This window comes from Priestia sp. TSO9 (assembly GCF_021029645.1).
Classification (GTDB): Bacteria; Bacillota; Bacilli; order Bacillales; family Bacillaceae_H; genus Priestia; species Priestia megaterium_E.
Map to the genome: position 1 here is coordinate 1,538,832 of NZ_JAJEKD010000015.1, position 115,343 is coordinate 1,654,174.

Annotated in this window: 120 protein-coding genes, 1 other RNA gene and 4 other annotated features (2 of these 125 cut by a window edge); of the genes, 15 read left to right on the forward strand and 106 right to left on the reverse strand. The window is 38.9% G+C overall.

Annotated features, from left to right (window positions below):
- The 8 genes from dnaJ to gpr all read right to left on the reverse strand — a co-directional run.
- On the reverse strand, window positions 1-231 hold the start of the coding sequence (gene dnaJ / locus LJC66_RS23175) for a molecular chaperone DnaJ (RefSeq protein WP_013059241.1). Its footprint begins 900 nt before the window's first position; the window shows 231 of its 1,131 coding nt (coding positions 1-231); it begins with the start codon at window positions 229-231; its stop codon lies beyond the left edge, outside the window.
- 235 nt (window positions 232-466) lie between these two features.
- A complete protein-coding gene (gene dnaK, locus LJC66_RS23180) occupies window positions 467-2,284 on the reverse strand; it encodes a molecular chaperone DnaK (protein WP_013059242.1) in 1,818 nt (605 codons plus the stop codon).
- 30 nt (window positions 2,285-2,314) lie between these two features.
- Window positions 2,315-2,875 (reverse strand): nucleotide exchange factor GrpE, encoded by a 561-nt coding sequence (gene grpE / locus LJC66_RS23185; RefSeq protein ID WP_230933615.1) that lies wholly within the window; start codon window positions 2,873-2,875, stop codon window positions 2,315-2,317.
- A 105-nt stretch (window positions 2,876-2,980) separates the two neighbouring features.
- Complete coding sequence (gene hrcA, locus LJC66_RS23190) at window positions 2,981-4,009, reverse strand: heat-inducible transcriptional repressor HrcA (RefSeq protein WP_013059244.1); 1,029 nt, start codon at window positions 4,007-4,009, stop codon at window positions 2,981-2,983.
- Between the two features lie 91 nt (window positions 4,010-4,100).
- Window positions 4,101-5,240, reverse strand: a complete 1,140-nt coding sequence (hemW, locus tag LJC66_RS23195) for a radical SAM family heme chaperone HemW (RefSeq protein ID WP_230933616.1) — start codon at window positions 5,238-5,240, stop codon at window positions 4,101-4,103.
- A 175-nt stretch (window positions 5,241-5,415) separates the two neighbouring features.
- Window positions 5,416-7,239: a translation elongation factor 4 gene (lepA, locus tag LJC66_RS23200; RefSeq protein WP_013059246.1), complete on the reverse strand. Its 1,824-nt coding sequence runs from the start codon at window positions 7,237-7,239 to the stop codon at window positions 5,416-5,418.
- A gap of 128 nt (window positions 7,240-7,367) precedes the next feature.
- Window positions 7,368-7,703 (reverse strand): DUF3679 domain-containing protein, encoded by a 336-nt coding sequence (locus LJC66_RS23205; protein ID WP_013085063.1) that lies wholly within the window; start codon window positions 7,701-7,703, stop codon window positions 7,368-7,370.
- 84 nt (window positions 7,704-7,787) lie between these two features.
- Complete coding sequence (gpr, locus tag LJC66_RS23210; protein ID WP_013059248.1) at window positions 7,788-8,900, reverse strand: GPR endopeptidase; 1,113 nt, start codon at window positions 8,898-8,900, stop codon at window positions 7,788-7,790.
- Window positions 8,901-9,156: 256 nt separating this feature from the next.
- Here gpr and rpsT point away from each other — a divergent pair, with 256 nt between their 5' ends.
- Window positions 9,157-9,423, forward strand: coding sequence for a 30S ribosomal protein S20 (gene rpsT / locus LJC66_RS23215; protein ID WP_013059249.1), 267 nt, complete (start codon window positions 9,157-9,159; stop codon window positions 9,421-9,423).
- 34 nt (window positions 9,424-9,457) lie between these two features.
- On the opposite strand, the gene holA is transcribed toward rpsT, so the two are convergent.
- On the reverse strand, window positions 9,458-10,474 hold the full coding sequence (gene holA, locus LJC66_RS23220; RefSeq protein ID WP_230933617.1) for a DNA polymerase III subunit delta: 1,017 nt from the start codon (window positions 10,472-10,474) through the stop codon (window positions 9,458-9,460).
- A gap of 327 nt (window positions 10,475-10,801) precedes the next feature.
- On the opposite strand from holA, the gene LJC66_RS23225 reads away from it, so the two are divergent.
- Window positions 10,802-10,936: a YqzM family protein gene (locus tag LJC66_RS23225; protein WP_013059251.1), complete on the forward strand. Its 135-nt coding sequence runs from the start codon at window positions 10,802-10,804 to the stop codon at window positions 10,934-10,936.
- A gap of 57 nt (window positions 10,937-10,993) precedes the next feature.
- On the opposite strand, the gene LJC66_RS23230 is transcribed toward LJC66_RS23225, so the two are convergent.
- From LJC66_RS23230 to LJC66_RS23240, 3 genes are all read right to left on the reverse strand, one after another.
- Complete coding sequence (locus tag LJC66_RS23230; RefSeq protein WP_230933618.1) at window positions 10,994-13,285, reverse strand: DNA internalization-related competence protein ComEC/Rec2; 2,292 nt, start codon at window positions 13,283-13,285, stop codon at window positions 10,994-10,996.
- Window positions 13,286-13,353: 68 nt separating this feature from the next.
- Window positions 13,354-13,920 carry a ComE operon protein 2 gene (locus LJC66_RS23235; protein WP_025750557.1) on the reverse strand — a complete coding sequence of 189 codons (567 nt, stop codon included), beginning with the start codon at window positions 13,918-13,920 and terminating at the stop codon, window positions 13,354-13,356.
- Between the two features lie 96 nt (window positions 13,921-14,016).
- On the reverse strand, window positions 14,017-14,652 hold the full coding sequence (locus LJC66_RS23240) for a helix-hairpin-helix domain-containing protein (protein WP_269067686.1): 636 nt from the start codon (window positions 14,650-14,652) through the stop codon (window positions 14,017-14,019).
- Window positions 14,653-14,748: 96 nt separating this feature from the next.
- On the opposite strand from LJC66_RS23240, the gene comER reads away from it, so the two are divergent.
- Entirely contained in the window at window positions 14,749-15,579 is an 831-nt protein-coding gene (comER, locus tag LJC66_RS23245; RefSeq protein WP_230933620.1) for a late competence protein ComER, read from the forward strand.
- A 40-nt stretch (window positions 15,580-15,619) separates the two neighbouring features.
- Here comER and LJC66_RS23250 read toward each other — a convergent pair whose 3' ends face one another.
- Genes LJC66_RS23250 through LJC66_RS23285 form a run of 8 tightly spaced genes read right to left on the reverse strand, consistent with a single transcriptional unit; the run spans window position 15,620 to window position 20,712 of the window.
- Window positions 15,620-16,378, reverse strand: a complete 759-nt coding sequence (locus LJC66_RS23250) for a class I SAM-dependent DNA methyltransferase (RefSeq protein ID WP_195695880.1) — start codon at window positions 16,376-16,378, stop codon at window positions 15,620-15,622.
- On the reverse strand, window positions 16,375-16,728 hold the full coding sequence (gene rsfS / locus LJC66_RS23255) for a ribosome silencing factor (protein ID WP_013085071.1): 354 nt from the start codon (window positions 16,726-16,728) through the stop codon (window positions 16,375-16,377). Before rsfS ends, LJC66_RS23250 begins: the two co-directional genes overlap by 4 nt.
- Window positions 16,721-17,293, reverse strand: coding sequence for a bis(5'-nucleosyl)-tetraphosphatase (symmetrical) YqeK (yqeK, locus tag LJC66_RS23260; protein WP_230933621.1), 573 nt, complete (start codon window positions 17,291-17,293; stop codon window positions 16,721-16,723). Before yqeK ends, rsfS begins: the two co-directional genes overlap by 8 nt.
- Entirely contained in the window at window positions 17,280-17,852 is a 573-nt protein-coding gene (locus LJC66_RS23265) for a nicotinate-nucleotide adenylyltransferase (protein ID WP_025750563.1), read from the reverse strand. The genes yqeK and LJC66_RS23265 overlap by 14 nt, the downstream gene beginning before the upstream one ends.
- A 60-nt stretch (window positions 17,853-17,912) precedes the next feature.
- Complete coding sequence (gene yhbY, locus LJC66_RS23270) at window positions 17,913-18,212, reverse strand: ribosome assembly RNA-binding protein YhbY (RefSeq protein ID WP_013059260.1); 300 nt, start codon at window positions 18,210-18,212, stop codon at window positions 17,913-17,915.
- An 18-nt stretch (window positions 18,213-18,230) separates the two neighbouring features.
- Complete coding sequence (gene aroE, locus LJC66_RS23275; RefSeq protein WP_230933622.1) at window positions 18,231-19,070, reverse strand: shikimate dehydrogenase; 840 nt, start codon at window positions 19,068-19,070, stop codon at window positions 18,231-18,233.
- A 19-nt stretch (window positions 19,071-19,089) separates the two neighbouring features.
- On the reverse strand, window positions 19,090-20,196 hold the full coding sequence (yqeH, locus tag LJC66_RS23280; protein WP_230933623.1) for a ribosome biogenesis GTPase YqeH: 1,107 nt from the start codon (window positions 20,194-20,196) through the stop codon (window positions 19,090-19,092).
- Between the two features lie 3 nt (window positions 20,197-20,199).
- Complete coding sequence (locus LJC66_RS23285) at window positions 20,200-20,712, reverse strand: YqeG family HAD IIIA-type phosphatase (protein ID WP_013059263.1); 513 nt, start codon at window positions 20,710-20,712, stop codon at window positions 20,200-20,202.
- A gap of 549 nt (window positions 20,713-21,261) precedes the next feature.
- Between LJC66_RS23285 and LJC66_RS23290 the strand changes: the two genes are divergently transcribed.
- A complete protein-coding gene (locus LJC66_RS23290; protein WP_013059264.1) occupies window positions 21,262-21,402 on the forward strand; it encodes a sporulation histidine kinase inhibitor Sda in 141 nt (46 codons plus the stop codon).
- A 73-nt stretch (window positions 21,403-21,475) separates the two neighbouring features.
- On the opposite strand, the gene LJC66_RS23295 is transcribed toward LJC66_RS23290, so the two are convergent.
- Entirely contained in the window at window positions 21,476-22,258 is a 783-nt protein-coding gene (locus tag LJC66_RS23295; RefSeq protein ID WP_230933624.1) for a phosphatidylserine decarboxylase, read from the reverse strand.
- A 114-nt stretch (window positions 22,259-22,372) separates the two neighbouring features.
- Between LJC66_RS23295 and pssA the strand changes: the two genes are divergently transcribed.
- Window positions 22,373-22,912 (forward strand): CDP-diacylglycerol--serine O-phosphatidyltransferase, encoded by a 540-nt coding sequence (pssA, locus tag LJC66_RS23300; protein ID WP_013059266.1) that lies wholly within the window; start codon window positions 22,373-22,375, stop codon window positions 22,910-22,912.
- Between the two features lie 175 nt (window positions 22,913-23,087).
- Here the strand turns inward: pssA and LJC66_RS23305 are convergent, their stop codons facing one another.
- Entirely contained in the window at window positions 23,088-23,237 is a 150-nt protein-coding gene (locus LJC66_RS23305; protein ID WP_014458166.1) for a hypothetical protein, read from the reverse strand.
- 216 nt (window positions 23,238-23,453) lie between these two features.
- On the opposite strand from LJC66_RS23305, the gene sigK reads away from it, so the two are divergent.
- Window positions 23,454-24,182: an RNA polymerase sporulation sigma factor SigK gene (gene sigK / locus LJC66_RS23310; RefSeq protein ID WP_013059268.1), complete on the forward strand. Its 729-nt coding sequence runs from the start codon at window positions 23,454-23,456 to the stop codon at window positions 24,180-24,182.
- 169 nt (window positions 24,183-24,351) lie between these two features.
- On the opposite strand, the gene LJC66_RS23315 is transcribed toward sigK, so the two are convergent.
- The 6 genes from LJC66_RS23315 to LJC66_RS23340 form a co-directional block, all read right to left on the reverse strand.
- Complete coding sequence (locus tag LJC66_RS23315) at window positions 24,352-24,492, reverse strand: YrzI family small protein (protein ID WP_013059269.1); 141 nt, start codon at window positions 24,490-24,492, stop codon at window positions 24,352-24,354.
- Window positions 24,493-24,883: 391 nt separating this feature from the next.
- Window positions 24,884-25,114, reverse strand: coding sequence for a YrhC family protein (locus LJC66_RS23320; protein WP_050688527.1), 231 nt, complete (start codon window positions 25,112-25,114; stop codon window positions 24,884-24,886).
- Between the two features lie 81 nt (window positions 25,115-25,195).
- Window positions 25,196-26,329: a bifunctional cystathionine gamma-lyase/homocysteine desulfhydrase gene (locus LJC66_RS23325; RefSeq protein WP_230933625.1), complete on the reverse strand. Its 1,134-nt coding sequence runs from the start codon at window positions 26,327-26,329 to the stop codon at window positions 25,196-25,198.
- A gap of 1 nt (window position 26,330) precedes the next feature.
- Entirely contained in the window at window positions 26,331-27,254 is a 924-nt protein-coding gene (locus LJC66_RS23330; RefSeq protein ID WP_050688529.1) for a PLP-dependent cysteine synthase family protein, read from the reverse strand.
- A 142-nt stretch (window positions 27,255-27,396) separates the two neighbouring features.
- Window positions 27,397-28,092, reverse strand: a complete 696-nt coding sequence (gene mtnN, locus LJC66_RS23335) for a 5'-methylthioadenosine/S-adenosylhomocysteine nucleosidase (RefSeq protein WP_013059273.1) — start codon at window positions 28,090-28,092, stop codon at window positions 27,397-27,399.
- A gap of 17 nt (window positions 28,093-28,109) precedes the next feature.
- The gene (locus LJC66_RS23340) at window positions 28,110-28,751 is read right to left on the reverse strand and encodes a class I SAM-dependent methyltransferase (RefSeq protein ID WP_230933626.1); all 642 of its coding nucleotides are present in this window, start codon (window positions 28,749-28,751) and stop codon (window positions 28,110-28,112) included.
- A 138-nt stretch (window positions 28,752-28,889) separates the two neighbouring features.
- Between LJC66_RS23340 and LJC66_RS23345 the strand changes: the two genes are divergently transcribed.
- Window positions 28,890-29,105, forward strand: coding sequence for a DUF2536 family protein (locus LJC66_RS23345; protein WP_230933627.1), 216 nt, complete (start codon window positions 28,890-28,892; stop codon window positions 29,103-29,105).
- A gap of 13 nt (window positions 29,106-29,118) precedes the next feature.
- Here the strand turns inward: LJC66_RS23345 and LJC66_RS23350 are convergent, their stop codons facing one another.
- The 21 genes from LJC66_RS23350 to cymR form a co-directional block, all read right to left on the reverse strand.
- A complete protein-coding gene (locus LJC66_RS23350) occupies window positions 29,119-29,802 on the reverse strand; it encodes a YrrS family protein (RefSeq protein WP_057274045.1) in 684 nt (227 codons plus the stop codon).
- 117 nt (window positions 29,803-29,919) lie between these two features.
- Entirely contained in the window at window positions 29,920-31,686 is a 1,767-nt protein-coding gene (locus tag LJC66_RS23355) for a peptidoglycan D,D-transpeptidase FtsI family protein (RefSeq protein WP_230933628.1), read from the reverse strand.
- 122 nt (window positions 31,687-31,808) lie between these two features.
- On the reverse strand, window positions 31,809-32,366 hold the full coding sequence (locus LJC66_RS23360) for an isochorismatase family protein (RefSeq protein ID WP_374199249.1): 558 nt from the start codon (window positions 32,364-32,366) through the stop codon (window positions 31,809-31,811).
- A 119-nt stretch (window positions 32,367-32,485) separates the two neighbouring features.
- The gene (gene greA / locus LJC66_RS23365; RefSeq protein WP_098626978.1) at window positions 32,486-32,962 is read right to left on the reverse strand and encodes a transcription elongation factor GreA; all 477 of its coding nucleotides are present in this window, start codon (window positions 32,960-32,962) and stop codon (window positions 32,486-32,488) included.
- A gap of 218 nt (window positions 32,963-33,180) precedes the next feature.
- Window positions 33,181-33,816, reverse strand: a complete 636-nt coding sequence (gene udk / locus LJC66_RS23370) for a uridine kinase (RefSeq protein WP_028411675.1) — start codon at window positions 33,814-33,816, stop codon at window positions 33,181-33,183.
- A gap of 7 nt (window positions 33,817-33,823) precedes the next feature.
- Window positions 33,824-35,086, reverse strand: a complete 1,263-nt coding sequence (locus LJC66_RS23375) for a peptidase U32 family protein (protein ID WP_013059281.1) — start codon at window positions 35,084-35,086, stop codon at window positions 33,824-33,826.
- Window positions 35,087-35,125: 39 nt separating this feature from the next.
- Window positions 35,126-36,055 (reverse strand): peptidase U32 family protein, encoded by a 930-nt coding sequence (locus LJC66_RS23380; RefSeq protein WP_014458158.1) that lies wholly within the window; start codon window positions 36,053-36,055, stop codon window positions 35,126-35,128.
- Window positions 36,052-36,708, reverse strand: coding sequence for an O-methyltransferase (locus tag LJC66_RS23385; protein ID WP_050688538.1), 657 nt, complete (start codon window positions 36,706-36,708; stop codon window positions 36,052-36,054). The genes LJC66_RS23380 and LJC66_RS23385 overlap by 4 nt, the downstream gene beginning before the upstream one ends.
- Before the next feature lie 181 nt (window positions 36,709-36,889).
- Entirely contained in the window at window positions 36,890-37,993 is a 1,104-nt protein-coding gene (mltG, locus tag LJC66_RS23390) for an endolytic transglycosylase MltG (RefSeq protein ID WP_230933629.1), read from the reverse strand.
- A gap of 412 nt (window positions 37,994-38,405) precedes the next feature.
- A complete protein-coding gene (locus tag LJC66_RS23395) occupies window positions 38,406-38,690 on the reverse strand; it encodes a DUF1292 domain-containing protein (RefSeq protein WP_230933630.1) in 285 nt (94 codons plus the stop codon).
- A gap of 154 nt (window positions 38,691-38,844) precedes the next feature.
- Window positions 38,845-39,261, reverse strand: a complete 417-nt coding sequence (ruvX, locus tag LJC66_RS23400; RefSeq protein ID WP_013059286.1) for a Holliday junction resolvase RuvX — start codon at window positions 39,259-39,261, stop codon at window positions 38,845-38,847.
- Complete coding sequence (locus LJC66_RS23405; protein ID WP_013059287.1) at window positions 39,262-39,531, reverse strand: IreB family regulatory phosphoprotein; 270 nt, start codon at window positions 39,529-39,531, stop codon at window positions 39,262-39,264.
- A gap of 84 nt (window positions 39,532-39,615) precedes the next feature.
- Entirely contained in the window at window positions 39,616-42,249 is a 2,634-nt protein-coding gene (gene alaS / locus LJC66_RS23410) for an alanine--tRNA ligase (RefSeq protein WP_230933631.1), read from the reverse strand.
- A gap of 125 nt (window positions 42,250-42,374) precedes the next feature.
- Window positions 42,375-42,586, reverse strand: a binding site (T-box leader).
- Window positions 42,587-42,637: 51 nt separating this feature from the next.
- Window positions 42,638-43,699 (reverse strand): AI-2E family transporter, encoded by a 1,062-nt coding sequence (locus tag LJC66_RS23415; RefSeq protein WP_013059290.1) that lies wholly within the window; start codon window positions 43,697-43,699, stop codon window positions 42,638-42,640.
- Between the two features lie 114 nt (window positions 43,700-43,813).
- Window positions 43,814-43,948: a YrzQ family protein gene (locus LJC66_RS23420; protein ID WP_013059291.1), complete on the reverse strand. Its 135-nt coding sequence runs from the start codon at window positions 43,946-43,948 to the stop codon at window positions 43,814-43,816.
- 25 nt (window positions 43,949-43,973) lie between these two features.
- Entirely contained in the window at window positions 43,974-44,165 is a 192-nt protein-coding gene (locus LJC66_RS23425) for a hypothetical protein (protein ID WP_013059292.1), read from the reverse strand.
- A gap of 141 nt (window positions 44,166-44,306) precedes the next feature.
- On the reverse strand, window positions 44,307-46,664 hold the full coding sequence (recD2, locus tag LJC66_RS23430) for an SF1B family DNA helicase RecD2 (RefSeq protein ID WP_230933632.1): 2,358 nt from the start codon (window positions 46,662-46,664) through the stop codon (window positions 44,307-44,309).
- Window positions 46,665-46,688: 24 nt separating this feature from the next.
- Entirely contained in the window at window positions 46,689-47,348 is a 660-nt protein-coding gene (locus LJC66_RS23435; RefSeq protein ID WP_013085089.1) for a tetratricopeptide repeat protein, read from the reverse strand.
- Between the two features lie 157 nt (window positions 47,349-47,505).
- The gene (gene mnmA / locus LJC66_RS23440; protein ID WP_050688543.1) at window positions 47,506-48,618 is read right to left on the reverse strand and encodes a tRNA 2-thiouridine(34) synthase MnmA; all 1,113 of its coding nucleotides are present in this window, start codon (window positions 48,616-48,618) and stop codon (window positions 47,506-47,508) included.
- 106 nt (window positions 48,619-48,724) lie between these two features.
- The gene (locus LJC66_RS23445) at window positions 48,725-49,867 is read right to left on the reverse strand and encodes a cysteine desulfurase family protein (protein WP_230933633.1); all 1,143 of its coding nucleotides are present in this window, start codon (window positions 49,865-49,867) and stop codon (window positions 48,725-48,727) included.
- Window positions 49,868-49,890: 23 nt separating this feature from the next.
- A complete protein-coding gene (gene cymR, locus LJC66_RS23450; protein WP_013059297.1) occupies window positions 49,891-50,307 on the reverse strand; it encodes a cysteine metabolism transcriptional regulator CymR in 417 nt (138 codons plus the stop codon).
- A 226-nt stretch (window positions 50,308-50,533) separates the two neighbouring features.
- On the opposite strand from cymR, the gene LJC66_RS23455 reads away from it, so the two are divergent.
- Window positions 50,534-51,811 carry a replication-associated recombination protein A gene (locus LJC66_RS23455; RefSeq protein ID WP_230933634.1) on the forward strand — a complete coding sequence of 426 codons (1,278 nt, stop codon included), beginning with the start codon at window positions 50,534-50,536 and terminating at the stop codon, window positions 51,809-51,811.
- 46 nt (window positions 51,812-51,857) lie between these two features.
- On the opposite strand, the gene pstA is transcribed toward LJC66_RS23455, so the two are convergent.
- From pstA to LJC66_RS23495, 8 genes are all read right to left on the reverse strand, one after another.
- Window positions 51,858-52,787, reverse strand: a complete 930-nt coding sequence (pstA, locus tag LJC66_RS23460; protein WP_014458145.1) for a phosphate ABC transporter permease PstA — start codon at window positions 52,785-52,787, stop codon at window positions 51,858-51,860.
- The gene (pstC, locus tag LJC66_RS23465) at window positions 52,784-53,671 is read right to left on the reverse strand and encodes a phosphate ABC transporter permease subunit PstC (protein ID WP_013059300.1); all 888 of its coding nucleotides are present in this window, start codon (window positions 53,669-53,671) and stop codon (window positions 52,784-52,786) included. Before pstC ends, pstA begins: the two co-directional genes overlap by 4 nt.
- 124 nt (window positions 53,672-53,795) lie before the next feature.
- Window positions 53,796-54,680, reverse strand: coding sequence for a phosphate ABC transporter substrate-binding protein PstS family protein (locus LJC66_RS23470; RefSeq protein ID WP_230933635.1), 885 nt, complete (start codon window positions 54,678-54,680; stop codon window positions 53,796-53,798).
- A gap of 422 nt (window positions 54,681-55,102) precedes the next feature.
- A complete protein-coding gene (locus LJC66_RS23475; protein ID WP_121946033.1) occupies window positions 55,103-55,867 on the reverse strand; it encodes a tRNA threonylcarbamoyladenosine dehydratase in 765 nt (254 codons plus the stop codon).
- Window positions 55,868-56,029: 162 nt separating this feature from the next.
- A non-coding RNA gene (gene ssrS / locus LJC66_RS23480) (6S RNA) lies at window positions 56,030-56,211 on the reverse strand.
- Between the two features lie 118 nt (window positions 56,212-56,329).
- Window positions 56,330-58,108: an aspartate--tRNA ligase gene (gene aspS / locus LJC66_RS23485; protein WP_028410587.1), complete on the reverse strand. Its 1,779-nt coding sequence runs from the start codon at window positions 58,106-58,108 to the stop codon at window positions 56,330-56,332.
- A 12-nt stretch (window positions 58,109-58,120) separates the two neighbouring features.
- Complete coding sequence (gene hisS / locus LJC66_RS23490; protein ID WP_028410586.1) at window positions 58,121-59,389, reverse strand: histidine--tRNA ligase; 1,269 nt, start codon at window positions 59,387-59,389, stop codon at window positions 58,121-58,123.
- Between the two features lie 68 nt (window positions 59,390-59,457).
- Window positions 59,458-59,690, reverse strand: a binding site (T-box leader).
- Window positions 59,691-59,777: 87 nt separating this feature from the next.
- On the reverse strand, window positions 59,778-59,954 hold the full coding sequence (locus tag LJC66_RS23495) for a hypothetical protein (RefSeq protein ID WP_013059305.1): 177 nt from the start codon (window positions 59,952-59,954) through the stop codon (window positions 59,778-59,780).
- Window positions 59,955-60,120: 166 nt separating this feature from the next.
- Here LJC66_RS23495 and LJC66_RS23500 point away from each other — a divergent pair, with 166 nt between their 5' ends.
- On the forward strand, window positions 60,121-61,005 hold the full coding sequence (locus LJC66_RS23500) for an N-acetylmuramoyl-L-alanine amidase family protein (RefSeq protein ID WP_230933636.1): 885 nt from the start codon (window positions 60,121-60,123) through the stop codon (window positions 61,003-61,005).
- Here LJC66_RS23500 and dtd read toward each other — a convergent pair.
- From dtd to LJC66_RS23530, 6 genes are all read right to left on the reverse strand, one after another.
- A complete protein-coding gene (gene dtd, locus LJC66_RS23505) occupies window positions 60,996-61,457 on the reverse strand; it encodes a D-aminoacyl-tRNA deacylase (protein WP_043976137.1) in 462 nt (153 codons plus the stop codon). The two genes, LJC66_RS23500 and dtd, sit on opposite strands and share 10 nt — an antisense overlap.
- A gap of 15 nt (window positions 61,458-61,472) precedes the next feature.
- Window positions 61,473-63,671 carry a RelA/SpoT family protein gene (locus LJC66_RS23510; protein ID WP_013059308.1) on the reverse strand — a complete coding sequence of 733 codons (2,199 nt, stop codon included), beginning with the start codon at window positions 63,669-63,671 and terminating at the stop codon, window positions 61,473-61,475.
- A gap of 185 nt (window positions 63,672-63,856) precedes the next feature.
- Window positions 63,857-64,369, reverse strand: a complete 513-nt coding sequence (locus LJC66_RS23515) for an adenine phosphoribosyltransferase (RefSeq protein ID WP_013059309.1) — start codon at window positions 64,367-64,369, stop codon at window positions 63,857-63,859.
- A 15-nt stretch (window positions 64,370-64,384) separates the two neighbouring features.
- The gene (gene recJ / locus LJC66_RS23520) at window positions 64,385-66,727 is read right to left on the reverse strand and encodes a single-stranded-DNA-specific exonuclease RecJ (RefSeq protein ID WP_230933637.1); all 2,343 of its coding nucleotides are present in this window, start codon (window positions 66,725-66,727) and stop codon (window positions 64,385-64,387) included.
- 140 nt (window positions 66,728-66,867) lie between these two features.
- Window positions 66,868-69,105, reverse strand: a complete 2,238-nt coding sequence (gene secDF / locus LJC66_RS23525; RefSeq protein WP_230933638.1) for a protein translocase subunit SecDF — start codon at window positions 69,103-69,105, stop codon at window positions 66,868-66,870.
- A gap of 137 nt (window positions 69,106-69,242) precedes the next feature.
- Window positions 69,243-69,536, reverse strand: a complete 294-nt coding sequence (locus LJC66_RS23530; protein WP_025750585.1) for a post-transcriptional regulator — start codon at window positions 69,534-69,536, stop codon at window positions 69,243-69,245.
- Window positions 69,537-69,600: 64 nt separating this feature from the next.
- Between LJC66_RS23530 and spoVB the strand changes: the two genes are divergently transcribed.
- The gene (spoVB, locus tag LJC66_RS23535) at window positions 69,601-71,211 is read left to right on the forward strand and encodes a stage V sporulation protein B (protein ID WP_230933639.1); all 1,611 of its coding nucleotides are present in this window, start codon (window positions 69,601-69,603) and stop codon (window positions 71,209-71,211) included.
- A gap of 20 nt (window positions 71,212-71,231) precedes the next feature.
- On the opposite strand, the gene LJC66_RS23540 is transcribed toward spoVB, so the two are convergent.
- Window positions 71,232-71,885, reverse strand: coding sequence for a DUF421 domain-containing protein (locus LJC66_RS23540; RefSeq protein ID WP_407818572.1), 654 nt, complete (start codon window positions 71,883-71,885; stop codon window positions 71,232-71,234).
- Window positions 71,886-72,031: 146 nt separating this feature from the next.
- Between LJC66_RS23540 and LJC66_RS23545 the strand changes: the two genes are divergently transcribed.
- Complete coding sequence (locus LJC66_RS23545; protein WP_013085105.1) at window positions 72,032-72,415, forward strand: TIGR04086 family membrane protein; 384 nt, start codon at window positions 72,032-72,034, stop codon at window positions 72,413-72,415.
- Between the two features lie 37 nt (window positions 72,416-72,452).
- Here LJC66_RS23545 and yajC read toward each other — a convergent pair whose 3' ends face one another.
- The 7 genes from yajC to LJC66_RS23580 all read right to left on the reverse strand — a co-directional run bounded on the left by yajC (window position 72,453) and on the right by LJC66_RS23580 (window position 77,664).
- Window positions 72,453-72,716 carry a preprotein translocase subunit YajC gene (gene yajC, locus LJC66_RS23550; protein ID WP_013059316.1) on the reverse strand — a complete coding sequence of 88 codons (264 nt, stop codon included), beginning with the start codon at window positions 72,714-72,716 and terminating at the stop codon, window positions 72,453-72,455.
- A gap of 72 nt (window positions 72,717-72,788) precedes the next feature.
- Entirely contained in the window at window positions 72,789-73,928 is a 1,140-nt protein-coding gene (gene tgt, locus LJC66_RS23555) for a tRNA guanosine(34) transglycosylase Tgt (protein ID WP_013059317.1), read from the reverse strand.
- Between the two features lie 23 nt (window positions 73,929-73,951).
- Window positions 73,952-74,980: a tRNA preQ1(34) S-adenosylmethionine ribosyltransferase-isomerase QueA gene (gene queA, locus LJC66_RS23560; RefSeq protein WP_025750588.1), complete on the reverse strand. Its 1,029-nt coding sequence runs from the start codon at window positions 74,978-74,980 to the stop codon at window positions 73,952-73,954.
- Window positions 74,981-75,003: 23 nt separating this feature from the next.
- Window positions 75,004-75,204: a DUF2905 domain-containing protein gene (locus LJC66_RS23565; RefSeq protein WP_013059319.1), complete on the reverse strand. Its 201-nt coding sequence runs from the start codon at window positions 75,202-75,204 to the stop codon at window positions 75,004-75,006.
- Window positions 75,201-76,202 (reverse strand): Holliday junction branch migration DNA helicase RuvB, encoded by a 1,002-nt coding sequence (gene ruvB, locus LJC66_RS23570; RefSeq protein WP_013059320.1) that lies wholly within the window; start codon window positions 76,200-76,202, stop codon window positions 75,201-75,203. The genes LJC66_RS23565 and ruvB overlap by 4 nt, the downstream gene beginning before the upstream one ends.
- 16 nt (window positions 76,203-76,218) lie before the next feature.
- Window positions 76,219-76,830: a Holliday junction branch migration protein RuvA gene (ruvA, locus tag LJC66_RS23575; RefSeq protein WP_230933640.1), complete on the reverse strand. Its 612-nt coding sequence runs from the start codon at window positions 76,828-76,830 to the stop codon at window positions 76,219-76,221.
- A gap of 297 nt (window positions 76,831-77,127) precedes the next feature.
- Window positions 77,128-77,664, reverse strand: a complete 537-nt coding sequence (locus LJC66_RS23580) for a BofC C-terminal domain-containing protein (protein WP_050688554.1) — start codon at window positions 77,662-77,664, stop codon at window positions 77,128-77,130.
- A gap of 290 nt (window positions 77,665-77,954) precedes the next feature.
- Here LJC66_RS23580 and LJC66_RS23585 point away from each other — a divergent pair, with 290 nt between their 5' ends.
- On the forward strand, window positions 77,955-79,034 hold the full coding sequence (locus tag LJC66_RS23585; protein WP_230933641.1) for a YsnF/AvaK domain-containing protein: 1,080 nt from the start codon (window positions 77,955-77,957) through the stop codon (window positions 79,032-79,034).
- Between the two features lie 103 nt (window positions 79,035-79,137).
- Here the strand turns inward: LJC66_RS23585 and LJC66_RS23590 are convergent, their stop codons facing one another.
- From LJC66_RS23590 to nadB, 6 genes are all read right to left on the reverse strand, one after another.
- On the reverse strand, window positions 79,138-79,797 hold the full coding sequence (locus LJC66_RS23590) for a YhcN/YlaJ family sporulation lipoprotein (protein WP_013059324.1): 660 nt from the start codon (window positions 79,795-79,797) through the stop codon (window positions 79,138-79,140).
- A gap of 94 nt (window positions 79,798-79,891) precedes the next feature.
- Entirely contained in the window at window positions 79,892-80,857 is a 966-nt protein-coding gene (locus LJC66_RS23595; protein WP_230933642.1) for a phosphotransferase, read from the reverse strand.
- Complete coding sequence (gene safA, locus LJC66_RS23600) at window positions 80,847-82,127, reverse strand: SafA/ExsA family spore coat assembly protein (RefSeq protein ID WP_230933643.1); 1,281 nt, start codon at window positions 82,125-82,127, stop codon at window positions 80,847-80,849. Before safA ends, LJC66_RS23595 begins: the two co-directional genes overlap by 11 nt.
- 214 nt (window positions 82,128-82,341) lie before the next feature.
- A complete protein-coding gene (gene nadA, locus LJC66_RS23605; protein ID WP_195695864.1) occupies window positions 82,342-83,442 on the reverse strand; it encodes a quinolinate synthase NadA in 1,101 nt (366 codons plus the stop codon).
- Window positions 83,399-84,292, reverse strand: a complete 894-nt coding sequence (gene nadC / locus LJC66_RS23610) for a carboxylating nicotinate-nucleotide diphosphorylase (protein ID WP_195695863.1) — start codon at window positions 84,290-84,292, stop codon at window positions 83,399-83,401. Before nadC ends, nadA begins: the two co-directional genes overlap by 44 nt.
- Window positions 84,293-84,328: 36 nt before the next feature.
- A complete protein-coding gene (gene nadB, locus LJC66_RS23615) occupies window positions 84,329-85,873 on the reverse strand; it encodes an L-aspartate oxidase (RefSeq protein WP_195695862.1) in 1,545 nt (514 codons plus the stop codon).
- Between the two features lie 89 nt (window positions 85,874-85,962).
- On the opposite strand from nadB, the gene LJC66_RS23620 reads away from it, so the two are divergent.
- Both LJC66_RS23620 and LJC66_RS23625 read left to right on the forward strand, forming a co-directional pair.
- Window positions 85,963-87,099, forward strand: coding sequence for an IscS subfamily cysteine desulfurase (locus tag LJC66_RS23620; RefSeq protein WP_230933644.1), 1,137 nt, complete (start codon window positions 85,963-85,965; stop codon window positions 87,097-87,099).
- Window positions 87,100-87,114: 15 nt separating this feature from the next.
- Window positions 87,115-87,660, forward strand: coding sequence for a transcription repressor NadR (locus tag LJC66_RS23625; protein ID WP_047932161.1), 546 nt, complete (start codon window positions 87,115-87,117; stop codon window positions 87,658-87,660).
- Window positions 87,661-87,689: 29 nt separating this feature from the next.
- Here the strand turns inward: LJC66_RS23625 and pheA are convergent, their stop codons facing one another.
- The 23 genes from pheA to LJC66_RS23740 all read right to left on the reverse strand — a co-directional run bounded on the left by pheA (window position 87,690) and on the right by LJC66_RS23740 (window position 108,296).
- Window positions 87,690-88,562, reverse strand: a complete 873-nt coding sequence (gene pheA, locus LJC66_RS23630; RefSeq protein WP_230933645.1) for a prephenate dehydratase — start codon at window positions 88,560-88,562, stop codon at window positions 87,690-87,692.
- A gap of 28 nt (window positions 88,563-88,590) precedes the next feature.
- Entirely contained in the window at window positions 88,591-89,040 is a 450-nt protein-coding gene (locus LJC66_RS23635; RefSeq protein WP_013059332.1) for an ACT domain-containing protein, read from the reverse strand.
- A 33-nt stretch (window positions 89,041-89,073) separates the two neighbouring features.
- Window positions 89,074-90,360 carry a GTPase ObgE gene (obgE, locus tag LJC66_RS23640; protein WP_013085117.1) on the reverse strand — a complete coding sequence of 429 codons (1,287 nt, stop codon included), beginning with the start codon at window positions 90,358-90,360 and terminating at the stop codon, window positions 89,074-89,076.
- A 51-nt stretch (window positions 90,361-90,411) separates the two neighbouring features.
- Window positions 90,412-90,948 carry a Spo0B C-terminal domain-containing protein gene (locus tag LJC66_RS23645; protein ID WP_013085118.1) on the reverse strand — a complete coding sequence of 179 codons (537 nt, stop codon included), beginning with the start codon at window positions 90,946-90,948 and terminating at the stop codon, window positions 90,412-90,414.
- A 171-nt stretch (window positions 90,949-91,119) separates the two neighbouring features.
- Window positions 91,120-91,413 carry a 50S ribosomal protein L27 gene (gene rpmA, locus LJC66_RS23650; RefSeq protein ID WP_013059335.1) on the reverse strand — a complete coding sequence of 98 codons (294 nt, stop codon included), beginning with the start codon at window positions 91,411-91,413 and terminating at the stop codon, window positions 91,120-91,122.
- 16 nt (window positions 91,414-91,429) lie between these two features.
- On the reverse strand, window positions 91,430-91,762 hold the full coding sequence (locus tag LJC66_RS23655; protein ID WP_013059336.1) for a ribosomal-processing cysteine protease Prp: 333 nt from the start codon (window positions 91,760-91,762) through the stop codon (window positions 91,430-91,432).
- A gap of 9 nt (window positions 91,763-91,771) precedes the next feature.
- Window positions 91,772-92,080, reverse strand: coding sequence for a 50S ribosomal protein L21 (rplU, locus tag LJC66_RS23660; protein ID WP_013059337.1), 309 nt, complete (start codon window positions 92,078-92,080; stop codon window positions 91,772-91,774).
- A gap of 14 nt (window positions 92,081-92,094) precedes the next feature.
- Window positions 92,095-92,166: a sequence feature (ribosomal protein L21 leader region), on the reverse strand.
- Between the two features lie 78 nt (window positions 92,167-92,244).
- Window positions 92,245-93,714 carry an Rne/Rng family ribonuclease gene (locus tag LJC66_RS23665; protein WP_195695860.1) on the reverse strand — a complete coding sequence of 490 codons (1,470 nt, stop codon included), beginning with the start codon at window positions 93,712-93,714 and terminating at the stop codon, window positions 92,245-92,247.
- A gap of 83 nt (window positions 93,715-93,797) precedes the next feature.
- A complete protein-coding gene (locus LJC66_RS23670; RefSeq protein ID WP_050688563.1) occupies window positions 93,798-94,664 on the reverse strand; it encodes a M50 family metallopeptidase in 867 nt (288 codons plus the stop codon).
- Entirely contained in the window at window positions 94,657-95,439 is a 783-nt protein-coding gene (locus LJC66_RS23675) for a M23 family metallopeptidase (protein ID WP_230933646.1), read from the reverse strand. The genes LJC66_RS23670 and LJC66_RS23675 overlap by 8 nt, the downstream gene beginning before the upstream one ends.
- Before the next feature lie 120 nt (window positions 95,440-95,559).
- Entirely contained in the window at window positions 95,560-96,360 is an 801-nt protein-coding gene (minD, locus tag LJC66_RS23680) for a septum site-determining protein MinD (RefSeq protein ID WP_013059341.1), read from the reverse strand.
- A gap of 2 nt (window positions 96,361-96,362) precedes the next feature.
- Window positions 96,363-97,046, reverse strand: coding sequence for a septum site-determining protein MinC (gene minC, locus LJC66_RS23685; RefSeq protein WP_013059342.1), 684 nt, complete (start codon window positions 97,044-97,046; stop codon window positions 96,363-96,365).
- A gap of 116 nt (window positions 97,047-97,162) precedes the next feature.
- Window positions 97,163-97,681: a rod shape-determining protein MreD gene (gene mreD / locus LJC66_RS23690; protein WP_230933647.1), complete on the reverse strand. Its 519-nt coding sequence runs from the start codon at window positions 97,679-97,681 to the stop codon at window positions 97,163-97,165.
- Window positions 97,681-98,562 (reverse strand): rod shape-determining protein MreC, encoded by an 882-nt coding sequence (gene mreC, locus LJC66_RS23695; RefSeq protein WP_013059344.1) that lies wholly within the window; start codon window positions 98,560-98,562, stop codon window positions 97,681-97,683. Before mreC ends, mreD begins: the two co-directional genes overlap by 1 nt.
- A 19-nt stretch (window positions 98,563-98,581) precedes the next feature.
- A complete protein-coding gene (locus LJC66_RS23700; RefSeq protein WP_013059345.1) occupies window positions 98,582-99,607 on the reverse strand; it encodes a rod shape-determining protein in 1,026 nt (341 codons plus the stop codon).
- Between the two features lie 229 nt (window positions 99,608-99,836).
- The gene (gene radC, locus LJC66_RS23705) at window positions 99,837-100,523 is read right to left on the reverse strand and encodes a RadC family protein (protein WP_013059346.1); all 687 of its coding nucleotides are present in this window, start codon (window positions 100,521-100,523) and stop codon (window positions 99,837-99,839) included.
- Window positions 100,524-100,538: 15 nt separating this feature from the next.
- On the reverse strand, window positions 100,539-101,108 hold the full coding sequence (locus LJC66_RS23710) for a Maf family protein (RefSeq protein ID WP_050688566.1): 570 nt from the start codon (window positions 101,106-101,108) through the stop codon (window positions 100,539-100,541).
- 110 nt (window positions 101,109-101,218) lie between these two features.
- Complete coding sequence (locus tag LJC66_RS23715) at window positions 101,219-102,292, reverse strand: SPOR domain-containing protein (protein WP_230933648.1); 1,074 nt, start codon at window positions 102,290-102,292, stop codon at window positions 101,219-101,221.
- A gap of 118 nt (window positions 102,293-102,410) precedes the next feature.
- On the reverse strand, window positions 102,411-103,166 hold the full coding sequence (locus LJC66_RS23720; RefSeq protein WP_050688568.1) for a prepilin peptidase: 756 nt from the start codon (window positions 103,164-103,166) through the stop codon (window positions 102,411-102,413).
- Window positions 103,163-103,357 (reverse strand): hypothetical protein, encoded by a 195-nt coding sequence (locus tag LJC66_RS23725; RefSeq protein ID WP_153254643.1) that lies wholly within the window; start codon window positions 103,355-103,357, stop codon window positions 103,163-103,165. Before LJC66_RS23725 ends, LJC66_RS23720 begins: the two co-directional genes overlap by 4 nt.
- A 187-nt stretch (window positions 103,358-103,544) precedes the next feature.
- Complete coding sequence (locus tag LJC66_RS23730; RefSeq protein ID WP_013059351.1) at window positions 103,545-104,102, reverse strand: DUF420 domain-containing protein; 558 nt, start codon at window positions 104,100-104,102, stop codon at window positions 103,545-103,547.
- A gap of 156 nt (window positions 104,103-104,258) precedes the next feature.
- Window positions 104,259-105,557 carry a bifunctional folylpolyglutamate synthase/dihydrofolate synthase gene (locus tag LJC66_RS23735; protein WP_230933649.1) on the reverse strand — a complete coding sequence of 433 codons (1,299 nt, stop codon included), beginning with the start codon at window positions 105,555-105,557 and terminating at the stop codon, window positions 104,259-104,261.
- A 96-nt stretch (window positions 105,558-105,653) separates the two neighbouring features.
- Window positions 105,654-108,296 (reverse strand): valine--tRNA ligase, encoded by a 2,643-nt coding sequence (locus tag LJC66_RS23740; RefSeq protein WP_013059353.1) that lies wholly within the window; start codon window positions 108,294-108,296, stop codon window positions 105,654-105,656.
- An 82-nt stretch (window positions 108,297-108,378) separates the two neighbouring features.
- Window positions 108,379-108,623: a binding site (T-box leader), on the reverse strand.
- Window positions 108,624-108,853: 230 nt separating this feature from the next.
- Here LJC66_RS23740 and LJC66_RS23745 point away from each other — a divergent pair.
- Window positions 108,854-109,051: a hypothetical protein gene (locus LJC66_RS23745; RefSeq protein ID WP_013059354.1), complete on the forward strand. Its 198-nt coding sequence runs from the start codon at window positions 108,854-108,856 to the stop codon at window positions 109,049-109,051.
- Window positions 109,052-109,062: 11 nt separating this feature from the next.
- Here the strand turns inward: LJC66_RS23745 and ysxE are convergent, their stop codons facing one another.
- The 6 genes from ysxE to hemC all read right to left on the reverse strand — a co-directional run.
- Window positions 109,063-110,112, reverse strand: a complete 1,050-nt coding sequence (gene ysxE / locus LJC66_RS23750; RefSeq protein WP_195695857.1) for a spore coat protein YsxE — start codon at window positions 110,110-110,112, stop codon at window positions 109,063-109,065.
- Window positions 110,113-110,189: 77 nt separating this feature from the next.
- On the reverse strand, window positions 110,190-111,347 hold the full coding sequence (spoVID, locus tag LJC66_RS23755; RefSeq protein WP_230933650.1) for a stage VI sporulation protein D: 1,158 nt from the start codon (window positions 111,345-111,347) through the stop codon (window positions 110,190-110,192).
- A 147-nt stretch (window positions 111,348-111,494) separates the two neighbouring features.
- Complete coding sequence (hemL, locus tag LJC66_RS23760; protein WP_195695855.1) at window positions 111,495-112,784, reverse strand: glutamate-1-semialdehyde 2,1-aminomutase; 1,290 nt, start codon at window positions 112,782-112,784, stop codon at window positions 111,495-111,497.
- Window positions 112,785-112,800: 16 nt separating this feature from the next.
- Complete coding sequence (gene hemB / locus LJC66_RS23765; protein WP_050688573.1) at window positions 112,801-113,781, reverse strand: porphobilinogen synthase; 981 nt, start codon at window positions 113,779-113,781, stop codon at window positions 112,801-112,803.
- A gap of 17 nt (window positions 113,782-113,798) precedes the next feature.
- The gene (locus LJC66_RS23770) at window positions 113,799-114,572 is read right to left on the reverse strand and encodes a uroporphyrinogen-III synthase (protein ID WP_195695854.1); all 774 of its coding nucleotides are present in this window, start codon (window positions 114,570-114,572) and stop codon (window positions 113,799-113,801) included.
- On the reverse strand, window positions 114,572-115,343 hold the 3' portion of the coding sequence (hemC, locus tag LJC66_RS23775) for a hydroxymethylbilane synthase (RefSeq protein WP_016765662.1). 161 nt of this gene lie beyond the right edge of the window; only the last 772 of its 933 coding nucleotides appear in the window; its start codon lies off the right edge, out of view — the gene reads right to left on this strand; it ends in the stop codon at window positions 114,572-114,574. Before hemC ends, LJC66_RS23770 begins: the two co-directional genes overlap by 1 nt.

Consider the following 115,343-nt stretch of genomic DNA (forward strand, 5'->3'; position numbering starts at 1 on the left):
AAAGCCTTGATTTGGATCAGTATGACCAAATTGATCGTATTGTGCTTTTTTTTGGTCATCACTCAATACTTCATATGCTTCTTTTACTTCTTTAAATTTGTCAGCAGCATCTTCCGCTTTGTTAATATCTGGATGATATTGTTTAGAAAGCTTGCGGTATGCTTTTTTTATTTCATCTTTTGTAGCGCTCTTACTGATACCGAGTACTTCATAGTAATCTCGCTTACTCATCAATACTCACTCCCGAATCGTTTCACATAAACGTAATTGTATCATTATTAATAATTCCATAGCAACATAAAAGTTACTTTCTATTGCTCCCGTGCACGCAGAGAGCCAAGTGAAAAACTTTCCCTTTCGCTTTTCCACGTTAAAAAAGTCAAAGCCAAGAAATAAGCTTGACTTTGACTTTTTAAAAAGATGTGAATCGCACCATGGCGTCATTCACGTTAGTCGTCAAGATGCATTATTTTTTGTCGTCGTTTACTTCTTCAAACTCTGCATCTACAACATCATCATTTTGAGCGCCTTGTTCACCTGCTTGCTGAGCTTGTTGAGCTTGCTCATACAATTTTACAGTTAACGCTTGAACGATTTCTTGAAGTTCATCTTTTTTCGCTTTGATTTCTTCAAGGTCATTCTTTTCAATCGCTGCTTTTAAAGCATCTTTTGCTTCGTTAGCTTTTGTTACTTCAGCTTCTTCTACTTTTCCTTCAAGATCTTTTAGTGTTTTTTCAGTTGTAAACACTAATTGATCTGCTTCATTGCGTAGTTCCACTTCTTCTTTACGTTGCTTATCAGCATCTGCGTTTTCTTCCGCTTCTTTTACCATGCGGTCGATTTCGTCATCTGATAAACCTGTTGAAGATTTAATTGTAATAGCTTGCTCTTTGTTTGTACCTAAATCTTTTGCACGAACGTTTACGATACCGTTTTTGTCAATATCGAATGATACTTCGATTTGAGGTACTCCGCGTGGCGCAGGTGGAATATCAGTTAACTGGAAACGACCTAGAGTTTTGTTGTCCGCAGACATTGGACGCTCACCTTGAAGAACATGAATATCTACAGCTGTTTGGCTATCTGCAGCCGTTGAGAATACTTGTGATTTACTTGTTGGAATCGTCGTATTACGCTCAATTAGCTTTGTAAATACGCCACCCATTGTTTCGATACCTAGTGATAAAGGCGTTACGTCTAGTAATACAACGTCTTTTACATCACCAGTTAATACGCCACCTTGAATTGCTGCACCAAGTGCAACTACTTCATCAGGGTTTACACCTTTGTGAGGATCTTGACCAGTTTCTTTTTTGATCGCATCTTGTACCGCTGGGATACGAGTTGAACCACCAACTAAGATTACTTTATCAAGTTCGCTTGCAGAAAGGCCTGCATCTTTTAAAGCTTGACGCACAGGAGCCATTGTACGCTCTACAAGGCCTGCTGATAACTCGTCAAATTTAGCACGTGATAAAGATACCTCTAAGTGAAGAGGGCCAGCTTCTCCAGCAGTGATAAATGGTAAAGAAATTTGTGTAGATGTTACGCCTGATAAATCTTTTTTCGCTTTTTCAGCCGCATCTTTTAAACGTTGAAGCGCCATTTTATCTTTGCTTAAATCAACGCCGTTTTCTTTTTTGAATTCAGCGACTAAATAGTCGATGATTACTTGGTCAAAGTCGTCACCACCAAGGCGGTTGTCACCTGCAGTTGCGCGAACTTCAAATACGCCATCGCCAAGTTCTAGAATAGATACGTCAAACGTACCGCCACCAAGGTCATAAACTAAAACTGTTTGATCTTCATCTGTTTTTTCTAATCCGTACGCAAGTGCTGCTGCAGTAGGCTCGTTAATAATACGCTCTACTTCTAAACCAGCAATTTTACCAGCATCTTTTGTTGCTTGACGCTCAGCATCATTAAAGTAAGCAGGAACTGTGATAACAGCTTTTGTTACAGGCTCACCTAAATACTCTTCAGCATAACCTTTTAAATGTTGAAGAATGATAGCTGACATTTCTTGAGGCGTGTATTGCTTGCCTTCAGCTTCCACCTTATGGTCTGTACCCATATGACGTTTAACTGAAATAATTGTGTTAGGGTTTGTAATAGCTTGACGTTTCGCTACTTCCCCAACTTGACGCTCACCGTTTTTGAATGCCACAACTGATGGCGTTGTACGGTTTCCTTCTGGATTTGGAATTACTTTTGGTTCGCCGCCTTCTAATACAGCGACACAAGAGTTAGTTGTACCTAAATCGATACCAATGATCTTACTCATTGACAATGACCTCCTTCATAATATGTAGTGTTATTGATTCACTTTAACCATCGCAGGGCGGATGATTTTATCTTTTAATTTGTAACCTTTTTGAAGCTCTTCTACTACCGTGTTCGGTTCGTATTTATCGTCTTCTACTTGCATCACTGCTTGATGCTCGTATGGATCGAATGTTTTCCCGACTGATTCAATTGCTTCAACACCTTCTTTTTGAAGTGCCTCTACTAATTGACGGTATACCATTTCTACACCTTGCAGCACGGATTTAGTTTGTTCGTCCGCTGTGTTAACTTGTAATGCACGTTCAAAGTTATCAAGTGCTGGTAAAATATCCGAAACTAATGATTGAGCACGGTATTTTTGAGCAGCTTCTGCATCGAGACGTGAACGACGACGGAAATTATCGAAATCAGCTTGTAGACGTAAGTAGCGATTCTCTTCTTCTTCAAGCTGTTGCTTTAATTGATCATTTTCTTGTTGAAGAGGGTTTACTTCCTCAGACGCTTCAGCTTCAGTTGCTTCAGCAGAGTCTGTTTGAACTTCTTCAACCACTTTTTCGTTTTGTTCTTCTACTTGCTTTTCGTTTGACAATTCATTCACCTCCCTTAAATGTTTACACACATTTTCACATTTTAAACAACGTTTTTTATTTTATCACAGGGAAAGGATGGAAGTAATATATTCCACCCGATTCCTTTATTCTTTATACAAGTTTGTTAATACTTGAGACATATCTGATGACAGCAGTGTAAGCAAACTAATCACACGCGCATATTCCATGCGGGTCGGTCCCAGTATAGCAATTGTGCCAAGCTGTTCGTGACCAAAGGAATAACTAGCTGTAATTAAGCTGCACCCTACCATTTCATTCAATTTATTTTCATGACCAATTTTCACATGTATGCCAGCCTCATTTGGGCTTAACAGCTTATAAAACTGCTGTTCATGTTCAATGATGTTAAACAGCCCGCGAATTTTATTAAGATCATGAAATTCCGGCTGAGCAAACATATTCGTTTTGCCGCCAACTACTAATTTGCCATTCATGTTGAGCTTTAATGCATCATTGAGTATATCCATCGTCTGCTCATACCCTTGAATGTGGCTTTTTAAGAGCGTCGCTACTTCTTTGTACATTTTATCATGTAAATCAGTAATACGAACGCCGATGAGCTTTTCGTTTAAAATGTTAACCATTTTTTCAATATCGGAAGGTTGAATACTGCTCGGCAGCGTAATGGTCCGACTTTCAACGTGTCCTGTATCAGTCACAATAATGGCAACAGCTGACTGAGCTGTTAAAGGTAAAATCTGCAGCTGTTTTAACTTATGGCTGACCGCTTTTGGTCCTAGCACAATAGACGTTAAACTCGTTAAATCAGATAAAATTTGCGCTGACTTTTGAACGAGCTGCTCCAATTCTACAATGCGTTCAGCGAATACCGAACGTACCGTCGAAACGTCGCTTGCTTTCAAGTGCTGCGGGGACACTAGATGATCAACATAATAACGATAACCTTTCTCAGACGGAACGCGCCCTGAAGAAGTATGAGTTTTTTCAATAAATCCAAGTTCTTCTAGGTCTGACATCTCATTACGAATCGTAGCCGAACTAAAATTAAACTCTTCTTTCTTAGATAATGTTCGAGAGCCTACCGGCTGCGCAGATCGAATGAAATCATCAATAATGACTTGTAAAATTAATAACTGTCGATCAGTAAGCACGCTTCATCACCTCTGTTAGCACTCTAAAACTCTGAGTGCTAAATCTAATAATAAATTACCAAATCACTATAGCGATGTCAACGATTTGATATTAGATTATCCCAATAAAGGCTTGAAAAACTTCATTCCCCAAAAATCGACCATTGTGTGTTAAAAAGACTGAGCTATTATCTTCACCCAAAAGTCCTTTCTCTTTGTATTCTTGAATAGGTTCTCCAAATACATCTTTTAATTCTCGATTGAATTTTTTCTTAAACTCCTCTTTTGAGACTCCTTTCGTTTTACGAAGGCCCAAAAACATTTCTTCTTCCATTTTTTCAGCCTCGGTCACGCTCACTTCATTGAGATATGCATTTCCGTTTTGCTCGACCGAATCAATGTACTTTTTTAATGGTCCAATATTTGCTCGTCTTATTCCGTTTATATAGCTATGTGCGCCTGCGCCAATTCCGTAATAATCGTCGTTGTGCCAATAGGTTAGATTATGAATACTCTCGTAGCCTGGCTTTGCGAAATTACTGATTTCATATTGATGAAAACCTTGTTTGTCCATTTCTTTCATGAGCAGCTCATACATAGCTGCTTCTTCTTCTTGAGCAGGCAGAGGCAGCTTCCCTTTGTTCATTAAATTATAAAATACCGTTTTAGGTTCAATAATTAACGAATAGGCAGACATGTGCTCTACCTCTAATGAAAAAGCGGTTTGAAGCGTAGAAGAGAAATCAGCTACCGTTTGTTCCGGCAGGCTATAAATTAAGTCTAAGCTTATATTCGACATTCCAATCTTTCTCGCTTGCTCAACACAATCAAATACCTGTCTATTTGAATGCACACGTCCAATTTTATCCAATAATCTTTCATTAAACGTTTGTACACCAATGCTTAAACGATTCACGCCATAATCATGAAGAAGCTGAAGCTTTTCTTTTGTTAATTCATTCGGATTCGCTTCAAATGTAAACTCACCTTTTTCGTCATAAGGAAGATACATACGAATGGATTCTAAAAAATACTCTAGCTGCTGTTCATCTAACGCTGTGGGCGTCCCACCCCCAACGAATATCGTGTTTAAATTGGTCGTTGGATAACGTTCGACTGTTTGTTTCATTTCTTCTCGCATGCTTTCCAAATACGGCATAACGGGCTGATTTTTAAAAAACACTTTATTAAAGTCACAATAGTGACAAATATGATGACAAAACGGGATATGCAGATATGCTGCCTTCACCATGGACTTTCACCTCAATCACATTTATAAATGATAAAAATACCGCAGAGTCTCTCTGCGGTATTTTTATCTATGTTCGTTCACACTTATTTACAGCGCTCAAAACTCTTTACTATCGTATCAGATTAGCTTGATTTTCAAAACTAATTTGACATGTTAAATAATAGAATTTCAGCTATTAATCTTCGTCCATGCGAAGCACAGCCATAAATGCTTCCTGCGGTACTTCAACAGAACCAACCTGCTTCATACGTTTTTTACCTTCTTTTTGTTTTTCAAGAAGTTTACGTTTACGAGAGATATCTCCTCCGTAACATTTTGCTAAAACGTTTTTACGAATGGCTTTAATTGTTGAACGCGCTACAATTTTTTGACCGATTGCCGCTTGAATCGGCACTTCGAACTGTTGACGTGGAATAAGCTCTTTAAGCTTTTCTACAATGACTTTACCACGATCGTAAGCTGAATCTCTGTGCACGATAAAGGACAGTGCATCGACCGTTTCGCCGTTTAAGAGAATATCCATCTTCACAAGCTTCGAAGGCTGGTATCCGATAAGCTCGTAATCAAACGACGCGTAGCCTTTTGTATTTGATTTTAATTGATCAAAGAAATCATATACAATTTCAGCTAGCGGAATTTCGTATACAATACTCACGCGATTAGCATCCAAGTACTGCATATCAATAAAGTTGCCTCGCTTCTTCTGACAAAGCTCCATCACAGCACCAACATAATCGTTTGGTACCATCATCGTTGCCTTTACATACGGTTCTTCCACGCGTTCAATCTTTTGTGGGTCCGGCATATTAGACGGGTTATCTACAGACAGATGAGTCTCGTCTGTTAAATACACGTCATAAATAACGCTCGGAGCTGTTGTAATTAAATCAATTTTAAATTCGCGCTCAATACGCTCTTGGATAATTTCCATGTGAAGCAACCCTAAGAATCCACATCGGAAACCAAACCCTAAGGCCTGAGACGTCTCTGGTTCAAACTGAAGTGCAGAGTCATTTAGCTCTAACTTTTCTAGTGCTTCACGAAGATCGTTATACTTCGCTGTATCAATTGGATACAGTCCGCAGTATACCATTGGATTCAGACGACGATAACCAGGAAGAGGTTCACTTGCTCCGTTTTTAGCAAGAGTAATCGTGTCCCCTACTCGCGTATCTCCAACGTTTTTAATAGCTGCTGTTAAAAACCCTACGTCGCCAACAGAAAGTTCATCTTTAGCAACGGCTTTTGGCGTTAACACACCTAGCTCCGTTACCTCAAACTCTTTTCCTGTTGCCATCATTTTAATTTTGTCGCCTACTTTTACTCGTCCCTGTACGATACGAATAGATGCAACTACACCTCGGTATGCATCATAAAATGAATCAAAGATCAGCGCTTGAAGCGGTGCATCTGGATCCCCTTCAGGAGCAGGGACTTTTTCAACAATTTGTTCTAAAATTTCTTCGATACCAATTCCTGCTTTAGCTGAAGCTAATACAGCTTCCGACGCATCTAATCCAATTACGTCTTCAACTTCTTGGCGCACTCGCTCTGGCTCTGCACTCGGCAGGTCAATCTTATTAATGACAGGTAAAATTTCAAGGTTGTTATCAAGTGCTAAATACACGTTTGCTAGTGTTTGAGCTTCAATACCTTGAGCTGCATCTACTACTAGAATAGCACCTTCACACGCGGCTAAACTTCGCGACACTTCATATGTAAAATCGACGTGTCCCGGTGTATCAATTAGATGAAAAGTATACTCTTCTCCATCTTTTGCTTTGTATTGAAGCTGCACAGCATTTAATTTTATGGTAATTCCACGTTCACGTTCTAAATCCATCGAATCTAAAAGCTGAGCTTTCATTTCTCGCTGTGTTAACGCATTTGTTTTTTCTAAAATACGGTCTGCTAATGTTGACTTACCGTGGTCTATATGAGCAATAATCGAAAAGTTTCTAATTTTCGATTGTCGTTTCAATCTTGCTTCTCTATCCATATTTTTTTCACTCCTACTGAAAATCGGCAAAATACACTAAACTAAATTATAACAACACATTCGTCAACATTCAATAAGCATTCCATTGAGGATTTTTCCATACAAAAAAGCAGAAAGAGATTCTGCTTTTAATTAAGAAGATGATGGATAGCCTTAAAAGCTTTTCCTATTGTACTTTTCACGCCTTCCGCTAAACTTTGACCTAGCGAGGAGAAAAAGTTAAAAGCCTTTCGTTTTTCTAGAAACTGCTGTTTTTCATCAATATTCACGACTTTTTTTGAACCTAAAACAGCAGCTTCCACCTGACCATCTGACGTTTTAGACACATTAATAACATGTTCAATCGAAGGATCATTATATCCCTTCATTTTAATCAACCCTTGCTGAGCCGTCTGCATCCCTAAAAATACGATGCACAGTAAAAAAATGGTTAGCACTACTGATTTTAAAGTAAATTTAATCATATTATTAGGCCCCTTACTTCTTTATCTTCTGTAGTACTAACCATTATGACTATATTGTGAAGAACTCATTCATCTAAAAGCGTATTAATGAGTATATGCCCCAAAGTTCTCTTGATCCACTTCATGATGCAAAGCAGCGTTAAGTCCTCCTGCAACTACATTAGCCATATCTTCAATAAACATATCCACTTCTTTTGGCGTAACCATCAAATTATGGCCTAAAGGTGCAAGCACTTCATGAATAAGACGTCTTTTTTCTTCATCGGGAAGGGTGCCAATCATACCGAGATACGTTTGACGCTGCTCTTCGTTGGGTAAGTCATCCTCGGTGAGCTTCTTTTTTTCTCCAAACGTCATACCGGACGGAAGCAGCGACTTAGACGGCTTTCCCTGCTCTTTCATTTCTCGGCCGAAATGTTTTAAGATAAAGTCAATTGTATCGCTTGTAATGGAAACCGCATCCACTACCGTTGGAATACCTATTGCAATAACTGGAATGCCAAGTGTTTCATAACTTATTTCTTTGCGCTTGTTTCCAACCCCAGACCCCGGATGAATACCTGAATCTGAAATTTGAATGGTAGCATTTACCCGTTCAATCGAACGAGCGGCCAGCGCGTCGATTGCAATGATAAAATCTGGATTCACTTTCTTTACAACGCCAAAGATAATATCACTTGTCTCAATACCCGTCATTCCCATTACTCCCGGAACAATGGCGCTAACGGGTCTAAAGCCATCTTGCACGCTTTCAGGCTGTAGCTCAAACAAATGTCTTGTAATCAACAAATTATCTACTGCCTTTGGTCCAAGCGCATCTGGTGTAACACTTAAGTTTCCAAGACCCACTACAAGACAGCTAGCATCATCTGGAATGTTGAGGCTTTTAATAAAAAAATTCAGCTCTTTAGCAAATACTTCTTCCATGGCCTCTTGCTTTTCAGTATCCTGCTCGCGAATGCCTACCGATTCAAGGGTTACATATCGGCCTTTTTTCTTACCGATTGCTTCTGCGCCTTCTTCCGTAATTTCTACCATTGAAATTTTGACACCTTGTTCTTCTTTTTCTTTTACAATTACGCCTTTGATTTCTGACTGGTTATTCGGTTTAGGCTGGTTTTCTAACGCTATGTCTTTTGCTTCGACAGCTAAATCCGTGCGCACGCTATATTGACTTAAATCAAGTTCTTTTTCCACTTCTTAACCTCCTAGACAATCTTTGTTGGAATTATTGTCACCGAGGACTGGCAGATTCATGCATTTAAGAAATGAAAAGTGGAAAGAAAGGCGCAATATCAGCTACAAGCTTTTGAAGAGAGGTCTGTCATATAAAATTCCTTGTCAAGGCTATTGCATTCTGTCCTTGTGTTTGATAAAATATCTTTTGTTCTTATTGTGAAGAATGTCGAGTTCTATATAATCTCGATTGTTATCATTTCGGGAGGTGAAACGGATGCCAAACATTAAATCAGCTATCAAACGTGTAAAAACTACTGAAGCTCGCCGTGCTCATAACATTCAAGCTAAATCAGCTATGCGTACTGCAATCAAAAACTTTGAAGCTTTAGTTGAAAACAACGATGTAGATAACGCAAAAGCAGCATTTGCTGTTGCTTCTAAAAAATTAGACAAAGCTGCACAATCTGGTATTATCCACAAAAATGCTGCAGCTCGTCAAAAATCTCGCTTAGCAGTAAAACTTAACGGTTTATCTGCATAATTGAGACAAAAACGATCCCATTAGGATCGTTTTTTTATTGCGCTCTTTTTAATAAAAAAAGCTGTAAAATAAGCGCTTTATCCATTTTCCCCGTCTTCATTTCATAATCTGCCTCTGCTAAATCCTTTAAAATTTCTTTAAGCTGCTGTTCCTCAAAACTTCTGCTCTGCTGCAAAGCAATTTTCACACGAAACGGATGAACCTTAATCGTTTGAGCAATTTGCTGCTGACCGTACCCTTGACTAGACAGCTGCTTCGTATGATAAATCAAACGAAACTGCGTCGCTAACAAAGATAAAATTTTAATAGGCTCTTCGTTATTACGCAGTAAATCCTGATACATATTTAAAGCAGTAGAAACCTTTCGCTGAATAACAGCGTCAATAAGCGTAAATACATTTTGTTCAAGCGTTTTTGCCACAAGCTTAAGCACCACTTCTTTTGTAATGACTCCGTCTTGTCCAACGTATAACGCCATTTTTTCAATTTCATTTGTCACAAGCGTTACATTAAGACCCACAAGCTGAATAAGCAGCGTCACAGCATCTTCATCCATATTCACTCCATCTTTTGAAAGTAAATTATGAATCCACTGCTTCATTTCTTTTTCACCAAATTCGTTCGCTTCGATGTAAGCTGCTTGTTTTTTTAATAATTTTGTTATTTTTTTTCTTTCATCCAGCTTTTCATAAGGGGCTAGAAGAATTAACGTAGAAAAAGACGGGGGCTGTTCGACATATTGCTGAAGTTTTGCCAGGTCATGTTCGACTTTATCTTTTGATTTTTCAGCCGTTAAAAATGCTGCATTTTTCGCGACCACTACACGCTTGTCTCCTAAAAAAGGAAGCGTTTCAGCATCTTCTAGAACTTGATCAATCGATGTCTCTTCTAAATCGTATAGTGACAAGTTAAATTCTTTATCTTCTTCATTCAACGTATAGTCGACGATTTTATCTCTAATCTTTTTACTCATAAATGCATTAACCCCGTGTATTAAATAAACGGGGGCTATATTATTTTTGGTAATACTTTTTAAGCTATCAACTGCCAACGTATATACGCTCCTCTTTTTTTATTCATCTATATTGATTATGTATAGTTATTGATAAACAAAATACAATTTCTATCGTAAAGGTGTTATGAGTTTTTGGCAACAATACAAAAGGAATTGTCTTAAAACGACAATTCCTCAGTTTATGATAAACATCAACAATATAAGCCCTAGGTTACTTATTTGTTAATGATTAAACCCTTATCTCTATTTTCTCCTCATGTCCATAAAGTATAGTTGTTAACTGTTGTCAGTTTGTGAAAACGCTTTTGAATTGTCTAGATTTTTAAAAAAAGTTAGATTATACTGTAAACAGGAGGGGTGTTAATGAACCAATTTGAAGAAAGTGTCCAAAGTAAACGCAACGACGCTGTCGATTCTGCCGTAGGATTTGGTGTTTCATTTGGCTTTTTCACTGCCTTATTTGTTATTGCAACTGTGATTCACTACTTGGGTTCGTAAAATTGCTTCAAGGCTGCTTCTTAGCAGTCTTTTTTAGTTCGTTTTTCTTACTATAGACTATGGAAGTTGCTGCGAAAACGTTCCTGACTTTTTTGTAAATTCATACATTACCCCACCATCTTCATCCGTTCGATAAATATACACTCCGTAGCTTTTCAGAAGCTCTAATATTTCTTGATGAGGATGGCCATAACGATTTTTTTGTCCCGCTGAAACAAGCGCTACTTTAGGATTTAAATGTTGAACAAACTCTTCTGAAGTTGAAGTTTTACTGCCATGATGCCCAACTTTTAATACATCTGCTTTAAGGTTTGGAAAGTCTTTCAATATTCTTTGTTCTCCTTCCTTTTCTAAATCTCCGGTGAATAGCCATCTTAAATTTCCTAACTTAGCGTCTATTACAATTGAGCCGTTGTTGCTCGTTTCTTCGAAACCTGTCGGAGAAATAATCTGAAATAACACACCTCCTTCTTGCCAGCTATCTCCTTGTTGAACAATTTGAACAGGCACGCTTTGTTTTTGAGCAGTGAGCACCAAGCCAGTCTCTACATCATTTAATTCAGCTTTTTTCCCAAGCACCAGCTCTCCGATAGCCACTTGTGAAAATAAATGCTGTGCCGCCCCTGCGTGATCATAATCGCCGTGTGTAATAATCATTTTATCTACCCTTGTTATTCCTTTTGAATGCAAAAAGGGAACAAGTACGTCTTCTCCCACGTCAAAAGAAGAACGACGTTTTTGCCATGGTTCTGTTGGAAATGAAACGGTTCCTCCGGTATCGATCATATACACACCTTTTCGATAAGGAAGCTCTATGATAAAGCAGTCTCCTTGTCCTACATCGACCATTGTGACCGTTCCTTTTGGATTCAAATAAGGGTACATACATTGTACAGCTAACAATGCCACGAGAAGAAACATATAGCGAACGAAAAATTCTCCTTCTTCGACCGCCACAAATAAAGCATAAATGCATACGTACATGCCCAAAAACAGCACAATGTGGGGTTTTCCCGTTACAAAATCAGCGGGAATCCACTCAAAAAAGCCAAGCAATTTTTCACAAAAAAGTAAAAGAACATGAAGAATTTGCTCCAGCAGTTCACTCACTCCCGGCAAGAGGATACGAACAAAAAGAATGAGCAAACAAAGAGGTAATATAACAAGAGAAAACAGCGGTACAAACACCATATTTAATGGCAAACTGAGGAGAGATACTCCATAAAAATAGTACAGCAATAAAGGAAGTGAACTGATTTGTGCAATCGCTGAAACAGCCATGAGCTGGCTGAAAGAAGAATGAAAACGAGGTAAAATCGTCTGACTCGATAAAATCAATGCAAAACTAACGGCAAAAGAAAGCTGAAATCCTACATCAAATAAATAGTAAGGCTTAAAAAGCAGCATGGCCATAAAAGCAAGGCTGATGCTATCAACTAAAAGAATTTTTCTTTGTATTTTTATCGATATAAGCATCAGCATACTCATAAAAACAGCTCGGACAACTGAAGCGCTGCCACCGGCCAAAACCATATATACAGGAAGAAGCAAAAGTAAAAGCGTAATGGCTCGCTCGCGCGTTATTCCAATCCGAATGAGCAAATAAAAACACATCGCTGTCAGCAGTCCAACATGAAGACCTGATATGGCAAGCAAGTGTATTAAACCAAATTGCTGATAGCGCTTGATACTCTCTTCTTCGATGCCGGTGCGCTCGCCGTAAATTAGTGCCTGCATAAACCCAGCGCCTGGATCCGACATATTTTGTTGAATATAATTAATTCCTTTTTGACGAATAAAGGTAAGGTACGTAAGTGGAGTTAAAGTGGGGAGCTGGCATTTTACCAAATCAAGTCTCTTAACGTTAAGCTGCCAATGAATAGACTGATGGTACAAATACTGTTGATAATCAAATGCATGAAGGTTGCGGGCAGGTGAAGGAGAAGTTAATTGCCCCGCCAGTTGACAAACTTGATGAATCGTTAGCTTTTCGAGCTGCTGTTTCTCTTCCAACGTTTTTAGTTTATAAAAAGCCATGACCTCTTCATTTTGAACCGTAAACTTAAAAGTAAGCTTGTCGCCGTCACTATGCGGCACAGATGAAATTTCGCCTGTAAAAGAAGAAGATTCAGTTAAAAGAACCGTTTTGTTATGCTTATTTGTCTCAGCTAATAGGTAGACGCACAAAACACTCAACAGTGCAGAAGCAATAACCACTTTCCTCGGACATTGTAGCCATTGAAAAATGAAAAGCACGATTAGCAAAAACAGGCTTACAGCGGAATAGTTATCATATACATATAAAGCTATCATCATGCTAAAAGCACAATAAATATAATATCCTTTCACTTTTAGCTCCTTTCTTCTTAAAAGAAAGAGGCTTCTTACTGTTACCAAGTAAAAAACCTCTTTTATCTTTAATTTGCCGTAAACAAAGCGAGAGCTTCACGCTGTAAATTCATCACTTCTGCTTCGTCCGCTCCGCTTTTTTCTAAACGAGCGAGAACATCCGTCACAAATTGAAGCTTCTCTTTACTTTTTAAGTCAATGATTGCTTCATCAAGTTCAACTTTTGCTGTTTTCACTCCCGCCTGTTGAAATAACTCAACAGCATACGGATGATTTTTGTAATCATTAGCGTAATATACTGTTTTAATTCCCGCTTGAATAAGGGCTTTACAGCAGTTTAAACACGGAAAATGCGTGACGTATACTTCCGCATCTTCTGTTTTCACACCAAACTTAGCACACTGCAAGAGTGCATTCACTTCTGCATGGACAGTTCTTACACAGTGTCCATCAATCACATAACAGCCTTCGTCAGCACAATGCACCCCTCCGCTGATCGAGCCGTTGTATCCTCCAGCTATAATACGTTTATCACGCACCACTGTAGCCCCAACAGCCAGACGTTCACAAGTGCTTCTTAAAGCTAGCAAATGGCTTTGTGCCATAAAATATTGATCCCATGAAATCCGGTTCATCTCATTCCCTACCTTTTTATTTAAAACTGAATAATTATCATTATACTTGTCTCTTTCATAGTGTAGCGTTTCTTTTCCTTTTTCGTCAATAAGTCTCTACTGTACCGTAATTTGAGCTTTGATTTTTTCTAGCGACTTCTCGCCAATACCTGATACTTGCCCCAAATCCTCTACTGTTTGAAACAAGCCATTTTCCTCTCGATATGAAACGATGGCACTCGCTTTTGAAGGTCCAATGCCATTTAACGTTTGCAGTTCATCAGTGTTCGCTGTATTGATATTAACAAGGGGCTGATCGTTTGAAGTTCCTGAGGAAGAGATTGAAGAAACAGGAGATGAAGGCGGGATTTCTTCTCCAGCAGCTGGAATGTAAACTGCCATTTCATCTTGTAGCTTGCTAGCTAAATTGAGCTGTCTTAAGTCCGCTTCTTTCGTAGCGCCTCCGGCTTGTGCTAGAGCATCTTTTACCCTTGCATCTTTCGGAAGCTGGTATACACCAGGCTTCTGAACAGCTCCTTTAATATCCACCATCACAAACGGAGAATCTTGGCTCGAAATTACTTGATCAGACGACTCTCCTTCTTTTTTTGCAGCAGAAGATTCTGCCCTTATCATATCTGAGGTTTGAAGAGAACTTTCCGGTTTCTCTCCGCCTGTGCGATAGATATAAAAAGTCAAGCCAACTGCTAAGCAAATACACCCGATTAGCCATTGTTTTTTTGAAAAAGTCAAATTGTACACTCCTTTGAATTTTGAAGTAACGTCATAAACTCCATTATGTCTTCATAGTGTTTAGAAGAAAAGGCTTTTGAAGGAGGGAATGAATCAGTGAACATAGGGTTTATCGGAACAGGAAACATGGGGAAAATATTAATTGATGCGTTTATTGAATCAAAAGCCGTACGTCCTTCTAAAATTACTATTATGAATCGCACAAAAAAAAGAGCCAAAGAGATTCAACAGCAGCATAAAAAAATTCATGTTGCTGATACAGCTGAAGAAGTTGTTCACGCATCCAAAGTCATTTTTATTTGTGTTAAGCCATTGGATATTCACCCCCTTTTAATAAAATTAGAACCACTGCTGACGAAAGATCATTGCATTGTATCCATTACCAGTCCAATTAGCGTAGAACAAATCGAACGCCTCATTCCGAGTCAAGCAGCTAGAATTATTCCTAGCATTACGAATCGGGCATTAGCAGGTGTTTCTCTTTTCACGTTTGGAGAAAGATGTACGCCTTTTTACCAAAATTATTTACATGAATTATTTTCATCTATGTCAAAGCCTGTGGCTATTGATCAAACGATTACGCGCGTATCATCCGATATCGTAAGCTGCGGTCCTGCATTCTTCAGCTTTTTGCTTCAACGCTTTATTGATGCAGCAGTTCAAGAAACCAATATTTCTGAAGAAGAAGCTACCGTCATGGCCAGTGATATGATTATTGGAATGGGAAAACTGTTGGAAAAAGAAATATTTACGCTTCCTACCTTGCAGAATAAAGTATGCGTAAAAGGCGGTGTAACCGGAGAAGGTATTAAAGTTTTAGAAGCTGAACTCGGAGAGATGTTTGTGCACGTATTTCAAAAAACACATGAAAAATTTGACGAAGACATTGAGCTTGTTCACAATCAGTTTGATAGTCTTATTCCATAATTTCTGTAGAAATCCTGCTTTGAACCAAAAAAAGAAGCCTCTACTCGGCTTCTTTTTTTTGCGCAGAGAAAAAGATGCGCTCACTGTTTGAAGTAGGCTCACTCATTTTGAAATCTGCACTTACTTCTATATTTATAAAGCCAGCTTCGCGCAGCCATGATTGGTAATGGTCAATCGACCAAGTGCGCTGAGCATGCACCTCATCAAAGCGATGATATGCATCGATTTCTTCATCATAAGCAAAAAACGTAATATCATGCTCTACGCGCATGTCTGTATCGTCATAGGTGCAGTTCCAAATATATGACACGTCTTCATCTACATAAGAAAAAGATTGATTTCCAAATACGTCCTTCATCTTGTGCACTGAATGAACATCAAATATAAAGAGCCCACCTGGTTTTAAGTGCTTATATACACGTTGAATGGTTTCTTGAACTTCTTTATCACTTTGCAAATAGTTCAAAGAATCACAAAAGATTACTACACAGTCAAACTCTTTCAATAACTCAAGTTCCGCCATGTTTTGCTGAAAAAGAGATAGCGTTACCCCTGCTTCTGCCGCCTTTTCCTGGGCCACCATAAGCATATCATCAGACAAATCAACGCCTACTACGGAGAAACCTTCTTGTGCAAATCGAACGGAGAGTTCTCCCGTGCCGCAGGCAAGGTCTAATATACTGTCAGGCTTTGTTTTCGCTTTTGCCACCTGCTGATTAAAAAATTCAGCCCAATCGTCATACGGAACGTCTGCCATTAGCTGATCATATACGTAGGCAAATTCTCCGTACCTGCTCATAGCTGTAGCTCTTCTGAACTTACAAATGGTGCATCTCCCCATAAGCGTTCTAAGTTATAATATCCGCGCTCATCTTTATGGAAAATGTGAACCACAACATCTCCAAGATCAACAAGAACCCACTTAGCCTGCTCAAATCCTTCTAAACGCTTCACAGAAATGCCTTGTTCGTGTGCTTTTTCTTTAATTTCACGAGCGATTGCCTGCACTTGTTTATCTGAGTTACCGTGACAAATAACAAAATAATCTGCCACAAGTGAGATTCCTTCCATATTTAACGCTACGATATCGATTGCTTTTTTATCGTCTGCTGCTTCTACAACAAGAGATAGCAATTCACGTTCAGTCATGTGTTTGACCTCCTAAGATTAAATCATTATATGTCATCATCGTATCGGGATAAACGGCCTGATGTTTAGTCATTAAAAAAGAAATGGTGTTTTTCAGTGATTGAATAAGTGCTGCATTTAAGTCCGTTTTAGCTAACTCCCGCACTTCATCAACACCTGGAAATCTCCTTCCGGGTTCAATGTAATCAGCAACGTACACAATTTTTTCAAGTAACGTCATGCCAGGTCTTCCGGATGTATGGTAAGCAATTGCATCCAATACTTCCTTATCTGTAATCCCTACTTCATTTCTCACTAAAAACGCGCCTACTGGAGCATGCCATAATTCGGTATTGTATTCCAATAAAGAAGGGTTCATGTTTTGATCAATAATAATTTGCTTCATCTCTTCCTTTGGACGAAACTTGGCGTAGTCATGAAAAATAGCAGCCAGTTCTGCTTTTTTTTCGTCTGCTTCAAAACGCTTAGCTAATTCAATTACTGTTTCCATTACCCCGACAGTATGAATATAACGACGTTCTGTTAACTGTTTCTTTACGATTTCTAATGCCTCAGTTCGATTCATATAATTGATTCTCCTCGATATATTGTTTAACACCAGCAGGTATAAAATAACGAATGGTTTCTTTCTTTACTACTCGTTCGCGAATAAAGGAAGAGGAGACATCAAACTGCGGAACTTCTACTTCTTTTATCGGGTAAGGGGACGTAATGGTATACCCCGGGCGTTTTACACCTACAAATGTAACCAAATTGACTAATTCATCAATTTCATACCACTTCGGCAAATATTCTACCATATCAGCACCAATGATGAAATGAAACTGATACGTTGGATATTTCTCCGTTAGTATTCTCATCGTATCATATGTATATGAAGGCTCTTTGCGCTCAAATTCAATCGGCTGCAGGGTAAATTGATCATGTTCTTCAATAGCTAGCTTTAGCATTTGTAAACGATGATATGGCTCAATAGGCTCTTTGATTGTTTTATGAGGTGGAATATACGACGGCATGAACCATATCTCATCTAATTTCAAGGCATGCAAAACCTCATTTGCCATCATTAAATGCCCCAAATGAGGCGGATTGAATGTTCCACCTAAAATTCCAATACTCTTCAACAATCCCCGACTCCTTTAATTTACTTCATTTCTAAATAGAGCGGGTTTCCCCGCTCTATTTCATTTCACTTTTGGAAGCATTAACTGCTTATTTTCGCGTGATTCTTTATATAATACAATTGTATTTCCAATCACTTGTACAAGCTCTGCTTTTGTTCCTTTTGTTAATCGAGCAGCAACCGTGTCACGATCTTCGTCACAGTTTTGCAGAATGCTTACTTTTAATAATTCTCTTGCTTCTAATGCATCAGCAATTTGACCAATCATATTCTCGTTGACTCCACCTTTCCCTACTTGGAAAATTGGATTTAAATGATGTGCTTTTGAACGTAAAAAACGTTTTTGTTTACCTGTTAACATAAAAACCTCCGTTGTATCTTATCTCTTAGTTAGTGTTGAAAGAACAATGTGTTCCATTGCCTCTTCGTCAGGACGGACGTTCGTCCACTTTTCAAATGCAAGTGCACCTTGCAGTACAAACATACCGACACCGTTATGAGTGCCTGCCCCTTTTACTTCAGCCTCTTTTAAAAGCTTTGTTTTTAAAGGGTTGTAAATAATATCGCTGACTACGGCTTCTTTTTGCAAGAAAGTAAGTGCTAAAGGCAGCTCATCAACATTAGGATACATTCCCACTGAAGTGGTATTAATAATAATATCAAATGTATCTAATTGTTTTTCTGCATCAGAAATAGACATCGCCGCCGTTTTCGTTGAAAAAGGCAGCTCGTTAGCTAATACAGCTGCTTTTTCGACGGTACGATTGCATAACGCAATTACGTCGGGAGCATGCTGAGCTGCAATTGTATAAAAAATAGCTTTTGCAGCCCCTCCAGCTCCAATAATTAAAATTCTTTTTTGGGATAAGCTTCCTTCTACTGCTTTGAGTAAAGACGTCACATACCCCTCTCCGTCGGTATTGTATCCAATATAACGGCCATCTTGATTAACAACTGTATTTACAGCGCCAATTGCCTTTGCTAATGGATCGACTTCATCCAAATGCTTCATAATATCAACTTTATAAGGAATCGTAACATTAAATCCTTGAATGTTTTTATCTTTTAGCTCTCCAATGGCTGACTCAAAATGAACAGGTTCAATTGGAAAAGCTTCATAATGAGCATCCATATTCAGACGTTTAAAGGCATCATTTTGCATCAATGGCGATAGTGAATGCCCAAGCGGATAACCAACTAGCCCATATAATGTACTCAAGATTTTTTCCCCTTTTTGTTTAAATTAAAGAATCGCGCACAAATACGCCGACTCCTTTTGGTGCATGCGCCACAACTTTTGAACCTGACTCATTAACCGTCACCCAGCCAAGGCCTGAAAAAACAATATCCGTTTTTTCATTTTTTATTGTAAATTCATGTGCAACCAGTTCAGGAAACTCATCCATTTGTTCTGGGCGCGGCGGCTGAAGCAGTTCACCTGCTTGCTTTTCATACAACTCATCTGCTTTTTCAAGCTTCGTACGATGGATATGCAAATCGTTCGATACATAACATGTTAATGACTTGCGGCCTCCCTGTACATAATCTAAGCGCGCCAGTCCTCCAAAGTATAACGTTTGCCCTTCATTTAGCTGATAAACCTTCGGCTTTATTTCTTTTTTAGGAGAAATTAACTTTAAGTCTCGTTTATCTACATAATGAGCCATTTGATGGTGATTAATAATACCAGGCGTATCATATAAAGACGCTCCGTTATCAAGCGGGATATCAATCATATCCAGCGTTGTACCCGGATATTGAGATGTCGTAATAATATCTTTTTCTCCCGTTACTTCTTTAATAATGGCATTAATAAATGTTGATTTACCAACGTTTGTACATCCCACAACATATACATCTTTACCTTCGCGATAATGTTCAATGGCTTCGGCAATTTCGCGAATTCCTTGTCCTTTTTGCGCGCTCATGAGGAACACATCCACTGATTTTAGCCCAAGTTCTTTCGCTTCTCGCTTCATCCAATGAATGAGTTTATTTTTCTTTATAGACTTTGGCAGTAAATCTGCTTTATTTCCCACTAAAAGAACCTTGTTATTTCCAACAAATCGATGCAAACCAGGTAACCAGCTGCCGTTAAAGTCAAAGATATCTACAACTTTTACAACTAAACCGTCCGTTTGACCAATTCCATTTAAGATTTTTAAAAAATCATCATCTGTTAAGGAAACATCTTGTACTTCATTATAATGCTTCAAGCGAAAGCATCGCTGGCAAATAATAGCTTCTTTTTCTAGTGCTGATTTTGGAGCATAGCCAAGTTCATCCGGTTGTTCTGTTTGAATCTCCACTCCGCATCCTACGCACTGTAATTTTTCTTCACTCACGTTTTAATCCTCCCAGTTAATCATACCTTTTCGTTTCATCCAACCTAGAATTCTTCGTTCCATTTTACGGTTAAATTTCGTTACAAATCCATCTGTTTGCGCAACTGGTACAACCAAAACTGTATATACGCCGAGACGATTTCCTCCTAATACATCCGTTAAAAGCTGGTCGCCAATAACTACAACCTCATCTTTTTGCAGCTCCATATCACGAAGAGCTCTTCTAAATGCTTTACGCATCGGTTTGCGTGCTTTATATACAAATGGAAGTCCAACTGGATCTGAAAACAGCTTGACTCGTTTCTCCACATTATTCGATACAATCGTAATTTTAATTCCACTATCTTTCATTAACTGAAACCACTCAATTAATTCCGGAGTGGCATCAGGGCGATCCCATTCCACCAACGTGTTATCTAAGTCGGTAATAATTCCTTTTATTCCGCGCTCTTTCAAATCGTCTGGCTTAATTTGAAACACGTTTTTCACATGTTCATTTGGTAAAAAAAGTTTCAACACGTATCATGCACCTCGAATATATAGTTACATACTAAAATTAACGCCGTCTATCATTATAACGACTTCTTGTTATTTTCCAACCTAAAATTTTATTCTCTTCAAAAACAGGCCTTTTCTTAGTATAAAGGATATGCCTTATGAATGCTTTAACTTTATACAGAAAGTTATTGACAAAAGGTAGTAAAACTCCATTTGTTCGTGAGCTTACGATATATTCACCCACTGCAAACTTAAAATAAAAAATAGTGCAAAAAACGTTTATTACTTATCAAATAGGGTAAGTGGTAAACAAATTCCGTTAAAAGTTTTCGACAAAAATTGATAAGCCTAATTATGTGGATAAGGTTATGCACATTATCCTCTGTTATAGTTCAGCAATTAATGGTAATTATAAACAACATACCCACATTTTATCCACCGAAAGCTGTGGATAACAGAACGATTGTTCCTTTATTTGATTCATGTTAGATTATAAATAAGGAATTTATTAGCATTTAAATATAACTTTTTAGGATATTTATTTTAGTAGGAGGTGGCGGCAATCTTATGAGAAAATTATCAGATGAGCTGCTTATTGAATCATACAGCAAAGCAACCGAACTGCAATTAAGCCCTGATTTTATAAAATTAATTGAAGAGGAAATTGAAAGAAGATCATTAAAGATTAGCATACAAATTCCTTCTTAACGAATAAAAGAGCCTTCTTAATAAAAGAAAGCTGCATCTTCATTTATCTATCTACTCTTTTATTATATGGGCTCTATTTTTTCAAATGAGCAATTGGTTCTCCATACTTTACATAAGAACCTGAGTGAACGTTAGAATCAAAAGTGATTGAGTTCTTCTCAAATAATAAAATGACAGTCGAACCAAACGTGAAGTAAGCCATTTCTTCCCCTTTTTCGACTACTTCTTTTTTAGAAACCGCTTCAATGCTGTTGATAAACATGGCTCCTACTTTTACCATCAGCATGTGACCATTTTCAAATGTTAACTCCGTGAGCTTCCGGAAATTTTTCACCAGCGGTTCTTTCCCATATTTGATTCCTAATGAATTTACTGGATAAGACTTTTGTCCAACGGTCCACGTATTCCCCACTTGGGCTTTAAGAGGACTGTGAATGCGATGATAGTCTTTCGGACTAAGATAGAGAATAATAAACTGTCCCTCTACATATTTTTCAAGAATGAGATCATTTGAAACCATTTCCTGTATAGAATAAGGTTTGTTTTTTACAATCATTTCTTTTTGAGGCGTAATGACTCCATATGCTTCTATCTTTGCATCTACAGGACTGACAACGCTGTCTTTCTGCTGATCGACCGGACGGGCAGAAGGATTCAAACGGCGAATAAATAGCTCGTGTAAGGTTTGATAGTGATGCAGAGGCTTGTCCATTTCTTCTTTATTTACTTTAAAAACTTTTGTATAGGAGGGTATAATAAACCGGCTCCATTTAGAGAAAGTGAATTTTCGAATGAGCTTCGATGATCCTTGATGATTCGTAAGCTCAATAAACGTTCGATACAGGTGCTGCAACAATAATTTTACCTCCACATACTGAATAGTTCTTTACTAGAATAAGGTTTGCGTCTACAATGAAATTACCATTATTTTTACCTTTAGTTCATTCCATCCTTTAAAGGAGTGAGGAAATTGTTTTTATTAGACTATCTAGATCATACAATTAAAAAGCTGAGATCCCAAGCGGCAAACTCCTTAACGATTGTTAATTTAAGTTTAGGAAGCTTTGCTATTTTATTTGTCATGAAAAATGAATTGAATTTAAGTTTATTACTAATTTTTTTAGCAGCGTTAGCAGACCGATTCGACGGCATGGTAGCCAGAAAGCTGCAAATTGAATCTGAACTTGGAAAACAACTGGACTCCATGTGCGATATTATATCATTTGGCATCGCTCCAGCTCTACTACTTTATCAAAGTATTTTGTCTCACTTTGGTGCTGCAGGTTCAATTGTTACCATCTGTTACATTGCTTGCGGAGCACTTCGTCTTGCCCGCTTTAACATCACAGAAAATACTGGGTATTTTACAGGGCTCCCTATTACCGCAGCAGGTTGTTTATTAACTCTTAGCTACTTGGGCGTCCCTTATTTGCCTTCACACTTTTATATGTTTTTAATTATCGTACTCGCTTGCTTGATGATTAGTACTTTCAAGCTAAAAAAAGTATAGAGCTCCATTTACTTTTACAGAGGAATATCATCATCTTGCTTCTTTTCTTAATTATAGAATAAATCATCTTCTTTAAGAAACAAAGCGAAAATTCCTTAAGAATTCTTAAAAATGAATGGTTCTATTCGGTAGGATATGTCATCTAAAAAAACTCATGCGCATGCATGAGTTTTTTTTAACACCAGCAGCTAAAAAACCAATAGAAGCTTCCGAAAATTAATAACAGGACAAACAGAACAATCAACAATCCAAGTCCCCAGCCGAAGCCTCCTCCACATGGGTATGCTGGATAATTAGGATAACAGCAGCCTCCGTAACCGTACATACTCTCCCTCCTTACACTATGAACTACTACTAGCGTATGTACATACTTTTTTCCTGTATAGGCTGGTAACTATCTCTAAAGAAAAATCTGTGGACTTTTTCAAACTCTCTTGTCCCCGGGGGGAATTTTAAACGTACAGGCAAAGACATCCTTCTTTTTACATATAGTGTAATGTTAGTCTCTCACAGGTTGATATCCCCTTATGGAGGTGAAGAGATGTCTGCATTATTTACCGCACTAGGCTATTTCTTTAAAGAATTGGTTTTCCTTGTTTCCTACGTAAAAAACAATGCGTTTCCTCAACCCTTGTCTGCTGCTGAAGAAAAGAGATATTTATCTTTAATGGAACAAGGAGACCAAGAAGCGCGAAACCTTCTTATTGAACACAATCTCCGACTCGTTGCGCATATTGTTAAAAAGTTTGAAAACACGGGAGAGGATGCGGAGGATTTAATTTCAATTGGGACAATCGGTTTAATTAAAGCAATCGAAAGTTATTCGCAAGGAAAAGGAACAAAATTAGCTACTTACGCCGCACGCTGTATTGAAAATGAAATATTGATGCACTTGCGAGCGCTCAAAAAAACAAAAAAAGATGTGTCGCTGCATGATCCAATTGGCCAGGATAAAGAAGGAAATGAAATCAGTTTGATTGATGTATTAAAATCAGAATCAGACGATGTAATTGATATGATTCAACTAAATATGGAATTAGAAAAAATAAAAGAATACATCGATATCCTCGATGATCGAGAAAAGGAAGTAATTGTTGGCCGCTTCGGTTTGGATCTGCAGGATGAAAAAACCCAGCGAGAAATTGCAAAGGAATTAAATATTTCAAGAAGTTACGTTTCGCGAATTGAAAAGCGAGCGCTGATGAAAATGTTTCACGAATTTTACAGAGCCGAAAAAGAGAAAAAAAAGAGCGGAAAGAAGGAGAATTAATCCTTCTTTTCGCTCTTTTTTAAAATAATTTCCAAATAATAATCCGTAGCAAACACATCATTACTCCCCCTACTAATCATTTAGGTGGAATCTTTCTCCACAAGCAGCCATACAACGATATATCCTTTTTGATTAATCATCATTCATCCACTCCTTTCCACTGTTCAAATTAGAAATGACGATAAAACTCATACTTGCGGTCTTTTATTTCTTCTTCTAATTGTCTTACATACTGTTCATGCTTAATTTCTGCCTCTGAGTATTGACGGGACTTTATGGTAATAGTTAAAAAGAAAATGTTCAGTGTCATTACAATCACCTCCTTATACACAAAAAAGCCACAGTAATGCATAAGCATCCTGTGGCTGAAAAATAATAAAAACCACAGGGATACTATTCGCACCTGTGGTGAATTAACGTGTTTTAATGATCAAGGTAAGAAAGTTACTTGATACAGGAACACGGCCGAATAGTATACGTATATAGACGATTTTTGGACATAGCTGAAGCTGGATGATCCATAACTGATAAACGTCTTAACATATGACTCGACCTCCTTTTAATAAAGTATTTTCCTTACAATGGTAATTATATCCACGGACTCACAAAAAGTAAACTGTTTTTTTGAAAAATAGGGAATTTTTTTATTTTTTTAACCCTCATAAAAAAAAAGACGATGTATGATCGCCTTTTTATATCTATTATTCTTTTTCTTTCATTAGTTCTTTTTTCAGTTTTTTAGTTTGATAACTAAAATAAAAGGCAAGGGCGGCAAACAGAATAACGATGGCTTCCATTATTCCAAGCTGCATACCACTTTTTTCACCTTGGCCAATCATAACACCAATGTACAAGAATGTACTTACGGCTAGAAGGACGTAAATAAAGCGGCTGTAATCTTCAATTTTTGCTTTGATGTGTTGAGCTTTCATACAATCACCTTCTCAGTAGAATGTTATAACTCTACTTTATCATAGATCTATAGGTCTACGAAAATCCTATTTTTACCACCCTTATTTCAATGCCTCTTCTAAGTCTTCAATTAAATCTTCTACATCTTCAAGACCTACAGAAATACGAATTAATCCATCTGTAATTCCTAGCTCTTTACGTCGGTCGCTCGGTATAGAAGCGTGAGTCATTTTGGCAGGAATGGAAATGAGGCTTTCAATGGCTCCTAAACTTTCTGCTAATGTAAAGTACTTCACTTTGCTCAGTACTTGTTCCGCTTTTTCTTCGCTTCCCACATCAAAAGAAACCATTCCCCCAAAACCTCTTGCCTGCTTTTTAGCAATGAGGTGGTTTGGATGGGTTTTTAATCCTGGATAATATACTTTTGTAACAGCAGGATGAGCAAGTAAAAATTCTACTATTTTCCCAGTGTTGAATTCATGTTCTTCCATTCGTATTCCTAATGTTTTAATCCCCCTCATTAAAAGCCAAGAATCTTGGGGTCCTAAAATGCCTCCAGTCGCATTTTGAATAAAATGAAGGTCTTCTGCCAATTTAGGCGAATTCACAACGGCTAGCCCTGCTACAACGTCACTGTGACCGCCTAGATACTTAGTTGCACTGTGCAGAACAATATCCGCTCCTTTTTCGATAGGATTTTGCCAATACGGGGTACTGAATGTGTTATCAATGATGGTAAGTAAATGATGCTGTTTAGCTACTGAAGAAGCCTTCTGCAAGTCAGTTATTTTTAGGAGAGGATTTGTGGGAGTCTCGATATAAATAGCTTTTGTGTTGGGGCGAATTTCTTTCTTAATATTTTCGATGTCGCTCGTATCAATAAAAGTAGCTTCAATGCCAATACGGCTCAGTACTTTTGTAATCACTCTGTACGTTCCTCCGTATACGTCATCTGTAATCAACACATGATCTCCGCTGTTAAACAGCATGAATACAGCAGTAGTAGCTGCCATACCAGATCCAAACGCAAACCCAGCATACCCTCCTTCAATTTCTTTAATAAGTTCTTCTAAGGCGTGTCGTGTAGGGTTACCGGTTCTCGAATATTCGTATCCCGTATGTTTTCCAGCTCCCTCTTGTTTGTAAGTGCTCACTTGATAAATAGGAACAGAGACAGCACCCGTCTGTTCATCGCCAACAATTCCACCATGAATCAACTGTGTTTTACGTTTCATCTTATCTTCCTCCACCGTAAATATTTTTACTTAAGTACCGTTCGCTGCTATCGGGAAAAATGGTAACAATATGAGCGCCCTTTTCTGCATTTTTTGCTTCGAGCAGGGCTGCTTCGAAGGCTGCTCCTGAAGAACTTCCTACTAGTAAACCTTCTTTTAAAGCCAGCTCTTTTACTCTTTGAAAAGCATAAACATCTTCAACAGTATGAATAGCATTAAAATAAGACCGCTCCATATAATCAGGGATGAACTCCATTCCAATTCCTTCAGTTAAGTGAGGGCCGGATTTCCCTCCGTTTAAAATCGAACCTTCTGGCTCAACAATGACTGTTTTTAGAAAAGGATTTTTTTCTTTCAAAAATTTTGCTGTCCCCATAAATGTTCCACCCGTACCTGCTCCAGCTACAAACACGTCGATTTTTCCATCAAGCTGTTCATATATTTCTGGTCCTAAGGTTTTGTAATAAGTCATAGGATTGGCCGGATTAGCAAACTGCTGAGGACAATAAGAATCAGGTATTTCACGCAGCAGCTCTTGAGCCTTGTTTATAGCACCTTTCATACCAGCTTCAGTAGGCGTTTGAACCACCGTTGCCCCCAAAGCCTTCATAAGCTGCTGTTTTTCAATACTGAATTTTTCTGGAACACATAGTATAACGTTTATTTCGTGCTGAAGAGCAGCTAAAGCCAGCCCAATCCCCGTATTCCCAGCAGTAGGCTCAACCACCGTCCCGCCTCGCTTCAGTCTTCCAGAGCTAAGAGCTTCTTGCAGCAGTTCTTTTCCTAAGCGATCTTTTACACTTCCTCCTGGATTAACATATTCTAGTTTAGCAAATATCCTGATTTCTCTAGGTAAATCAAATTGTGTAATCTCAATCATAGGTGTGTTTCCAATCAATTCATGAACGTTTTTGGTTACCTTCATAATCTTGAACACCTCGCTATCAAATAATATAACTTAACCTATATATTAAGTGGGAATTAAAATAAAAATATAGTCTACACCCCATGTTATGATAAACGATGCAGAGTGTAGACGAAAACAAACTCTATATTTTACGAACAGCTTATTTTAATTTTGTAATAAAATTCAATACTAATTTCGTTGAGTTAACAGCCGCTTTTTCTAAAAATTGCTCAAAAGAAACATTTGATTCTTTGCCGGCGATGTCAGAAAGAGCACGAAGAATAACAAATGGTACGCCAAATTGATAGCATACTTGAGCGACAGCCGCCGCTTCCATTTCAGCTGCATACAGGTCTGGAAACTTAGAGCGAACAAACTCTACGCGCACAGGATCGTTCATGAACGAATCTCCTGTAGCAATTAGTCCTTTTACAATTTTCATATCGGTTACTTCAAGAGCACTTTCTTCAGCAAGACGAACTAGTTTGTCATCTGCTTTAAAAGCTGCAGGCAAGTTTGGCACTTGACCGTATTCATAGTTGAATACCGTTACATCTACATCATGATGACGAACTTCTGTTGAAATAACGGCATCCCCTACGTTTAACTCTGGATGGAAGCCGCCTGCTGATCCTGTGTTAATAACGTAATCAGGTTTGAACTTCTCTAGTAAGATGGCTGTAGATAACGCAGCATTTACTTTTCCAATACCTGATTTTAATAATACAACCTCCACACCGCTGATTGTTCCTGTTGAGTATTCACATCCTGCGATTACTGTTTCTTGACGATTCTCAATTTTATCGCGTAAAATCGTCACTTCTTCTTCCATTGCTCCAATGATTGCTACTTTCATTTTAAAACCTCTTTCTACTATTGTTTCGTTGCCTCCAATACCCACACAAAGTGATTAAATTGTGTAAAGGTTATGTGAAAACCATTGATTTCAAAGATTTGCTTTAAGACGGGAATCGTTGTATAGTATTCCCTCTCTAGATCTTCTGCTAGTTGCGTATATCCTTTTTGTTTTGCCTGAACAATGGTATCAGCAAATGAATCCGCTGTTTCAAACATTGTATCAGCAAACACTATTTTACCACCGGTTTGAAGTAACTTTCCATAGTTTATCACAGCTTCTTCTTTTTCTTTATCTGTTAAATGATGAAAAGCATACGTACTAACTAAGCTCTCTGCTGGAAACAATGATGTATCAAATTGTAAAAAGTCTCCTGGTGTGACTAAAACATCTGCCCCTAATTTCTGTTGTGCCAATTGTCTCATTGGTACTGAAGGTTCAATTCCTACTACGGTTAGTTCTTTTTCTAACAGTTTTTTTGTTAAGTTTCCAGTCCCTGTTCCAAATTCTATCACATGCCCTATTGAACGATCTGCTACATATTCTAAGATTTCATTATAATTGCGAAACACTTCTCTATACTGTTCATCTTTCCCGCTTACCGATGCATCATACTCATTCGCCCACTTTTCAAAGATATCTAAAAACTCTAGCCCCATAAAAAACGCCTCCTCATAACTAATAATTCTTATGGATATAGTATGTTTTTAGCTATCGTTTGTTCTTCATTTACAAATATTTTAAGCTTTTAACTTTCTATTTGCTATACTATAGTAATGAGGTAAGGAGGGCGTAAGATGAACTTTGAATTTGAAATGATTGAAGATAAAATAGAATTTTTTGAAGCGGCTGATGTTAAAATACTTGAGAAACAAATCGCTGAAAAAATTGATCAAAATAAAGCGATTTTACTTGAGGTGCACAGCGTATCTCATCAAATGTCTGTGGACTATGAACAAGGTAAAAAACTGTACTCTGCAGTTGTTCATTTCAAAATAAAAAAGCAGCGCTAGCGCACTGCTTTTTTTATTGAAGCTTATCCACTACTGCGGGCTTCCAGCCTTCTCCATCTACCCATTCAATTTGAACGCGGTATTTTGTTGAGGAGTTGCCTTTAGGACTAACCGTAGCTACGGCTTTACCTACGCCACCGTTATTCCCTAAACGCCATACGGTCATATTGCTTGGACTAATGCCTGACCCTTCGCCTACAGCTTTTAGCATTTCGTTCCAATCCGTTGATCCTTTTTTATATGTTGCTGCAGGTGCATCTTGTGACGTACCTACTGAATCCCATGAAGGATCTACCTTGCGTTCTGCCACGCCAGGCTCTGGATTTTTCTCTACTTCAGCCTGTGAATCTGAGTCGTTTGATTCTTCATCTGTTGCTTGATCATCTTCAGAGCTTTGGTCATCTTCAGAACTTTGGTCATCTTCAGAACTTTGATCGTCCGTTGCTTGATCATCTGTCGCTTGATCATCTTTCGAAGAATCATCGTCTTTTTTAGCCGTCTTGTCCGTTTTTTGGTCATTTGTTTGCGGATTATTTTGAGTTGTTTCCGCTTGGTTATCCGATTTATCCTTGTTTCCAAGAATCATCGTACCACCGACAAATACAATTAAAACAGCTACGACAGCAATTAACAGATTATATAATCGGTTTACTTTTTTTTCTTTGTTTTCGTGTCTTGAAGAACGATTGTTATTCATTGCTACAATTTCCTCCAACTTTTATAATGCTTTATTCTAACATGTGTTTTCTTATAGATGAAGCATCAAAATTTATTTGAAGTATATTTGTAATATTTTTTACAAATTCTTCTTATTTTAACGTGTATTTAAGTCATACATCCCTTTAACAATATCATAAAATACGCTGTTTGTGGGAGATATCGCACTTTTTGTATTTAAATCCACTACTACCATTGCATATTTTGGATCATCTGCAGGAAAGTAACCCGCAAACCATTTATTGACGATATCGTCTTTCACATTGATTTCAGCAGTTCCTGACTTTCCTGCCACTTCATAAGGAAGCGTTTGAAATCTTCTTCCTGTTCCTTTTTCGCTCTGTACGACACCTTTTAAAAGCTGCTGCATAGAAGCAGCTGTGGCTTTATTAATGGCATCTCCTTTTAACTCATGCTCTTTAAACGTATACAATGACGTGTTGTTTTTATACTCTAGCGCATCTACAGCTTTTACCTGTTTCTTTTCTCCTCCGCGTGCAATTGTCGCCATCATATTTGCTACTGCAAGCGGAGTCACTTTTACATCAAGCTGTCCAATTGCCGTTTGCGCTACAGCATTTGGTACTTTTTTTTCTCTTGCATTTGTCCAAACTCTTCCCGATTTCTCTCCTAAAAACTGCTTGAAATGTTCAAAGTGAAACACATCACCCGTCCATCCTACAGGCTGAATAAGCCCTAACTTGTCAGCATATTGTTCAAGGATATTCGGATTAGGTATTATCATTTCTTTTGCTAGCTGGGCAAACGTTGCATTACAACTTTGCGCGAAGCTTTCTTCAAACGTCAGCTGCCCTTTTTGATGATCTTCTTCTACATTATTGCCATAAATACTTTTATCGCAGTTATAGGTAAAAGAAGGCTGAATTTTATTTTGTTCAAGCGCTGCAGCTGCTGTTACGGTTTTAAATATAGATCCAGGAGTTTGTGGCGTCAGCAAACGATTTTCTACGCTGTCTGAACCATTTTGCTTTTTAAATGGATCTTTCTTATTAATCGAAGGCCTGCTGGCCATCGCAATTACTTTATTGTTTTTTATATCAATTAAGACGGCTCCTCCGTCTTTTAACTTATAATGATTTAATGTATTCTCCACTAGCTCCTGAGCAGACAAATCAAGCGTCGTACGCACACTGACTGGATAATAAGGGTTAGCTGTGCCCGTGTACTTTACATCGATGCCAAACATAGGCCCACCTAGGCGATCAACATGATAAAGAAGCTTAGACTCCTGTTCAGGCAGCAAAAACTCGTCAAAAGCTCTCTGCATCCCTGAGATACCCACAGGCGTAGTTGATTTAATTGCTCCATTTTTCAATTTGTCACTATACTTCTCTTCAATTATCTGTTTGCTTTGTGCCTCTAGTCCGATTAAATGTTCAGCAAGAGGAACTGGACGCTCATCTTTTAGAGGAATTCCAAATACGCCAGGCACCTTTAATGCATTTATTTTTTCGACTTGTGCATGGGACAATTCTTTTGTAATAACAACCGGTGTTTTAGCATTCGCTAGTCTGTTCGTTAGTTCCTTTGGTTGCATTCCCACGATTTCACTTACTTGCTGAACAGGCCACTTCATTTTTTCTAAAAATGGAAACAGGACTAAGCGATTGTGCGTGATAGATGTTAAAGACTGTCCATTTTTATCTTCAAATTTCCCTCGCCCGTCATCTACCACCATTTCCTGCGTACGCTGTTTTACGCTTCCTTCAATTAAGTTAATCTTTTTGTCAGTAAAAGATTCTGTGCTGACAAGCTGAAGTTGAACAAGCCGTGCTCCCAGTCCGCTAATTAATAATAAAATAAAAATAAGAGTAATATAAATTCGCTTGTGAATTATTTTCATGACTACACCTCACTCTTTACAAGTGTCGACGTTGCCATTACTTTTAAAACCATTATCTTAAGAAATATTCATTCTTTTTTTCATTTCACAAAAAAACTTGCTGATTCAGCAAGTTTTTATTATTAATTTTCTGTTAAAAATTGTTGAGTTGTTCTTAGCTTTCCTATTTTCGGAAAGATGTAAGAAAGAGTTGCTTCATGCTCTTCTTTTGTAAATGTCGCCATGGCATCCGTGATAAAAATTTGGTTATACCCATACTGAAATGCTTCACGAGCTGTGCTTTCCACACCAATATTTGTTGCAATTCCGCAAAGGACAATTGTATCAATTCCTCTTCGGCGAAGCTGAAGGTCTAAATCTGTCCCAAAAAAGGCTCCCCACTGACGTTTTGTCACAATGTAATCATTCTCTTGAACATTAAGTCTTGGATCGAATTCCGCCCAGTCTGCAGGTTTTTCTTGAGGAGCAGATGGCTTTTGATCCGTTTCTGGCGTCAACGCATCTTTTCCATCTTGAAAATCTACTCGTACAAAACTAATAAATCCATTTTGTTCGCGGAAACGATTCACAAGCTGAACAGATTTCTCCACAATTTCGTCTCCTCCAATTGGAACAATCCCTTTTTGTAAATCAATTAAAACAAGCGCTGTTTTAGTAAAATCGATGTCTTTCATCTTCATCTTTCCTTTCTTACATATCTTTTCTATTCTCTCTGTTTTTTAAAATCATATAAAAAAAGCTGACGCGTGTCAGCTTTTTTACTTACGAGCATTCAGTAGAACGCTTCCAACCGTATGTTTTACTTAACAGATACAATTTTCACTGACATATCTCCACCAGGAGTTTGAACAGTTACTTGATCTCCAATTTGTTTGCCCATTAGACTTTTAGCAATTGGCGAATCATTTGAAATTTTCCCTTCAAACGGATCTGCTTCTGCACTACCTACAATTGTATACGTTTCTTCGTCACCATCTGGCAACTCTACAAATGTTACAGATTTACCTAATGATACAATAGAAGAGTTCTCTGCATCTTCTTCAATAATTTTCGCATTGCGAATCATATTTTCAAGCGTTGTAATACGGCCTTCTACGAAAGCCTGCTCGTCTTTTGCAGAATCGTACTCAGAGTTCTCCGATAAATCTCCAAAACTGCGGGCAATTTTGATACGCTCTACAACTTCTTTACGTTTTACTGTTTTTAAATATTCTAGCTCTTGCTCTAGCTTTAGCTTTCCTTCTTCTGTCATTGGAAATACTTTTTCTTGTGCCATAATCCCTTCACTCCTTCTTGAACTCAAAATCTCTAGTGTATACAGTCCATTTCTGTATGTACAAAAAATTTTCCACTCTGTGGAAAAATCAGTTAATAGAGAAATGACAGCTTCAAAACAGAAGCTGCTCGTTTCTCTATTCTTTATAATGTTTGTGTTTAGTTAGCAGAATATGTCTGCATTGTCTTCAAAAAAATTCCTGCATCTATGCTATGTTATTATAAAATGGCATTTTGTTCAAGAATTGTTTGAATTTTAGTGACCATCAAGTCAATCGCTACGTGGTTTTGACCGCCTTCAGGAATGATAATATCTGCATAGCGTTTTGTTGGTTCAACAAACTGATTATGCATCGGGCGAACGACAGATACGTATTGATCAACAACTGACTCAAGCGTACGCTCTCGTTCTTTAATATCACGAAGCATGCGACGAATGATACGAAGATCCGCATCTGTATCTACGTATAGCTTGATATCCATTAAATTACGCAAGCGCTGATCTTCTAGTACAAGAATACCTTCTAAGATAATAACATCTTTTGGTTCTTCTTTAATTACTTTCTCAGAGCGCGTATGAATTGCGTAATCATATACCGGTTTGTCAATGCTCTCATAATTTAATAAGTTTTGCAAGTGTTCAATCAGCAAATCATTATCAAATGCTAAAGGATGATCGTAGTTTGTTTGCAAACGCTGTTCAAACGGTACATCGCTTTGATCTTTATAATAATAGTCTTGCTCAAGAAGCATAATAGAATGCCCTTTAAAATACTCATAAATAGCTTTGGTTACAGTTGTTTTACCAGAACCGGATCCACCAGCGATACCGATTACAACGGGCTTTTTCCCCATTTTATATTTAAATCCCCTTTCGCATCATGTTATATGAAAATAGAGGTTGGTCCACTTTAAATTTCACAATTTGCAGCGGATGACGCGCAGCATCTAGTTCATTGCCATCTTCGTCCCAAATTTTATCTATTTTTTGCGTAAAGTTTTTAATTTCCGGACCGAAAAATTCCACTTCTTCTCCCGGTTTAAAATAGTTACGCTGTTGCAATGTCACGATGCTTGTTTCTTCATCATAATTCAATACTAAACCAGCAAAATCAAATTTTGTTTTCTTGCCGTGTACGCCAAACATTTGCTCATCTACTCCAGGAACTCCTTCAAAAAAGGCAGGAGCCGTATCGCGATTTGCACATTTGTCTAGCTCATCAAGCCATTCTTTTTGAATCACAAAATTCTCAGGATCTGCACAGTATGCGTCAATCACCTTGCGATATACGCTCACCACTGTTGCGATATAGTGAATCGACTTCATACGTCCTTCAATTTTTAAGCTATCAATACCCAGCTCAATCATTTGAGGGATAGATTGAATTAAATTTAAGTCTTTTGGACTCATTGCAAACGGATCGTCTTGCTCATCAAATAAAGCCGTTTCCGTTTTACCGTCTTCTACTTTAAATAAATCATAGTCCCAACGGCATGATTGACAGCATCCTCCGCGGTTTGAATCACGTGCTGTCATATGGTTACTTAGCACGCAGCGGCCTGAATAAGCAATACACATCGCTCCATGAATAAAAGCTTCAATTTCAATATCCACTTTTTCTTTCATTTCGCGCATTTCTTCAGCACCCGTTTCACGAGCAAGCACAACACGTTCTAATCCTTCTTCTTTCCAGAACTGAACGGCTTTCCAGTTTGAAAGTGATTGCTGCGTACTTAAATGTACTTCAAGCTTAGGTGCAACGCGTCGACAGGTTTCGATAATTAACGGATCAGCTACGATGATTCCAGAAACACCAGCGCGCTCTAATCCCATTAAATAATCTTCAAGTCCGTCCATATTTTCATTATGAGCAAAAATGTTTGTTGTAACATAAATACGTGCGCCGTATTTGTTCGCAAACTGAACACCTTCTGCCATTTCTTCAAATGTAAAGTTATCTGCATTTGAACGAAGGCCAAACTCTTTTCCTCCGATAAACACAGCATCTGCTCCATAGTGTACGGCAACTTTTAATTTTTCAAGGTTACCGGCTGGAGCTAACAACTCAGGCTTCTTAGTAATAACTCGTTTACCTTCTACTACAGTATCGATTTGAACAGCCATCGTTTGTACCTCCTTTGTTTATCTTTCTTTGCAAGCTTTTTAATATACCGTTTCTTTAAAGAAAAACCCTGTGTCCAACGGGCGGTTAATTGGCTGCAAGCTTTCAATTTCTTCTAACAAATCGTCTTTAACATTTTCGTATTCTTCACGGTCATCTACACATAAATCAATCGCTTGACGATATTTTTTTGTTACTTCTAAAATATATTGCGGTGACTTTAATACGCCGTCAATTTTGAATACATCTACTTCAGCGTCAATCATCTCGGAAAGCTCGTCGATAATGCACATATCATTTGGACTCATAATGTGCGTTCCATTTTCATCTTCGAAAATTGGATACTTATTGTTTCGCTCATTATCAAGTAAAAACATATCTTTTTCTACTTTACGATTTTCAATTTCCATGACTTTTCCTTGATACTCAAAGTAGTTGCCAAGAAGTGAACGTTTTGATTGGAACATACACGTCATGCCATGCACCTGAACTTCAATTTCTACCTCGGCTTTTTCTTTGATATCAATGATGCTATCCATGCTTAACTCACGAGCAAGAACTGCACGCTTAGCTCCTTTACGCCCCCAGTAGTTACATGAATACCAGTTTGTGCCCGTTGTCTCAGTACTCCAGTGCATCTTCATTTCTGGAGCTGTTTCACGCACTGCCATCAATACAGCAGGGTCTCCAAAGACAATCGCATCCACGCTTGCTTCTTTTAAGAATAAAATATATTCATTTAGTTCGGCGATTTTATCATTGTGAAATAATCCGTTCATCGCTACGTAGACTTTTGCATTATGCTGATGAGCAATATTTACAGCTTCTACGATATCTTCACGTTTGAATTCACCTGCTAAACGCAAACCGTAGCGCTGTTCACCAACCATAATAGCTGTTGCTCCAGCTTGTAGTAATGATTCGATTTCTGAAACTGCAGTTGGTGTCACTAATAGTTCTGGTTTTTTCATTCTTGGTCACCTCTTTTAATACTAATCGCGATTCCGTCTCCAATAGGGAGAATAGTTGTATAATAATCGGGATGATTCATCAGCCACGTATTGTATGCCTGAATTTTTTTAATTAAGCTGCGGCGTCGACGTGTTTCTACTTCGGCCAAATCGGTCGCTACGTGACCTTTAAATAGTACGTTATCCGAAATAATCATTCCTTTAGAAGATAGCATCGGCTCATAATGTTCAAAAAAACGCTGATACTGACCTTTAGCTGCATCAATAAACACTGCATCATAAGGACCATGACGTTCAATCTCATCTCTAAGCTCTAGTGCATCTCCAAGCAACGACACAATTTTATCTTGTTTTCCCGCCCGTTCAATAAATTCTTGCGCTTTTTGGTAACGCTCTTCATTTCGTTCTACCGTAACCACTCGTGCCTCTGGAAGCGCATGGGTCATTCGAATAGACGAATATGCAATCGCTGTTCCAATTTCTAATATATGTTTTGGCTGATGAAGACGAAGAATTTGCAATAGCGTTTCAACACCAATCAATTCCATAATCGGAACGTGATGTTCTTTTGCATAAGCTTCCATTTCTTCAATAAGCTCCTGGCGCTTAGGAATAAGCTTTTCCACATACTGCTCTACGTTTTGTAAAAGCAAAACACTTCCTCCGTTCTCAGAAGTACATTTTACATTATGTTTTCATAACGTTTTATTACTGCAAAATAGTAAGACAACTAGTCTATTATAAGTTTTTTTCGTTTTTACGTAAACCCGATATATTTTAACATAAAAGATGGGGAATGCGAAGTATCGCGATTCCCCAATTTTAAATTTCCAATTATTTTTCGGTATTTTGCTTTTCTTTACCTGTAATATGCTTGGCTTTTTCTTTGTTATGTTCTTCTAAGGTTTTGGTAAAAATAACTTTTCCTTCAGGTGTGGCCAAGAAGTATAAATAATCTGTATTGGCTGGATGTAACGCAGCTTTGATTGACATCAAACCAGAGCTGGCAATTGGTCCTGGAGGCAACCCTTTTACTTTATACGTATTGTAAGGAGAGTCCACTTCTAAATGCTTATAGAACACGCGGTCTTTATGCTCTCCTAAGGCATATAAGACGGTTGGATCCGTTTGAAGAGGCATATTTTTTTCAAGGCGATTATAAAAGACGCTGGCAATTTTTTCTCGGTCGACTTTTGCAGTTGCTTCCTCTTCAATCAGAGAAGACATTGTTAACAATTTATGTGCACTGAATTTTTTCTTCTCCATTTGCCCACTGTACTGACCTAATACATTATTTGTTTTCCCTACCATTTTATCCAATATTTCATCTAACGACACATTTTTATCATAAAAATCATACGTAACGGGATATAAATAACCTTCTAGCGGATGTTTAATATCTTTTTGCATCACTTCATCCGTTACTAAATCTGGATATTTTTCTTTCATTTTATTGACGAATGCCTTATCGTCTAGCTTTTTCATGACTTCGTCTTTTGTAAACTTTGTATTTTCAGCAATGATATCAGCAATTTCCACAAGCTGGCGTCCTTCTGGAATGGTGACACGAATATCAGGTTGCTTTGAAACCTCGCCTTTTTCCATTTTTTCAACCATTTCCCCTAAACTCATGGAAGGAGAAAATAAATACGTTCCAGCTTGAAATCCAGACACATGGGTTAATTTTACGTAATAGCGAAATGCACTTTTGCTTTTAATTAAATCTTCTTTTTTCAATACCGTACCAATCGATTGGACGGAAGAACCTTGTGGAATGGTCACATTTACTTTTTTATTGCTGTTTCGATCCACGGGCGTTAAGCGGGATTGAGCATAGAAAAATGCACCGCCAACTAGTAAAAGAAGTACGATAATTGTAATAAAAATAACTCGTTTTTTTCTTGAACGATTAGGTGGTAAAAATGTTTGTTGCGACAAGCAGCTTCCTGGTTAAATCTACTTCTGTAAAAGAAGATACAACCAGTTTCACCTCTTTTCTTCTTGATTTTTTATAAGTATAAACAGAGAGGAGACATGAGATTGCGATTCATTCGTATCGCCTATAGGTGTGAGATGGTATCGCTTCCTTAAATTCTCGCCTCTTCTAAAATTTTTCCATGATTTATGTTATTGTCTGCCCAAAGTCTAGTTTCATCCGTTCAAACAATGAATTCTTTTATTAAAATGCACTCTCACACGCAGGAATTATTATACTACAATTTATCTTATTTTTCGTCATTATCATACAATCTGCCCTAAGAATGCAAGGAAAAACCTTTTTATATCTAAATAGAACAGCCGCTATGTAAAAAAAAGCTGATAACGATTGTCATCAGCTTTTTCACTATAATTATTCGCCTTCTTCGTCAAGGAATGTATTAACCATTTCCTCAACCATGTCCCACTCTTCTTCTGTTTCAATCGGTTGAAGCTCACCGTCTTGACCATCTTCACTTGGTGTGAAAGCAGATGCATGAATTTCAATTTCCTCTTCATCATCTCGGTCTGCTCCGATTGGATAGTAAATTACATATGATTTGTTATATTGATCAGAATCAAATGTGAATAAAATTTCGCATAGCTGCTCATTTCCATTCTCATCGACGATTGTAATTTTATTTTCTTCTACGCTCATGTTTGCACCTCATTTTATATTGTAAGCTCTTAGCTTAACTTTTTCTTCAGCGAAAAGCAAGCCGTTCAGTTATTTCACTTCCCTTTTACGTACAAAAGAATATGCAAAAGGGAAATTCATAACTTTTCAGCTGAGGCAAAGCCTGCTGCTTTTCTTACTGCTTGCTGTCTAAGTATCCTTGAAGAATCATAACAGCTGCCATTTTATCGATTACTTTTTTGCGTTTCTTACGGCTTACATCGGCAGACAGCAGTACTCGCTCTGCTGCCATCGTCGACAAGCGCTCGTCCCACATCATCGTTTCAATGTTAAGTTTTTCTTTGACGTTGTCAGCAAACTCAATGCACGCTTCGCCTCGAGGGCCAATCGTACCATTCATATTTTTAGGAAGACCCACTACGATTTTCTCTACGGAATATTCGTCAATTAGCTGCTGTAAACGAGGATATGATTGCTCCATCTGCTCATCTGCAATTTTAATTGTTTCAATTCCTTGCGCTGTCCATCCCATTTCATCACTAACTGCCACGCCAATTGTTTTGGTTCCTACATCTAATCCTAATACGCGCATTTATGAATCCTTTCGATGCTGTTGTAAATAAGATTTAACAAGTTCTTCAATGAGCTCGTCTCGCTCTAACTGGCGAATTGTATTTCTCGCATCGTTATGACGAGGAATGTAAGCAGGGTCTCCTGATAACAAATACCCAACGATTTGGTTGATTGGGTTGTAGCCTTTTTCTTGCAGTGCGTCATAAACCGTAAACAATACTTCATGTACGTTTGTTTCAGCTGGCTCATCTTGAAAATTAAATTGCATGGTTTTATCAAATGAACTCACGGTCCCACCTCACTCTCTTAATTTGTGAACACATTGTGCACTATGCTAAGTCTTATTTATATTGTACACCAAGAAAGAGGAGAATTAAACGGATTTAACCCATTCTTCTACAGTGCCAAGTGCTTTTTCAATTTGGCTAGCGTCTTTTCCTCCAGCTTGCGCCATGTCAGGGCGTCCGCCTCCGCCTCCGCCGCAAATCGTCGCTACTTCTTTAACAAGTTTGCCAGCGTGATGGCCTTTAGCAATTAAATCTTTTGTTACACCTGCAATAATATTTACCTTTTCACCTTGTGGAGAAGCTAATACGATCACAGCGGATTCTAATTTTTGTTTTAAATCGTCAACCATTGCACGAAGGTTATTCATATCCGTTGCATTCACTTTCGCTGCTAGGACATTTACACCATTAATGTTTTGTACGCGGTCAACGAGATTGCCAGCTTCAATATTGCCAAGCTTTGTAGATAGTGAATCATTTTCACGCTGAAGATTACGAATTTCTTCTAGCAATCCTTCAACTCGCCCTACTAAATCACGCGGGTTGGATTTTACTTTTGCCGCAGCTTCTTTTAGTAAGCCTACTTGATCGTTCATTAACTGATAGGCAGCTTTTCCAGTTACAGCTTCAATGCGTCGAGTACCTGCACCGATTCCGGATTCTGATACAATTTTAAATAAACCGATAACAGACGTATTTGGTACGTGACATCCACCACATAATTCTAAGCTGTAGTCGCCTACTTGTACTACGCGCACGACATCTCCGTATTTCTCACCAAATAGCGCCATTGCACCCATCGCTTTTGCTTCGTCAATTGCTTTGTTTTCAATTTGTACAGAGATGCTGTCCCAAATCTTTTCATTAACGATTTGTTCAATTTTCTCAAGCTCTTCCTGTGTCACTTGACCAAAGTGAGAGAAGTCAAAGCGCAAGCGATCCGCTGTTACTAAAGAACCCGCTTGATTAACATGCGTTCCTAACGTATCTTTTAATGCTTGATGCAATAAATGCGTTGCCGTATGGTTTTTCACAATCGCACTGCGGTTTTCTTCATCAAGCGCCGCCGTATATGTTTCACCTTTGACAAGCTCACCGTTTGTTACAGCTACCGTTTGGACATTTTGGCCGTTTGGCGCTTTTTGAACGTCTTTTACTTCAGCTGTTCCTGAAGCACTTTGAATCGTACCTTGGTCCGCAATTTGACCGCCGCTTTCTGAGTAGAATGGCGTGCGGCTTAAGATGACTTGCGCTTCTGTTCCAGCTTCAGCGCGGTCAACAAGCTCACCGTCTACAATAATTGCTTCAACAACTGTTTCTACTTCATTTTTATCATAACCAACAAACTCACTTGCAACGGTTACTTCACCAAGTACGCCGCCTTGAACTTGCATAGAGCTAGAATCTTGACGAGCAGCACGCGCACGCTCACGCTGTGCTTCCATTTCGCGTTCAAAACCTGCATGATCAATTTTCATGTTCTCATCTTCTGCATATTCTTCCGTTAATTCAACAGGGAATCCATACGTGTCATATAAACGGAAAACATCTTCGCCTTGTACCATATCACTGTTTTGCGCTTTTTCTTTTTTAATAACGGTTGCCAAAATAGCTAGTCCGTCATTTAACGTTTCGTGAAAACGCTCTTCTTCATTTTTTACTACGCGCTGGATAAAATCCGTTTTTTCCTTTACTTCCGGATAGAAATCAACCATGATTTCACCTACTACCGGCACTAGTTCGTACATGAACGGACGATTAATGTTTAGCTTTTTAGCATAGCGAACTGCTCGGCGTAACAAACGGCGCAGCACATACCCACGGCCTTCATTTGAAGGAAGCGCACCATCACCTACAGCAAATGTTACCGTACGAATATGGTCAGCAATAACTTTAAATGCCGTATCTTGTTCATCGTTTGTACGATATTTAGCGCCTGAAATGTTTTCTGTTGCTTCAATAATCGGCATAAACAAATCTGTATCAAAGTTTGTTTGCACGTCTTGAATAACAGAAACCATACGCTCTAAGCCCATTCCCGTATCGATGTTTTTCTTTGGAAGCGGCGTGTACGTGCCATCAGGATTGTGATTAAATTGAGAAAATACAAGGTTCCAAATTTCTAAATAACGCTCATTTTCTCCACCTGGATATAATTCCGGATCAGTTAGGTCATTTCCATATGCTTCTCCGCGATCATAAAAGATCTCTGTATTTGGACCACTCGGACCTTCTCCAATATCCCAGAAATTACCTTCTAAACGAATGATGCGCTCTTTAGGCACGCCCATTTTTTCATTCCAAATCTTAAATGCTTCTTCATCCTCGGGATGAACTGTTACAGATAGCTTATCTGCGTCGAATCCAATCCATTTATCGCTCGTTAAGAATTCCCATGCCCATTGGATGGCTTCTTCTTTGAAATAATCACCGATAGAGAAATTACCAAGCATTTCAAAAAACGTATGATGGCGAGCCGTTTTACCCACGTTTTCGATATCGTTTGTACGAATGGATTTTTGTGCGTTACAAATACGCGGATTTTGAGGAATAACACGACCATCAAAATATTTTTTTAATGTAGCTACTCCACTGTTAATCCATAATAAAGATGGATCTTCATGCGGAACTAAAGATGCGCTTGGTTCTACATCATGGCCTTTTTCTTTAAAGAAATCTAAATACATTTGACGAACTTGTGCTGACGTCAGTTTTTTCATGATTGGTCCTCCTTTAATACTCTTCTTATTTATAGACAAAAAAATGATGACATAAAAGCATCTATTTTCTCTGTGTACAAAAGCAATTGCTAGTTATTTGCACACAAAAAAACTCTCATCCCTGTAGCAGGGACGAGAGTTGAACTCGCGGTACCACCCTGATTATAAATGCCAAAAGCATTTATCACCTTCATAGCGTTAACGTTGCTGACACGGCAGGTTTTAGCCTGCACTCTGGACTAGCGTTCCGCTGCTCTTTGTTTAGCGCTTCTTTCAGCCAAGGAAGCCCTTCTCTAAAAACCAGTGTGCAACGTACTCGATCCATCATTGTGTTTAAAATATGTAGCGTTTTCTTATGGCGATATTATGACAAATTAACCGCTCTTTGTCAATGTTTGAGCGTATAAGAGCGGATATGCAAAATAGATATTTTAATGACTGCTAAAATTGGCACAGCCAAAATGAGACCCAATACTCCTCCAAATTCTCCTCCTAAAAGGAGCGCAAGCATGATAAACAAAGGATGAATATGAAGGCTCTTTCCTACGATAAGCGGAGACAGCACATTTCCCTCTAGAAACTGCAGCACAAAGATTATAATGACAATGGTAATAACCAACTTTATCGAGATTGTGGCTGCAATAATAGCCGCTGGAACCGCACCAATAATCGGGCCAAAATAAGGGATGATATTCGTTACGCCAATAATGAAGCCTAAAAGAAGTGCATAAGGTACATGAAAGAACCACAGTGCCGCTGTGGCAATCACACCAATAATGAGACAAACAAAAAATTGCCCTCTAATGTAATTGCCGAGTGATTCATTCACATCCGATAAAAAACGTTCACCTGGTTTGTGCCACTTTTTAGGCGTGACATAAGCTGTTGCTTTCTTAATAGAGGAAAAATCCTTCAGCATATAAAAAACAATAAATGGAATAATGATTAAAATCAAAAAAGAGGTAATCAATGACTTTAATCCTTCCGCCACTTTTGTAAGCCACACGTTGAGCGTAGCCTCTACATCATCAATGCTGCCTTCAATTTTCTCATGTACACCGTTTGGAAGTGAAGTTGTACGATCATGAATCGATTCTACCCAATGTCTATATGTATTCGTAAAATGAGGCAGCTGTTCGTTTAAATCTTTTACTTGTTCCACAAAAATAGGGTACGACTTATAGGCTCCAAACCCGATTCCTCCAAAAAAGATGATGTAGATCAGTAAAATAGCTAGAGGACGAGGCACGCCTTTATCATGCGTTTTTTCAATAAGCGGATGAAGTAAATATGTAATGAATGCTGCAATAAAAAAAGGCAGCAGTGCTTTCAAAAACATGTAAATAACAGGAAGCCATAAAAACTGGACTTTAAAAAAGACTAATATGCACAGCAGCGCTAATAACAGCAGTCCGAATCTATAGAACCATTTGAATGAACTATCTTTCAACGTAAACTCCTCCTCTCTTCTATTTTTTGATAAAGAAAGGAGTTTATACATGCAGTTGTCTCTTCTGCCTGCAAAAAAGCACTATTGCAGCTCAGTGCAATAGTGCTTTTTTTATTAGTGAATAGCTTTCATCATACGTTTACGCATTTTTTTCATATTTCTTTTTGTAAACATCTCTCGATCATCTGCCATTTTAAATGCATAAGCTCCAAGACCGAAAGCGACTACTGACGGAATGATTCTGCCCATTGCTCTTCCTCCCGGTAAAAAAGAATTAGAAATTGATTGTGCGCTCGTCGTCTGAGAATAAATCATCAAGCGAGCTCAATGTTCCATCTTCTTCTACTTGGTGAGTATTAATTTGTCCTTTTGAAATAGTCATTTCAATAAAACAATTCCAGCAGTAATACTGATTTACACCAATTTTGCCAACGTCAATACTTTTACAGTTTGGACATTTAAACAAAGTCGACACCTCTTTATACGTTCTACTTATATAAACGCATTATGTCCACTTCTTTCCATGTCCATACTTTATTTTCTGACAATTAGCAAAGAAGGATGGCAACAAAGGAGTTTATTTAACTCTTTGTTAGCATGCGAAAGGTTACATGAAATCATACGGCGTAACGTTTTCCATCCCAATATTTGCATCTTTCATAAATGGAATTTCAGGATCTTCTATGTCGTTATCCAAGCTTTCTCGAAGCAGCGGCTGTAAATTCGTTTGGCGAACGCTGTCTTCATTTCGGCTAACTCCAAGCTGAAACGCTTCGTCTTCTCCGCATAAAATTAAAAACTGTTTGCTTCGCGTAACGGCGGTATAAAGTAAATTGCGTCGCAGCATCCGGTAATAGCTTTTAACAATTGGAAGCACAACAATGGGAAATTCACTTCCCTGTGATTTATGAATGGAACAGCAGTATGCATGAGTTATTTGATTAAAGTCTTGCTTTGTGTAAGTTACTTCATTTCCTTCATATGAAATAACCAGCATATCCTGTTTTTCCGTATTTTCTTTGGCAAAGAAAACCGAAACGATTTCTCCCATATCTCCGTTAAATACGTTGCTATCCGGCTGATTTACAAGCTGCAGCACTTTATCTCCGACTCGGTACGTAATATCTCCGTGCTTAAGCTCTCTTCTTTGCTCAGAAGCCGGGTTAAATAATTCCTGAAGAACTTCATTCAGTTTATCAATCCCTGCAGGACCTTTATACATAGGAGCTAAAACTTGAATATCTTTAGCCGTATAGCCTTTTTTTAACGCATTCCCGCAAACTTGTTGCACAACGTTCGTAATGTGCTGTCCTTGACAACGAATAAAGGAACGATCTCCTTGCTGCCTCGATAAGTCTTCCGGAAGCTTTCCTTTTTTTATTTCATGAGCCAAATCAATAATTGACGATCCTTCCGCTTGCCTGTATACATCTGTCAGACGGACGGTAGGAACTACTTCTGAACTCAGCAAATCTTTTAACACCTGGCCCGGACCTACTGAAGGAAGCTGATCTTCATCTCCAACTAAAATAACCTGTAAATTAGCAGGAAGAGATTTAAACAGCTGATGAGCAAGCCACAAATCTACCATTGATACTTCATCTACAATCAGTAATTTTCCGTCAATTGGATTTTCCTCATTATGATCAAATCCTTCTTGTCCGTTCCATTTTAATAATCGGTGAATCGTAACTGCCGGAAGTCCCGTCGCTTCGCTCATTCGTTTAGCAGCTCGTCCCGTCGGTGCCACAAGTAAAACAGGAAAAGCCTCATCTTTTTTATAGTCCCCTGGATTTAACGAACATCCGTGAAGTTCTGCATAAAGTTCGACTATTCCTTTAATAACCGTTGTTTTCCCTGTACCTGGTCCCCCTGTTAAAAGAAGCATTGGAGACATTAAAGCGGTTTGTATACCCTTGCGCTGAGACGGTGCATATTGGACGTCTAACCGCTCTTCTAGTTCACCCAGAGCCAATAAGAATTCTGATTCCGGAAACTGCTCTTCGTACTGCGTTTGAGCCATAATTTTTTGAATAGCTTTAACCAACCCTTTTTCAGCATAGAAAAGGGGAGGAAAATAAATTTTTTCGTCTTGAATGATAAGCTTTTTATCTGCTTTTAATGCGTCCACTTCTCTTGTAAGATCCATTTCAGACAGATTCTCATGCCTGCTTTTCCGAAGAAGCTCTGCTGTTTTTCCATACAGCTGTTCTGCCGTAACGTATACATGCCCCATTTGATTGCATTCTTGCTCAATGACGTATAAAATACCTGCACGCAAACGATCAGGATGATTAGTTGCCATACCAAGCCTCTTTCCAAGTTCATCGGCCCTGCTAAAACCAATACCTTGAATATCTTCTACGAGCTGGTAAGGATTATTTTGAACAATTTCAAGCGCTTCTTGTTTGTACGCTTGGAAAATCTTCATCGAAAGCTGCGGTCCAAACCCGAGGTCTGTCAGCTTTACCATTACTTCTTCTAACCCTTGATGTTCACGAAGCTGCGTGACTAAAGCTTCTGCCTTGTCAGCTGAAAGCCTCGGAACCTCTTTTAGCACAGACTCATTTTGCAAAATACGAAAAATAGCGCGTTCTCCTAGGGCGTCCACAATGTTTTCAGCGGTTTTTTTACCGATTCCGTGAAATAAATCGCTAGACAGGTACTGAACAACCCCTTGCCTTGATTGCGGAAGTTCTTTTTTGAACTGTTCAACATGAAACTGCAGGCCAAACTTTGGATGCTCTTTGAAGTCTCCGTAAAACGTGTATACTTCATCTTCATTGAGCTTAGGAAAATAACCTGTGACGACCGTTTCTTTATCTTCAATCTCTAAATTTGTTTTTTTGATCCGTATCCGCGTAACGTTATATAAGTTTTCTTCGTTATGAAAGACGGTTACAATCGACGTGCCGCTTATATAATGATGTTCTGGCTGTGAAGGGTTCACTTGTTCTTCGTTCATGTTATCCTTCCTTTACCCGCTTTCTTAATGTTCTAATGTAGACAGAACTTGTTTGGCATTTGCTGCCATTACGTGATCTGGCTGCACGTTTAAAGCTTCATCTAACATCTCAATCGCCTTGTCTTTGTCATCTTTCATAGCATAAGCTACGCCTAAATTATAAAAAGCATCGGCATGTTCTGGCTCTTGATTGACTACCTTAAGAAATTCAGCAATTGCTTCATCTACCATTTCGAGCTGTGCTAAACAAAGACCGTACTGAAATTTTGCTTCTACATCATGTTCGTTTAGTTCTACCGCCCGCTGAAGATAAGGCATCGCGAAACGAATTTCTTCCATATGAAACAGCGTTAAACCAAGCATAAAGTACGCATCGGATGAATCTAAGCCTTTTTTGATTGCTAAATCAAAGTAGTGCTTTGCCTGCTCAAGCTGCTCTGCATTAAAATAAATATTTCCTGCTCCGTAATACGCTGTTGCCGTTTCTTCATCTAATTCAATCGCACGTTCATAAAATTTCAAAGCACGATCCATCTCACTAACAGCCGCTAACAAATTGCCAAAATTCACATACACAATTGGATCTTTTGGATTATCTTCAATTGCTTCTGAAAATGTTTTAGCAGCCTCTTCAAATTTCCCTTCCTGCATATACTGAATTCCTAGCTGATTTTTATCTGTCATTTTTTCTTTCACTCCACTGTTTTAGTTATGATTTAAAAGATTTTCACATCATGAAAATCTACAATATGTAAGTTATTAGTTTACCCAATAAGTAAAGTATATCATAGAAAAACCTCAGCTATATACGGCCGAGGTTTTTCGTTCTTGCTTATATGAATTATACGTACCAGATTTGCTCTTCTTCTTGAAATACTTTGTCAATTGTTGCTCCGCCAAGACATTCATCGTCTTTATAAAACACAACTGCTTGACCTGGCGTAATTGCGCGAACAGGCTCAGCAAAAATAACTTTAATTGTATCATCATCGACTTTTTCAACAGTTACTGCTGAATCGGTTTGGCGATAGCGGAATTTTGCTGTACACGTCATTGGTGACGACCAGTCAAGGTCGCTTACCCAGCTAATATTGGTTGCTGTAAGAGATGTAGAATAGAGCAACTCATTGTGAAAGCCTTGATCGACGTACAAAACATTTTTTTCTAAATCTTTTCCGACTACAAACCAAGGTTCACCGCTGCCTCCAATACCTAAACCATGGCGTTGGCCAATTGTATAATACATGAGACCGTCATGCTTGCCTTTCACTTCGCCGTCAAGCGTTTGCATTACGCCTGGCTGAGCAGGAAGATACTGACTTAAAAATTCTTTGAAGTTGCGTTCTCCAATAAAGCAAATACCTGTGCTGTCTTTTTTCGTTGCTGTAGCAAGGCCTGCTTCTTTCGCAATTTCACGCACTTTTGATTTCTCAATTTCACCAATCGGGAACATTACTTTGGAAAGCTGATCTTGTCCTAATTGATTTAAGAAATACGTTTGATCTTTATTTCCATCTACGCCTCGAAGCATTTTATACTCCCCGTCGCGGTACGCAACGCGTGCATAATGTCCTGTCGCTAGATAATCTGCTCCTAGCGTCATTGCATGCTCTAAAAAGGCTTTGAATTTAATTTCTTTATTACACATTACATCAGGATTCGGTGTACGACCTGCTTTATATTCATCTAAAAAGTAGGTAAATACTTTATCCCAATATTGTTTTTCAAAGTTGACTGCATAGTAGGGAATACCAATTTGATTACATACGCGAATAACATCGTTATAATCTTCAGTCGCAGTACAAACGCCGTTTTCATCCGTATCGTCCCAGTTTTTCATAAAGATTCCGATCACATCGTATCCTTGTTGTTTTAATAAAAGAGCTGCTACAGATGAATCAACGCCTCCGCTCATTCCGACTACTACACGTGTATCTTTAGGTGATTTTGTCAACTTCGCCACCTCCGTTTTCTTCATTTTAATTAAATTGTTCGCTAAAAAGCGAAAGAAACGACACAAACCATCAGTGAGGGATGAAGACCCTACTGATGGCTGCTATTTACATCGTTAGTCGCTTAACGATGTTTGCTGTTTGACGTGCGGTTTTTTCAATTTGCTCAGCTGAGTTTCCTAAGCCAAAGCTAAATCGAATAGAAGTTGTTAAACGTTCAGACCCTTTTCCAAACATAGCTACAAGCACATGAGAAGGATCGATTGCTCCCGCTGTGCAAGCTGAACCGCTCGATGCCGCAATTCCTGCTAAGTCTAAATTTACGAGCATCGATTCAACATTTGTTTTTGGAAATGATAAATTTAACACATGTGGCAGAGCATTTTCAAGATGTCCGTTAATTTCAAACGAAATACCTTCTTCCTTCAATACAGCTACCATTGTTTCTTTGTATCTTCTATATTCATCTGCACGTGTTTGCAGCGTTTGTTGCGAAATTTTCACAGCTTCTTCAAACCCGACAATACTTGTCATGTTCTCAGTTCCAGCTCGTCGTTTGCGCTCTTGTTCTCCTCCAAATAGCAAAGGAGACAGTGAAACGTGAGCAGCTGCATATAAAAAGCCCATCCCTTTTGGTCCGTTAATTTTATGAGCAGAAACGGATAAAAGATCGACACCTAATTGTTGCACATTTAACGGAATTAATCCATAAGCTTGCACTGCATCCGTGTGGAAATATGCTCCATGCTCTTTTAATAGAACGCCAATTTCTCCAATTGGCTGAATAGCACCTACTTCATTATTTCCAAACATCACCGACACAAGAATTGTTTGATCGGTTAGGGCTGATTTTATGTCATCCACAGATACTTGTCCGTACTCATTAACTGGCAAGTAAGTCACTTCAAAGCCCTGTGTTTCTAAATATTGACACGTATGAAGCACAGCGTGGTGTTCAATTTGCGTGGTAATAATATGATTTCCTTTATGGCGGTTTGCAAGAGCGACTCCGATCAGTGCCATATTATCTGCTTCTGTCCCACCACTTGTAAAAATCAGTTCATTTTCGTGTGCTCCAATACTTGCTGCAATCGTTTGGCGAGCTTCGTCTAAATAGCGTCGACTTTCCCGCCCGTAGTGATGAATACTAGATGGATTTCCAAAGTACTCATGCATAAAAGTCGTCATTTTCTCAACGACTGCTGGATGTATTGGAGACGTTGCTGCATGATCAACATAAATACGTTCCAAAATAAACGCCTCCTAGCTCATTATTAAATATAAAACATATAAGACGCTTGATCATCATCAGAATGATTTGCTAAATCTTCAAGCGTTGTACTATCTAGCACTTCTTTAACTGCATCTCGAATACGAATCCACAGCTCGCGTTTTGCAGGCTCTTCATCTTCAATTCCTTCTACAGGACTAATAGGACCTTCTAAAACAGAAATAATATCGCCAGAAGTAATGTTAGCAGGTTCATGTGCTAAGATGTAACCTCCATAAGCTCCGCGCACGCTTTTTACAAGCCCAGCGTTACGCAACGGTGAAATAAGCTGCTCTAAATAATGCTCAGATAAGTCATGCGTTTGAGCAATAGTTTTAAGCGAGATAGGACCTTCGCCAAAGCGCTTCGCAAGCTCAATCATAATCGTTAAACCGTAGCGTCCTTTTGTTGAAATTTTCATACGATACACTCCTTCAATACACTTTTTTTATTTATGAAAAAAATAAGACCCTCACGTTGTCACTGAATGCTGTGATGAGTCGTTTTTTACTAAGCTATATGAACTTCTCTATACGCATTTCTTGCAAATGCAACTGTTGATATTATAACATACTATGCCTATAAGATAAATTTCCACCACCTATTCACCTCTTGTGATACAGTGAAAGAAAAGAAAGGAGAAAAACATGGCTACAAAACCTCTCGCATTTCGAATGCGTCCGACTCATTTAGATGACGTTATCGGACAGCAGCATTTAGTTGGCAAAGATAAAATGATTTATCGAATGGTAAAAGCAAATCACTTAAGCTCGATGATTTTATATGGACCTCCAGGCGTTGGAAAAACAACAATTGCCACAGCTATTGCAAAAACAACCAACACGGCGTTTCGTCAGTTAAATGCCGTTGTAAACAATAAAAAAGATATGGAAATTGTCGCCGAAGAAGCCAAAATGTCAGGCAAAGTAATTCTGCTGTTAGATGAAGTTCATCGCCTTGACAAAGCCAAGCAAGACTTTTTGCTTCCTTATTTAGAAAATGGCATGATCATTCTAATCGGAGCGACAACAAGCAATCCTTATCACGCAATTAATCCTGCTATTCGAAGCAGATGCCAAATCTTCGAATTAAAATCTCTTACGCCAGATGATATCAAAATGGCGCTAACAAGAGCACTCAACGACTCATCCAACGGATTTGGGGATAGAAAAATTATCGTAGAAGATGACGCCATGAACCACTTTTCCAATAGCTGTAACGGTGACGTGCGCTCGGCTTTGAATGCTCTGGAACTGGCTGTTTTATCAACAGGTGAAAGCGATGGTAAAATCGTTATTACCTTACAAACGGCAGAAGAATGTCTGCAGCAAAAATATTTTTCACATGATAAAAATGGTGACGCTCACTATGATGTATTATCGGCTTTTCAAAAATCGATTCGGGGCAGCGACGTAAATGCCGCTCTTCATTATTTAGGACGGCTAATTGAAGCAGGAGACTTGATCAGCATCAATCGTCGCCTTTTAGTCATTGCCTATGAAGACATTGGACTAGCTGATCCGGATGCCGGCATGAGAACTCTCGCAGCCATTCAAGCAACTGAGCGATTAGGACTCCCAGAAGCACGTATCCCGCTTGCAAATGCCGTTATTGAGCTTTGCCTATCACCGAAGTCCAACGCTGCTTACAAAGCATTAGATGAAGCGATAAGTGATATTAAAAAAGGGTTGTCCGGCGACGTTCCCCCTCATTTGAAGGATGCTCATTACAAAGGAGCAGAGAACCTTGGCCGAGGCGTTGAATATCAATATCCGCATGATTTTGATAACGGATGGGTCCTTCAACAGTATTTACCGGATCGCATCAAAAACAAACAATATTTTCATCCTAAACAAAATGGACAAGAAAAATACTTTTCAAAAGTTTTCAATCGTTTAGAGACATTAAAAAAAGAAAATGGCTGAAACTGTTGCTCAGTTTCAAAGCCATTTTCTTTTTTGTCTTTATCTATTAAGCTGCACTTTTAACGTCTTTTCGTTTTTTCGTTTTTGTTGAACCTTTAAAGTAGCTGTCTAAAAGTTTAGCGACTAAACGAGCGACTATGTTGAACAACAGAACCATAATGATTAGAATAGCAGCTGACTTTGTTGCAATCAATCTTGCATCAGGTACAATTCCTTCAGAGTTTAATTTCCAAATGTGGACGGCAAGCGTCTCTGCTGGTCGAAAAATATTAAACGGGTTTACAGGACTCGTTAAGTCAGCATTTGAATTTAACATCGGCGTCGTTAGGCCAGCCGTATAAATCAACGCAGCTGCCTCTCCAAAGATTCGTCCCGCTGTTAAAATAACACCTGTGATAATTTGTTGAATCGCTGATGGAATGACGACTTTGACAATTGTTTGCCATTTAGTCGCTCCCAACCCTAAACTGGCTTCTTTTACACTCGCAGGAACAGATGCAATCGCACTTTCACATACGCGCGTTAAACCCGGTAAATTTAAAATTGTAATCACAAGTGCTCCCCCGATAAGCGTATAGCCCCAGCCCGAAAATGTGACAAAAATTAATAATCCAAATAAACCAACTACAATGGACGGTAATGACGCCATTGTTTCAATACATAAACGGACGAAATTTAAGAAACGACCTTGCTTCGCGTACTCCGCTAAGTAAATTCCGGCTCCTAAACCAAGAGGAATAGAAATGATCAGCGTTAAAACAAGCATGTAGAACGAGTTAAACAGCTGGGGGCCGATACCGCCTCCTGCCATCGTATTGCTTGGCTTTCCAAATAAAAAGTTTGGATCCCAAAATCCCCAGCCTTTAGCGATAATTTCAACAACTAAATACACTAATAGCGCCACAACTAGAGCGGCAATGCCATAAAAAATACCTGTCCATATATTATTTACTGTGCGTGCATTTTTGTTTCTCATTGATGAGCACCTCGTTTCCCAATTGCTCGGATAATTAAAATGAACACGAAAGAAATAAGCAGTAAAATCATGGCTAACGTCCACAATGCGTTATTCCATGCCGTTCCGTTTAACGTATTAGACATATCCATTGTTAAAATACCTGTTAATGTTGCCGTTGGGCTATATAAGCTTTCAGGAAGCTTAACCGTGTTTCCGATAACCATTTGAACAGCTAGCGCTTCTCCGAATGCACGGGCAAGCCCTAACACGATACCTGTTAAAATACCTGTTTTAGCAGATGGAATAATGACTCGGCTAATTGCCTGCCATCTTGTTGAACCTAGTCCATAAGAAGCTTCTAAATATTCAGGTGCTACACTTCGAATTGCATCGTCAGCAATACTTGCAATTGTCGGAAGAATCATGACGCTTAAGACAATAATTCCAGCAATCAAACTAAAGCCCACTCCGCCGAAATTATCGCGAAGAAGCGGTACTAAAATGGTAACGCCTAAAAGACCGTATACCACTGAAGGAACTCCGACCAAAAGTTCTAAAACCGGTCGTAAAACCGTTGAACCAAATTTAGGCGAAATATAGTTGTTAAAAATGGCGATAGCAATTCCAATTGGAGCACTTATAATAACGGCTCCGATTGATACAAGCATGGAACCCAGAATAAACACAAGTGCCCCGTATTCTTTATTGTTTGGGCTCCATTTTGTTGAAGTCAACATTTCACCGATTGATATATTGCTTTGTAAAAATGACTGTATGCCTTTTTCACAAATAAATACGATAATAGCTAACGTAACCAGTACAATTAAAATACCGCAAAATGTAGAAAGCGTACGGCCAATGTATTCGCTTTTTACATAATTAATGGATTTTTTCCCCTTCATCGCTCTGTCTCCTTACATATTCAGTATATATTCGCTTTTCTTTTTATTTGCTATATACTTTATTAACATTCAAATAGAATAAGACTGACTGTGTTAGTCAGCCCTATTCTTTTTAAAAACACTCTTATTTTTTGAACTCAGTCATTGGAATATATCCCATATCTTCTACTTGCTTAGCAAAGTCTTTACCAGCTACATAGTCAATGTACTCTTTTGCACCATCTTTTGGTTCACCATTTGTAATCATGTACTCATAAGACCAGAACGGATATTTTTTAGAAACAATATTTTCTGTTGTTGGCTCCACACCATCAATATTAAGCATTTTTAAACTTTCTTTTTTATCGCCAATTAAATACGACATAGCAAGGTAACTTACTGCTCCTGGCGTTGAGTTTACTGATTGCTCAACCGCTCCGTTTGAATCTTGAGCTGTACCAACGCTGTCATTTACTTTTGCGTCACCCATTAATGTTTTGTCGAATGTAGCACGTGTACCAGATGATGCTGGACGGTTGATTACGTTAATTTTTTCGTCGTTTCCGCCAACTTCTTTCCAGTTTTTAATTTCGCCAGAGAAAATCTTTTGAATTTGCTCTTTTGTTAACGATTCTACTTTTACATCTTTATTTACAACAAGTGCGAACCCAATGCCCGCTACTTTCGTATCGACAAGTTTATCTGCTTTTGATTTATCTTCGATTTTATCGGCTGCTGGAACGTCAGAGTTTCCAATGTCAACTGCTCCTGATGCTACTTGGTTAACACCAGTTCCACTACCTCCACCTTGTACCGTTACTGAAAGGTTTGGATATTTTTCAGTAATTCCATTCGCTGCTTCTTCTGCAAGTGGTTGTAAAGCCGTAGATCCCGCCGCTGTTAACGTACCTGATACTTCTTCTTTGCTGCCCGAACCACTGTCGTTGCTTGCTCCGTCTTTACCACATGCTGCTAGTGCTCCTACCATTAAAAAAGCTGCTAATGTTACTTTAAAACCCTTTGTTTTCATTACATTACCCTCCAATAAATATATGTGTAATTAGTACTAGTCCTTTGTACTCGAACAACAGGTACAAGACACATTATACGAGTAGATTGTTGTCTTTATATGAAGTGAATTTTAAGTTACTGTAAACTTACTTATTTGGGGTTTATTTTTTCTTATTTCTATCAAAACCCTTGATATATAAGACTTTCTGAATATTACTGTAGAAGATAAAAAAGAAAGAAAGCGAAAACGTAAATTTTATGTAAATAAAGCGTTAAATAAATTTACATAAATCTCTTTTTTTAATACAGTGTAAATTCACCATCAAGCCATATTTTTCAATTTATTAGTACTTTTTATACATATCAAACAGAAGATTCCATCCAAAGCATAAATAGAACAGATATTTCCATAAAAAAAAGAAGGCTGCGATAGCCTTCTTTTTATTGATCACCTACGCGGCGAATCTTAATATCGCTTAATAATTCATTGATAACATGACCGCCCATAATTAATCCTGCTACAGATGGAACAAAAGCATTAGAAGATGGGGGCATTTTTGCTTTTCGAATTTGCGCTTGATCGTTTCCTACTTCTTTGCGAACTTCTTCGCGAATAACGATTGGACGTTCATCAGAAAAAACGACGTTAATCCCTTTGCGAATTCCTTCTTTACGCAGACGAGTACGAACCACTTTTGCAATTGGATCTGTATGTGTCTTTGAAATGTCTGCAATTTTAAAACGTGTTGGATCCATTTTATTCGCAGCACCCATACTTGAAATAATCGGAATATCACGTTTTAAACATTCTTTCATTAAATGAATTTTATACGAAATCGTATCGGATGCATCCACTACGAAGTCCGGTTTGTAACTAAAGAACTCTTCATATGTTTCTTCCGTATAAAACATTTGAAGAGAAACGACGTCACAGTCTGGGTTAATATCTAAAATACGCTGTTTCATTAATTCTGTCTTGGGCTGACCTACCGTAGAAAGCAGCGCGTGAATTTGACGATTTACATTGGTAATATCAACGTCGTCTTTGTCTACAAGAATTAAACGACCTACTCCTGACCGAGCCAAAGCCTCAGCAGAAAACGACCCTACTCCTCCTATCCCTAAAATAGCAACTGTGCTGCCTTTTAAAGTAGCTAGCCCTTCTTTTCCTATCGCCAGTTCATTACGCGAAAACTGATGCAACATGTTAAAACACTCCTCTATTAAATACACTAACGTGTATGAATAATTCAAATAAACAACGAAATTGACTATACCATATTTTTAGCAAAACGAACATGAGCATTCGTTATTTATCCATAAAAAAACTCTATGCAAATAATTACATAGAGGATTTTTTATATGTATGCTAGTCCCGATCGTGCCGTCTCGAGTGCCTTCGTTTTGAACCCGCTCTCGGCAGGTGGGTGCTCTGCTTTAACCATTGTAAGTCCTCGAGATGAGGCATGTACGCTCGTTAAAAACTCCGAGCTCCCAAGCAAAAAATTGTTCGGTCAAAACTGGATTAAGGACGAACACATCAGGACTATTTAGTTCTTGAAAGTATCTTATCACAGAAAAAATCACTTTGCAATTAATAAGTAAAACAAAAAAATCGAGCCTGTCACTGGAACGTGAAAGGCTCGATTTAACAGACGGTTCAATCGATTACGCTTCTGTTTTTTGCTTTTTTACCTGCAAATGCAGCTCGTCTAATTGCGCTTCACTTACTTCACCAGGTGCATTTGTTAATAGACAGCTTGCACTTGCTGTTTTAGGGAAGGCAATTGTATCACGCAAGTTTGTGCGTCCTGCTAGAAGCATAACTAAACGGTCAAGACCTAACGCAATTCCGCCGTGAGGAGGAGTACCGTATTCAAATGCTTCAAGTAAGAAACCAAACTGCTCATATGCTTCTTCTAATGTAAATCCAAGCGTTTTAAACATTTTTTCTTGAATATCACGCTCGTAAATACGTAAAGATCCTCCGCCAAGTTCGTAGCCATTCAATACTAAGTCATATGCTTGTGCACGGACTTGTCCAGGATCGCTTTCTAACATTGGTAAATCTTCACGAACTGGCATTGTGAATGGATGATGAGCCGCGTAGTAACGGTTGTCTTCTTCGTCATGCTCAAGAAGAGGCCAATCTGTTACCCATAGGAAGTTAAATTTCGTTTCATCAATAATTCCTTGTTCTTTTGCAAGCTTTAGGCGAAGAGCGCCAAGTGCATCTGCTACAACTGACTTTTTATCAGCTACAAATAAAAGTAAATCTCCTTCTTCCGTTTGAAGAGCTTCCGCAAATTGCTTTTGCTCATCTTCATTGAAGAATTTTGCAATCGGTCCTTTTAAGCCGTCAGCTTCAACTTTCAGCCATGCTAACCCTTTAGCACCGTAAATTTTCACGAACTCTGTTAGAGCATCGATATCTTTACGTGAATAGCTAGAAGCGGCACCTTTTACGTTAATGGCTTTTACTTCTCCGCCGTTTTCAACTGCTGCGCTAAATACTTTGAACCCGCAGTCTTTCACAAGCTCTGATAAGTTGACTAGCTCCATTTCAAAACGTGTATCCGGCTTATCTGAACCGTAGCGACTCATCGCTTCATCATATGACATGCGCGGGAAAGGGGTCGTTATATCTAAATCTTTTACGCGCTTCATTACTTTAGACATCATTTCTTCCGTCATTGTCATGATGTCCTCTTGAGATAAAAATGATGTTTCAATATCGATTTGAGTAAATTCAGGCTGACGATCTGCACGCAAGTCTTCATCACGGAAGCAGCGAGCGATTTGATAATAACGCTCAACTCCGCTTACCATTAGCAGCTGCTTGAAGATTTGCGGTGATTGAGGAAGAGCATAAAACTCCCCTTCGTGCACGCGGCTTGGTACAAGATAATCACGTGCGCCTTCTGGCGTACTTTTCGTTAAAATAGGTGTTTCAACATCTAAAAAGTCATTTTGATCTAAGAAGTCACGAATTGTTTTTGTAATGTCATTGCGCATTTTAAGCGTGTTAAACATCTCAGAACGTCGAAGATCTAAATAACGATATTTTAATCGAACATCTTCTGATACTTCCGTTTGATCCGCAATAGCAAAAGGAGGTGTTTTGGCTTTGTTTAATACCGTAATCTGCTCAGCGTGAACTTCAATTTTACCTGTTTTTAAGTTCGGGTTAACGGTTCCCTCTTCACGAGCTACAACAGTTCCTTGCACTTCCAGTACAAATTCATTACGTACATCTTCAGCAATTTTTAGCGCTTCAGCAGATTTTTCAGGATTAAATACAACCTGTACAACTCCGCCGCGGTCGCGTAAATCAATAAAGATTAATCCCCCTAAATCACGGCGTTTTTGAACCCATCCTTTTAATAGAACTGTTTCGCCAGTTGCTTGTTCTGTTACATCACCACAGTAGTATGAACGTTTTGTCATCATGGTTCCCCCTTATACTTGTTCTTGCAAATAGCTGACCAATTGATCAATTGATACTTCTTGCTGTTCGCCAGATTCCATATTCTTTACGTTTACAACTTGTTTTGCTAGCTCATCTTCACCTAGAACAACAACAAATTTTGCTTGTACACGATCAGCTGCTTTAAACTGAGCTTTCATTTTTTTATCTTGATAATCTTTATCGGCTACAAAGCCTGCACGTCGAAGCGTATTCACAATTGAAACGGATTTTTCTTTTGCTTCATCGCCCATAGTTACTACATAGCAATCTACGCCTGTTTCTACCGGAAGCTCAATTCCTTCTGCTTCCAATGCAGATAATAAGCGTTCGATACTTAAAGCGAATCCGATACCCGGTGTTTCAGGTCCGCCGATTTCTTGAATCAGCCCATTATAACGGCCTCCGCCACAAAGAGTTGTAATGGCGCCAAATCCTTCTGCTTCACTCATTAGTTCAAATGCTGTGTGATTATAATAATCTAACCCGCGTACTAGCGTCGGATCTACAACATAGTCAATGTCTAAATCGGTTAAGTACTGCTGTACTTTTTCAAAATATTCTTTTGAATAGTCATTTAAATAATCAAGAATAGACGGCGCTGTAGCCATCAGTTCATGGTCCCGATCTTTTTTACAGTCTAAAATACGAAGAGGATTTTTCTCCAATCTGCTTTGGCAGTCGCTGCAAAACTCTCCAATGCGAGGTGCAAAGTGGTCAATAAGCGCTTGACGGTGAGCTTGACGACTTTCTGTATCTCCTAAACTGTTAACAACCAACTTTAATTTTTTCAATCCAAGCGATTGGTAAAAGCTCATTAACAGGGCAAGAACTTCAGCATCAATAGCTGGATCATTTACCCCTAATGCTTCTACACCAAACTGAACGAATTGACGGAAACGTCCCGCTTGAGGTCGTTCATAGCGAAACATAGGGCCAATATAAAACAGCTTGGTTGGCTGCGTTGGATTTCCAAACATCTTATTTGACACAAATGATCGTCCAACTGCAGCTGTTCCTTCTGGGCGAAGCGTTAAGCTGCGGTCACCTCGATCTTTAAATGTGTACATTTCTTTTTGCACGATATCTGTTGTTTCTCCCACTCCGCGCAAAAATAATTCAGTGTGTTCAAACATTGGTGTACGAATTTCTTGGTAGTTGAACGCACGGCAGATTTCTCTTGCTCGCTGTTCAACAAACTGCCAATATTCTACTTTGCCCGGTAAAATATCTTGTGTGCCTCTAGGTATTTGAACTGACATAACGTGATATGCCTCCTATATTTAAAATTTACAATACAAAAAAACTCTCGCCTCTACTATTTTTCCATAGTAGGGACGAGAGTTGATCTCACGTGGTACCACCCTAATTGAAACATATGACATGTTTCCACTCATTTCGTTAACGCACGAACACGTTCATCTCCTACTAAGTTTCCCTTTTCAGAGTGAAGCCTCCTGAGTGTTCTTTCATAAAGTCATCATGTAGAAATGCTTTCAGCCTAAGACATTTCCTCTCTAGCCATGTGTCATCTTTACTACTTTTCTCGATCTTTGGCTTATCAATATAAAAATGTTATACATTCATTTTAATTTAGCAATTGCTTTCTATATTACGAATGAAATGAGCAGTTGTCAAGCACCTTTCATGTTAAGAGCGGTCTAATTGTTTTCTTAGTTTCTGAATATCTCGAAGCGTTAAACCAAATTCAGAAGCCAATTCAAGGGATGAAGCTTCACTTTCTCTGTCAATAAAATCATGAAAATGAATGCCAAATACCGGATTTACCTGCTGAAATGATTGTTCACCTTTTTCACTAAACTTCATTGTTTCTTCCTCCCTGCCTACACTTACTTATCCTTTTATTAGCATTGCCCAAAAAAGATGTTTTTACATAAGAGAAAGGATTTTTTTTATTTTCATCGAATACTCTATTTTGTTATAAAAAGGAGGTCTATCTATTCGCCATCTTAACATGAAGTCTGTATCTGTTTTGACTGCAAGTATCCTTTTGTTACTGTGCTCGTCCTCATTTGAGCGCCCAAATGTACCGGTGCATCAACCCATTATTGTAACAGCTGACTCTCTTCATGTACGCAGCGGTCCAGGACGTTCATTTTCAATTACAAATAAATTGACGAAGAATACAAGACTATCCGTTTCAGACCGTCAAGGAGATTGGTATTATGTAGAAAGCTCGGATATTCAAGGATGGGTGTTTAAAAAATTCACGAAAACCGTAGCGCTCAGCAGCGTTCAGCCTAGCATGCAGGTAGCGCAGCGCCAGCCTGTTTATACGCTGAGTAAAAGCTTGCGGCACCTAAAGGGCAAAACAATTATTATTGATGCAGGCCATGGAGGAAAAGACAAAGGAGCCATCGGCACACAGGGCACATATGAAAAAGACCTCACTCTCCGAACAGCACTTATTTTACAAAACAAACTTCAAAAAGAAGGCGCACACGTCATTTTAACCCGCACCCATGATGAGTACCTTCTACTTTCACAGCGCACGCTGCAATCGACTAAAGCAGATGCTTTTATAAGCATTCACTACAACAGTACGAACAGCTCACAGCTAACTGGCCTTATGACGTATTATTACCATCAGCATCAGGACAGTCCACTCACACATTCTATTCATCAGTCCCTTATTAATCATGCAAAATTGAAAGACAAAGGAGAACGTTTTGGAAACTATTATGTTCTTCGCGAAAATACACGTCCAAGTACATTAATTGAACTGGGCTTTTTAAGCAATGAACGGGAAGAAACGTATATTAATTCCATCAGTTATCAGCAAATGATGACGTCCGCTATCGCTGAAGGGTTAAATCATTACTTTCAAAGCAAAGAAAAAACGCAGGCTCATCTGTGAGTCTGCGTTTTTTCTTTGCTTTCTACAATAAGTGTGACCGGTCCGTCATTTGTAAATGATACGTCCATCATTTCACCAAATGCGCCGGTCTCTACTCGAACATTTTTTTCTGATAATACTTTATTAAAATAGTTGTAAAGCGTTACAGCATGATCTGGCCTAGCAGCTCCCATAAAGTTTGGTCTTCTGCCTTTTCGGCAATCTCCGTAAAGCGTAAATTGAGATACCGATAAAATTTCTCCTTCTACATCTAGAAGCGACAAATTCATTTTGCCAGACTCATCATCAAACACTCGCAAATTCACAATTTTATCTGCTACATACTCTGCATCAGCTTCAGTATCGTCATGGGTAATGCCCACTAAAAGCATATATCCGTGCTTAATCTCACCGACCGTCTCACCTGCAACAGTTACTTTTGCATTCTTTGCTCTTTGTACGACCACTCTCATGTATAACGACCTTTCTTAATGCATAATTCGGCGAACTGAATAAATGTCTCGAAGCTGCTTAATGCGCTCAACCACTTTATGAAGGTGACTGATGTTATGAATAGAAATTGACATATGAATCGTAGCCATTTTGTTTCGGTCCGATTTTCCTGAAACGGCTGAAATATTCGTTTTAGTCTCGTTTACAACCTGCAGAACTTCATTTAGTAAGCCTCTGCGGTCGTATCCTGAAATTTCAATTTCCACGTTAAACTCTTTGCCTTCTTTAATATGTGTTTCCCACTCTACAGGAATAAGACGGCTTTCAGCATCATCTGTGTGAACGTTTAAACAATCTGCTCTATGAACAGATACTCCCCGTCCCTTTGTAATAAAACCAACAATCTCATCTCCAGGAACTGGATTACAGCATTTAGACAAGCGAATCAGCATGTTCTCTACACCGGGTACGATAACCCCGGAATCTTTTCGCTTATGCTGGCGAACACGCTTGGCCGCAGTGTCGCGTGCAATATCATCAATTTGGATCTCTTGTTCTTGATCGCGCTGCTTTCTCCACTTCTCGGTTAAACGATTAGCTACTTGAGCCGCAGTTAATCCGTTATATCCAATAGCTGCATACATATCATCTTCGTTTGAGAAATTAAACTTCTCCGCTACTCGTTTGATATTATCAGCTGTTAATACTTCTTTTAAGTCAAACTCCATTTGACGAATTTCTTTTTCAACCAGCTCTTTGCCTTTTTCAATATTTTCATCGCGGCTTTGCTTTTTAAAGAATTGGCGAATTTTATTTTTGGCTTGAGACGTTTGAGCAAGCTTTAACCAGTCCTTGCTTGGACCATACGAATGCTTAGACGTCAAAATTTCGATAATGTCCCCCGTTTTCAAACGGTAATCAAGCGTAACCATCTTGCCGTTGACTTTTGCTCCAATGGTTTTATTTCCGATTTCAGAATGAATACGATAGGAAAAATCAATTGGAACAGAACCCGAAGGAAGCTCAATGACGTCGCCTTTTGGCGTAAAAATGTAAACCATGTCAGAAAACAAATCAACTTTTAGAGATTCCATAAACTCTTCTGCATCGTTTGCATCATTTTGAAATTCTAAAATTTCTCTAAACCACGTCAACTTTTCTTCAAATGAAGCATGCTCAGCTGTTTTTCCCTCTTTGTAAGCCCAGTGAGCAGCAATTCCATACTCAGCAATTTGGTGCATGTCAAACGTTCGAATTTGAACTTCTAACGGATCACCTTTTGGTCCGATAACCGTCGTATGAAGAGACTGGTACATATTTTGTTTTGGCATTGCAATATAATCTTTGAACCGTCCTGGCATTGGCTTCCAGCACGTGTGAATAATTCCTAACACAGCATAGCAGTCTTTAATGCTATTTACAATAATGCGCACAGCTAGTAAATCGTAAATTTCATTAAACTGCTTGTTTTGCAGTGCCATTTTACGATAGATGGAATAAATATGTTTTGGACGTCCTGAAATTTCGACTTTAATCGACACTTCATCTACTTGCTCTCGAACTTCATCGATAACTTCAGCCAAATACTGCTCGCGTTCCGCACGCTTTTTCTTCATCAAATTTACAATGCGATAATATTGCTGAGGATTTAAGTAACGTAAAGCTGTATCTTCAAGCTCCCACTTAATTTTTGAAATACCAAGACGATGAGCAAGAGGAGCAAAAATTTCAAGCGTTTCATTTGAAATGCGTCGCTGTTTTTCCTGCGGTAAATGCTTTAGCGTACGCATGTTATGAAGACGATCCGCAAGTTTGATCAGTATGACTCGAATATCTTGAGCCATTGCTACAAACATCTTGCGGTGATTTTCAGCCTGCTGCTCTTCTTTAGACTTATATTTAATTTTTCCCAGTTTCGTTACGCCGTCTACTAACATTGCTACTTCTTCATTAAAAGCTTTTTCTAAATCTTTTAGTGTTATCTCTGTATCTTCAACCACATCATGTAGAAATCCAGCTGCAATTGTTGCTGGATCCATATCTAGATCAACTAAAATTCCTGCGACTTGAATCGGGTGGATAATATATGGTTCACCCGACTTGCGATATTGTTCTTTGTGAGCTTCTTTTGCAAAATCATATGCTTTTTGTACAAAAGCCACGTCTTCTTCATTTAAATATCGCTTCGTATTGTCAATGACCTGTTCCGCTGTTAGGACTTGCTCATTTGCCATGAAATCACCTTTTATCAACTAGCATTTTTAATTCATATTGTAACTATTATCTTGAAAAAATCCAAGGATGTAAAGCCTTTGCGTTTAATTTATCAAATTTACATCATTTCCATTTTACGTATTAACGTTTTTTAACGAAAAAAGAGCACCTGTATCAGGTACTCTTTTTTATGTGATCGTTCTTCTTAATACGTCATTAATGTGAATACATCATAACCGTCTAGTTTGTCACGGCCGTCAAGGTAAGAAAGTTCAATTAAGAACGCAGCTCCAACAACAATTCCGCCTAATTCTTCGACAAGCTTAATTGTCGCTTCAATTGTACCGCCTGTTGCTAATAAATCATCTGTAATCAACACGCGCTGACCTGGCTTAATTGCATCTTTGTGAATCGTTAATACGTCTTTACCGTATTCTAAACCGTAATCTACTTTGATTACTTCACGCGGTAATTTTCCTTCTTTACGAACAGGTGCAAAACCGATACCTAACGCATATGCTACTGGACAACCAACGATAAATCCGCGAGCTTCTGGCCCTACGATAATATCAACTTGTTTATCATTGGCATATTTTACAATCTCATCCGTTGCGGCACGGTATGCATCACCATTGTCCATTAATGTTGAGATATCTTTAAATGTAATACCTGGTTTTGGCCAGTCAGGTACAATTGTAATATAATCTTTAAAATTCATTCTAATGTTGCCTCCTCATTCAATCGAACGCTTAAAAATATCTTGAAATTGATTTTTAAGCTGTACATATGACGTATAAATAAAGTTTTTTTCTATTTCAATCTGCTGCTGCTTTTGGCGATAAGTCGCAGATTCTATTAAATCACGTTTCGCAGAATTTTTCACTAACGAAATTAAGCCATTGTTTATTGTAACAAATTCTAACTCAAAAAACACCTTTGCCATAAAATCAATCGTTTCTTTTGACCAGCCCTTATGAATCGCTAAATCTTCTTTGTAGCGTTTTAAATCAAATGGACCCTTTTTCGCTAAAAAGCCGTAAAACCATTTAAAATGATCGCGAGTTGGAATTGTATCAAAATAATGGTCTTCTTCCGTTAAGAAAATAGCGTATATTCTAGAAGGGATACCTTGGACAAACAAACATTCAAGCCATTTCTGTGAAGGAGGCAAATCTAATAAAACGATCTGTTCCCCTGCAAACATACATGCTTTTGCCTGTTCTTCATCTTGAATAAGAACAACATGCTCCATCGGCAGCAGCGACTTGTATTTATCAATTGTTGAAGCGTGAAAAGCAACAACTTTCATTTGATCCGTAAATACCTGCTCAAAGAAACGTTTGACATCAACTGCACTGCGATAATCAAACATCTGCCATTCATCTACAGAAATATCTTCCACCATCAGCTGCGGCTTGCGCATATTATTCCACTCATTAATAGATAGTTCACCTACTAATGATACTTTAGCTATAGGAGATACTTCATCTAATATATAGCCTAACCCAAATCCTACTGCATCAACCGATACACCGCTGTCTTCAAATACGAGTTTTAAATGATTTTTATTAGCACCAATTTTCCGCATAGATGTTGTATGAACATCTTTAATGAGAACTTTTGGCTTCGGGTTATGCATACCAAATGGAGCAAGCGCACTCATTTGTTCAATGTTTTCCAGCGTAATTTCCTCTGTTCTGCATACTGTATCAACTGATGTAATTGGAATAAAATCCTGTTCGGTCAACACGTTGCTTGCTTGTTCATTAAGACGTCTGCGCAGCTCTTCTACATCATCGCTGTTTAATGTCATGCCGGCTGCCATTGGATGCCCTCCAAAATGCGGCAAAATGTCACGGCACTTAGATAAGTTCGCGAATAAGTCAAAACCTTCGATACTTCTTGCTGAACCTTTGGCAATACGGTTTTCAGAGTCAATACTTAGTACAATTGTTGGTCTATAGAATTTTTCTACGAGCCTAGAAGCGACAATTCCAACAACGCCTGCATTCCATCCTTCTCCCTCTACAATAAGAACGCTGTTTTCATCCGGAGGATACATACTCTCAACAAATTCAACGGCTTCTTCTGTAATATCGTTTACGATTTGCTGCCTTTCCTTGTTTAACGCATCAATTTCTTTAGCTAAACCTTTTGCCTCTTCAGCATTTGTCGTCATAAGTAAATGAACAGCTGGATCAGCATCTTGAAGACGTCCTACTGCATTAATGCGAGGAGCCATCGCAAATCCAATTGTATCCTCATTAATTTCTTCACGTTTTACTCCGCATACGCTCAGCAGCGCTTCAATTCCCGTGCGCTTCGTGAGCTTGAGATAATCAAGACCTTTGCGAGCAATTAAGCGGTTTTCGTCCACTAAAGGAACTAAGTCAGCAATCGTCCCAATTACTGCTAGTTCTAACAGATGTTCCGGAAGCTCCCCTAACAGCGCATGAGCGAGTTTAAAAGCCACTCCTACACCTGCCAGTTCTTTAAATGGATATGTACTTCCCGGCAGCTTTGGATGAATAATTGCATAAGCATCCGGTAAAACCGGCCCCGGCTCGTGGTGATCAGTAATAATTAAATCAAAGTTTAATTCACGTGCATACGCAGTTTCTTCGACTGCCGAAATACCTGTGTCTACCGTAATCACCAGCTGATAGCCGCCTGCGCTTATTTTATCAAATGCCGCCTTATTCGGCCCATAACCTTCTGTAAAGCGATTAGGAATATAAAAATCAACATCAGCGCCAAGCTGCTGTAAAGCAGATAACATAACAGAAGTGCTGCTGACGCCGTCAGCATCGTAATCTCCATAGATCATAATTTTTTCATTATAATCAATTGCTTGCTGAATACGAGCTACTGCTTTGTCCATATCGTGCAACAAAAACGGATCGTGGAACGTTTGTGCATCAACGTTTAAAAACTCACGCGCCGCTTCTACTGTTGTCATGCCTCTATTAAGTAATAACGAAGCTACTAGAGGTGTAATATTGAGGTTTTCTACAAATTCATTAACAAGTTGTTCATCACATTCTTGAACATTCCAACGTTTTTTTGACTGTAACATGTCTCTTCACCCCTTAACCCACATTATTATACTAGAGTGGATGAAATGGAGCAACGAAAGAAAATAAGCACATTTTTCTGACAGTACGTCTTGAATTTTGACGCACAAAAAAACGTGCGAATACTTCGCACGTTTTTGAATTACTTGCTTTCTACTTCTTTTTGTTCCTCACGCTTCAACTGTTTTCCTTTCCACACAAGCCATAGCTGAGCAGCAATAAACACAGATGAATATGCACCAAGCATTAAACCTACTAACAGAGCAATTGAGAAGTTTTGAATCGATTCACTTCCGAATAGAAGAAGTGCTACAACTGCAATTACAACTGTTAACACGGTGTTCATTGAGCGAGTAAACGTTTCACGCAAACTTAGATTTACGATAAACGCCAAATCATCAAACGTTTTGGATTTAAATTTCTGCATATTTTCACGAATGCGGTCAAACGTAACGATCGTATCGTTAATTGAATAACCAACAATCGTCAAGACAGCAGCAATAAACGTTAAATCAACCTCTAACTTCGTTAAGCTGAAGACCGTAACGATAAAGAACGCATCATGCAACAGAGCAAGTACGGCTGCAAGCGCCATGTAAAATTCAAATCGAATCGTTACATAAATGATAATTCCGATTGAAGCAATTACAATCGCCATCATTGCATTTTTCGCCAGTTCTTTTCCAACTGTCGGTGAAACGGTGCTTACATTTGGTTCAGAACCGTATTTATCTTTAAAGTGATCTTTTAAATTGGCAATTTCTTTTTTATTCAAGACCCCGACTACACGTACGACACCCGTATCATTACTTTTCCCTGTAATAACTACGTCATCCGTTTCGATATCGAGAGACTTCATTTCGCGCTGTATCTCAGCCTGCGTAACGGTATGATTCGCCGGAATCTCTATGCGAGTTCCGCTTGTAAAGTCAATACCGAGGTTCAGCCTGAACACGGCAACCGAGATAATACCGATAATGACGAGCACGCTTGAGAACGTGAAGAACGCTTTACGGTATTTAACAAAGTCAATTTTATCCCACGCTGTAGGTAAAACGGTTGTGCCGTCGTCTTTGCTTAAATCGTGAATTTGCTCTTTCTTCACGCCAAAGTAGCCTGGTTTTTTATCAAACCAGCGGCTGTTTACTAAAAGACTCATTAGTAAACGAGTACCATAAACAGCAGTTACAAAGCTTAGCACAATCCCGATCATTAACGTTGTAGCAAATCCTTTTACTGAACTTTGACCATAAAAGAACAATACAAGAGCCGCTAGCATCGTTGTAATATTGGCATCAAAAATGGTGGCAAGAGAGCGACGATTTCCTGCCCGGTATGCCGATATAACAGATCTTCCTGTTTTCAGCTCATCTTTAATCCGCTCGTAAGTAATAATATTTGCATCTACTGCCATACCTACGCCGAGAATAAGAGCCGCGATACCTGGAAGCGTCATAACCACATGCATCAAGTCAAATACAACTAAGTTCAAGTAGATATAAAAACTGAGTGTAATAATGGCAATAAGCCCCGGTAAACGATAGAAAAACAGCATGTAAAGGAAGATAATTCCGATGCCGATAATACCCGCTAATATAGTCGTGTGAAGAGCTTCTTCTCCAAACTGTGCTCCAACGGATGTAGAGTATAGCTCATCCAATTTAACCGGCAGCGACCCGGCATTTAGCAATTCCGCCAGCTGCGTTGCACTTTTCACTGTGAAGTTTCCACCTGAAATCTCAACATCTGGCTGTGTTAACACGCTGCTAACAGAGGCTGCAGATAGGTACTTCGGATTTTGTTTTGTCGCTTCTTTTTGGTACGAATCTTTTCCTTCTTCATAATCCAGCCAAATGACAATTAAATTGTTAGGTGCTGGTTTTTGAGAAAGCTCTCGCGTGATCTTTTCAAATTTTTTCGCATTTTTTAACTTTAGTGAGACGCTAGGCTGATTGCTTTGGTCAAACGATTGCTTTGCTCCGCCTTGCGCTAAGTCTGTACCATCCATCAGCACCTTATCGTTCACGTCACGGAACGTTAAGTTTGCTTGAGTTGATAACAGATCCCTGGCTTGCTTTTGATTCGTGACACCAGCTAGCTGAACGCGGATACGGTCGTTTCCTTCAATTTGAATGCTGGGCTCACTAACTCCCAGTACATCGACACGTTGACGCAGCGCTTCAACCGTGCTGTTAAGTGCCTTTTTGTCAATGACATCGCCTTTTTTAGCTGGACTGACTTTATATAAAATTTCAAATCCACCTTGAAGGTCGAGGCCAAGTTTAATATCTTTTGTAATTCCAGTCATCGTTGTTCCGATTGTACTAAACACAAGCAGTACTAAGAGGAAAAAGGCAACGATACGTCCTCTTTTAACCATCGACAGAAAATCCTCCTTCTTATGTAAAAAACATGAAATGATAACAATAGATAAATGACCAATCTAATTATCATTCATAACCTAATGTCTGTCAAATAAAGACCTTATCAAATTTTACTACATGTATTTTACAAGCTCTACTTTAATAATTCTTTCCAGTCTTCTCCATTATTAACACTTGAGAACATATCAGATTTATAAGATTCAATTGTTACATAGCTCATTACCTGCGTGATCTTAACAGATAAAATATCATTTACCACTTGATGGAGAGATAGCTCCTTTTCTTTTTTCCATTTTTTCATTTCTAAATAACTCAATAAATCGTTCTCCGTTACTTCTTCATATCCAAGCATATGAAATTCTTCCATTTTGCTCGATAAGACAGGCTGTATAAGTTCTTTCGAAGCTGAAATAAATGGATGTGTCATATCGATCCTCCTTTCCGTTTGACATTTTGCGTAAAATTTCTTTCTCGTATGAGGAATACTTGTCATGCTTGGACACCGGGGGCGCATATATTCACTGTATAAACCTCAAGAAAGCAGTGAGTATATGTCTAAATTTTTACAGGGAACTATTATTTTAATAATTGCTGGCTTAATTACACGTGTACTCGGGTTTGTCAATCGAATTGTGGTGGCTCGAATGATTGGAGACGAAGGTGTGGGACTTTATATGATGGCGGTCCCCACGCTGGTATTAGTAATCACCTTAACACAGCTTGGGCTACCGGTTGCCATATCCAAGTTAGTGGCAGAAGCAGAAGCTTTAGGTGACAGGCATAAAATAAAAAAAATACTTGTCGTCTCTTTAAGTATTACGTGTACGCTGAGCGTTTTATTTACGCTCGGACTAATATTATTCGCTCCCGTTGTAGCAAAAACCTTCTTTACAGATTCACGTACGATCTATCCGCTGCTTGCGATTATTCCAGTTATTCCAATCATCGCCGTCTCGTCTGTCATCCGCGGATATTTTCAAGGAAAGCAGCAAATGAAGCCTGCCGCTTATTCTCAAATTATCGAACAAGTGGTGCGGATTACGTTAATTGCCGTATGTACAAAAGCATTTTTGCCTTATGGAATTGAGTACGCTGCGGCTGGTGCTATGCTCTCTTCCGTATTTGGAGAACTAGCTTCACTGTTTTATATGGTGTTTATGTTCAAGCGAAAGAAGAAAATAACGGTAAGACGAAAATTTTTTGCTTCTTTACATGCGGGCAAAGATACGTTCCTTGACTTAATGCGAATCGCTCTTCCCACGACAGGAAGCCGCATGATTGGGTCAATTTCTTGGTTTTTAGAGCCGATTGTAGTAGCTCAAAGTTTAGCAATCGCAGGAGTAGCGACAGCGGTAGCAACGAAGCAGTACGGAGAATTAACAGGCTTTGCACTCCCGCTCCTGATGTTGCCTTCTTTTGTAACGGTGTCTCTATCCACTTCTTTGGTTCCCGCAATCAGTGAATCTCTTGCACAGAATCAAATGAAACAAATCGAATACCGGCTTCATCAAGCTCTCCGCTTGTCGTTTGTAACAGGCGGACTGGCCGTTGTTGTTCTTTATGTATTTGCTAATCCGGTAATGGAATTGATGTATGGTTCTGACAAAGCTGCTATTTTTGTCAAAGTCATGGCGCCTTTCTTTATCTTTTATTACTTTCAAGGGCCGCTTCAAGCTGTTCTGCAGGCGCTAGACCTTGCAAAAGCCGCCATGATTAACAGTTTTATAGGAGCAGCGGTCAAAACATCTCTTATCTTCTTACTCGCAACTCAGCCAAATCTAGGCATTATGGGAGCTGGTCTTGCAATTGTTGTGGGAATGATGCTTGTCACTCTTTTACATCTGTCTACGGTTATGAAAAAAATCACGTATAAGCTTCATGTGTTTGAGTACCTTCGCAGCTTTGCTGTAATGGGCATATCAGGCTTTATTGGACACTTCGCTTATATGAACCTTTTCACTTCCATCCCTTTGAGCTTACGAACCGTTTTATCGATTGCACTTACAAGCATTGTATACGTACTGTTTTTGCTGCTTTTTAGACTGATAACAAAGGAAGAATTAAACCGTTTTTCTGTTTTACGCTATTTTAAACGAAAATAAAACGCGGAGCAATCCGCGTTTTATTGTTTCACATCTACCAAATCTATAAAAAATTTCCCGTTGTCGTAGCTGCAATATGAAATCTTATCTAAGTTTGAATACCCTCGCTTTTCCAGCTCTGCCCTTAACCATTCCGTTGTTTTATGTTCATGCAGCAGATGCTCTTCTTGAATAACGCCGTCAATGATAAAAGGCAAATTCAAATTGCCTTTTTCACCTGATTGCTGATCTTTTTCAAACACGGATAGCCTTCCTGAAGATTCTAAAATAGCAAATTCAACATCAGCTACATTTTTTATATTTTTATCACGCAGCTGCACGAGCAAGTCATTGAAGTTATATCGCTGCCTTTTCATTTCATGTTCATTTATTTTTCCATTCTCAATAATAATGCTAGGTTTGCCATCAATAAAATTTCGCATTCGATTGCTTTTAAGAGACCATATAGCTAAGCCAATTTGAATAATAAGAAGCGTTAGCATTGGAAGAATTGAATACAGTAAAGGATCTTTTGGGTTTTCAATCGCCATTACTGCCATTTCAGCAATCATAATAAAGACCACTAAATCCAATATGCTTAGCTCACCTATCTCCCTTTTTCCCATAACGCGAAAAATAATCAAAACGACTACATATAAAAGAACGGTTCGCGCAACCATGATGAACAACTCCACTGCAAAGACCTCCTTTATGTATTCCCTTGTAGTTTGTACCATTTATTTTAAAATAGCCTTACTTTTATGCGTCTATTTTGAAGGTCTCTCGAATATGCTCGTACTAAGGGTTCACCTATCTTTTTATTTCATGAGGGGGAAACAAGTTGGGTGCAAAACGAATGAGCAACGCTGTATTTGCAGGAGTAGCAACAATCTTAGTGATGGCTTTAGCGATTAGCATTATCTTTTCTCTTATTTTAAAATTCACATCGCTTGAAGAACAATCCGTACGTTTATTTTTACTTATTCTCTCATTTATTACACTGTTTATCGGAGGATTTATCGCGGGAGGTCGAAACGGTTCAAAGGGACTTCTCGTTGGAGGAGCCACTGGTGTTTCTTATTCTTTTTTAATGTTTTTACTACAATTCCTCGGCTATAGTCACCTGTTTTCTGCACAGCAGCTCTTATTTCACGCTGGATTTATTGGAGTCGCTATTCTAGGGGGAATTGTTGGCGTAAACATTGCCGGTTCACGAGAAGCATAAAAAAAACGTCACGTACATATACGTGACGTTTTCTTTATTAATCTACGCTTCTTACTTCACGAATAGCATTGCGGTCAAACGTTAATTTTGAACCGTCAGTGCTGCGAACCACAACTTGTGACTCATCAATTGCGTCTACCAAACCGTGCATACCGCCAATTGTAACAACCTTATCACCTTTTTTAAGTGCTGATTGCATTTGCTGTACGTTTTTTTGACGTTTTTGCTGTGGACGGATTAACAAGAAATAGAAAATGACAAACATTAAAAGTAATGGCCAAATATTTTGTAAAACTCCCATGAAAACTCCTCCTTTTATTTATATTATCAACAGGTACTCATTCATAAATTTGATGAAAATTCCTGTAGTGACCTAGAAATTCTTTGCGTCCGGGCCGTTAAACCCATATTTTTCAAAGAACTCATCGCGGAAATCGCCAAGTCGGTCTTCGCGAATGGCTTCACGGACTTGCTCCATTAAGTTTAGCAGAAAATATAAGTTATGGTAAGATGTTAAACGAATTCCAAACGTTTCATTACAACGAATTAAGTGGCGAATATACGCTCTTGAATAATTTTGACACGTGTAGCAGTCACAGTTTGGATCAATCGGACCGAAGTCTTCTGCATATTTTGCATTTTTAACAACAAGACGACCTTCGCTTGTCATAAGCGTTCCGTTACGTGCAATACGCGTTGGTAATACGCAATCAAACATATCAATCCCGCGAATCGCTCCATCAATTAACGAGTCAGGTGATCCCACTCCCATTAAATAACGTGGTTTGTCGGTTGGTAAATACGGCGTCGTAAACTCAAGCACACGATTCATTACATCTTTTGGTTCTCCAACTGACAGCCCTCCCACAGCATAACCTGGGAAGTCCATTGAAACTAAATCTGCTGCACTTTGACGGCGTAAATCTTCAAACTCTCCGCCTTGAACAATCCCAAAAAGACCTTGGTCTTGAGGGCGGCTGTGAGCCTCAAGGCATCGCTCTGCCCAGCGGCTTGTGCGTTCAACTGAACGTTTTAAGTAGTCATATTCTGCTGGATAAGGTGGGCATTCATCAAATGCCATCATAATATCAGACCCAAGCGCATTTTGAATGTCCATCGCTTTTTCTGGAGATAAGAAAAGCTTGTCTCCATTCAAATGGTTGCGGAAATGAACGCCTTCTTCTTCGATACGGCGCAAATCACTTAAGCTAAAAACTTGGAAGCCGCCTGAATCCGTTAAGATGGGACGATCCCAGTTCATAAATTTATGAAGGCCACCCGCTTTTTTAACAATTTCATGACCTGGACGAAGCCATAAATGATACGTATTACTTAAAATAATGCCTGCCCCCATTGCTTTTAAATCTTCCGGAGACATTGTTTTTACTGTAGCTAATGTGCCTACTGGCATGAAAATAGGCGTTTCAAATGAGCCGTGAGGCGTATGGACAATCCCTAAACGCGCTCCTGTTTGTTTACAAGTTTTTATATGTTCGTAACGAATTGCTGTCATTGATGTATTCCTTTCATGTTAAATTACAAAATTAGCATCGCGTCGCCGAAGCTGAAAAAACGATACTTCTCTGCTACAGCTTGTTCATAGGCAGAAATAACGTTTTCTCTTCCTGCTAAGGCACTTACAAGCATAATGAGCGTAGATTTTGGAAGATGGAAATTTGTAATCATTCCATCAATTGCTTTAAATTCATACCCTGGGAAGATAAAAATATTGGTCCAGCCTGAAGAAGCAACAAATTTGCCGTTATGCTCAGTTGCAATCGTTTCAAGGGTACGGGTAGAAGTTGTGCCTACTGAAATAATACGACCGCCTTTTTCACGTACGCTGTTTAGTAAAGCAGCGGTTCCTTCACTCACTTGATAAAACTCTGAGTGCATATCGTGCTCTTCTAAGTCGTCAACACTGACTGGACGGAATGTACCCAATCCAACATGAAGCGTTAAAAATGCAATATGCACACCTTTTTCTTTTAACTGTTCAAGCATCTCTTCTGTAAAGTGAAGACCTGCTGTTGGCGCTGCTGCAGAACCTTGTTCGCGAGCAAAAACCGTTTGGTAGCGCTCTTGATCATCCAAGCGCTCTTTAATATAAGGCGGCAGCGGCATTTCTCCCAGTTGTTCTAGAACCTCATAAAAGATGCCTTCATAGTTGAATTCTAACAAACGTCCGCCTTGGTCGCTCGTTTCTTTACATACAGCTGTCAGACGTCCGTCACCAAACGAAATAACCGTGCCTTCTTTTACTCGTTTAGCCGGTTTTACAAGCGTCTCCCACGTATCGCCTTGCGTTTGTTTTAAAAGCAATACTTCAATATTAGCACCTGTATCTTCTTTTGTCCCAAATAATCGTGCAGGAAGAACACGCGTGTCGTTTAACACTAAACAATCTCCTTCTTGCACATAATCAAGAAGGTCGTGAAACATATGATGCTTCACATTTCCTGTTTCTTTGTTTAATACCATGAGTCTTGACGCATCTCGCTGCTCAAGCGGCGTTTGGGCAATCAATTCTTCTGGTAAATGAAAATCAAATAAATCTACTTTCAAAATGTTCACCTGTTTCTACTTAATTATTTAAATTTGCCAATTACATAAAAAATAAGTGATAACACAACGCTTACTAGAATACATGTCACAATCGGGAAATAAAAGGTTGTATTTCCTTTTTTGATAAAAATATCGCCAGGAAGCTTGCCAACGAACTGCCATAACAGCCCAATGACGACTAAAATGCCCCCTAATGTGATAAGCATCTTAGGCATATCATTCACTGATCAGGCACCTCCAGCTGAAAATGATCATAGACCAAAGGCGTCACAATTCGTCCTCGAGGCGTTCGCTGCAAAAAGCCGATTTGCAATAGATACGGCTCGTATACGTCTTCAATTGTGTGAGACTCTTCACCAATAGTAGCCGATATGGTGTCTAACCCTACAGGGCCGCCCCTAAATTTTTCGATAATCCCTCTTAATAATTTATGGTCAATATGATCAAGACCTAAACGGTCCACCTGCAACATTTCTAATGCTTCGTTGGCAAGCCTTTCGGTTATGGCTCCGTCTCCTTTGACCTGAGCAAAATCTCTGACTCTTCGAAGCAAGCGATTTGCAATACGCGGAGTTCCCCTAGCACGCCTAGCCATCTCAAACGTAGCTTTCTCATCAATCTCTACATCTAAAATAGCGGCTGTTCTTTCTACTATCGAAGCAAGATCTTCTTCTTGGTAATATTCTAAACGGCTTAAAACGCCGAAGCGATCACGCAAAGGAGAAGATAAAAGCCCTGCTCTTGTCGTTGCACCTACTAGCGTAAACGGAGGCAAATCCAGACGGACGGAACGTGCACTCGGTCCTTTTCCAATAACAATATCCAAACAGAAATCTTCCATTGCTGGGTATAGTACTTCTTCAACTGAACGATTTAATCGATGAATTTCATCAATAAAAAGCACATCTCCAGGCTCTAAGCTGGTTAAAACTGCGGCTAAGTCGCCTGGACGCTCAATGGCTGGCCCTGAGGTCGTTCGGATTTGCACGCCCATTTCATTAGCGATAATAGTAGCAAGAGTTGTTTTCCCCAATCCTGGAGGACCATATAAAAGCACGTGATCTAACGTTTCGCTTCGCATTTTGGCAGCTTTAATAAAAATATCCAGATGGGATTTTACTTTATGCTGACCAATATACTGCTGTAAGGTTTGCGGCCGCAAACTTTGCTCGATGATTTCTTCTTCACCAAGAACATCTCCCGTTACAATACGATCGTCCATTTTACTCCTCCCTTACTTATTGTTTCAATAATCGTTTTAACGCTTCTTTAATATACTGATCCGTTGTCATCGTTTCCTTCATTAAAGCCGGAACAATTTTTTTGATTTCTCTTTCTGCATAACCTAATACTTTAAGTGCTTCAATCGCTTCATCGAGTGCTTCTGAACTTTGAGACTTGACTTCTTGTGCGTCCAAATCTGCAAATAAAGAAGGAATGGCATCTGGTACAATATCATGCAGCTTTCCTTTTAAATCTAGAATCATCTGTCGAGCTGTTTTTTTACCTACTCCTGGAAACTTAACTAAAAACTTCTCGTCTTCCTCTTCCACAGCTTGGACAACCTGTGCTGGATTACCTGACGCTAAAATAGCTAAACCGCCTTTTGGGCCGATTCCTGACACACTAATTAACTTCATAAATAAATCCTTTTGTTCTCGGGAAGCAAACCCGTAAAGTGCAATTAAGTCTTCTCTTACATATTGATAGGTGTAAACCGTCTTTGGTTGTTCATCAATTGAAAATACATATGGATTCGGCGTAAAGACTTGATAGCCTATCCCGTTGTTTTCGATTACTACATACTCAGGATTTATATATGTAACAGTGCCTTTGATATAATCAAACAATAAGCTCTCTCCTTAATCACGTACGCGCGGGCAGTGACCTTCAACTTTGCCTACGAAGAATCCTGCCCGCATCGTTCTCTATTTTCCTTTAAAGCTGCTTTTTTAAAAGACGTCCAAGAGAACGTTTGCCTCTTTTCATCTTTCTCAACCTATTTTTACAATAGCTGTAAAAAATAGAACCGCACACTTTTATTGATGAATGACCTTTTAAAATATATACAATACTAGACTGCTGAATACCATTTTAACATATCGCCAAAAGCAAATAGAAGCAATTTAGAATGTTGAATTCAATAATTATTTTACCATACTAAAAAACGGCTGCTTGATTGAAAGCGGCCGCTGCTGAAGCTGATAGATTTTATAGAAATTAATGAGGGAAAGATATTCATCTTTTGATTGAACACGAATACCTTTCTTTAATTGTTCATGCTGATAGCTCTCAAGCCTTTTGATGTCAATTTGAAAAAACGATTGTATAATGTGCTGCGACGAAGCTGGTTTGCCTTCAAATGCTGAGAGAATACCGTTAACAGAAAGCCCTACATAACCGTTTTCTTTTAAAATAGGTGAAATATCGTCTATGCTTGTTCTAAAAACTAGCTCTTGATCCGTTTCTTTAAGCAGTCGCCAATTTTTATATTTTTTCATTAATTGTTTTTTCGTCATAGAAGGGCTTTTGATCATTTCTTGACTTACGACTCCATCCACATACACGCGCTCAAGAAATAATGTCATCGGCTCCTTTTCATTCGCATCTGCACGGTATGGCATTATACAAAGCACAACACTTACTAGCATTAAAAAAGCTGCTTGATGAATGACTTTCTTCACTCACCTTCACCTCACACGTTAATCATACTCTTTTTAGTATTATCTAAAAAGGTTTTGTGAAAATCTACACTAATAGTTTGACCTACTTATTTTCTTTTATCCTCTTATTTTATGAAGCAAGTCCCTTTTGCGATATTATGGTAAGAAAACATGGGGTATTTGTTATATTTGCACACTATTTGTAAAATTTTCTCTTAAACGTTTTAATTAAATTTTCGCAGGGTATGTACATAGTGGAAGTAATTGTAAGGACTTCTATATCTATTTTCATAAAAAAGGGAGCTGAAGTAATGAGAATGAATAAACGTGTAGTCGGAACTTTTTTTTCAGAGAAAGAAGCTTTAGATGTTATCCATAATTTAAAGCGTCAAGGTTATCGAGAAACAGACATTATGGTTATTTCTAACAGTAAAAGTAATACATTTCAAATAGGTCACGATACAAATGTAATTATTGAAGCTGGTTCACCTGCCGTAAGTTCATTAGCTGGCGTCATGATGGATAACTTTTTTACCATGATGACAGGCGGCATGGGGCTCAAACAAGGAAACGGCTTGAAGTCAAAATTAATCCGCATGGGCGTACCAGACTTCTCAGCCGTGCAGTGCGAGACAGATGTAGCCGCTGGTAAAATTCTAATCTTGATAGATGCCGTAAGCTCTGAACAAACTCCAGCGTACGGAACCTATACGGAACACAACGAGCATAGAGCCGTCCAACTACGTGAAGAAAAATTAGATGTCTTAAAAGAACGCGTCCAAGTCGGTGAAGTAAAACTCCACAAAAAAGTAATAGAGGAAGAAAGAACTGTACACGTTCCTGTTACGAGAGAAGAGTTTTATATTGAACGCCGCCCTGTAGTTGACGGAGACTATAACGCTGGGCCACTTACAGAAGATGAAATTATTCGTATTCCAATCATGGAAGAACGCGTAGAAATAACCAAAAGACCAGTTATTGTTGAAGAAGTAATTATAGGAAAAAAACTTATTCAAGAAACAAAAGAATGGACTGAAACGATTAAGAAAGAAGAAGCAAGCGTAGAACCTGATGGAATCGCGAGCCCTGAAGTATACGAAAATATGATGAACTATACAGACCATACTTACGCTCAAGTTTCTGCAGCTCTAGCAAGCGACGTGGAAGCTGAATACGATAATAGTCAGACAACTAACAACGAGAAGCCAAACACACAAGCTAATGAGACAAGCTCTTCTGCAAAAAATGTAAAAAATACAAAGAGTGTCGCTACGGCACCAGCAGATACGAAAAAAAGAGAAGGTCGCCTCAAACAAAATGAAACTAATGCTCAAAAGGAAGAAGCAGAATCCAAAACAACAAGCAAATCTTCTTCTAACAAGAAAAATTAATAGTTACATGTTCGGGGAATAGCTGCCTGGCTTCAATGGCAGCTTTTTTATATGTCTTCTCATCAAAAAAACAGCCGTCCTTCACAGACAGCTGCTTCTTCATTTAACGATGTTTATGATTGACATTCTCATCAACTGATTCAAATAGACCATTGAAATTAGTTTGAATCGTATTTCGGTCTTTTCCATTTCGAATATCGTCATCAAGAGAACGAGCGTTCATAAATACATCATGATCTACTTTTACTTGAACATTGTAGTCCTTTGCAATAGGCTTTACTTTATCGAGCACGTTTTGTTTTAAACGGCCGTTATTTATGTCTTTGGCCGGATCTACAGCAACTAATAGCTGATCTCCACGGACAACGGCGCGGCTATTTTCTACACCTTTAACGCTTGCAGCTCGATCAGCCACTTTTTCCGTAAAGTCTCTTGGATAATCTTCACCATAATACATATTAGCAACGCCATTTGTACGATCATTTGTATTATTGATGTTTCCATAAGGGTTTGTCGGATTGTCAAAACGTCCATCACTTACGTTTAACGGATAATTAGGTGTTCCATTCCCATCTAAAACTTCAGTCATTGGACCTTTCGGATTATCTACGCGATGTTCATTCGCTTTTTCATTTGTATGATAGCCAACAGGCTGTGTCGTATCTGTATAGCGCTGTTCCATACCTTGGTCTTTGTTATTGCAAGCGCCAAGTCCCATCATACATGCAAAAGCTAAAGAAGTTGCTACATACCTATTCAACATAATCGCCCCCTAATTTAAGCTCTACTTACTCTGAGCTTACTATTAGGATTAAAAGACGAGCCGTTTCTTATTCGATGAAGTGTTTATAAACTCTTTACATGTCATGTAGGTTTTGTAAGTGCTGGTAAATCACTCGATAAAAACGTGTACGCTGGGACCATTCTTCAACCGATTGCTGCATTAATCTTTGACGGTTTGCCCATGATAAAGTAGAGGCATTTATATTCCAGTTTCTCATCAGCATCGATGGAAATAGCAAAGAAGCAAGAAAAAAACGCTGCTTGCTTAATTCTTTTATTTTCGAGTGTTGAAGTAGTTCTTTCATCGACCACTGGACGTAAGGCAAAAAGCGCTGGGCAAGCTGGACATAGTCATAAAGAGCAGGAGCTTTAGCCGATAAGTCAAAATCAATCATAACAATACCCAAATGGTTTGTTTTCAAGAAATTATGTGAAGCAACGTCACCGTGAATAATGGAACAGTTTAACCCACTATCTTTGAAGCGCTCCATTAAGACTAAAGCTTTTTCTCCCCAAGTCGCAATGTCTTTATATACATGAAATTGATTAAATTCCCTAAATACATGTGATGTTTCTCGAAAAGAAGAAAGCCGCTTTTTCCATTTTAAAATAAGATCATACTCAGAAAGCTTTGTATACGCGGCTAGTTTCTTTTTATGAACTTCTCCATGATAGCGAATCAATGTTTGTAATACTTCTTCCCGACCCTGAAAACTTTCATACGTTACCTCTTTTACTTGCTTAACAAAAGGCATCATCGCCCAGTACAAATGACGGTCCTTTATATAAAGTTCACCTTCTGGGTAAGCTTCAAAATTAACAGCATACCCTTGTTGAATCTGAGATAAAAAATGATAAACATGTTCAATTTTACCTTTGTCTCTGTATGCTTTTATTACTTTTTTTCCTTTATTCGTATCCGCTATGATAACATGAGGCTTTTTCATACGATAGGTCTCAACGTGAATATCTCTTTTTTTCAAATAGAGAAAGAGACGATTTAAATTAAAATCGTCTCGTGTATAATAATCAATCTTCATCTTCGTCGTACTCATCGTATTCTGGAATACTAAATGCATTTGGATCAAACGCAGGATACGGAGGTACACCAATCATGCCATATGGGGCTGGATAGGGTGCCCTTGGGTCCTGAAAGCCATAAGGTACCTGCTGTTGGTACTGTGGATAAGGCTGCTGTGGTGCATAGTCGTCAGGTCTTGGTTCACCGCAGCTGCAGTCTCCTTGCTGCTGTGGCGCATAGTGCTGCCCATAATGATAAGGCGCGTTTCCATAACCATCGGAAGAACTTTCATAATGGCCACCTGTCATAGCTCCTTGTACTTGTGGATACATCGGTGCTTGATGATAGGCCGGATAAACGGGCTGCTGATATCCCCATGGAGGCGGACAAGGAGAACATTGTACCGGTCCATAGCAGCTGTGTGGCATCATTGGATACATTGGCATCGGTGCCATGTGAGCGCCCATCGCATGTTCTTCAAACGATTCGTTTTCATAACCGTGATGATACATTGGAGCCTGTTGATACATTGGCATTGGATATGGCTGCGGTGCATACATTGGCGGAGGACACGGCATGTAATTAAACCCGCAGCCTGGCATTACAGGCGATATCGGCATGATTGGGTAACATGGCATTTGAGGAGGCATTTCTATACTCTCCATCTCAGGACTTTCTGGCGATTCATGCTTAGGTAGTTCTTTTGGTGCTTCTTTTTTTGGAGCCTGCATCGCCATATTAACGGTGTAATAATTGTTAATATCAATCTCAGGTGCAATTGGCTTTAATTTAGGAAGCTTTGGCGCAACTGGCATTTCTTTTTTAGGCTGCGCAATTGGTGCTTCTTTTTTAGGCTGCGCGACCGGCGCTTCTTTCTTTGGCTGCGCAATCGGCGCTTCCTTTTTCGGTTGATCAATCGGTGCTTCTTTCTTTGGCTGTGCGATTGGTGCTTCTTTTATCGGTTGCATAAACGGTGTTTGAGCAGGCTGATTAGCTGACTTTTTCTCATCCGGACTTTCATCAATTTCCGTTACTGGATAAGCTTTTGTGGATTGGTCACTATAAGGGTGTTGAACTTTAGGCATTTCTTTTATACCAGGTGAAGGAGCTCCTTCTTTTTGAACAGGCACTCCGCTTGTCGGCACTTTAATTTTCATTCCAGGCATGATCATGTCTGGATTGCTTAATTGAGAATTCGCTTTTTTTAACTCTTCAAAATTAACCCCATACTTTTCAGCGATTTTCCAAAGGGTATCCCCTTTTTGAACGATATGGATTTTCAACGTCATTCCCCTCCCGAGTAGAGTCTCTGCCATCTATATGTGCAAAATCAAAGTAAGTTCTGTTTGTTCATCACAAGATATGCCTTGAACCATTTTTTTATTCATTTTGCCCACAGTTTGGTTCAAGTTTTTATGATAAAGAAAAAAAGACTTATCAACACAAACAATATGTCAATAAGTCTTCTTTTAGACCTTCTCTTTTTAATTGTCTTAAAAATCTTTATGCTCGTTCTAACATATTCGTTAGCGCTTTGATCGCCCCTTGTGCTGTATGTTCATCCACCTTGATTTGATTCACTTCTGTTCCTTCTTCGATGCTTTCTAAAGCCCACAGCAAGTGAGGCAAATCAATTCGGTTCATCGTCAAACAAGGACACATATAGGGATTAAGCGAAACAATTTCTTTATCCGGATGACTGTTGATAATCCGTTTTACTAAGTTCATTTCCGTGCCAATGGCCCATTTAGAGCCTGAAGGGGCTTTTTCAATTGTATCAATAATATATTTTGTAGAACCTGCATAATCTGATTTTTGCACCACTTCATAAGAACATTCCGGATGAACAATAATATTCATCTCAGGCTGCTTCTCGCGTAAATAATCAATATTTTTAACCGTGAAATTTTCATGCACAGAACAGTGACCTTTCCACAGAATCACCTTGATATTGTTTATATCCCCTTCATATTCAAGCATTTCTTCAATAGGATTCCAAATGGCCATTTCATCTAGTCCAACACCTAAATCATAAGCTGTGTTTCTGCCCAAATGCTGGTCTGGTAAAAAGAGAATGCGCTCTTTTTTAGAAAATGCCCACTCCACCATATTTTTTGCATTTGAAGATGTTACAGTTGCCCCATCATGTTCGCCTACAAAAGATTTAATTGCAGCTGTAGAATTCACATACGTAAGCGGAATAATTGTATCTCCGAAAAGATCCTGTAAGACAGGCCATGCCTTTTCTGTTTGCTGAATAGTAGCCATATCAGCCATTGAACAGCCAGCTCGCATATCGGGTAAAATGACTTTTTGATTTTCAGCTGTTAAAATATCAGCTGTTTCTGCCATGAAGTGAACGCCGCAAAACACAATATGCTCAGCTTCTCTATTTTCAGCTGCTATTTGAGCCAGCTGTAAGGAGTCTCCTACCGCATCTGCAAATTCGTACACTTCATCTTTTTGATAATGATGGCCGAGCAGAAACAATTTGCTTCCGAGCTTTTTCTTGATTTCTAGTACCCTTCTTTTCATTTCATTTTCTGTGAGCTCTATATATTTAGCGGGCAGCGTTTGCTGCTGAAGCGTTTGTAATAAACTCATGATTTCCTGTTCCCCTTTCTGTTAATAAGTCCAAGCTGATATCGATAGCCCCTGCTGAATGCGTTAAAGCTCCAAGTGAAATATAGTCCACTCCGCTGTCTCTAAAAGAATGAAGCGTGCCAAGCGTAATTCCACCGGATGCTTCTGTGACAATATGAGCGGGAACCAGTGGTATCCAATCTTTAATGACTTCTGGAGAACAGTTATCGAACATAATGACATCTGCTCCTGCCTCTATTGCTTCTAGCAACTGACTTTTGTTTTCAATTTCCACTTCCACCTTAACCATATGTCCAACCTGCTCTCTTACTTTCACAACAGCGTCTAGAATAGATCCTGCATGTGCAATATGGTTATCTTTCAACATGACGCCATCGTACAATCCAAAACGATGATTATAACCACCTCCAGCACGAACGGCATACTTCTCTAACATTCGCATACCAGGCGTTGTTTTTCGCGTGTCACATATACGCGTATGTGAGCTGCCAAGCAGCGCGACGGCTTTGTGCGTCATCGTGGCAATGCCACTCATTCTTTGAAGTAAGTTTAAGATTACCCGTTCACCGGTCAAAATAGATCGCACGGGTCCTGAAACGGTAGCTATTTTATCTCCAGGCTTAAGAACATCTCCATCTTTTTTCTCCAAATTCACTTTCACGTCAGGGTCTATTAAATGAAATCCTTCTTTAATCAATTCCACTCCTGCGATAATACCTGATTGCTTTGCCGTGAACACAGCTTCCCCTTGGTCAGACGGAGAAAAAATAGCTTCACAGGTTATATCTCCATCTCCAATGTCTTCTATAAAAAAAGACTGCAATAGTTTTTGTAATTTCAACGTGTTCATTGTGCTACCTTCACCTTTCTTTTTAGATTTTCTTGCTTATAAAATTAATGATTGTTTTGTTGAAGCAGCAGACTGCTTAATAATTCGCTTATGCTCCCATTCTTGGTTTTCATGCGGAAAGTCACTTCGGTAATGACCTCCTCTACTTTCTTTTCTTGCAAGAGAGGACTCTGCAATAAGCAGACCTGCCGTTAGCATATTGCAGATGGCCGCAGCTTTCCTCGAATATATAACTTCTTGGTCAAGAGGTATTCCCTCCAAGTAATTTGTGAATTCATGCACAATAGTAGCCAATTCGTTTTCATGACGAATGATTCCTACACAATCCATCATTTTATGCTGAATTTGTCTTGTGGCAGGCAGTGTTTTAGGCATGTCTTTATAGACGTAACGGACGGGGGGATAACGAGATATCGTTCTCGCTTTATGTAAAATATGACGCCCTGTCCGTTTTCCAAATACAAGACACTCTAACAATGAATTGCTTGCTAGACGATTTGCTCCATGAACGCCTGTAAAAGAAACTTCCCCCACGGCATACAATCCTTCAACGCTTGTTTGTCCGTAACCATCTACTTCAATTCCACCCATTAAAAAATGTGCGCCTGGAGTAACAGGTATTCGTTTTTTGTCCAGTTGAATTTTATACTTCCGACACAGTGCCGTAATCGTAGGAAATTTTTGTTGGAAATGAGCCACTTTTTCAATGTCTAAAAATACGGATCTTCCTTCTTTCATTTCATTAAAAATTGTCCTTGCTACAACATCTCGCGGTGCTAAATCCTTAAAGGGATGAACGCCTTCCATTATGCGTTCATTCCATTCATTTACCAGTACGCCACCTTCACCTCGAACCGCTTCGGATACTAGACCTTTCGCTTCATTTTGATACAAAAGCGTCGGATGAAACTGAACAAATTCTAAGTCCGCTAATTTTGCTCCAGCCCTGTACGCAAGCGCTAGCCCATCTCCCGTCGCAAGCGGCTGGTTAGAGGTATGCTTGTACAAAGCGCCGATTCCTCCGGTAGCAATAACCGTTTGACGAGCATGATATATAGTAATTTTGTTGTTTTCACCTTGTCCGATAGCACCTCTGCACGTTCCATCTACAGTTATTAAATGCTGAATCATTTCGTTTTCAATAACTGTAATATATGGCAGTACTTCTTTTTTCAAAAAAGCGAACAGCGCTTGTCCTGTTGCATCCCCGCCTGCATGCAGAATACGATTCGTACGATGGGCTCCTTCTTTTCCAAAATGCAGCGTACCATCTGGATTTTTATCAAACTTCATTCCTTTATGAATCAATTCATTTACTACAGCCGCACCTTCTTCCACTAAAGTGCGTACCGCTTGTTCATTGCAATGCTTATTGCCCGCAACCAACGTATCATAGAGATGTTCACTCCAGTGATCGCTGCTTCCAATAGCAGCTGCTACTCCGCCTTGAGCAAGAACTGAGTTATTGCGGTCAATTTTCCCTTTCGTTACCATTACAACTCTGTTATGACGACACAGTTCATAAGCTGCAGAAAACGCTGCTAATCCGCTTCCAATAATTAAAACATCCGTCTCTAACATTTTACACCTCTTTATTTACATGTGTCTTGACACCTATATTTACATATTATTAAATGAAAGACAAGAAGTTTTTTTATCGGAGGGAGAAAATGATTTATCTGGACTATGCGGCAACAACGCCAATGAGACAAGAAGCAATTGAAGTATATACTGAAGCGGCAACAAGCTATTATGGAAACTCCAGCAGTCTTCACACACTTGGAACACAAGCAGAAAATTTACTTACGCTATGCAGAAAAAAATTAAGCCTGTTAGTAAATTGTCGAGAGGATGATCTTTTTTTTACAAGCGGGGGAACAGAAGCTAATTACTTAGCTATTCGTTCTCTTTTAAAAGGAAAAAATGATGAAAGAAAACATATAGTGACAACGAAACTTGAACATTCTTCGGTGCTTCATACGTTGCAGCAGCTTGAAAAAGAAGGATTTTCCCTATCTTACGTACCTGTAGATCAAAACGGAGTTGTGTCTGTAGACGACTTAAAGAAGACGATTCGACCTGACACTGTGCTAGTAGCCATTCAGCACATCAATCATGAGCTGGGTACAATTCAGCCAGTTGAAGATATTGGCCATTTTTTATCTAAAAAAGAAATTCTCTTTCACTGTGATTGTGTTCAATCTTTTGGTAAGCTTCCTATTGATGTTAAAAAGCTGAAAGCTGATAGCATCTCAGTCTCTAGTCATAAAATTTACGGACCAAAAGGTGTAGGAATGGTATACATGAATTCAAGTTCTTCTTGGAAGCCTATTTATCATAAAGCAACTCATGAAAAAGGCTTTCGCCCTGGGACTGTAAATACAGCGGGCATTGCTGCCTTTACTGCAGCAGCTGAATACGCATATGCAGAAATGAAGACCGCTCAAAGCCATTATGAGCGCTTAAAATCGTACTTACTAGAAAACCTAGAGCCTCTTGCTCCTTTTATAGAAGTAGAAGGCCTTGGGAACTCTCATTTTCCTGGAATTATTGGACTGACGTTTTCAAACATACAGGGTCAATATGTTATGTTACAATGTAATCGTCACGGAATTGCTATCTCTACGGGAAGTGCCTGTCATGTAAATCAGCAGGAACCATTAGCTTCTCTACTTGCGATTAGCAAATCGACTGTGAATGCTAAGAATTTTGTCCGTATTTCATTCAGTCAACATTCAACGTTTAAGCATATTGATCGACTCATATCCGTTTTTCATTTATTACAGCAAGAATTTATGACAGTGTAAAAGGAGGGATTAAAGGTGCCAGGAACTCAAAAGAAAATTCTTGGAGAAGAAAGAAGAGAACTTATTCTACAATGGTTAAAAACAGAGAATAAACCAATGACAGGCAGTGAGCTTTCGAAACGAACGAACGTTAGCCGCCAAGTCATTGTACAAGATATTTCGCTGCTTAAAGCTAAAAATGAGCCCATTATCGCAACAAGCCAAGGATATATTTATATTCAAAATCCATCTCAAACTACCGTGCATCAGCGAATTATTGCCTGTCAGCATACGCCAGAAGATGCTGAAAAAGAGCTTCTTCTGCTTGTTGACCACGGCGTTCTCGTAAAAGATGTAACCGTTGAACACCCTGTGTATGGTGAATTAACGGCTTCCGTTATGATTCAAACCCGAAAAGAAGTAGAAACGTTCATAGAAAAAATTCAAGAAACAAACGCAACTTATTTATCTCAGCTAACAGATGGGATTCACCTTCATACGATTGAAGCAGATACAATTGAAAAACTGAATGCTGCCTGCTTAGCTCTTGAAGCGGAAGGTTATTTAGTTTCGAATGAATAAAAAGGTGCTATAACAAAAAAAATCCCGCTTTAAAGCGGGATTTCTGTTTCAAGTAGTGTATGGGGATAGCTTCCTAAAAGCTCTACGCTACAGCCTAGTGCCTCAAGTTCAGCCATAGCCCCAGGGATTAATACTTCATCCATTTTTTGTTCAATATCAATGATAAAGAAATAGTTTCCAAGCCCTGTTTTCATAGGACGGGATTCAATTTTAGACAGATTTAGCTTGCGCCAGGAGAAGGCTGAAAGCACTTGATGAAGCGCTCCTGCCTGATCAGATGGAAGTGTAATCATTAACGTTGTCTTACACCCGTTTCCAGCTAAAAATGGCACCTCTTGCGCTCCATCTTTATGCAAAATAACAAATCTTGTTGTATTATGATCATAATCATGAATGTTCGGGCAGGCAATATGTAATCCATATTCATGGGCTGCTAACCCATTCGCAATAGCTCCAATATTAAGCTCAGGGTGTTCGCTTACATACTTCGCAGCAAACGCCGTTGATGTCATCTCTTCTACTGCAGTTGACGTACATTCTCCGTGTAAAAATTTATGACACTGCGCAATTGCATGAGGATGAGAATAAATCGTTTCAATGTTTTTCCACTGTTCTGCACGAGATGGATGAACCATTAAATGCTGACGAATCGGAAGCACAATTTCCCCAACAATCGGCAGACGACGTTCATGAATAAGATAATCAAGTGTTAAATTTACAGATCCTTCAAGTGCATTTTCTAACGGTACAATTCCATACTCAATTTCTCCGTTATCCACTGCATCAATGCATGCTGGAATTGTTTTGTATGGAATATGGTCGTGCTGCTTAAATACGCCTTGGACGGCTACATGTGTAAATGTTGCCTTTGGTCCTAAATATCCTACTTTCCCCACAATCATGCCTCTCCTTATCTATATCTGTTTGCCATTATGCCCCTGAACCAAGCACGTCCACTTTATCTACAAACTCTAAGCTTTTCAGTCTTCGCAGCATTTCATTTAATTCAACATTCATGCTTGCTGTATCTAATGAAAGAGTTACGTTGGCACGCCCTTGTAAAGGGATGGTTTGGTGAATCGTTAACACATTGCATCCCGATGATGCAACGGTGCTCAATAAATGTGATAAAGTTCCTGATCGATCTTCAATATGAAAAAATAGTGAAATAATTCGCTGTTTGACAACCGTCTGAAACGGAAAGACCGTGTCGCGGTACTTATAAAAAGCACTGCGACTCAAGTCTACGGCTTGTACAGCATCTGCTACCGATTCAGCTTTTCCCCGTTCAATTAACAGCTTCGCATCCAATGTTTTTTTCATCGCTTCTGGTAATACATCTTCGCGAACTAAATAAAACTGCTTATCGCTCTTATGCAAGTAAAGCCCCTCCCCTTATCCTATGAACAACAATTAGTCAATAAATTCAAATTCATATTCAAACAGCTTTACAATATCCCCATCTTTTGCTCCTCGTTCACGAAGGGCTTCATCGACGCCCATGCCTCGAAGCTGACGCGCAAATCGACGAACGGATTCTTCACGTGAGAAGTCAGTCATCTTGAATAATTTTTCGATTTTTTCACCGCTTAATACGTATGAGCCATCGCTATCACGCGTAATAACAAATTCCACTTCTTTCTTTTCATGCTTGTACAATACGCGGTGCATAGATAGATCTTCCTCTTCTTGCATTGGGAATTCCGGCGTAGTTTCTACAAGATCAGCTACTGTAAATAACAGTTCGCGGATTCCATTACGCGTTGCTGCAGAAATTGGAAAGACTTTCACTTCGTCTCCTACTTTTTCTTTGAATGCAGCTAGATTCTCTTCGGCTTGCGGGATATCCATTTTATTTGCTACCACTACTTGCGGACGTTCGGTTAAACGCATATTATATTGACGCAGCTCTTCATTAATGGTTAAGTAATCTTCATATGGATCACGGCCTTCTAAACCTGACATATCGATTACATGGACAATAACGCGGGTACGTTCAATGTGACGTAAAAACTGATGACCTAATCCTACACCTTCATGTGCACCTTCGATTAGCCCTGGTAAATCTGCCATCACAAAACTGCGATTATCTTCTGTTTCAACTACTCCTAAATTCGGATTAATTGTTGTAAAATGATATTCAGCAATTTTTGGCTTTGCAGCAGACGTTACGGATAATAACGTTGACTTTCCAACACTTGGAAAACCAACTAATCCTACATCGGCCAATACTTTTAATTCAAGAATTACATTTCTCTCTTTACCTGGCTCTCCATTTTCTGAAAGCTCCGGTGCTGGATTTGCAGGTGTAGCAAAACGCGTATTCCCACGCCCTCCGCGTCCACCTTTAGCAATCACTGCGCGCTGGCCGTGCTCAACTAAATCAGCGATCGTTTCGTTCGTATCTTCATCTAACACAACCGTACCTGGTGGAACTTTTACAACCATCGGCTCAGCGTTACGTCCGTGCTGTCCTTTTGACATTCCATGTTCACCGCGGCTTGCTTTAAAGTGACGCTTATAGCGGAAATCCATCAGCGTACGCAATCCTTCTTCTACTTCAAAGATGACATCTGCACCGTGACCACCGTCACCACCTGCAGGACCTCCTTTTGGTACGTACTTTTCGCGACGAAAGGCAACCATTCCATTTCCCCCGTCGCCACCTTTTACATATACCTTGACCTGATCTACAAACATTTCTTTTTCACTCCGTTCTATATCTTAGCTCCTGCAATAGCAAAAGCGCTGTTAACTTATTGTTAGCATAAGGCTAAATTCATCTTCAGACATATGCTGTTCAACCAATGCAACTCCTTGAGCGCACTCATAACATTGTAGCTTGTTTTGTAGCTTCTGTATATCTGTTAGTATTCCACTAAAGTCAAAAAAGAAACGAATTCCCTGTTCTTCAATGCATACTGAAATACTCAAATAGTTTTCTGCATGATAATCAACATATTTTTCGAGTGCTTCTGTCAAATAGCAACACCAGTTGTATACGAACTCATCGTATTGTGATAAATCCTTCAATTCTCCGAGCACTTCCACATCTAAGCGAACAGCATGGTTATTCCAATGATAGGTCATAACAAAGCCCGCAAACAGTCGCATATTGATGTTTGTTAACTTGGATTCATGTTTGGATTCATTTACAATTTCTTCAATGATTTCATTCGCTCGATCAAGCCGATTCAACGCTAGATTGCCTTTGATTAATTGCAGCTTATTTAACCAATCATGCCGCGCGTATCTTAATACCTCTACGACATCCCATTCTTTTTCCATCTTAGCACTCCTAACTTTGACTCGAGCATAAGTATTTCACAACGCTGACAAACATCTCGTATCAATCTTCTTAGATATGTTCGATTATAACAAATTCCAATGGGTAATAGGTGAAATATTCTACAAAAAGAAAACTCTAACCTACTTGGGTTAGAGTTTTCTTTTTGTATCTTATGCTTCTTGAGCAACAGGGTATACAGATACTTTTTTACGGTCACGACCGAAACGTTCAAATTTAACGATACCGTCGATTTGAGCGAATAAAGTATCATCTCCACCACGACCTACGTTTGCACCTGGGTAAATTTTAGTACCGCGTTGACGGTATAAAATTGAACCACCAGATACGAATTGGCCATCAGCACGTTTAGCACCAAGACGTTTCGAGATTGAATCACGACCGTTTTTAGTACTACCTACTCCTTTTTTAGAAGCGAAGAATTGAAGGTCTAATCTTACTAACATGACATCCACCTCCTGTTTAGTTGTCGTTAATTTTTATATAATTACTGTAATCTAATTCGATCGTTTTCAGTGAAACAACCATACCTTCTAATAGCAATTGAATCTGTTCCAATGTGAAGGAATCCACATCTTTTGGAATCTCACAACGGAGATACCCACCATCTCCACCTTGCTCTAAGTGCGGTTCAACCCCACTTATTGAAAAGATAGCATTAATTGTTCCAAATGAAACTGCAGATGCTCCCGCACAAACAAGATCTTTTCCGTGTTCGGAAAAGTCAGCATGTCCACTCATCGTGAACCCGTCAACTTTCTTATTTGCATCACGAGAAATCGTCACCTTAATCATTTGTTATAATTACGCGTTGATAGCGTCGATTACAACTTTTGTGTAAGGTTGACGGTGACCTTGCTTACGACGATAGTTTTTCTTTGCTTTGTATTTAAATACAGTGATCTTTTTAGCGCGACCTTGTTTTTCAACTTTAGCCGTAACTGTTGCACCTTCTACGAAAGGAACACCAACTTTCACGCTGTCGCCACCTACAAATAATACTTTGTCAAAAGTAACTGTTTCGCCTTGTTCACCAGCAAGTTTTTCAACGTAGATTGCTTGACCAGCCTCTACTTTAATTTGCTTACCACCAGTTTCAATAATTGCGTACATTCTCTGCACCTCCTCTAAAAACTAAGACTCGCCATCACAGGTGTTCAAGTGAACTTAAAACCTGTTCTGAGCGGTTGTAGCACGGGTGCTACAAACCAACATATTAAATCTTACTACAAATCAAAGGTTAGTGTCAATTGGAATTCATGTTTTCTTCTAAAATTTTATATAGAAGCAGAGACCCTTTTTTGGATCTGCTCATTCGACCCCAATTGACGCAAAACAAATGTGTTTGTATAATCATCGCTTGGCGTAAGATATACGGTTTTTTTTACCATTTCCTCTAAAGCGTTGAGAAATCCTTGTGCCTTCATTTCATTTATAACATCACTTCGCGTCTCAATCCAAATAGCCTCTTCTTCCGCGCCGCGATGTTCCCAAATTACACGTTCAATTTGAAAAGCAGCCGTTTTGGAATCAATCATTTTACCGGTTCCTTCACATACTTCACAAGGCATAGTTAATGTCGATCCAATACTATTGCGCACTTTCTTCCGCGTTAATTGCAATATGCCGAGCTCTGTAAAGCCAACTACATTCGTCCGCACTTCATCTTGTTCACATAGCTTTTTCATGTACCTTTCTACTTCTGTCCGATCTTCTTTATGAGGCATATTTATAAAATCAATTAAGATCATGCCGCCTAAGTGACGTAATTGCATCTGTTTGGACAGTTCATAGGCAGCTTCCATATTTGTTTGAAGCATCGTCTTTCGAATATTATCTTTTCCTGAAAACTTCCCCGTGTTCACGTCTACGACCGTCATCGCTTCCGTTTCGTCAATAACGATATAGCCTCCGCTTTTGAGCCACACGATTCGCTTTAAAAGCTTCTCTATTTGCCGTTCTACATCGTAAAAAGAGAAAATATTTTCATTCCCTTTATAGTACTCTATTGACGAGTTAGGGTAGGTAGTTTGAAGATGCTGATATAGGTCGAAGTCATCTACTACTATCCCATCAACTCCTTGTTGAAGTGCAGCTTGCACTCTTGTTTCGAGAAAATCTTGTCCTTTGCTGACTAGGGCAGGAGCTTTCATCCCCTGTGTCTGTCGTTCAAGGCGCTCATATTTTTTCTGTAGCTCTTTTATTTTATGTTGGACCGCAGCTTCTGATTTTTCTGCAATCGCTGTTCGAAATAAAAAGCCTTCCATCCCTTGTTTTAACCGCTCACCAAGCTGTTTCCACTGTTGTCGTTTTGGCTCAGCTATTTTTTTGGATACAGCGACATAGTTTCCGTGCGGTAAATATACAAGCTCATCAGAAGAAAATTCAATGATACCCGTCAGCTTCGGCCCTTTTGTCCCAATGCCTTCTTTTACAACTTGAACCAATACTTTTTCTCCTTCACGAATAAAAGCAGACATCGGCTGCTGATCTTTGTGAGGATTCTCTGACTGCTGATAGGATACAAGTTCATTTCGATGAATAAATCCGTTCATTGATAAACCGATATCGATAAAGGCTGCTTGCATATTAGGCAGTACTTTTACTACTCTCCCCCAATATATATCACCAATAATTTGATTCTCGCTTTGTTCTTGTAAATAGATTTTTTCTAGTGCTTTATCGTTTATCACGGCTATACGTTTTGAAGAAGTAGCCGCGTTAATAATACATACCTTCACATACATTGCCTCACTTTAATCTAAATTCATAGGAAAAAGTTCGGTCAGTGCAACCGAACTTTTTTCATTCTATTCTATGTTACTAGAAATCAGTAAACTGTTACAAGTTCGTCTAGTTGGCTATTTGTTCTTTTTTCTACAAAGTAAGCGTGTAAAAGTTCATTTTCATCAATTTGTACATGCTCGCCTGTTTGAGATGTAGCAATAATCATATGCTTACAACCTCTTTGGAATTTTTGCAGAACTTGATGGAGCGTCTCACTGGTTGATACACTTAGTGTTTTTAAAGCTCCAATTGGATGCTCTTTGCCATGATATCTCTCCAACAAAAAGCGCATGTAGACAAATTGTCTGCTCTTCCATTCCAAATATCCAGATATAATTAAAAATGAAATAACAATCCATAAGTGCAGCTGAAAAGGATGCATAATAACGGCGTAAATAATACCGACAGCTAAAAAAAACGTTGATAACCGGAGCGCAAGCTTATGCGCTTCTAAAAATGGTAAAGACCGACTGCAAATTAAAAAAAGCAGCTTCCCTCCGTCCAATGGCCAAATGGGCAAAAGATTAAACAGTAAAATCACCGTGCATTGAAACATAAATTGCTCATACGTTTCCAAAGACAACACATTTATTTTCATTAATAAGAAAGCAGCTCCAAACATCCAGAGATGCTGAAGAGGTCCACTTATTGTCACAATAAACTCTTCTCGAAATGGACGATTCCCATGTTCATCTACTTCTGCTACTCCCCCAAAAGGTAAGAGCATAATTCTGCGAATCCGCCAAGAAAAACATTGAGCCGCTACGGCGTGGCCCAGTTCATGAATAATTACAATAATAAATAACAAAAAAAGCTGCTTTACCGTAGCCGTTAAGATACCAATTACGAAAATCCCCCAAAACAATGGATGAATGTGAATTTTCATCAATAACGAAAAAGCACTATTCAAATTGAATCACCTGACTAGGATCCACAAACTTATCACCTTTTTTAATAGCAAAATAGAATGTTCCAGCATCGCCTTTTTTACTGTTTTCCACAATTCCTACTTCTTTGCCTTTATTCACGAAATCATACATACTAACATTGATTTTTTTGAGCTGTCCATACCAAGTTTCGGTTCCATCCGCATGTTGAATAATAACCGTATTCCCAGTATCATCACGTTTTCCTACATACCTTACAATACCTTCACTCATTGCTTCTACAACAGAATCCACTCCTGTTTGAACCGTCACACCTTGCTTACTTTGAGCAAATGTTTCCGTTACTTTCCCTGAAGCTGGAGTAGCATATTCTCCGCTTACACTTTGCTCCGTTTTGCTAGACTCTTTATTCGGCAGTAGCGTTAACGGCTTCCCAAACTTATCTTCGTACCAGGAGGAAACAGCTGCAAACTGAAATTCTTTATCCATTGTTTGTTGAACCACCACTCTGGCCTTTTCAAAAGTAGGAGAAGCGTTCTTGAACATAATCCCTACAATTAACACTAAGCAGGCTGAAGCTAAAATTTTAAATAAAAAGCGTTCTTTTCGAAATAACGGGTGATATTCCTTTGCTGATGGTGTGTATTCAACCGTAGAATAATCCATCGATCCATACTTTTCTTCTTCACTCATTAAGGACGTATGAAGAGGTTCTTGAGGAAGACGCTTCGTTGTATTTAATTGTTTTCGCTTACGCTCAGCAATTCGTTTACGGATTTCATCAGCACGTCGATTCATGATTCATCATTCTCCTTGTTCTTATCGTATAATCAACTATATGACTTGTCCGTGGAGCTTATGACAGCTTGACTCTACAAAATCACACAAATAAAAAAAGCTTCCTCTATCGGAAGCTTTTTAAGAACGAACACCAAAGAATCGTTTAATACGTGCAAACATTCCCTTATCTTCTTCATCTAACGATTGAAGAGGAACCGTTTCACCTAGAATACGTCTTGCAATATTGCGATATGCAATTGATGCTTTGCTTGATGGATCCATGACAATTGGTTCACCGTTGTTAGAAGCACGAATAACATTTTCATCGTCAGCAACAATTCCAATTAAATCAACAGCCAGAAGCTGAGAAATTTCTTCCACGTCCAGCATGTCTCCATTTTTCATCATATGACTACGGATTCGGTTAATAACCAGTTTTGGAGACTCGATATCCTCTTGCTCCAATAATCCAATAATACGGTCAGCATCACGAACAGCTGAAACTTCCGGTGTTGTCACAACGAGTGCCTTATCAGCGCCAGCTACGGCGTTCTTATAGCCTTGTTCAATACCAGCTGGGCAATCAATAACCACATAGTCATAGTCTTGCTTTAACTGAAGAACTAACTCTCGCATTTGTTCTGGTTGAACAGCTGTTTTGTCACTCGTTTGAGCAGCAGGAAGTAAGTACAAACATTCAAAACGCTTGTCCTTAATCAAGGCTTTTTGCGGTTGGCATCGACCTTCTACCACGTCTACAAGATCATAAATAATACGATTTTCAAGCCCCATTACAACATCCAAGTTGCGTAAGCCGATATCAGTGTCTACTAGACACACGCGCTTTCCAGCTAATGCTAGAGCAGTACCTAAATTGGCTGATGTCGTTGTTTTTCCAACTCCACCTTTACCAGACGTAACAACAATAGCCTCTCCCACTGTCAAATTCTCCTTTCTACCCTGGTCAAATTCGGTCTTAGATGCGGTAAAGTTTGCACGCGATCTATCACCATTTGATCATTATCATCTAAGTATGCACATTCCATTATATTCTCTTCCTTCTCACTGCGCTCTTCTTCTGATCGGGTAATGATATCAGCAATGCGCAGCTGTGAAGGTTTCATTAACGATGCAGCAATAACGGCGTTTTTATTGCCGCGATATCCTGCATGAGCAATCCCTTTTAAAGCACCTAATACAAATAAATTTCCTCCAGCTACAACGGTTCCTCCGGGATTTACGTCTCCGACTAGAAGCAAATCGCCTTCTACATGGAGAACCTGTCCTGAACGAACTACCTTTGTAACAGATACTAATTCACTTTCTTCTCTTACGCGGACTGCATCTTGCTTTAAAATAACGTTACTATCAATTTGTTTAACTACTAAATACTGATTTTCTTCTATGAGCGCCTTCAATTCGGTTTCCTGCTCTGTAGTTAAATAACGATTTCCGATTTTGACATACACTGTGACGATTTGATCGGCATCGCCATGCTTATTTGTCAAAAGCTTCGTCTTAAGTTCCGTCAAAAGCTCTGCAAATGAACATGTATCATTGAGATGCAACGTTAATCCATCTTTTGTTCCTTTAATTGTCACATTTTGTTGCTTTTGTTTATTCAAGACGCTCACCTCAACGAATATATAATTTCGACAGAGACTTACTCAATTCCTTTTTTTCGTTTCTTCAATCAGCATTTTTATCCTATCATGAACGAGAAGCGTAATGTATGTTCCGATCAGCGTTCATCGATAAATTTAGCAAAATATTGAAAACATCTTTGAAGCGGAAATGCAAAAATGAGTGCAAATATGGCATTTAAAATGATGGTTGCGTAAAATCGCTCTTGCAAGAAGCGACCAATGGTCATATCGGATATATTAATAATGCTATTAATTCCATATACATAAAACTCAATAATGGCTACAGCTAATAGCGACATGCAGATTACGAGAAGCGTATTTTGCTGAAAAATCTTCATTAGTTTTGATACGATATAGCATACGGCCGGCAATCCAAGCGCGTATACTCCTAAGACATCCGTAAAGGCAATATCATACATGAATCCAAGGATTACCCCATATAGCATCGCTTGCTTTGGATGATAATACACTGACATAAAAGCCAGTACCACTACAACAAAGTGAGGCGATAGAATCCAGTCTCGCCATGGTGATGCCATGGCGACAAAATTAACAAAGATACTTTCAAACATAAAAACGACAAGCACGAGAATAGGAAGGACAAACCGTTTCATCAGTTAGCCTCCTCCGCCCCTAAATCGTCTTCAGCAGCGGGCGCACTTCTTTTAGCTACAACTACGTTATCTAAGTCATACAAGTCAGCAGCAGGTTTGATATAAGCTTTTTTCGTTAATCCGTATTCATCAGGCTCAATTTTTGTGATAACGCCAATTGGAAGATTGCTAGGGAAAATGCCGTCTTCTTGTCCTAAACCGGACGTTACTACTTTTTGCTTTTCTTTAATATCAGCATCAAATGGAATACGACGCATAACAAGCGCCTGTTCTTTATCATCATAGCCTTCAATTAAACCAAACACTTCTTTTTTAGCCTGTATTTTAGCAGATACACGGTTTGTACGATCTGATGAACTAATTAACTGCACAGTAGATGTGAACTTAGATGCATGCTTCACTTTACCAATCAGCCCTTCAGGAGTCATAACAGCCATATTTTCCTGCACATTATGAACCGTCCCTTTATCAATGGCAATTACCTCATGCCAACGGTCTGGATTACGAGCAATAACTGTTGCTTCGATTGGGTTGTATTGACTTAAATCCGTTTTTTTGTCGAGCTGTGCTCTTAATTTTTTATTTTCTTGCTGCAAAGCGTTGGCTTTCGTTTCTAATTGCATGCGTTCGTCTAAACGAGCTTTTAATACCTCGTTTTCTTCGTATGTACGCTTTAAGTCACCTACATTCTGAAAGAAACCCGCTACAAATTGTGCGGGTTCATTAAAGGTAGCCTGAACAAGACCAACCGTATCTTTGACAAACTGTTCAGGCCACGTTACATTTTTACGACCATTTAACGAAAAACCAATCAATGCCACTAATACAATAATACTGACTAATAAAATAACTAAACGTTTATTTAAGAAAAATTGTGGCACGATCTACACCTCTTAATATTTAGCGATATGAATCGCTTGTACGATTTTTAAATAAATCAATGTGTTCTAACGCTTTACCAGTTCCAATTGCAACACAGTCAAGCGGATCTTCTGCGATGACAACCGGCATATTTGTTTCTTCACTAATAACTTTATCTAAATTACGTAGCAATGCGCCACCGCCTGTTAATACAATACCGCGATCCATAATATCTGCCGCAAGTTCAGGTGGTGTTTTTTCTAATGTACTTTTTACTGAATCTACAATAGAAGCCACTGTGTCTTTTAGCGCTTCTGCAATTTCTTCTGCTGAAATTTCGATTGTTTTCGGTAGACCTGTTAGTAAGTCACGTCCGCGAATTTCCATGTTTTCAATACCTTCTGGAATTCCGGCAGAACCGACTTCTACTTTTAATGCTTCTGACGTACGCTCACCGATCATTAAATTGTAATTCTTGCGAATATATTGAATAATCGCTTCATCCATCTCGTCCCCAGCGATACGGATTGACTGACACGTTACGATTCCTCCTAAAGAAATAATCGCAACTTCTGTTGTTCCTCCGCCAATATCTACTACCATACTTCCCGTTGGCTCCCAAACCGGTAGATTGGCGCCGATTGCTGCAGCAAACGGTTCTTCAATTGTATACGCATCACGCGCGCCAGCCTGACGAGTCGCATCAATAACGGCACGTTTCTCAACAGCTGTAATGCCAGAAGGTACACAAACCATTACATACGGCTTACCCGCAAACAAACTTTTTGTTTTTTGAGCTTGATTGATGTAATATTTCATCATCGTCGCAGTTGTTTCGTAATCTGCAATAACTCCATCTTTCATTGGACGAAGGGCTACTACGTTCCCAGGTGTACGACCAATCATATTTTTTGCATCGTTACCTACCGCAACGATTTGTTTTGTATCAGTTTGCAAAGCCACAACAGACGGCTCACGCACAACAATTCCTTTTCCTTTTACATAAACGAGCGTATTTGCAGTACCCAAATCTATTCCAAGGTCTCTAGTACCGATTCCAAACATGTGTCTCTTCCTTTCTCTTACCAAAATGCAAAGGTAAAAATTCCATAATTCAATTTCTTCATTTCATAAGTAACATTTTTTATTTTCTATACTTTTTTCATAGATGTCAACGCCAAATATTGTATGATAAAAAGTCATACTTTGTCTATTAATAACGAATGATTGTAAAGAACTTGTCATTTAAAATCATGACTACTATTATAACCCAAGGATTTTAAAAAGCATAGCCTTACATGTATCCTTTTTCTTTTAAACTAATATATTTTCGATCTCCGATAATTAAATGATCTAACAATTCAATTCCTATGATAAATCCGCACTCTTTTAAGCGCTTCGTTACCTCTATATCTTCTCTGCTGGGGGTAGGGTCGCCGGAGGGATGATTATGAATACAAATAAGAGATGCAGCTGAACGGCGAAAGGCTTCTTTAAATACTTCCCTTGGATGGACAATAGATGAATTGAGACTTCCGATAAAAATGGTTTGCTTGTGGAGAACTTGATTTTTCGTGTTGAGGTATAAACAGACGAAATGCTCTTGAGACAGCACGCGCATTTCTTCCATCACATAATTAGCTCCGTCTTCAGGACCATGAATGGTATATCGCTGACTAGATTTCCGCTGTACAATCCTCTTACCTATTTCAATAGCCGCTATAATTTGAATCGCTTTTGCAGGTCCAATACCTTTAATATTCATCATTTCATCAAGCGATGCATGCTGCAAAAGTTGAAGACCTTCAAAATGCGTTAATATGCGATTGGAGAGCTGAAGAACAGATTCATCTTTGGTTCCAGTGCGCAGTAAAATAGCAATAAGCTCGTGGTTAGAAAGACTAGAAGCACCCATTGACACAAGGCGCTCTCGAGGTCTTTCATCTTGAGGAAAATCTTTAATTAACAATGATTGATCCAATTTCGCCACTCCTTTTTAGTAGACGAAACCGTATTGTTTTAGCTCACGTATTGTTCGGGAGAGCGGCAAGCCCACCACGGAGAAATAGTCTCCTTCGATTTTTTTAACTAGCGCAGCACCGAGACCTTGAATTCCATAAGAACCAGCCTTATCCATAGGCTCTCCTGACTCTACGTACTGTACGATTTCATCTTGTTCAATCGGCCAAAACTCTACATCTGTTTGTTCATAGAACGTATGAACTTTTGCATTTGATACGAACGCTACTCCAGTTAATACCTGGTGTTTTTGACCTGACAGCATCGTAAGTGTTTCAATCGCTTCTTGTTTCGTTTTTGGCTTTCCTAAAATACGATTGCCATATACCACAACTGTATCGGCACCTAGGACCATATCCTCTTTATGATGCGAAGCGACGTCCACTGCTTTTTGCCTAGCTAAATCCATTACTACCTCGGACGGAGTGTATGATGGATTGACGATTTCTTCAATTGTACTAACGTGAACGGTAAAGGGAATGTGAAGCTGCTGAAGTAATTCTTTTCGACGAGGAGAGCCTGAGGCTAAAATTAATGTTTGTTTCATACATCTCACCTTTGCATTTTGATTTAAAAAAGAAGGACACACCGTTATTTTAGCAATTTCATCTCCAAATGACAATAAACAAGTGAGGCAGCATTACACTACCTCACTCGTTAAGACGTTACAAGGCTTTCATACTGCTGAAGAGCTTTTAACACGTATCGCTGAGCAAGCCAAGCATCTTTACTGCTTTTATTGTCTTCATATGAAGAAAGAGAAGCCGCAGCTTTTTGAAGGGTGCTCACCATGGTTTTAATGTCTTCATTTGACGCTTCTTTCTGAACTTTTGTCAGCTCTTTTTTCAGAGATTTGATATCCGCTACCCGCTCTCCTTCAATCGCTTTAACAGATTGATCTAAAAGATTAGCCATAAACGGCTGCGCTGTTGTTATAACCGTTTGATCTTTTTCCCCTAATTCGCTAGTGGGCTTAATTTCATAAGACTTTACATATACATCTTTACCTTGTTGTTTATACGTTTTACTAAGCGCCTCCGCTTTTTCTTCTCCAGTGGCAGCACCAACGACCAGAGAATAGGTTTTAGGTGAAAAGATCTCGCCTGCTTGGTTCTCTTCTTTCCATTTATCCATTGCTTTGTTCGCAGCAGCTTTTGATGAAAAGGCACCTGCTTGTACAATGTAAAAGGAAAAAGGTTCTAAAGTAGAAGCAGCAGCTGACGTCCCCTTCGATTCCTGTTCGCTTTTCTTTTCAGCTTTACCAACACTTTCATTGGTAGAGGCTGTTTGAGCAGCTTTTTCTTCTTTCGTTTGCTCACTTGTTTGTGCTTTGCTTACAGGCTGTTCACTTCCTGTCATCATTTTCACACCGACCATACCAATGCCGCTGCCTATTCCGACTGCTAGCAGTACAATCACAGCTGTTCGTTTGATCACACCGCCGTTTACCGTTTTAATCGAAACATTTTTAGGATGTAATCGCGGCTTTTTCTTTTTTTCATTTCTTACATCTTCAATAAACACCACTTTATTTTCTTCCACATGAGAATCTTTGGATGACGGTTCCGGAAGAACCCACGTAAATTCGTCTTTTTCTGGCGCTTGTTCTTCCTTGGATTGACCATTGATTTTAATTGAAATCTTTCGTTCCTGCTTGTCCACTGCCCCACCGCCTTTAGTTAACGTAGTCTTAGTACCGGTTGCAAGCTGAGGTAAACCGACATAAAACATACACTTTTTTCCATGCTATCATAGAAGAAAAAAAAAATAACAAGACATTTGTCGTCTTGTTACAAAAGGTTTTCGCTATTTAGTTACAGAAATTTTAAATTTGTCGAAGACTTGAAGCTCAATAAAAATAGTTGCTAACATACCAATCTATCAATTCGTTTCCATGAAAATAAGCAGCGATTGTCCCTATAAAAATAAAAGGAACGAAAGGAATTGGTACACCTACCTTTGCCTTTTTCATTAATAACCCTCCTATACTAACGGTTCCGCCTATTAATATAGCTAAAAAAAGCGATAGCAAAACAAGCTTCACTCCAAGCACAATACCAATCAGACCATACAATTTAATGTCTCCTTCTCCAAGCCCTCCTCTGCTGAGAAATGCGATTAGAAAAAGGAGAAAAAATGCGATTCCTCCTCCCATTAAAGAATCACTCCACGAAGTTAATGGAATGAAAAGACGCTCAAGAAGAAAGATAGGCAAAAAGAAAAGCAGCACCTTATTTGGGACAATCATATAGGCTATATCTGAGACAACTATAATTGTTAAAAAAGAAACAAAGGTTAATATGACAATCAGTTCTAACGTCGTATTCAATCTAAAAACAGCATATACAAATAAACTTCCTGTCGAAAATTCTATGAATGGGTAGATGAAGGAGATTTTTTTGCGACACATACTACATTTTCCTGCATTTTTGATGTAGGAGACTATGGGAATTAATTGTTGTGGAGAAAGAACGTATAAACAGTGTGGACAATGAGATCTTGGAGACAAAATAGATTTTTTCTGAGGAATTCTAAGGCCTGCTACGTTATAAAATGAACCTAACGTGATGCCTGAAACAAATGCATAGAGATAAATTAAACTCATACTATTTCTTCCATATCAGGCGTCTTGTTTACTAATTGTAGATGTTCTTTTGAGTGAAGGAACGTATCTTTTTCCTTTAAATAGTTTCCAATAAACGGAATGAGAAAAGCTGCTAGAAGACCTATTATGATAACCAGTATGATCACGTTCATTAGAGAAATTCCTTTATTCCTCGCTGACAGTTTATTCATTTCAATATCTCTCCTTTATTGATTAGTATCAAACAGCTCCGTTATTAATAAACTGAATCATAGTACCCATAAAAGTCATATTCTGTATGCCTCCTTCCTTAAAACACACTTTTTATAGGTAATAAGGATTATACCATTAAAAACCAAAAACAGCATAAAAAAAAACGTCTGCAAAAGCAGACGTCTTTTAATAGTAAGGAGCCATAAATAAGTAGACAATTACACCTGTAAGACTTACATAAAGCCAGATTGGCATTGTCCATCGCACAATTTTTTTATGTTTTTCAACTTGCATTGTCCAGCCCCACACAAGTGCAAACAGTGCCAGCGGAACAATAATCGCTGCTAGGAAACTGTGTGTGATCAAAATGAAGAAGTAAATGGGACGAACGATTCCTTCTCCACCGAACGTAGCTGTTTCTGTAGAAATGTAGTGGAACGTTAAATATGAAACTAAAAAGAGCAGTGTGGAAGTGAATGCTGCTAAAATAAAACCTTTATGAGCATTGATATTTTTCCTGAAAATTGAAATCAACGCTGCAACTAAAAAAATAAATGTAAAACTATTCAAAATAGCATTTAACCGTGGAAAGATAGTCAAATCAAAACTTACTTTTCCTTGATAGCCAATGTTCGAAAAGAATAGCAGTAAAATAATAACATTCGCTATCACTGAAAAGGTAAGAATAATACCGGTAAAGTTTTTATTACTTTTCGGTACAATTTTTTCATTATTCTTACTCATGTTAACAATCTCCTTATTTAGTGATGTACATGTTTATTATATATCACTTACCTAGGGGGTGAAAGTGACAATACTTTGAACTTAGTGCTTCCTTATTATCCGTATCCTTTCCTCACATTATGTTAAAAGCAGCAAGATTTCACTTGCTGCTTTTGCTCATTTTAGAAGAAAAGCCCGCACTTCTGATATAAAATACAGAGAGCCCGTAATCACGACCATGTCTTGTTCCCCTGTCGCCTTTTCCTTTACGTAAGCAATTGCTTTTTTCCACTCCTCGTCCATATGCTTATTATGATGAGTACTCATCTCATAAAGCTCCCCAGCTGCGCGAGCACGAGGAAAGTCAAACGACGTAAATGTAATACTTGCAGCGATTGTTTCAAGCTCTTGGACCATTCGATCAGCGCTTTTATCATTTAAGCAGCTGAAAACTAAATGAATTTCTCGATCTTCATAATGAAGGCGTAAAGTAGATAACAAGCTATCAATGCCTTCTGCATTATGAGCCCCATCAATAATCGTTAAAGGATGCTCATTCACTATCTCAAAGCGGCCGTTCCACTTTGTATGCTGAATCCCTTTTATCATTTGCTCATTGGAGATAGAAAGCTTTTTCTTTTCTTTTAAATAACAAACGGCCATGAGAGCCAAAGCTGCATTTTTCACTTGATGATAGCCAAGCATATTTAATTTCACGTCTTCAAATATGCCATACGGCGTGTTTAACGCAAAGCCTTCCCCGTTTGCTAAGGGCTCATAGTTTTTAATGTCGAAATCTTTTCCTAACACAAATAACGAAGCCTGCTTTGACTTTGCTTCTTCAGTAATGACATCAAGCGCCTTTACTTGCTCTGCACCAGTAATAATAGGGACTTCTTTTTTAATAATCCCCGCTTTTTCTGATGCAATTTCTTCTACCGTATCACCTAGTATTGCCATGTGATCAAATCCAATGTTTGTAATAATACTCACCATAGGATTCACAATGTTTGTTGAGTCATACCGTCCTCCAAGCCCTGTTTCAAACACAGCATAGTCAACTGACTCATGATAGCCGAAATAAAGAAAAGCCATGACTGTAATCACTTCAAATTCCGTTGCTGATCCTAAACTTGTATGTTCTAGTCGCTCCACAACAGGCTTTATTTCCTGAACAAGAGCGGTCATTGCTTCATTTGAAATAGGCTGTCCATTCACGCTGATCCGCTCATTAAATGTTTCGATATAAGGAGAAGTAAAGGTTCCAACTTTATACCCTGCTTCTTCTAACATGTTTCGCAAATATGAAACGGTAGAACCTTTACCATTGGTCCCAGCAACATGAATAGCATTTAGGTTTTGCTGCGGAAAATCAAGCTGCTCTAGCATCCATTCCATTCGTTCTAACCCCGGCTTGATTCCAAAGCGAAGTCTGTTATGAATCCAATCAAGCGCTTCTTCATATGTCGTTATCATCTTTTATTCACCTTTCTTTTCCATCGCTATTATTATGTAGAGAAAAAGCGTCGCTATACAAGCCACGCTTTTTCTGTTGGTTCATTAACCCGTTGATTATCCGCGTAATTCAGCAATACGAGACTGAACAGCTTCGCGTTTTTCAACATAATCCTGCTCTTTTGCACGCTCTTCTTCTACTACTTTAGCAGGCGCTTTTGCAATAAAGCCTTGGTTGTTTAATTTCTTTTGTACACGTTCTACTTCTTTGTTTAACTTGTCGTATTCTTTTTCTAAACGCGCGATTTCCTCTTCGATATTAATTAAACCTTCAAGAGGTAAAATTAATTCTGCGCCTGTTACAACAGCAGTCATTGCTTTTTCATCTAATGAAACATCTGTTGAAATCACAAGCTCACTTGGATTACAGAAACGTTCTACATACGCACGGTTCTTTTCGAGCTGGCTTTGAATATTTTCATCTTTAGCTTTGATAAATAATTTTACTTGTTTGCTCATCGGCGTGTTCACTTCAGCACGAATGTTACGAACAGCACGGATAATATCTACAAGTAAACGCATATCGTTAGCTGCTTCTTTATCAGAAAGCTCAGGGCGTACTTCCGGCCATTTAGCTACTGTAATTGATTCGCCTTCATGCGGCAAGCTTTGCCAAATTTCTTCGGTAATAAACGGCATGAATGGATGTAAAAGTCGCATTGTGTTATCAAGTACATAAGCTAAAATTGAGCGAGTTGTCTTTTTAGCTGCTTCATCTTCTCCGTAAAGAGGAAGTTTAGCCATTTCAATGTACCAATCGCAGAAATCATCCCAAATAAAGTTATAGAGAATACGTCCAACTTCACCGAATTCATATTTGTCAGCTAATTTTGTTACGTGCTCAATCGTTTCATTTAAGCGCGTTAAAATCCATTTATCAGCAACAGACTTTTCGCCTGATAAATCAAGCTCTTCAAATGTGATGCCGTCCATATTCATTAATGCAAAACGAGAAGCATTCCAAATTTTATTTGCAAAGTTCCACGTCGCTTCGACTTTTTCAAAGCTGAAGCGTAAATCTTGTCCTGGTGAGCTTCCTGTAGATAAGAAGTAGCGAAGAGAATCTGCACCGTATTTCTCGATTACTTCCATTGGATCTACACCGTTACCAAGTGATTTACTCATTTTACGACCTTCAGCATCTCGTACAAGACCGTGAATGAGTACATCGTCAAACGGACGTTTACCCGTAAATTCAAGACCTTGGAAAATCATGCGAGATACCCAGAAGAAAATAATATCGTAGCCCGTTACAAGCACGTTTGTTGGGTAGTAGCGTTTGAAATCAGCTGCATCCACATCAGGCCAGCCCATTGTTGAGAATGGCCATAGCGCTGAACTGAACCATGTGTCTAATACATCTGAATCTTGTTCCCAGTTTTCGATATCTGCTGGAGCCTCATGATCTACGTATACTTCTCCAGTTTCTTTATGATACCAAGCTGGAATGCGGTGTCCCCACCAAAGCTGACGCGAAATACACCAGTCGCGAATATTTTCCATCCAGTGTAAGTATGTCTTTTCAAAACGATCAGGCACAAAGTTTACTTTTTCTTCTTGTTTTTGAAGATCTACTGCTTTATCTGCTAAAGGCTGCATTTTTACAAACCACTGAGTTGATAAATAAGGTTCAACAACGGCGCCGCTTCGTTCACTGTGACCTACTGAATGCATGTGGTCTTCAATGTTGAACAATACACCGTCTTCTTGAAGGTCTTTAACAATTTGCTTACGGCAAGCAAAACGATCCATTCCTTCATATTTACCTGCTTTGTCATTCATCGTACCGTCTTGATTCATCACTAAAATACGCTCTAAATTATGGCGGTTTCCAATTTCAAAATCGTTCGGGTCATGAGCAGGCGTAATTTTCACCGCACCAGAACCGAATTCCATATCTACATAATCATCGCCTACGATTGGAATTTCACGACCTACAATCGGAAGGACAACCTTTTTGCCGATTAAGTGCTTATAGCGATCATCTTCAGGGTGAACAGCTACAGCCGTATCTCCTAGCATTGTTTCAGGACGAGTTGTTGCGATTTCAATATGTCCAGAACCATCTGCCAACGGATAGCGCATATGATAAAACGCACCTTGTACATCTTTGTAAATAACCTCGATGTCTGAAAGAGCTGTTTTCGTAGCTGGATCCCAGTTAATAATATATTCTCCGCGATAGATTAACCCTTTTTTGTAAAGCGTTACGAATACTTCGCGCACTGCTTTAGAAAGGCCTTCATCAAGCGTGAAGCGCTCGCGTGAATAGTCTAAGCCAAGTCCTAGCTTCGACCACTGCTGGCGAATAAAGCTTGCATATTCTTCTTTCCATTTCCACGTTTCGGCTACAAAATTTTCGCGACCTAGATCGTAGCGGCTTTTCCCTTCGCTGCGAAGCTTTTCTTCTACTTTTGCCTGCGTTGCAATCCCCGCATGGTCCATGCCAGGAAGCCATAAAACGTCATAGCCTTGCATGCGCTTCATACGCGTTAAGATGTCTTGTAACGTTGTATCCCAAGCGTGGCCTAAATGCAGCTTACCCGTTACGTTTGGGGGTGGAATTACAATTGTATATGGCTCTTTTTCAGGGTCATTTGTTGCTTCAAAAAACTTCCCGTCTAACCAATACTGATAACGATTTTCTTCAACGGCTTTTGGATCATACTTCGTTGGAAGAGTCACTTCTTTTTCAGACATAATGTATACCTCCATAATATAAAGTTTCAGTCTTTAGAAACTGTGTAAAGCTTTTATAAACATAAAAAAACTCCTTTCCTAATAAAAGGACGAAAGGAGTTGATTTCGCGGTACCACCTTTTTTTATAGACGTATCCCGTTTGATAAGCCTATACACTTCATTTCATAACGGTTGATTAACCGGCTTTTTCTACTGAACTATGCAGCTGTTCAAAAAAGCTACTCATAGGCGACATTCCGAGTGCACATTCTTAAGAAATCTCACAGCAACTGATTTCTCTCTCTGAAAGACGAACATCCCGTACTCTTCCTATTCACTGTATTTATGTATGAATTTCTCTTAATTATACTATATGAAAAAATGTTGAATCGTCAATAATCTTCTCCATTTTTTTATGATTATATTCATAATTTTTTTGTTCTGCTCTTTATTTTTTCATTCGCTCGCTAATTTTGGAAATAAAATGAAGAGCCCACTAAAAAAAATGGCACCATTTCTTTCTTTTTTCATATACTTACTTTAACCTGGGCACGTGGATTGAAAGGGGCATGTACAAATGAAGAAACGAATAAATGTAAATTCGTATCAACTGCAGCGGTGGCTCAAAACAGCAGGAGCAGCTTGTGGACAGTTTATTGTTCCTTTAACAATTTTTCAAGGTATACGTACACTATTTTTTCCTACAACCTTTGATGTACTGTTGTTGGCACTGCTTGCCATACTAGCGGTTGCTTTATATTCCGACTGGATTTAAAAACCCAAGCGCTATTCGTTCGCTTGGGCTTGTGCAGCTGCTTCCGCTGCCATTTTTTTTTGCTGATCTACTTCAAATATTTTAATATTGAGCTGTTCAATGTTTTTCGTCAGCCAGTATGCTCGAATAAATGACTGCATATGTTCAAGCTCTGTTTTACTTTCTTTATGCTGCCTATATTGAACGATACACTGATACAGGGGCTCTGGAAACGCCAAATAACTGTGTAAAAGCAGCCGTTCCTCTTCTCTGAGAGCAAAATGTTTTTCATACGTACTAAACCACTCATAGCTGTCATAAGTCGTTACTGGGTATGTGCGAAGAGTCCGGAAATAAAATGAGACTAAATCATAAATAGGTGAAGCATCTTTTGCATGTTCAAAATTAATAAAAAAACCATTTCCCCGCTCGTCATAGATAAAATGTTTAGCCGATAGCTTTCCATGAGAAGTAACCAGCCGGATCTTTTCCTTTTCTTCCATTTCATCGTTCCACTGATCGAGCTTTCCAAAACCAAATTCAAGCGCTCTTGTCATTTCATAATAAAACGTACAGTAATGCAATTCAAACGGGGACATATAAACTTTCTTCTCACATTCTACTACATACTGCTTCAGCTCTTCCTGACGTTTTTCCCACGTTTCTTTCATCGATGTATAATGATTTTCTATATCTTCTTTTTTCACTTCTACTTCCTGCGCCGAAGCGCCGTGAAGCTTAGCAAGCTCTTGAAATAATTTATGATATCGAATATCACGCTCTTCGGCCGGATTATTTGGGAGCCACGGCATTAAGTAATACGAGCCGCTTTCATCTGAAACAATGGGCTGAGAACGCTTCGTTTGATAAATAGGGACAAATCCCATCCATCCTTTTTGATACACGTTCTGCAGCTTTTGAATGAAGTTTTGATTTCGTTCTTGATGATTCGCCATTTCTTTAAACGCAAACACGCCGGTTTTCGTATAGACTTTTTTTACTTTTCCGTAGTCTTCGATAAAGTCAACATCTAAGTCATATTCTTTTAACAATACTTTATAGTCTGCTACTGTCCGCTGCATCTATATTCTCCTTCCTCGTAAAAAATAAAGAAAACAGTTAAGACATTATATGCGTCAAAACTGTTTTCTTTCCGACTTTAACGAACGGGAATATTTAAGATGCTTCCTTCTTCCAGCTCATATTCATCTTCTAAATTATTTACTCGTAAAATGTTTTGTACATTCGTATTATAGCGGTTTGCTATCGTATCAAGCGAATCTCCGTCTTGAACAATACAAAGCTTCCACGTTGAAAAAGCTTCTTCTTCCCGCGAAAAGAGCTTTGTTAAATAAAGGGCGTTTTCATTTCGGCCGCTTTCATTTTCTTCTTTCCGAAATTCAACAATAATCTTTTCCTTTTCTTGTTCAACTTCTTCTTGCTCAGCCTCTTGTTGAACGTCAGCATACGTATTCAATTCACTAGCTTGCGATTCTTCGAAGCTTTCTTGCTCTTGACGAAGCTGAAACAGTTCAATCACGTTGTCTTCTCTTTCTTCCTCGATTTGGGCTTCTTTTTTCACTTCGACTTCAAATGGTTCATATGCTTCCTCTTCATATTCCACGACCTGCTCAGCACGAGATTCTTTTTTAAATACAGATGAAAAATAACTAGGGGGCTCTTCTGAATGATCTTCTTCAATAGCCTCTGCCTCTAAAAGTGCGGGAGCTTCACGATAGCTTACGTCAAACTCTTGTTCTTCTTGTTCTTCTTGTTCTTCTTGAGCAACGTTTTCAGTATATACCTCTTCAGCATCGTCCACTTCTTCATAGGAGACGATGTGCTGTTCCTCCGAAAACTCTTCCTCTTCCTCTTCTTCTCGTTCTTCATGCTGTTCTCCGTACAATCCTGTGATGGACAAGTCAGCCATTAGCTGCAGCTGATTTGTGCCTGGCAATTCATAATCAAATAAATCAATAGATACATATACGTCTTCAATACTTTGAATACGATTTTTAGGAATGGTAATATCAACAGGAAATTGATGTGATAATTCAGCCGTTCCGTCTTCACGGACAGAGATAGATTGCACTTGATTCTCATTTGTATATTCGCGTAACGAGTGCTCTCCCTCGTACGTTTCGTATTCACCTGTTAATTGTAATGCTCCTCGAATAGACACGTATTGGTCATATTCTTGAATAGATACTTGAGGCTCTAAGGAGATAGACAAAAGTTGTGAGACTTCCTGTCCTTTTTGAAACCATACTGATTCTTCTACGGAAAAACGCAGACATGATAAATTATCCTGCGACAAATTGTTCTCCCCCTTCCAACACCCGCCAGGTAATAGCGCGGTCATTAAAGATGTATGAACAAATAAATTAAAATATGTCTTTAAAACTAAAAAAGCTTACGGAATACTCCGTAAGCTTTGATATAAAAGACAATCTTATTTAGCTGTTTATCCACGCAACTTTGAAAAAGCTTTTTCAGCTGCTGCAATTGTATGTTCAATGTCTGCATCTGTATGAGAAGTTGATAAAAACATTCCTTCGAATTGAGAAGGAGGTAAAAACACGCCTTCATTAGCCATTTCACGATAGTAAGCTGCAAAATAATCTAAATTCGATGTTTTCGCTGTTTCGTAATTTATTACCTGTTCGTTTGTAAAGAAGAAACCGATCATTGAACCAGCTCGGTTTACCGTAAACGGCACATCATATTTTTCAGCTGCTGCCATCAATCCTTCTTCTAAGCGATCTGCTTTACGAATGAACTCATCGTAGGATTGAGGTGTCAGCTGCGTTAACGTCTCGTATCCAGCTGTCATCGCAAGCGGATTACCTGATAATGTACCTGCTTGATAAATCGGGCCGCTTGGTGCAACTCGCTCCATAATTTCAGCTTTACCGCCATAAGCACCTACTGGTAAACCGCCACCGATTACCTTTCCTAAGCAAGTTAAGTCAGGCGTAATGTTGTAGTATCCCTGTGCACAGTTGTACGCTACGCGGAACCCTGTCATTACTTCATCAAAGATGAGCAGTGAGCCATATTCTGATGTGATATCACGAAGCCCTTGTAAGAAACCTGGCTGAGGCGGTACCACACCCATATTTCCTGCTACCGGTTCAACGATTACTCCGGCAATGTCATCTCCGAATTCTTTAAAAGCATATTGTACGCTTTCTAGATCATTGTACGGCACTGTAATCGTGTTTTTAGCGATTCCTTCAGGCACTCCCGGACTATCTGGTAGACCTAACGTTGCAACGCCTGAGCCAGCTTTAATTAGAAGAGAGTCACCGTGTCCATGGTAACAGCCTTCAAATTTTAAAATTTTGTTGCGGCCCGTATAGCCACGTGCTAAACGCAGTGCGCTCATCGTTGCTTCCGTACCTGAACTCACCATACGGACGATTTCGATTGAAGGAACGCGCTTAATCACAACCTTAGCAAGCTCATTTTCAATTAATGTTGGTGCACCAAAGCTTGTACCAGATTCCGTTACTTTTTTTACTGCTTCAACTACTTGATCGTTGGAATGTCCGTGAATTAAAGGTCCCCATGATAAGACGTAGTCAATATATTTGTTGCCGTCAATATCGTAAATCGTAGCGCCTTTTCCTCGTTCCATAAAAATAGGATCCATATCTACTGATTTAAATGCACGAACAGGACTGTTTACTCCACCCGGCATTAATTGCTGCGCTTCTAAAAAAGCTGCTTTTGACTTTTCATAACTTCTCATGTGTAAGCCTCCTTAATTACTTGTCAGATAACCAGCGTGCTGCGTCTTTAGCATGATACGTTACAATTAAATCCGCTCCTGCACGCTTCATGCTAATTAATTTTTCAAGAACAATCTCTTTTTCATTTACCCAGCCGTTTTGAGCTGCCGCTTTAATCATCGAATATTCACCGCTCACATTATAAGCCACTACCGGTAAATTAAACGTATTTTTCACATCGCGCATAATATCTAAATAAGATAGAGCTGGTTTTACAATTAAGAAATCTGCTCCTTCTTCTACATCAGATTCTGCTTCTCGAAGTGCTTCTAAGCGATTGGCTGGGTCCATTTGATATGTTTTACGGTCTCCAAATTGAGGAGAAGAATGCGCTGCATCGCGGAATGGTCCGTAAAAAGCAGACGCATATTTAACAGCATAAGACATCACAGGCACATCTTCAAATCCAGCTTCGTCTAGACCGTGGCGAATAGCTGCCACAAAACCGTCCATCATGTTTGAAGGCGCAATAATATCCGCTCCTGCTTTAGCTTGACTAACCGCTGTACGCGCTAATAAGTCAAGGCTAGGATCGTTTAGGATTTTTCCGTCTTCAATTACACCACAGTGGCCATGATCTGTGTATTGACATAAGCATGTATCTGCGATAACAACAAAGTCTGGAAAATTTTCTTTAATTTGACGAATACCTTTTTGAACAATTCCGTGGTCATGGTATGCCTGTGATCCGACCGCATCTTTTTCAGCGGGAACACCAAATACCATAGCTGACTTGATTCCTAAATCAACTAACTCTTGGATTTCATCATTCAAGTAGTCTAAAGAAATTTGATCCACACCTGGCATTGATTTTACAGCATTTCTTTTTTGTTCACCTTCTACAATAAAAATAGGATATATAAAGTCTTCAGAATGTAAATGTGTTTCACGTACAAGCGCACGCATATTTACAGAATTACGAAGACGACGATGACGTGTAAATTGTAAATCTTTCATGTTAAAATCCTCCTTTATTATTCAAAACAACTAACCAACATGTCTATCATACCATTTATTGTGTATGTGTTAGGAACAAGATGCTTAATTCCATATTCGCTCGCTGTCTGACTCGTAATAGGGCCGATGCAAACAACTTTGGTTCTATTTATAAGCTCAAGCCAATTCGGAATATCTTTAACTGACTCGACAAAAAATCTAACTGTAGAAGAACTTGTAAAAGTAATGGCATCAATTCCTGTTTCTACATGTTGCTTAATCAAGCGTTCAGAGTCTTGATTTCGAATGGTCTGATATACAACTAAATCCGTTACCTCACACTCTTTTAACCCATCTTTTAAAACAGAGCGGGCTAATTGTCCTCGTACAAGGAGAACTCGCTCGTGACGTGACACATTTGCTTTTAACGACTCAAGAAGTGATTCCGCAACGTATTCTTTTGGAACAAGTTGCACATTAACATCATGTTTTTCTAGCAATTTTGCGGTTTTTTCTCCAACCGCAGCCACTTTTAATCTTTTTAAGGCACTCGCACTGATATTTAACTCTTTTAGCCATTCAAAGAAAAAAGAAATGCCGTTTTGACTTGTAAAAACAACCCAATCAAAACAGTCAATCGACAGCAGGACATCTTCCACTTCTTTTTCATTGTTAGAACGTGCGAACGTGAGGACTGGTAAGCTTAAAGGTATGCCTCCAAGCTTTTTAATCTGTGCTGCAAATGAATGAGCCTGCTTCGCTTCTCTTGTAATCAAAACTTTTTTTAAAAAAAGAGGAGCCTCATGACTCATTATTTGTCCAGCTCCTCTTTTACACGGTCAATTAAAAGCTTAGCTCCTTGAGATGTTAAGCGCTCAGCAGCTTCTGAACCGATAGCAACGGGGTCTTTTCCCGTAATTTGCTCTTTGTAAATCGTTTTGCCATCAGGAGACGCGACTAGCGACGTTAACTCAATGTTTCCGCCGTCCAATATACGCCCATAACCCGCAATCGGCACTTGGCATCCGCCTTCCATCTCTTTTAAAAATACGCGTTCAGCTCTCACAGCACGAGCGGTTTCATCATGATTTAGAGCTTGAAGCAGCGATAATAATTCATGGTCATTTTCTCGGCATTCGATAGCTAAAGCTCCTTGTCCTACAGCGGGAACGCTTATTTCCGGCTCTAGGTACTGAGTGACCGTATCTCTCGACCAGCCCATACGAGATAACCCTGCAGCTGCCAAGATAATTGCATCGTAATCTTCATTTTTTAATTTCTCTAGGCGTGTGTCGATATTTCCTCGAATCCATTTAATTTCGATATCTGAACGCATAGATAGAAGCTGTGCCCCTCGACGCAAGCTGCTTGTTCCAATCACAGCACCGCTTGGCAGCTCCTCAAATCGTTCACCATTTTTTGAAATAAGCGCATCACGATGATCTTCTCGTAAAGGAATACATCCAATCGTTAATCCTTCTGGCAAAACAGCTGGCATATCTTTCATACTATGAACGGCCATATCAATTTCTTCATCTAACATGGCTTGTTCAATTTCTTTCACAAAAAGACCTTTACCGCCT

Coding starts and splice junctions, on each gene's coding strand:
- dnaK (WP_013059242.1), bottom strand. CDS start 2,284: ATGAGTAAGATCATTGGTATCGATTTAGGTACAACTAACTCTTGTGTC.
- hemW (WP_230933616.1), bottom strand. CDS start 5,240: ATGGTGAAGGCAGCATATCTGCATATCCCGTTTTGTCATCATATTTGT.
- lepA (WP_013059246.1), bottom strand. CDS start 7,239: ATGGATAGAGAAGCAAGATTGAAACGACAATCGAAAATTAGAAACTTT.
- LJC66_RS23205 (WP_013085063.1), bottom strand. CDS start 7,703: ATGATTAAATTTACTTTAAAATCAGTAGTGCTAACCATTTTTTTACTG.
- rpsT (WP_013059249.1), top strand. CDS start 9,157: ATGCCAAACATTAAATCAGCTATCAAACGTGTAAAAACTACTGAAGCT.
- LJC66_RS23225 (WP_013059251.1), top strand. CDS start 10,802: ATGAACCAATTTGAAGAAAGTGTCCAAAGTAAACGCAACGACGCTGTC.
- LJC66_RS23235 (WP_025750557.1), bottom strand. CDS start 13,920: ATGAACCGGATTTCATGGGATCAATATTTTATGGCACAAAGCCATTTG.
- LJC66_RS23250 (WP_195695880.1), bottom strand. CDS start 16,378: ATGAGCAGGTACGGAGAATTTGCCTACGTATATGATCAGCTAATGGCA.
- rsfS (WP_013085071.1), bottom strand. CDS start 16,728: ATGACTGAACGTGAATTGCTATCTCTTGTTGTAGAAGCAGCAGACGAT.
- yqeK (WP_230933621.1), bottom strand. CDS start 17,293: ATGAATCGAACTGAGGCATTAGAAATCGTAAAGAAACAGTTAACAGAA.
- yhbY (WP_013059260.1), bottom strand. CDS start 18,212: ATGTTAACAGGTAAACAAAAACGTTTTTTACGTTCAAAAGCACATCAT.
- LJC66_RS23290 (WP_013059264.1), top strand. CDS start 21,262: ATGAGAAAATTATCAGATGAGCTGCTTATTGAATCATACAGCAAAGCA.
- LJC66_RS23305 (WP_014458166.1), bottom strand. CDS start 23,237: ATGTACGGTTACGGAGGCTGCTGTTATCCTAATTATCCAGCATACCCA.
- sigK (WP_013059268.1), top strand. CDS start 23,454: ATGTCTGCATTATTTACCGCACTAGGCTATTTCTTTAAAGAATTGGTT.
- LJC66_RS23315 (WP_013059269.1), bottom strand. CDS start 24,492: ATGACACTGAACATTTTCTTTTTAACTATTACCATAAAGTCCCGTCAA.
- LJC66_RS23320 (WP_050688527.1), bottom strand. CDS start 25,114: ATGAAAGCTCAACACATCAAAGCAAAAATTGAAGATTACAGCCGCTTT.
- LJC66_RS23325 (WP_230933625.1), bottom strand. CDS start 26,329: ATGAAACGTAAAACACAGTTGATTCATGGTGGAATTGTTGGCGATGAA.
- LJC66_RS23330 (WP_050688529.1), bottom strand. CDS start 27,254: ATGAAGGTAACCAAAAACGTTCATGAATTGATTGGAAACACACCTATG.
- mtnN (WP_013059273.1), bottom strand. CDS start 28,092: ATGAAAGTAGCAATCATTGGAGCAATGGAAGAAGAAGTGACGATTTTA.
- LJC66_RS23340 (WP_230933626.1), bottom strand. CDS start 28,751: ATGGGGCTAGAGTTTTTAGATATCTTTGAAAAGTGGGCGAATGAGTAT.
- LJC66_RS23345 (WP_230933627.1), top strand. CDS start 28,890: ATGAACTTTGAATTTGAAATGATTGAAGATAAAATAGAATTTTTTGAA.
- LJC66_RS23350 (WP_057274045.1), bottom strand. CDS start 29,802: ATGAATAACAATCGTTCTTCAAGACACGAAAACAAAGAAAAAAAAGTA.
- LJC66_RS23355 (WP_230933628.1), bottom strand. CDS start 31,686: ATGAAAATAATTCACAAGCGAATTTATATTACTCTTATTTTTATTTTA.
- LJC66_RS23360 (WP_374199249.1), bottom strand. CDS start 32,366: ATGAAGATGAAAGACATCGATTTTACTAAAACAGCGCTTGTTTTAATT.
- greA (WP_098626978.1), bottom strand. CDS start 32,962: ATGGCACAAGAAAAAGTATTTCCAATGACAGAAGAAGGAAAGCTAAAG.
- udk (WP_028411675.1), bottom strand. CDS start 33,816: ATGGGGAAAAAGCCCGTTGTAATCGGTATCGCTGGTGGATCCGGTTCT.
- LJC66_RS23375 (WP_013059281.1), bottom strand. CDS start 35,086: ATGGCTGTTCAAATCGATACTGTAGTAGAAGGTAAACGAGTTATTACT.
- LJC66_RS23380 (WP_014458158.1), bottom strand. CDS start 36,055: ATGAAAAAACCAGAACTATTAGTGACACCAACTGCAGTTTCAGAAATC.
- LJC66_RS23395 (WP_230933630.1), bottom strand. CDS start 38,690: ATGAGCGTAGAAGAAAATAAAATTACAATCGTCGATGAGAATGGAAAT.
- ruvX (WP_013059286.1), bottom strand. CDS start 39,261: ATGCGCGTATTAGGATTAGATGTAGGAACCAAAACAATTGGCGTGGCA.
- alaS (WP_230933631.1), bottom strand. CDS start 42,249: ATGAAAAAACTGACGTCAGCACAAGTTCGTCAAATGTATTTAGATTTC.
- LJC66_RS23420 (WP_013059291.1), bottom strand. CDS start 43,948: ATGGGCAGAATCATTCCGTCAGTAGTCGCTTTCGGTCTTGGAGCTTAT.
- recD2 (WP_230933632.1), bottom strand. CDS start 46,664: ATGAACGAAGAACAAGTGAACCCTTCACAGCCAGAACATCATTATATA.
- LJC66_RS23435 (WP_013085089.1), bottom strand. CDS start 47,348: ATGACAGATAAAAATCAGCTAGGAATTCAGTATATGCAGGAAGGGAAA.
- cymR (WP_013059297.1), bottom strand. CDS start 50,307: ATGAAAATTTCAACAAAAGGACGCTACGGTTTAACGATTATGATTGAG.
- LJC66_RS23455 (WP_230933634.1), top strand. CDS start 50,534: ATGGCTACAAAACCTCTCGCATTTCGAATGCGTCCGACTCATTTAGAT.
- pstA (WP_014458145.1), bottom strand. CDS start 52,787: ATGAGAAACAAAAATGCACGCACAGTAAATAATATATGGACAGGTATT.
- pstC (WP_013059300.1), bottom strand. CDS start 53,671: ATGAAGGGGAAAAAATCCATTAATTATGTAAAAAGCGAATACATTGGC.
- LJC66_RS23470 (WP_230933635.1), bottom strand. CDS start 54,680: ATGAAAACAAAGGGTTTTAAAGTAACATTAGCAGCTTTTTTAATGGTA.
- LJC66_RS23475 (WP_121946033.1), bottom strand. CDS start 55,867: ATGTTGCATCAGTTTTCGCGTAATGAACTGGCGATAGGAAAAGAAGGG.
- aspS (WP_028410587.1), bottom strand. CDS start 58,108: ATGACAAAACGTTCATACTACTGTGGTGATGTAACAGAACAAGCAACT.
- hisS (WP_028410586.1), bottom strand. CDS start 59,389: ATGTCAGTTCAAATACCTAGAGGCACACAAGATATTTTACCGGGCAAA.
- LJC66_RS23495 (WP_013059305.1), bottom strand. CDS start 59,954: ATGAAGTTTAGTGAAAAAGGTGAACAATCATTTCAGCAGGTAAATCCG.
- dtd (WP_043976137.1), bottom strand. CDS start 61,457: ATGAGAGTGGTCGTACAAAGAGCAAAGAATGCAAAAGTAACTGTTGCA.
- LJC66_RS23510 (WP_013059308.1), bottom strand. CDS start 63,671: ATGGCAAATGAGCAAGTCCTAACAGCGGAACAGGTCATTGACAATACG.
- LJC66_RS23515 (WP_013059309.1), bottom strand. CDS start 64,369: ATGAATTTTAAAGATTATATTACAATTGTACCTGACTGGCCAAAACCA.
- recJ (WP_230933637.1), bottom strand. CDS start 66,727: ATGTTACAGTCAAAAAAACGTTGGAATGTTCAAGAATGTGATGAACAA.
- secDF (WP_230933638.1), bottom strand. CDS start 69,105: ATGGTTAAAAGAGGACGTATCGTTGCCTTTTTCCTCTTAGTACTGCTT.
- LJC66_RS23530 (WP_025750585.1), bottom strand. CDS start 69,536: ATGACACATCCATTTATTTCAGCTTCGAAAGAACTTATACAGCCTGTC.
- spoVB (WP_230933639.1), top strand. CDS start 69,601: ATGCTTGGACACCGGGGGCGCATATATTCACTGTATAAACCTCAAGAA.
- yajC (WP_013059316.1), bottom strand. CDS start 72,716: ATGGGAGTTTTACAAAATATTTGGCCATTACTTTTAATGTTTGTCATT.
- tgt (WP_013059317.1), bottom strand. CDS start 73,928: ATGACAGCAATTCGTTACGAACATATAAAAACTTGTAAACAAACAGGA.
- ruvB (WP_013059320.1), bottom strand. CDS start 76,202: ATGGACGATCGTATTGTAACGGGAGATGTTCTTGGTGAAGAAGAAATC.
- LJC66_RS23585 (WP_230933641.1), top strand. CDS start 77,955: ATGAGAATGAATAAACGTGTAGTCGGAACTTTTTTTTCAGAGAAAGAA.
- LJC66_RS23590 (WP_013059324.1), bottom strand. CDS start 79,797: ATGTTGAATAGGTATGTAGCAACTTCTTTAGCTTTTGCATGTATGATG.
- LJC66_RS23595 (WP_230933642.1), bottom strand. CDS start 80,857: ATGAAGATTGATTATTATACACGAGACGATTTTAATTTAAATCGTCTC.
- safA (WP_230933643.1), bottom strand. CDS start 82,127: ATGACGTTGAAAATCCATATCGTTCAAAAAGGGGATACCCTTTGGAAA.
- nadA (WP_195695864.1), bottom strand. CDS start 83,442: ATGAGTTTATTACAAACGCTTCAGCAGCAAACGCTGCCCGCTAAATAT.
- nadC (WP_195695863.1), bottom strand. CDS start 84,292: ATGAACACGTTGAAATTACAAAAACTATTGCAGTCTTTTTTTATAGAA.
- nadB (WP_195695862.1), bottom strand. CDS start 85,873: ATGTTAGAGACGGATGTTTTAATTATTGGAAGCGGATTAGCAGCGTTT.
- LJC66_RS23620 (WP_230933644.1), top strand. CDS start 85,963: ATGATTTATCTGGACTATGCGGCAACAACGCCAATGAGACAAGAAGCA.
- pheA (WP_230933645.1), bottom strand. CDS start 88,562: ATGATTGTGGGGAAAGTAGGATATTTAGGACCAAAGGCAACATTTACA.
- obgE (WP_013085117.1), bottom strand. CDS start 90,360: ATGTTTGTAGATCAGGTCAAGGTATATGTAAAAGGTGGCGACGGGGGA.
- LJC66_RS23645 (WP_013085118.1), bottom strand. CDS start 90,948: ATGGAAAAAGAATGGGATGTCGTAGAGGTATTAAGATACGCGCGGCAT.
- rpmA (WP_013059335.1), bottom strand. CDS start 91,413: ATGTTAGTAAGATTAGACCTTCAATTCTTCGCTTCTAAAAAAGGAGTA.
- LJC66_RS23655 (WP_013059336.1), bottom strand. CDS start 91,762: ATGATTAAGGTGACGATTTCTCGTGATGCAAATAAGAAAGTTGACGGG.
- rplU (WP_013059337.1), bottom strand. CDS start 92,080: ATGTACGCAATTATTGAAACTGGTGGTAAGCAAATTAAAGTAGAGGCT.
- LJC66_RS23665 (WP_195695860.1), bottom strand. CDS start 93,714: ATGTATGTGAAGGTATGTATTATTAACGCGGCTACTTCTTCAAAACGT.
- LJC66_RS23675 (WP_230933646.1), bottom strand. CDS start 95,439: ATGAATCGACGTGCTGATGAAATCCGTAAACGAATTGCTGAGCGTAAG.
- mreD (WP_230933647.1), bottom strand. CDS start 97,681: ATGAAACGGTTTGTCCTTCCTATTCTCGTGCTTGTCGTTTTTATGTTT.
- LJC66_RS23700 (WP_013059345.1), bottom strand. CDS start 99,607: ATGTTTGGAATCGGTACTAGAGACCTTGGAATAGATTTGGGTACTGCA.
- LJC66_RS23710 (WP_050688566.1), bottom strand. CDS start 101,108: ATGAAACAAACATTAATTTTAGCCTCAGGCTCTCCTCGTCGAAAAGAA.
- LJC66_RS23715 (WP_230933648.1), bottom strand. CDS start 102,292: ATGTTTTATGTCGGTTTACCTCAGCTTGCAACCGGTACTAAGACTACG.
- LJC66_RS23720 (WP_050688568.1), bottom strand. CDS start 103,166: ATGAGTTTAATTTATCTCTATGCATTTGTTTCAGGCATCACGTTAGGT.
- LJC66_RS23725 (WP_153254643.1), bottom strand. CDS start 103,357: ATGAATAAACTGTCAGCGAGGAATAAAGGAATTTCTCTAATGAACGTG.
- LJC66_RS23730 (WP_013059351.1), bottom strand. CDS start 104,102: ATGAGTAAGAATAATGAAAAAATTGTACCGAAAAGTAATAAAAACTTT.
- LJC66_RS23735 (WP_230933649.1), bottom strand. CDS start 105,557: ATGATAACGACATATGAAGAAGCGCTTGATTGGATTCATAACAGACTT.
- LJC66_RS23740 (WP_013059353.1), bottom strand. CDS start 108,296: ATGTCTGAAAAAGAAGTGACTCTTCCAACGAAGTATGATCCAAAAGCC.
- LJC66_RS23745 (WP_013059354.1), top strand. CDS start 108,854: ATGAAGAAACGAATAAATGTAAATTCGTATCAACTGCAGCGGTGGCTC.
- ysxE (WP_195695857.1), bottom strand. CDS start 110,112: ATGCAGCGGACAGTAGCAGACTATAAAGTATTGTTAAAAGAATATGAC.
- hemL (WP_195695855.1), bottom strand. CDS start 112,784: ATGAGAAGTTATGAAAAGTCAAAAGCAGCTTTTTTAGAAGCGCAGCAA.
- hemB (WP_050688573.1), bottom strand. CDS start 113,781: ATGAAAGATTTACAATTTACACGTCATCGTCGTCTTCGTAATTCTGTA.
- LJC66_RS23770 (WP_195695854.1), bottom strand. CDS start 114,572: ATGAGTCATGAGGCTCCTCTTTTTTTAAAAAAAGTTTTGATTACAAGA.